Origin of the sequence: Endoryza foliicola, from assembly GCF_050589245.1 — a bacterium.
Lineage (GTDB): Bacteria > Bacteroidota > Bacteroidia > Chitinophagales > Chitinophagaceae > Endoryza > Endoryza foliicola.
In genome coordinates this window covers 1-115343 of record NZ_JBOBEW010000009.1, presented here as the reverse complement: position 1 = coordinate 115343, position 115343 = coordinate 1, and the positions used below count along the sequence as shown (strand labels likewise).

Here is a 115343-nt window from a genome sequence, read left to right as displayed (position 1 = left end):
CTCACCGAGAAGCTCTTGCTTTTTGGTGGCGCTATTCAAACTGCCGGTGCCGTGAAAAGCAACAAGATCAAAAAGCACGCAACTTCCGACTTCATGGAAATTGAGCGCCAAAGAGGGATATCTGTTGCTACCTCCGTAATGAGCTTCGAATATCAAGGTATTCTTATCAATCTCCTTGATACTCCCGGTCACAAAGATTTCGCAGAAGATACGTATCGTACCCTTACAGCCGTAGACAGTGTTATTCTGGTTGTAGACAGTGTTAATGGGGTAGAGGATCAAACCCGACGTTTAATGGAAGTTTGCCGTATGCGCGATACCCCGGTGATCGTTTTCATCAATAAAATGGATCGTGATGGTAAGAATCGATTCGATTTGCTGGAAGAGATCGAAAAAGAATTGAACCTGCATCTTCACCCGATGACTTGGCCCATCAATAGTGGTAAAGAGTTTAAGGGCGTGTATAATTTGCATGAAAAAAACTTGGTTCTCTTTACTGCTAATACAAAAGGATCAGATGAAGACGTAGTGTCCATCAATGATCTGAGTGAGGCATTGCTTGATCAAAAAGTAGGCGACCGCGACGCAAACATTCTTCGTGAAGATGTAGAACTGGTAGATGGTGTACACGGAGAATTGGATGCCGAAGAATACCTCAAAGGAAAAGTGGCACCCGTTTTCTTTGGCAGTGCCGTGAATAATTTCGGTGTGAAAGAAATGCTTGACACCTTCATTCGAATTGCACCTACCCCTAGAAGCCGCGAAACCTCTATTCGCCCGGTAGATGTTAACGAAGATAAGTTCAGCGGATTCATCTTTAAAATTCATGCCAACCTCGATCCCAAACACCGCGATCGTATTGCCTTCTTGCGTGTGTGCAGCGGAAAGTTTGAACGCAATAAATACTTTCATCACGTTCGATTGGATAAAGAAGTGCGTTTCAGCAACCCCTATACTTTCTTGGCCCGCGATAAAGACATCATTGAAGCAGCGTATCCGGGTGATGTAGTGGGATTGTTTGATACCGGAAACTTTAAAATTGGCGACACCCTTACAGAAGGCGAAGACTTTTATTTTACAGGGATTCCTTCTTTCTCTCCGGAGATATTTAAAGAAGTAGTCAACAAAGATCCAATGAAGACCAAACAATTGGAGAAAGGATTGCTGCAATTAACCGATGAAGGAGTAGCGCAATTGTTTACTCAATTCGGTGGTAATAAGAAAATTATTGGATGCGTTGGTGAACTTCAGTTCGAAGTAATTCAATACCGCTTGTTGCAAGAATATGGAGCATCGGTTGAATTCCGCGCTCAGCCTTTCTACAAAGCATGTTGGATTTCTAGTAAAGACGCAAAAAAATTGGACGATTTTACACGTTTCAAATCGAACAACGTAGCTACAGATAAAGACGGATACCTGGTTTACCTCGCTCAAAGCGAATGGTTCTTGAATACTGAACGAACCAATAATCCCGATATCGAGTTTCACTTTACTTCTGAAATTCATAAAAACTAAAGAATGTATATTTTTCAATCGGAACATTACACTGTGCGACCCTTGTTTGCTTCCGATGTTGAAATCTATACTGCTATTCACGGTAGTGCCCAAGTAATGCAATTCATTCGCCCGGCAAAATCGCGCGAAGCTTGCATTCAATTGATTCAAGAACACATAGAACTAAACAAAGACCTTGCTCCCTTTGGTCGATGGGTGATTGAAGAAAAAAGTACTGGTTGGGCTATCGGAACCTATGTAATTGTTCCCACATATTCAGCCGGTAAATGGCAATTGGGCTATGCCTTGATTCCTGAGTATTGGGGTAAGGGTATTTCAACAGAAATTACGCAAGCTTGTATTCAGTGGCTGAAAACGCTTTCAATAGTAAATACCATCTATGCGATCACTGAAAAAGAACATCTGGCTTCACAGAAAGTGCTAGAAAAAAATGGCTTCCGCTGGTATGACCAAAAAGCGGAAGCCGGTAAATTATTGATTTGGTGGGAATGTGCCTTATGATCTAGAATTTAGGATGCATACCAACATAGTTATGAGGAGTGATCGCTTTTAATTCCTTTTTCACTGCAGCAGAAACTTTCAATTTTCCGATAAATGCATGAATGGTTTTCTTGTTGATGCCTTCTTTTCCGCGTGTCAACTCTTTCAACGCCTCATAAGGTTTCGGGTAATTTTCTCTTCTCAAGATGGTTTGAATAGCTTCTGCTACAACTGCCCAGTTCGCATCCAAATCACTGTAGATTTTCTCACTATTGAGCACCAATTTTCCAAGACCTTTTTCAATTGATTTTATTGAAACAATGATGTGAGCAAAAGGAACGCCCACATTTCTTAATACGGTAGAATCCGTTAAATCACGTTGCAGTCTACTAATAGGGAGTTTGGCGCTTAAATGCTCCAGAATGGCATTAGCGATTCCTAGATTGCCTTCTGCATTTTCAAAATCAATCGGGTTTACTTTATGCGGCATCGCCGATGATCCTATTTCTCCTTTCTTGGTTCTTTGTTTGAAATAGTCCATGGATACATAGGTCCAAATGTCGCGGCAGAAATCGATCAGAATGGTATCAATTCTTTTCAGGGCATCGAAATGTGCTGCCAAGGTATCGTAATGCTCAATTTGCGTCGTGAATTGTTGGCGTTCCAATCCCAGTACTTTTTCAACAAATTCATTTCCTAGGTTTACCCAATTCTTTTTAGGAAAGGCAATATGATGGGCATTGTAATTGCCGGTAGCGCCTCCAAATTTAGCAGATACAGGGGTTTGGATTAATTGCTCAATTTGATTCTCCAATCGTTCAACAAATACCATGAGTTCTTTTCCCAATCGTGTTGGACTGGCAGCTTGACCATGGGTTCTGGCCAACAACGAAACATCTTTCCATTCCTCTGCTAAAAGCTTTATTTGTTGGTTTAAGTTCAATAAAGCAGGTAAGTATTCGAATTCCAAAGAATGTTTCCATAAAAGTGGAATTGCGGTATTGTTGATGTCTTGTGAAGTGAGTCCAAAGTGGATCCATTCTTGAAGATGACTCGCATTGGCTTGTGCAAGTTTTTCTTTCAAAAAATACTCTACAGCCTTCACATCATGGTTTGTAATGGCCTCCGTGGCTTTGATGCGCTTTGCATCTTCTATACTGAACTGCTCCACTGTTTCTTTAAGCACTTTTCGAAGCGCAGCCGGAGCAGTGAAGAATTTCTTGTCTGCTAAAAAAAGAAAATACTCAACCTCCACCAATACGCGGTATTTGATGAGCGCAAATTCTGAGAAAAATTCATCCAAATGGTGAACTTTTGAACGGTACCGACCGTCAATAGGGGAGATGGCTGTAAGTGCTTGAAGTTCCATGTTTGTTTCAACAGTTCATTTATAAGTAATAGTAGCTGTTAAGGAGGGGTGAAAACAGGATATTTTATCGAAGTCTTCGCTTAGCTTCCCTAACTTTGCTGCGCAAAATTAATTCAATTGGAGAAGATAAAGGTTGGAATTGTCAATTATCTGAATACCAAGCCCTTATTATTTGGCTTGGAGCGAGAGGCGGTGAAAGAGAACATTGAATTGATCCAAGATTACCCCTCTCACATAGCTCAATACTTACTCGATAATTCAATTGATATTGGATTGGTTCCGGTGGCTGTAATTCCTCGACTTAAGGAATATCACATCGTTTCAAGTGCTTGTATTGGCGCAGTTGGCCCTGTGGCATCTGTGTGCTTGCTGAGTAAAGTACCACTCGCAGATATAAAATACATTCTACTCGACTATCAAAGTAGAACCTCCGTAAACCTCTTAAAAGTACTCGTTAAGTTTCATTGGAACCTCAACGTTACATTCATTGATACAAATGAAGATTTTGTAGACCGTATAGAAGGGGACACTGCAGGTTTGTTAATTGGTGATCGCTGCTTGCAAAACCGTTCTAAATTTCCGTTCGTATTTGATCTAGCGGAAACTTGGATTGAGATGACCGGGCTTCCTTTTGTTTTTGCCGCTTGGGTGAGTAATAAGCCCTTGCCCGAAACGTTTATTGCCGATTTTAATCATGCCAATAAGCTAGGGCTCGAACACATTGATCAAGTGGTAGCCGCAACTTCTTATGCTCATTACGATGCGCTGACCTATTTCACAAAGAATATCAGCTACGACCTAACAGAAAAAAAGCGCAAGGGACTTGCGCTCTTTCTGGAGTATCTACTAAAACTATAAACTGAATTTGATTCCTGTTTGCCAACTGAGTCCACTGGTTGAGGTACTCGTTGGAGCATCTTTTGTAATGGCTCCAAAGCTAAAACCGGCTTGTGGCATTAAGTAAATGGACGTTCTTGGTACTAACTCGTACGCAATTCCTGCACCCAAAATTCCCGAGAAGTATACTTTCTTCAACCCAATGATGTCAACATCTTTTTTCTGAATAGACCCGGATGAAAACTCCAAGTTTGTTTCCAAATTTGTTGAGGCCAATATATTAGTTTGAATCATGGTTTGTGCAAACAATTGCATTTTACCTACTTTGAACTCGTAACCTACACCTACCGGTATAGTAACATAGTTTAAAGTTGATTTTGATGCAAACGATATGATGCTGTCACCATTGTTTACAGGAGAGGCGCTCTTTGGATCAATCAAAGCATAACCTGCTGTGCAATTGAATTTGAATTTGTACTCGTCATTGGAACCCGGAGGAGCCGGTTGCCCCATTCTAGGCCTTCTGGCAAAAATTGGCTTGGGTTGAATGGTTCGGTCTTGACTTGAGTAACCAACTCCTGAACTAAAGAACAAGCCATTCTTTAATCGGTACGATACCGTTGCCAGAACATTCCACGATTTTGGCTGATCTATTTGAGTTCTTTTGATTTCATCTTTATCGTCTTCACGATGTTCTTTAATGCCTTCTTCTACGTATTCTTGTATTTTAGTTTGTCCGTATTGAAGTGCAAGATCCCAGCTCCCTTTTCTCGAAATCTTAAGTTTGATGGGAGTTGCTTTTGCGTTATTAAAAGTTATACCGGTATTTGAAGAAGTTGCTTGAATCGCATCTTTGCTCAAAAGATCAATGCTTCTCACTTTCAATGAGGCATAGTCTGATTCATTAGCGATGGCTTCTTCTGAAGAGTTCAATAAATTGTTGAATTTATTCTTTGAACTGGTAGTAGTTTTCTGTTTGTCTTGGACCTTAATTGCCTTGTTGTTTTTTCCGTTTACAACAACAACTCCGCTTGTTAATGAAAGCTGCTCATTGGAAATTTTGTTTGAAGAAACGAGCTTGTTTTTTCTAGTTGACAAATTGTTGTGAGTAACCGCTTGATTCAAGCTCTTGTTTTCGTCATTTCGAGCAATTCCATCATTTTGTCGGTTCTTTTTGGGAAACGGCACTATGGAATGAGAGGGTTGTTGGTCCTCTTTTATTTCCTTTGAAGCTATATCGTTAGCTTGTTCGGCTGCATTTTGCTCAGTGTCATTCAAATTCCCTTTTCCGTTCGCACTGCGCAATGTTTTTTGATCTTGTGCTTCCGTTCCTTTTTCGCTTCTTGGCTGAGTGGTATTTGATTTCACCAGAGTAGGATCATTTTGAGTACTGCGCTCCCAATTCACAGCCATTACAATTAAACCGCTAATACAAGCAGCTGCAAGCCAGAATACTACTCTTCTCAATCTCTTATTATCTTTCTCAAGTGCTTCTTTTTCTTTTAAGTCCAGCTTATGGGAAATACTGTCCCATGTTTGGGAGGTCAACTCTTCTTCATGGGAATCCAATCCATTCTTGAAGAGCTCGTCAATATTGTGTAGATTTTTCTCCATATAGCACTATTTTACTTGGGCAAGATTTTGCATTTTTAAAACTTCTCGTTGTAATATCGCTCTGGCATCCGATAGGTTCGATTTTGATGTTCCTTCTGAAATATTTAATAGTTGTGCAATTTCACGGTGTTTGAGGCCTTCAAATACATACAAGTTAAATACAGCCCGATACATAGGACTAAGTTTTTGAATGACCACTAAAAGTTCTTTGGCACTGAGTGCTGGTAATATGTACTCTTTGTCGGCCGCTTCCGGTAAATTTTCTGAATGGGAGGTGACAGCTTTAAGATAGCTCTGGCTGCGCAGGCGTTGCAGGGCCGTGTTCACCATAATTTTTCGTACCCAACCTTCAAATGCTCCTTCTCCTCGGCATTGTTTGATGGCATTAAATACTTGAATAAACCCTTCCTGCAATGATTCTTCTGCTTCTTCGCGGCTTTTGCAATAGCGCATACACACCCCCATCATACTCGGAGCCAGTTTTTGATACAACTGGTTCTGACTATGTCGGTCATTGTTAATACAACCTTGTATTAATTAATCCATGGAAATAGGTGTCATCTGCTGGTGTACATTCATTGATGCAGGTCGCTGTATTTTGGTTGGGTAATATGCAAAAAAAGTCGATTCAGCCCAGGGGCTGTCGAAAAAAGAAAGGGTACTTGGTATTTAATTAAATGATATTGAACTACTTGTGAAAAGAAATGTTTCTTCTAAAATCTATAGATTTACTTTTTTCTAATAAGTTTAATTGAATTCTGTTAAAAGCTTGTTAGAGAATTTTTTTCAACTTTTTTCATTTTCTACCCAACCAAAACTTCTCGATACCGCATCAGCTATTTTGAATTCGGGACTATGAAAGCCATTTACGGTAGTCCTTACTTTTCTAACTACAATCAGAATTAGAATGAAAACAAAAATGAAAGTGCTGTCTTTGGCAGCAGTAGTAACCTTATTTGCCCTTTCCTGCCAAAAAGGAGCCGGCAATCAATCAGGAAACGCTTCTTTGAAAGTTTATTTAACAGATGGACCCGGAAGTTTTGATGCGGTAAACATTGAAGTATTGGCAGTAGAAGCTAAAATTGATACTTGCCAAGGTTCTAAGCACGACGATCGACATGGGTTGAACGATTTTGATAAAGATGATATCAATCGCCGCGATTCTTTTGGTGTGTGGCAAACACTCACCATTAATCCGGGTATTTATAATGTTCTCTCTTTGAAAAATGGAATTGATACGCTGTTGGCTAGTGGTACCATTGATGGTACTGTGAGGAAATTGAGAATTCAATTGGGTACCAACAACACAGTAGTGAAAGACAGTATTACCTACCCACTTACGATTGTGAATGAAACTAACAATTATCTATATGTGCATTTGCAAGACAAACACAGACATGATAGTTCTTCAACAGTTGGAGTGTGGGTTGATTTTGATATTGCTCGCTCAATTGTAGAGATCAATGGGAAGTACTATTTGAAACCGGTGCTGCGTCCATTCTGCGATAAGAACTTTGCAAGTTTAGTAGGTTCAGTGCTTCCATCAGCTGCTGCAGCAACTGTTATAGCTTATGGACCCGATACTGCAACTGCAATCCCGAATGCAGATGGAAGATTCAAGATACGCGGATTGACGGCTGGAACCTATAGAATTGTGTTCGACGGATCGAATGGATACAATGATACTACTATAACTAGTGTGAGTATCCAAAATGGCAGAGAAACCAAACTTCCTGCTGTAGTATTACATCAATAAGAAATACAGGTTTTTCAAACCTGACTCAAACAGAATTTTGAAAAACCATTAAAATAGGTGCTGGTAATTTGACAATTTCATGGAAAAAACCCCGCTCTAGTCTTAGAGCGGGGTTCATTTTTTATTGCAGTTGAAAACTTTTATGGGAAAATACCGAGCTCTTCATAGCTGGTACCAACTTTGTTGATAGCAACAACATATGCTGCAGTTCTCATGTCAGGAATCTGAGGATTGGCTTTCCAACAGTCCATCACTTCTCTGGTGGCACTGATCATGGTTTCTTCCAAACCACTTCTTACCAAATCAACTTCGTCAGGTCCATGAATAATTTCTTCGCGCTCTTTTTCACTTACTTTCTTACCTGAAATTTCTTCTATTTGTTCCAACATTTGACGGTTTTGATTCTCCGTAAAACGTTTTTCCATTCTTCCATAACGAACGTGGCTCAAGTTTTTCAACCATTCGAAATAACTCACCGTTACACCACCTGCGTTCAAGTACATATCCGGAACAACCAAAGTTCCTTTTGACGCAAATACTTCATCAGCTTCAGGAGTCAATGGACCATTCGCTGCTTCTCCGATGATCTTTGCTTTAACGCGAGGTGCGTTTTCGCCATTGATGACGTTTTCCAAAGCAGCAGGAATCAAAATATCACATTCCATTTCTAAGGCATCGGTACTTTTTGCAAAGTTTTGAGAACCCGGGAAATTCAAGATAGAACCTGTTTTCTTTCTATGATTGAAAACAGCATCTACATCCAACCCATCATTGCTCCAAATGGCGCCTTCGTATTCCGCTAATCCTACTATGATTGCACCCGCTTCTTGGAAGAATTTAGCTGAATGGTAACCCACATTACCCAATCCTTGTACTGCTACTTTCTTGCCTTTAACTCCTACGCTTAAACCCAATCGTTGCATCACATCTGGCATGTTGCACACTTCTCTTAATCCATAAAACACACCCAATCCGGTAGCTTCTCTTCTTCCTCGTACACCACCCTGTGTTACAGGCTTGCCGGTTACGCAACCCAAAGCATCAATTTCGCCGGGACGCATACTCACATACGTATCTACAATCCAGGCCATTTCTCTTTCACCTGTTCCGTAATCAGGAGCAGGAACGTCAATGCCGGGACCAATAAAATTCTTCTTGATCAATTCAGAAGTATAGCGACGTGTTATTTTTTCCAACTCGTAAGGAGTGTACTTCTTCGGGTCGATGGTAATACCACCCTTTGCACCGGCAAAAGGTACGTTCACAATTGCACACTTATACGTCATCAACGCTGCTAAGGCCATCACCTCATCTAAATTCACACTCATGGCAAAACGAATCCCCCCTTTACATGGAAGTTTGTGATGCGAGTGCTGAACGCGGTATGCTTTGATTACCTCAATATTGTCTCCGATCTTAACAGGGAAGTGCATGCGGTAAACGGCATTACACTGTTTAATTTGTTCCAGAATGCCTGGATCCCAATTGGTGAATTTGGCCGCTTTATCGAAACTTTTCTCAACGGAACCAAAAAAACTGTACTCTGACATGATAAGCAATTTTATTTTTCTAATAATTAACAAGCCATTTGTTGGTGCTTTCCTCATCAGGAAAGCAGGAAAGATGCAAGGGTACTAACGATGTTTCTTTGAATTAATTGAATAGAGAGGTCCAAAAAAACACTTAAAATGAGGCTACTTCTCTAGTTTAGAGAGCTTTCTGTCTACACGAACCATGAAAAACAATAAGCCTGCTAATATCGTAATGCACACGGCCATTACAACCCAAATCTTCCCATTCGCATTCATACCGGTAGGAACAGGTTCAGCATTTACTTGATCTTGTGCAAACATGGTTATTTGAATCAAACAACCCAGCAGGAATAATACAGCTTTCTTCATTGTTGCTTTTTAATAATGATAATGCTATGCGTTTATCTTTTGTTCTTCTAGATTTTTGTAACGAATCACCAATGTGCTGATCCATACTCCTAGTAATATCCATCCAATTACTGCCGGCCAAAAAACCAGTCGCATCGCTGGATCCAAATCAGCTCCATTCAAACCAGGATTACCTTCTACGCCCTTACCTCCGGGATGCAGCGACTCCGTAAGTCTGGGAAGAATCATGATCATTGGAACATAAATGAAATAGGCGAAAATATTATAGACCGCTGCTACACGACTTCTCTTATCCAAATCGGTCATTGAATTGCGCAACACAAAATAGGCGAGATAGATCAATAAAGCGATTGCTGCTCCCAATTGTTTTGGATCGTTGTTCCAAGGGCTTCCCCAGGTGTAATTAGCCCAAATGGCACCGGTAACCAATCCAAGCATTCCAAATAGAATCCCAACTTGAGCAAAAGCATTGGAATACAAATCGTACTGAGGCTGGGGGTTTCTTAAAAACTTAATAGCATAATAGAGCGAAATGGAAATGAGTGTCAATTGCGTGAACCACATTGGAACATGAAAAAACAGATTGCGGATCGTTTCGTACAAATTGCCAATATGAGGAACGGGAACAAAAAAGCCCCAACTGAATGTATAGAGGAGCAACAAAACTCCGATTATTTTCCACCAGGATGCGCGCATTAGCATGTAATATTGGATTTGCAGGTTTTTACTGCAAAAACCATGGCAAAATTAGGGGAAGGGGAGGAATTGATACGCTAGTATTTTAAAAATCAATTGCTTCTAGCCGTTTCCAATATTCATTAAGCTTCATACAATTCAGCTATCCGAACAATGGAAATTCTTCGAGGAAAGCCCTGTTTATTAAAAAACTATCAAATGTTAGTCTTTCCAAAGGAAAGGAAACAAGATCCATGCAAGTACAACAACTAACAAATCGAGCAATAAAAGCAAACCCATTAAGCTCCACAATCCGCTTTGAACAGCACCAAAAGCAATATTGGAGATCTTCATGAGCAACAAAACTTGTGGAATAATGAGCGGAAAACCCATAATAGCCATCAAGGCAGCATTCTGTTGGGCACGGGCCGCAATAGCAGCCAGAAACGTAAATACCAAGCTCAAACTAATGCCTCCCAAACATACTAATAATAGGAAGCTACCCATATGAACCAACGGATTCCCCAATAACAAAGCAAACAAAAGCATACTGATGATGCTCATTGCCATCATGAGTACCGAATTGAACAGCAGTTTAGCCAAAATAAAATGAGGAGCGCCTGCGATGGTATAGAAGTACAACATTCTACCACGGCTTTCTTGAAGAAAACTTTTGGCTACGGCATTTACGCAAATGAACAATTGAATGATCCAAAACAATCCGTTCCAAACCTTGTCATCGGGGCTTCCCATTGCCAAGTTCAATACAAAAATGGTAGATGCTATATACAGGAGAATCCCATATAAAGTGTACTGCTGCCTAATTTCAAGCAACAGGTCCTTCTTAAAAAGTGCTATAAATGGATTCTTTGTATTCACACTATTGATTGTAGCAAGTTCTGCATCGTGGTTCGTAAACATCTTTCTCACCTAATACTACCTGACTTGAGTCGGCGGTTTTACGATAAGAATAATTGGCAATATTTCCACATTTCACGCAAATGGCGTGCAGTTTAGTGATGTAGTCGGCTTTCGCCAAAAGATTCGGCATTTGACCGAATGGTTTGCGAGAGAAATCCATATCCAATCCGGCTACTATCACACGGATGCCTTTTAACGCCAATTGTTCGCAAACATCCGGTAATTGATCATCGAAGAATTGCGCTTCATCAATACCAATTACATCTACATCATTGGCCAACAAAAGAATGGTTTGCGAGTTATCAATAGGGGTTGATACGATGGCATTTTCATCATGAGAAACTATTTGTTGCTCATCGTACCGCGTATCAATTTTAGGTTTGAATATCTCTACTCTCAGATTGGCAATTTTGGCTCTTTTCAGTCTACGGATCAATTCCTCGGTTTTCCCACTGAACATGGAACCACAAACGACTTCGATCCAGCCGCGTCTTTCTCCCGATATATTTGGTTCTATAAACATCTTACTTGATAAAACGGAATGAAAATTGTTTAATTTTATCTATTCGTAGATAAATGGTAAAAAAAGGTCACCAATGATGGATCGCTTAGCCCAATTGATCGGCAAATTAAATGAACAATTTGAACAAAAAGCAAGTCCTGCCCAATTATTGGTAACAGCCCAATTAATTGAAGCGGAGCTTTCTGCTCAAATATCCAGTTCCAGCAAGCCTTTGACCTCCACGAAAGTGTCGGTTACAATGCCTTCTGCACCACGCCAAACCGTCCAAAATGAACCGGTTACTATTGCGAAATCGCGCATCCCGATCTCTCTTTTTCCGGATGATATTGTTCCTGCAACTAGCCCTGAAAAGGAAGAAAAGAATGGAAGAGCCTTCGATCCCATGATCGATATTCCAACCTTATCTCATCAAAATAGAGGACGTGAACTCAATGAAGTGATGGCCGGCGCTGCCAATTCTCTTAATGATTCGTTAAAAGCAGCCGTGGTAGAAGTTGGACATATTCTTACAGAAGTACCCATTCGGGACTTAAGAAAAGCCATCGGAATCAATGATCGATTTGTGTTTATAAACGATCTCTTCAGAGGCGATGACATCATGTTTGAAAGAAGCATAAAAACTATCAATTCCTTCCATGTATATCAAGAAGCCCTTTTCTGGATGGAACGAGAATTGAAATTGAAGTTGGGATGGGATGATCAGAAATCAACTACCCAACATTTTTATCAATTGGTTAAAAGACGCTTTTCATAAATACGATCTAAGATACTTTTCGACGCACCTGCTTTGCCTTTTACATAACCGGCAGCAGCTTCACAGGTTTCATGATAAAAGGCTTTGTCTGTAAGCAGTCGATCGGCAAGTGGTTCCATTTCAATTACACTTTCAATACTAAACCCGCCACCACAGTCAATCAGTTCAATAGCCTCTTCATAAGCACTGTATTCGGGTCCATACACCACCGGTTTGCCATAAACCGCCGCTTCCAACACATTGTGAACCCCTTCTTCCCCAAAACCCCCACCAACATAAGACACGGTTGCGTACTGGTATAAACTAGATAGCATTCCAATATTGTCGATGATCAAAGAGTTAAAAGAAGATTGCCGTTTCTCGTTTTCAGTCATTGTTTTCCATTTTGAATACCGAACGGCATGTTTAAAAAGTGCTTCAATCTGTTGAAGTCGTTCTTCAAATATATCGTGAGGAGCAATGATGAACTTTACATGAGGATGAACATTGGCATAGTGATCCAACAGTTCTTCGTCTTCAGGCCAAGTACTGCCTGCAACCAAGGTTGGAGCTTGTTCAATAAATGCCGCAATTTCCGGTACTTGCACCGGATTATCGGCAATGGTTTTTACTCGGTCAAAACGAGTGTCTCCGGCAACCACTACATTTTCTTCAAACCCAATTGTTTTCAACGCCGCTTTGGAAGCCTCGTTTTGAACAAAAATAGTGTTGAAGAAGCCCAAGATTTCACGATACATTTTTCCATACCATTGGAAGAAAGCCATATTGGGTCGGAACAACGCCGATACCAATAAAACGGGCACTTGTTGCTCCTTTAACTGCTTTAGATAGTAATACCAATATTCATATTTAATCCAGATCACTAATTTAGGCTGAACAATGTCGAGAAACCTTTGTGCATTTTCTTTTCCGTCCATGGGTAAATACATCACCAAATCGGCGGCAGCATACTCCTTTCTATATTCATAACCCGAGGGAGAGAAAAAGGTTACTAACATAAAGTGTTGAGGATGAGAAGCTTTGATAGACTCAAAAATCGGCCTTCCTTGTTCAAATTCTCCAAGAGAGGAGCAATGCATCCAAATAACCGGTCTCCGGTTTTCCTGAAGCGCGTCTTTTAATCGATCAAAGATATTGATACGACCTTTGAGCCAGGAACGAGCTTTGGGATTCCAGCGCGCTACCAATTTGATACCCAATTGATAAGCAAAAAGAAACAGATTGTAAAAAAACAGGTGCAAATGGCGAGTTTTAGCTTCAACAAATTTATACTCAATTCTTAACATGCCATCAGAACGTTGCAAAAACCACAATTTCGGAGTAGCTTTGTGCCATTTTAATAGAAAACAAAAGGTATGCATCCCATTGAAATGGTTGACCTGAAGAGGCAATACGCAAAAATAAAGACAGAAGTTGATACTGGATTACAAGAAGTGCTGAATACAGCTTCCTTTATTGGAGGAAAGGCAGTTACTGAGTTTGCCGCTCAATTGGCTTCTTACTTAAATATTTCCCATGTAGTGCCTTGTGCCAATGGTACAGATGCCCTTCAAATAGCCATGATGGCGCTCGATCTACAACCGGGCGATGAAGTAATCACCCCGTCTTTTACATATGTAGCTACTACGGAGGTGATAGCCCTGCTTCGATTGCAGCCCGTATTCGTAGAAGTAGATCCCAAAACCTTTTGTATTGACCCGGCGGCCATTGAAAAGGCTATTACTCCAAAAACAAAGGCAATTGTACCGGTGCATTTGTACGGACAGCCGGCCCCTATGGAAGAAATTCTTGCCATAGCCAAAAAATACAACCTTTACGTTATTGAAGACAATGCCCAAGCCATTGGCGCCGATTATACTTTCTCCGATGGGAGAATAGCTAAAACGGGTACTTTGGGTACTATTGGCTGTACTTCTTTCTTCCCTTCTAAAAATTTAGGTTGTTATGGTGATGGGGGAGCAATATTCACCAACGATGAAACGTTAGCCAATCGGTTAAAAATGATTGCAAATCATGGTCAAAGTAAACGTTACTACCATGATTTAGTTGGATGTAATAGCCGTCTCGATACCATGCAAGCGGTTGTTCTATTGGCGAAATTAAAACGCCTTGATGAATACAACAACGCTCGCAGAAAAGCCGCTGATTATTATGATCAGGCCTTTAAAAATGAACCGGCTATTACCACACCATTCAGAGCTAACTATGGCAAACATGTATTTCATCAATACACATTGTTGCTGGAAGGAGTAGATCGCGATGGATTGAACGCTTACCTGGCTGAACAAAAAATACCATCGATGATTTATTACCCCGTACCGGCGCATCGTCAACAAATGTTTGCTGCCTTCGGAGGAAATAAATTTACCCTTGAAACAACAGACTGGTTAACGGAGAGAGTCATCTCATTGCCCATTCATACTGAGTTGGATCAAGATCAATTGGAATACATTACGAAACACGTGCTTACCTATATTCAAGAAAATAAAAAAGCTTAACCTCAATTAAAACTCGAAACCATGAAGATTGCAGTAGTTGGAACAGGGTATGTAGGACTGGTAACAGGAACTTGTTTCGCTGAAACCGGTAACGAAGTGACTTGCATTGATATCGATGTGAAAAAAATCGATAAACTGAAATCAGGACAAATTACCATTTATGAACCCGGACTAGAGAAACTGTTTTTGAGAAACCAACGCGAAAACAGATTGCATTTTACTACCAGCTTATCTGATGGTATTAAAGACGCCGCAATCATCTTCTTGGCCCTTCCTACACCTCCGGGTGAAGACGGATCTGCCGATTTGAAATACATTTTGGGAGTAGCAAAAGATTTAGGAAATCTCTTAACAGATTATAAAGTAATTGTTGATAAGAGCACAGTACCGGTAGGGACAGCTGAAAAAGTATATGCTGCAATTGCCGCCAACTACAAAGGAGATTTCGATGTAGTGTCAAATCCCGAGTTCTTAAGAGAAGGTGTAGCCGTTGACGATTTTTTAAAGCCCGACCGTGTGGTAATTGGAGCTGCATCTGACAGAGCGAAGAAAACAATGGGCGACTTATACGCTCCATTTGTGCGTTCAGGAAATCCTATCATTTACATGGATGTTCGTTCAGCAGAGCTTACTAAATATGCCGCCAATTCATTCCTGGCAACCAAAATCACCTTTATGAACGAAATCGCTCACTTATGCGAACGCTTAGGTGCAGATGTTGACATGGTTCGTAAGGGAATTGGTAGTGACGAACGGATCGGAAAACGCTTCTTGTTCCCGGGTATCGGATACGGCGGAAGCTGTTTCCCTAAAGACGTACAAGCCTTAGTGAAATCTTCAACCGAAGTATCCTACGATTTTAAAATATTGAATGCTGTAATGGATGTGAATGAGAAGATGAAACTCCACCTCATTCCAAAAATCTCAAAATATTTTAATGGTGATTTAAAAGGCAAGCATTTCGCTTTGTGGGGATTGGCTTTCAAACCCAATACCGACGATATACGTGAAGCCCCCGCCTTATATATTATTGATGCATTAGTGGCCGCAGGTGCAACCGTGAAAGCATACGATCCGGAAGCAATGAGTAATGTGAAAGCAGTAATTGGCGATAAAATTGCTTATGCTGAAACACAGTACGATTGCTTGGAAAATGCCGACGCACTCGTAATTGCTACCGAATGGAACGAATTTAGAACACCCGATTTTCTGAAAATTGTAAAATCTCTCAAGAGCAAAGCAATTTTCGACGGACGTAATTTGTTCGATACAGACGCCGTAAGAGATCTCGGTTTCTATTATGAAAGTGTAGGTCGCGCAACCGCTATTCCAAATTCATCTGCAGCTAAATAATCACCTATGTCTACAAAAAGAGTTCTCATAACAGGAGCAGCAGGTTTTCTAGGTTCTCACCTATGCGATCGCTTCATTAAAGAAGGGTATCGAGTAGTTGGAATGGACAACCTCATTACCGGCGACCTTAAGAACATTGAACACTTGTTCAAACTGGAACAATTTGAATTCTATCATCACGATGTTTCTAAATTCATTCATGTTCCGGGTGAACTGCACTATATTTTGCATTTTGCTTCTCCGGCTAGCCCAATTGATTATCTTAAGATCCCTATTCAAACATTGAAAGTAGGTTCTTTAGGTACCCATAACTGTTTAGGATTAGCCAAATCAAAGAAAGCTAGAATGCTCATTGCATCTACTTCTGAAATTTATGGTGACCCAATGGTGCATCCCCAAAATGAAGATTATTGGGGAAATGTAAACCCGATTGGTCCTCGTGGTGTTTACGATGAAGCCAAGCGTTTCCAAGAAGCCATAACAATGGCCTATCATACCTTCCATGGTTTGGAAACCCGCATTGTGCGTATTTTCAATACCTATGGTCCTCGCATGCGCCTCAATGATGGTAGAGCACTTCCTGCATTCATTGGTCAAGCTTTGAGAGGCGAAGATTTAACTGTATTCGGTGATGGAAGCCAAACGCGCTCTTTTTGTTATGTTGACGATTTGGTTGAAGGGATCTACCGATTACTTTTAAGCGATTATCACATGCCGGTGAACATTGGCAACCCCGATGAAATTACCCTGAAAGAATTCGCAGAAGAAATCATCGCACTAACAGGTACTACTCAAAAAATTGTTCACAAACCTTTGCCTGTAGACGATCCTAAACAACGTCGTCCGGACATAACAAGAGCAAAAGAAATTTTAGGCTGGGAACCAAAGGTGAGTAGAAAAGAAGGGTTGAAAATTACCTACGAATATTTCAAAAACCTTCCGCCTGAAGAATGGATGAAACAACCTAAAGAATTCTATCCAAATAAATAATTCATTCAGCGGTCTTTTCTTAAAGACCGCTTTTAACTTTATACCTTAAGACGAGTTTATGAGCACTGCTGCTAAAACCATCATGATCACCGGAGGTGCCGGTTTTATTGGATCGCATGTGGTTCGATTGTTTGTAAAGAAGTATCCAAACTACAAAATTGTGAACTTGGATGCACTTACCTATGCCGGTAACTTGGAGAATTTGAAAGACGTTCAATCTAGTTCTAATTATTTTTTCGAAAGAGCCGATATTACCAATGAAGAGGCAATCTACTCTTTGTTTGAAAAACATCAATTCGATGCAGTAATTCATTTGGCTGCTGAATCGCATGTAGACCGTTCTATCATGGACCCCCTTGCTTTCGTAAAAACAAATGTTTTGGGAACAGCCATTCTTTTGAATGCAGCACGAAAATATTGGAAAGGAAGCTATGAGAACAAGCTGTTCTACCACGTATCTACCGACGAAGTATACGGCTCATTAGGAGAAGAAGGGTTCTTTACAGAAGAAACACCTTACGATCCACATTCGCCTTATTCAGCTTCCAAAGCAGCTTCCGACCATTTTGTAATGGCATACCACGATACCTATGGAATTCCGGTTAAAATGAGTAATTGCTCGAACAACTATGGATCCCATCACTTCCCCGAAAAATTGATTCCATTAATGATCAATAATATCAAAACAAACAAGCCTTTACCCGTTTATGGTAAAGGAGAAAATGTTCGCGATTGGTTGTTTGTGGAAGATCATGCTCGCGCCATCGATGTTATTTTCCATAACGGAAGAGTGGGAGAGAGCTACAATGTGGGTGGCTTCAATGAATGGAAAAACATCGACCTGGTAAAACTACTTTGCAGTATTATGGATAAGAAACTGGGACGCCCGGCCGGCACCAGCGAACAGCTCATTACATATGTAACCGACCGTCCAGGTCATGATCTCCGGTATGCAATTGATGCTACCAAACTCAACAAAGAACTGGGCTGGACACCTTCTCTTCAATTCGAAGAAGGCCTAGAGAAAACAGTAGATTGGTACCTTCAAAACGAGGAATGGATTAAAAACGTAACTTCGGGCGATTATCAAAAGTTCTACGGTGAACTTTATGATAAACGTTGATCGAAAATTTAATAATCATGCCTTTTACACAGACTGCCTTTCCCGGACTATGCATTTTTGATCCGGTTGTTTATGCCGATAGCAGAGGATTTTTCTTTGAGTCGTTCAATCAATTTACTTTTAGTAAAGAAGGCATCAATGAAGTATTTGTACAAGACAATCAATCTAAATCTTCATACGGTGTGGTAAGAGGGTTGCACTATCAGTTAGCACCACACGCCCAAAGTAAATTAGTGCGAGTACTGGAAGGTGTAATTCTAGATGTAGTGGTAGACATAAGAAAGGGTTCCCCTACATACGGTATGTCGTATAGTATTGAGTTGAGCGCCGAGAATAAGAAGCAGTTGTATATTCCAAAAGGCTTTGCTCATGGGTTTTCAGTACTCAGTCCTGTTGCTCAAGTAATGTATAAGTGCGACACGCTCTACAACAAAGATGCGGAAGCCGGAATCCTTTACAATGATCCTGTATTGAATATCGATTGGAAAGTGCCGGCAGAAGCTATGATTGTGTCTGAGAAAGACATGGCGCAGCCGGTTTTCAATAATTGCAAGAACAATTTTGTATTCTAAACCTCCGCTTATGAGTGCTCCAATCATTTTAGTTACCGGGGCCAATGGTCAAGTTGGAAAAGAATTACGAGAACTCTCTTCTCTATATTCTGATTACCGATTTGTATTTCTGAGTCGCGAAGATTGTCCTTTACATCATTTTCCATTAGTAGAGTCCTTCTTCGAAGCCTACAAGCCGCATTTTTGCATCAATGCTGCTGCTTATACAGCTGTTGACAGGGCGGAAACGGAAGCTGATATGGCCATGCTGGTGAACGGTGAATCGGTAGGAGTACTGGCAACAATATGTGAAAAATATCAAACAAAACTGGTTCATATTTCCACCGACTATGTATTCGATGGAAGCAGTGAAATTCCGTATAAAGAAACGGATACAACGGGTCCAACCAATGTCTACGGAAAATCGAAATTAGAGGGCGAACAACGTTGTGTAAATGCAAATCCTTCTTCAATTATCATAAGAACGGCTTGGGTCTATTCTTTTCATGGAAATAATTTCGTGAAAACGATGCTGCGTTTGATGAAAGAACGCCCGAGTTTGAACGTAGTTTCTGATCAAATTGGCGCTCCCACTTACGCAGCAGATTTAGCTGATTCAATTTTAAAAATCATTAGCTCGGGAACTTGGGTCCCGGGTATCTATCATTACAGTAATAAAGGGAAAATCAGTTGGTTCGATTTCGCTAGTGAAATTAAAAAGCAAGCTGGTTTGCAGTGTGAATTACATGCCATTCCTAGTTCGGCATATCCAACACCGGCAAAACGACCGGCATTTTCATTATTGAATACAGCAAAAATTGAAGAAACCTATCATCTAACAATTCCCGATTGGAAAGCAAGCTTGAAAAGGTGTATGAAACGGCTTATGGACTGATCTACACAAGAAATCATTAAAATAAAAAAGCTGATCAATTGATCAGCTTTTCTTTTTGTTGCCCGACCTGGATTCGAACCAAGACAAACAGAACCAAAATCCTCAGTATTGCTTTTCTGACTTATCAAACTCGCTCTGGGCGTGTATTTTGTATTTTAAAATTTATCCGTTTGCGCTAGTTTTCTGTTTTACCTCCTGTTTTATGTTTGAGGGTATCGATCTTGCCGAAAATGAAGTCATAGCTGCATTCCACGAGTTCAACTGCGTTATGAATGTGGTCCAAAGTGAACGACTGTTTACCCCTTTTTACCTGATTAATGTTCTGTGAAATGAAACCGATCTGGTCACACCAATTCTTTTCCGAGGTGGCCAGCCCTAGAAAAATGGCTTGATCTCGAAGCTTGAACATTCGTTCATTGACTGTTGGTTTTATTGACTTCTTCTTCATTTTAACTTCTTCATGTATTTATCAAAAGCATAGTAGTTATCCATCAGCCAACCGGCATTTGATCGTGAAATTTCAAAGTCTTGATTGGTTTTTTCCGTATCAATCCGAATGTATTTAAGTAGACTGCTTTGAAGTTGTCTAACGAATTCATAATTGAGAGGAACCCAAAAGTGCCTGTAATCACTTGGGATATTTATTTCAAGCTTAGTATATGGAAAGCTCCAAATTTGATTGTCTTCGAACTTTAGCCTCAGTGAATCTGTAGGTCTAATTGTAAATACGTCATTTGATTTTATAGAAACCAACAAGTACCAAGTTGAATCTTGAGTAGATTCGTTCGGATAGAAATTTTGACGGAATTGAACTAATACGTGACGTCCATACCCGTAGTCACCGAAAATACTTGCTGGCTTTGTTTCATGACTCCAATTCCCGTTAAATGGGTCCGGCTTTGATTTATAAACCTTTTGACTCAATCCAATGGATGGAATTAAGATAAAAAGTAATAGGTAAGGGAAAGGTTTAATTTTCATAAGTGTTTACTTTTATTCTTTGGTAATTACTTCAATTTGTTGCTCTAAATGAATGTTGCTACTTCGATATTTGGCACCCCGTAGAATGATGGCAGTTGTTGATCGTCGCCCGCCGTAACACCTAAAACCTTAAGCGATGATGAAATGTGTCAACTGCGTTTTACGCTGTCCTTTTCGGTACGAAAGCCTGCAAACTCGGCGACTTTACTGTTTAGCCTTGTCAATTCCTCAACCAGTTTGTTCTGATCCCCCTCAGCAACGTTATAAGCTTGGTACCAAGCCAGAGCTTTCTGATGTGAAAGTTGGGCCATCTGGGTCTCTATTATTGACCCAAGGCTAGTTTCAAGCATTCTTTGTAAAAACTGATTATTTTGTTCAAGGGTAGAAATATACTTGTCTAGGTAATCAGTTTTTTTATTTTCTTCCTCAACTATTATCTTCTTTTCCACTAAAAAACCAGTATCGGGCTTTAAAGAGTCGTCAATTATGCCGCCCGTTTCGCCAGAATATTTGTCAATGAAGTAGCTCATTGGCAGGTTTAGTGCCTTGCATACAAGTTTCAAACCCTCCAAATTGGGTCCTGAAGTCTCCCAGTATTGATAGGTAGTCCTATTGATGCCTAATTTTTCGGCCATCTTTTGTTGGCTCAGCCCCGCTGAAACCCTTGCCTGCTTAAGTTTTTCCCCTGTATTCACGTTATTGACAAAAAAAATGTAAAAAAATATGATGAAATATTTGGCAATGACGAATTATTCGTCATAAATTTGGACTATAAAAATTTATAAACACAATTTATGAAAATCAAGCAAACAATTTTAGATCAGGTCAATAACCCGAAGGCACGGACCAAGATCGCCATGGCAATTAACCAAGGCGAGCAATCTATTTGGCTGCTTATGAAAGATAACAAGCCTAATTCGAGCTTAACCAAGTATGCGGCTTTGCGAGTGATATCAGAAGAGGTCGGAGTAGCAATCGAGGACATCCTTGAACCAGTTATCGAACTGGAGAAAGCGTAAAAGTAATACCCAGTAATTACAATGTCAATACCCTCAAAAATATTAGAGCATGTGGCCAATATGGAGGCTTATGCAAAATGCATTCTGCGTGAAGCAGAGTTGATCAGAAAAGAACTTAAGCCTGAGGAGGTTGTGTCTACAACTCCCGATGCTTTAGTAATTGATTTGAACAGGAGAGTTGAACTCACATTGGATAGAAGAATGCAAAGGGTTGGTGGTACCAAAAGAGCAAAACACAAAAAAGCCTGATGCGCTAACATCAGGCAGGAAGTAAAAACTTCAATCGATAAACATGACAAATCTACACATTTTAACTGCAAAACAAAAAGTTGTGATACCAGAGGTCATCACATACTTGGAAGCGCAAGGCTTCAATAAAACCCGAACCAATGCAACTACTATTTGCATGTACAACGGGACCACCTACATTTTTATCAAGCCTGATCACGTCGATATCATGGAAATGAACGACGGAGAACTGGGGCAGAAGTCTCGAAAGCTTGATTTGTTAAGTTCTCACACCGGCATCGAGGATTTTGAATTGATCGATTGGATGATGCTTCTACATATAACGAAAGTGATCAAACTCGGTAGCTTTTTCAAACTCTGTGCGAAGGAATTCAACACTACGGAAGAGAAGTTTATGGAAGAGCTACTGAGACACTTCCGAATCAACAACAACCCTCATACCTCAATTCCAAACAACTACTAGTATGAGCTTTATTGATCAATTGTCTACTGAAGAGAAAGCATTCTTCAATGAATTGAAGGGTGTTGATAAGGATACGGTTTGGCTTCCTGCGATAAGCAATGTCGTGATGAATCCTACTGTAGATCGTTTTCGTCTTTTGGTTTCAGAATTAAAAGAACAAACTGACGAGCACGAAGGAGTAATGATCAGCATTCTTGGCCAGACTGCAGTTGAGAAATTGAAACTGTTATAACCCTTTAAACCTTTTGTTATGATGACGCTACCTTCTTTTATTTTATTTCTTATAGGCTGCTACGTTCTTGCAACTCTCGTTGGAATTGCAATTGATAAGGTACATACTAACCTCAAGCGCCGCAAGAATACGGTGATTCCAAAGAAGACTTTATATACCGGTGGAATGTCGGAGTTCTACCGTGATATCGAAAATCCATTTATAGCTAATTGAGTGATGAATTCGGTTCTACTGCTGAATTGAGTTAAAAGGACAGCACTCACCTCGTTTATTGTTTGAGGTTTTATTAGCAACGAGCCGGCTTCGGTCGGCTCCTTTTAAAAGGCTCCCGGCCAAGCGGCAATCTTGGATTAGTTCTTTAGGATACATGAAAATGAAATTACGTCTAGCTATTAGGCGTAATTGGCGGGGTGGCGAAACTGGTAGACGCTAACTAAAGCGAGATAGATGCGACAACTGCGGCGAGTCGACACCAAAATAGGTTGCATCATGCAGGTTCGATTCCTGCCCCCGCTACGGTTAGAGTCGATCAAGCCATCATAATGGCAGCCGGTTTCCACCGGCTTTTTTAAGCAATCATTTTTTTAATCATAAAAATCACAATCATGCCTTTAGTTAAAGCAAATCAAGCGATGCCCGAACGCCCGGTGGTCATCGTTATTTATGGAGATCCGGGTGCCTCAAAAACTACACTTGGAAACACCGCTCAGGATGTCATTGTACTTGACTTCGATCGTGGCGTATCACGCTCCTTTTACCGCCGAGATACAATCATCATCGATAAGTGGGAAGACGTTATTGAAGAAGAAACCAAGGGAACTTTTAAAGGTTACAAAACGGTTGTAATTGATACAGCAAAGGCTGCTCTCGATGACTTCTTGATGAGTTATGTAACACGCATTGATCACAAATTGAAAACGAACAAGCTGCGTGCTTACGGTGAGATTGGCGATCAGTTCAAACTTTTCCTCAATAACCGCCGAGCTGAAGGAATGGACGTTATCATCATTGCACATGCAAAAAAGGATGAGGACACCAAAAGAGCCATTCCTGACGTAACTGGCCAGTCGTATCAATTGCTCTTGAGAATTGCAGATCAAGTTGGCTATGTAACCTTCATTAACAATAATCGAAATATCTCCTGGTCTCCAACTGATCTCACGGTTGGTAAGAATACGGCTAACCTGCCTCAAATTGATATTCCATCCAAGGAAGATCCTTCTTTGAAAACATTCATGGCCAATGTGATTGCTGACGTGAAGAAGTCGATTTCACAAATGAGTGAAGAGCAATTGGAAGCCATGAAAATCATGGATGCCTATCAAGATCGCTTAGCCAAAACAGAAACGCCTGAGGATATGACCGCATTACTCGCTGAAGTGAATGCTCAGGAGCCTCACATTAAGGCACCAATGGTGAAACTGATTGTTGCCAAAGCGAAAGACCTCGGTTTTGTTGCCAACAAAGAAACGAAGCGATACGAGCTACCTCAAAAAGAGAATGCGCCTGCTCAAACGCCTGCAGCACAACAGCAAACCACGGAACAGCCAGAAGATAAATCAGTAAAACCCCAAGAAGAAGGAGAAGCTCCAGAGGCTGCATCTGAAGAAGAAATGGAGACTCGATGCCAAATGCTTCGTGATATGAAAGTGGTCATGGGTTCGGATGGGTTCACTTTTGGAAGCCGTACAATCACATACGAGGAGTTGAACTACATGAGCACTGAGGATTTCAACAAGCTTATTCCTGAGATTCTTGCTGCAGCTAAAAAGCCATCAAATCGCAACGTGCGCAGGCCAGCTGAAGCATCAGGCAACTAACTATTCCTATAACATTTCAATCGATAAACAATGGTAACAAACGCTACTCCGGAACAAACAGTTCCGGAAGAAAAAAAGGAGGCTTTGCAAGTGAAGCTTCTTGAAGAAGTAAACGATAACCCGGATGAGGTGAAGTTCGATCTCCGGAAGTTCAATAAAACTGAAAATCAAGTACTCAAGGCCAAAGCTGCCTTGAGTACCATTCAAACAATTTCCGGGAAAGAGGACGTGACAGTCACTCTCGATATCATCAAAAAGGCAAAGCAAGTCACTAAGGTAATTGAGGACAAAAGAAAGGCACTCGGTGAACCTTTCCGTGAAATAGTGGAGAAGATCAATGCCAAGGCAAAGGAAATCATTTCCAATCTGCCCACCGATATCAAACGAGCTGAGGACGTTGTGTTGGCCTATAATGAAGCCGAAGAGGAAAAGCGAGTGAAGCTAGTGAGAGAGGCAAGAGGCGCTCAATTGGAAACATTAGGCCTTGTAAAGACAGATGCCGGTTACTCTTACAAAGAGTCTATCAATATTGCCATGGCTCGCTTGGATAGCGATGATAAAACGTGGGCTGGAATTGTGACTTACCTAACCGATCAAATCAATGATTTCAATATAAAAGAAGCTGCCAAAAAACAAAAGGAGGCGGAGGCCGATAACTTTTTCGGTGAAGAACTTCCTTCAGCTCCGCCAGTTCAAGTGGTGGAAGCTCCGAAGCCTGTTAAGCATGTGAGCTCCTTTGGTGGTTCTTCTTCTGCAGTGAAAGGTGTTACTAAGCGCTGGACTTTTTCAATTGAAGATCCTGCTCTAATTCCAAGAGAATACTTGATCCCCGATGAGGCTAAAATCAGAGAGGAAATGAACAAGGGGAACAGAACCATTCCGGGAGTTAAGTACGAGCAAAAAGAATCTTTAACCAGCCGATAAAACACTTATGAGCTACAGAGTTTCAGTTACTACCATTGAGAAGTTTCGTCGATACATGACAGAGGCTTCCACATTTGATACGGAGGAGTCTTTATTGGATTCCATCAAAGGATTTTTCCTCGGAAATGATAAAACCAAATTTGGAGAAGCTTGGGGTAAAATAATCGAAGAGGGCCACAAATTCAAGCATGTTAGTGGCAACCTGAATGGCTACTTGGTTGACGGTATTTTCTTTTCTGAAGAACTGGCAAGGCCTGCTGTTGAATTCGCTGCAGCTCACCCCAAAATGATCTATGAAGTTCCTGTGGCGAAGGAATACGAAGTAAACGGCATGACGATACTAGTGAGTGGCCGTACCGATGGAATCGAGGGAAACATCACAAGGGATACTAAGTGTAAGTTTCGCACTCCTGACTTCCAAGAGTATGTTGATAGCTATCAGTGGCGCTTTTATCTTGATATGCTGAATGCAAAGACCTTTTATTACGATGTCTTCGAAGTACAAGGTTTTGACTCTCTTGTTTACGATAAGAAAGGGATTGCTTGGCTTCACGATATCAATATCATTCCATACGAGCCGCTCTACTGTTCTTCTTACTCTGACATGCACGACGACTGCAAGCTTCTTCTTCGTCAATTCTTCGAATACATCGAGGAAAAGAATCTCTATCAATTTTTAAAACCATACAAATCAAACGCATGAAAAAAATCTTGTTTTTCGATACAGAAACGAACGGTGTTCCCGTCGATTATAAAGCATCTTATACAGATGTAAACAACTGGCCAAGAGTGATTCAACTTGCTTGGCTGCTAACTACTTCAACCGGAGAAGTATTATCCGAAGGCAATTACTTGATCAAGCCTGATGGCTGGGAAATGCCTACAGAGCAGTTTTGGATTGATAACGGCTTTAGCCAAGAGAAATCAATGGCTGAGGGAATTCCGATCGTAGAAGCTTTGGATGCATTCTACAAAGACAAAATGCAGGCCGATATCTTGGTTGCACACAATTTGAATTTTGATCACCGCATTGTTTGGGCTGAATTTATTCGTGCCGGCAAAGAACCTCGAAGCGGCATTCATAAGATCTGCACGATGATGAAGTCAACCAACTATTGCAAAATACCTGCGAAAAGAGGTTACAAGTGGCCAAAGCTGGAGGAGCTGTATGAGTTTCTTTTTAAAGACCGCTTTGACAATGCTCACGATGCTATGGCAGATATCACTGCGACAGCAGAATGCTTTTTTGAGTTAGTAAACCGTGGAGTGATCTCCCTAGAAATCCCCGAAGAGAAGTTGTCATGATTGTGATTGAGCGAGTAGTGAGTGTGGCCAAAGCTGGCCGTGTGTATGCTGAAGCGGGAACCGTTGTCAAGTTAATAGCTGATCATGGGAATGTGTTAATAGTCGAAGATGGCAATGGGCAGCGGTTCCCGGTGGCTCGCTCCAAAATTGATACAGAAGAAAAACCAGAATCCTTTTCCCTTCCAATTTCCAATCCAATTCCTGAAGAAAAGCCCGCACCTGTACTACCGAAAACTGTTTTGCCTAAGAAGGCCACACCAAGAAAGAAACCAAGTGGGGACGCACCCACACTTTTTTAAAATCAAAACAGTTTATAATGGCTACCAAAAAAGCTGCCGCTAAAAAAACGAAACCAGAGGAAACGGCTCCTTTATCTGAATTTCAAGACACTACGAAGACCGGTCGAGTTGATCCCGGTGCCGAACAACCTGAAGGCAAAAAAAGCAGAAAGAAAGTTGATCTTTCTGACGATACAAAACAGGCGAAGAAAGCGCACAAATTGCAGGTATCAATTGAGAAAATTAAAGTGGTTCATGATCACTTTCTAACAATCACGTACTCACGTGTTGAAAAGGACGGCACTCAAAGCCACTACAACGCCGCTTCTTTTACGGATCGCTACATGCATCAGGATCTGCGCTCTGCCCTTCACGATCTCAAAATCCATTTAGGTCTTCTTTCTGGGTTTATCAAACTGAAAGAGGTAAAAAGCATTCAGAACTATGATGCTGAATTGGTGAAACGATTCACCATGACAGGCGTATCGATTAAAGCAAACGAAGGAGTGGTGCTTACTGGCCATGTGAGAACTGAGTTGAAGAAGGTTACTATCATTAACGCTCCTTACACACTTCTCGAACAAAATGATTTGACTGGCTACAAACATCTCGACGATCTCAATGAGAAATTGACTGCTTTGGTTCAAGAGGTTGAGGCTTATTTGGAGGCTAAAAAGGTAGGACAGGAGCCGCGAGGTAAGTTGGAGTTTGAAGAAGAGCCAGAAGATACCTACGCAGAAGAAGACCGCTAATTATTCAACATCAATCAAACTTAAATGGAAAATTCAAAACTTATTCCGGTTGACAAGATTCAACCGGACCCAAACCAGCCAAGAAAAACGATATCACAAGAGTCTGTGATCGAACTGGCTGGATCAATTAAAGCACACGGTGTTTTGCAGCCCGTTACTGTGCGCAAAAAAGGAAAGGGGTATTTGCTTGTTTTCGGACACAGGCGCCTTGCTGCAGCATTAAAAGCAGGCCTCGTTGAAATTCCGGCCATTGAGCGGGATTTAACCGATGAACAGGCATTGGAGCTGCAGACGATCGAGAATTTGCAGCGGGAAGACATTCACCCGATGGAAGAGGCTGAAGTAATGCTTCGAATGCTTGATTCTGGAAAATCATTTGAAGTAATTGCTGCAGCGATAGGTAAAAGTGAGTACTACGTACGCCAGCGCTTTAAGCTGAACTCTCTCACTGAAAAATGGGTGGATGTATTCAAGAAGAATATGATTGATACCCCACTAGCTGTTAAAATAGCCAATTTGAATAAAGAGGATCAGGCTGAGCTTTATAATGATCAAGTTGATGCGGACGACTTGCTAATAAGAAGCAAGATCAATATAAAGGATTATAAATTCGACGAGTTTCAGTGCAATTTGTCAAATGCTCCTTTCGATATCAATTCAAAGTCAATAACAAAAGCAGGGTCCTGTGTCAACTGTAAATTCAATAGTGAGACGGCTCAGCTTTTTCCTGACGCATCAAAGGCTTATTGTACCAATAGAGACTGTTATAAAGAAAAGGCTGAAATCTCTTTTGAAACTAGGTTGAATGAAGCAATAGAAGACCCCAAAGTGGTTTTCATAAGCAGTCAGTGGTCTTATGATAAAGGCTTGGAGAAAATTGCAAAAAAGCATGGTATAACAGTAGTTACAAATCAAGATTTTGATTGTTATGAAATAACCAGCCTTGAAAAAAACACAGTAAGAGACTATGCGATTTCAAATCTTTATGTGTTTGATGATGATTTAAGTGAGGAAGAAATACTTGCAAAAGCTGAAAAAGAAGTTGCTGAACTTTTAGCCCAGTTCGAAAATGATAAAGCAAACGGCAAAGCTAAGCGAGGTTTTTACATTGATGGATCTGAAAAAGGCACCTATGCATGGGTTCAAATGAAGGTGAAAAAAAAAGAAGCGAATACCTCAAGTTCCTCGGCTTCCACCAAAGCAAAAGAAGAGGTTAAGACTGCAGATCAAGTTATGCAGGAAATTGATGCTGAAATAAAGCGCCTCAAGGATAATGAGGTTCGTAAGCAGGAGATTTCAGAAAACAAGGCTTATGAAGAAATCCATCCGCACTTTAGCCCGCTCAATAATGCAAAGTTTTTAAAGGAGTTTCTTTCTGATGAAGAAATGATGTGGGTGGTGGAAACAATTATAAAGCAACACTATACCCTCAAAGAAGATGTGGCCTCAATCATAGGCAAAAAAGCCACCAGCATTAGTGCGCAACAATTCAATCAAGTGCTGAGATTGTTCATGTTCAAGTTTCTTCCTGCACATCACAACTACGTAAATGATGGATTTTCTAAAATCCAGACTGAATTGAAGATGGCGGAGAAATACTTCCCTTCAGTTTTAGCCGAAATCAAAACCAAATATGCTGCGATTGATGCGAAGCGCAAGGCGAAGCTTGAAAATGAAATAAAGAAGCTTCAATCCCGCAAAACTGCGCTGAAAAAAGAACTCAAGAACAAATAATCAAAATCTAATGGCAAAGCTGACTAAGCAGGAGATCTGGAATCTCATTGAGAAGGAAATGGCCCGAGCAAAGAAGAAGCATCCGGTCTGGCCACAACACATCGTATCACGTGCAGCCATTGTATCAGAAGAGGCCGGTGAGTTAGTCCGGGAAGCTTTATTAATAAAATACGAGGCGCCAGATTCTCCAGCTGATCAGGAAGCGCAACTGGAACGCTTAAAATTAGAAGCTGTGCAAACTGCAGTAACTGCCATTAGATTTTTAGAAAACCTTTAAGATGCAACTTAGACCATATCAACAAGACGGAATTCAGGAGCTGGCTCAAAAGGCGATCAGAAAGCGAAAGCTTGTGTTTCAGTTGGCCACCGGTGGAGGGAAAACAGTTGCCTTCTCAGCAGTAACCAATCGATTCTTAAATAAACAGGAGACCAGGGTTGTGATCTTGGTACACAGAGAGGAGCTTTTGAAGCAAGCCTGCAAAACATTGTACCGAGGATTCGATATCATAGGCATTCCAATCACAGCCAATCACAAGTATTTTCCGAATGCCAAGGTGTATGTTGCCATGGTTGAGACAGCACACAACCGGCTAAAAAAGAACCGTAACTACTTTGGTAATGTAGGCTTAGTAATCGTCGATGAGTGCCACATTGGAAATTTCAAAAAGCTTTACGACTATTTTCCCGAATCAATTATTATTGGATTTACCGCCACACCTCTGGCATCTTCAGCAAAGGACCCATTAAAGAATTACTTTGATGATATCGTTTGTTGTGTATCGATACCGGAATTGATTCAAGAGTGGAAGAAAGACCCAACAACTGGACTGGTACCAAACATTACTTACGATGTGAAAAGTGTTAAGCGATCTTCGCTTTCCATCAAAAACGGTGAATTTGATGAGGTTGTGATGGCCAGAATGTACTCTTCCGATAAGAACGTTCACAACGCTATCAAATCATACCAACAGTATTGCAAGGGTAAAAAGACGTTGATTTTTAACGTGAACATTGAACACTCTAAGAAGGTTCGAGATGCCTTTGCAGCCTACGGATACAATTGCAGGCATATTGATGGAGAAACAGATCCAAGAGAAAGAGTAGCCACCCTTCAGTGGTTTTCTGAAACGCCTGATGCTATTCTTTGCAACGTTGGAGTATTGACAACCGGATTTGATGAGCCAAGCATTGAGGCTATTGTTGTGAACAGATCTACAACCTCTATTCCTTTATGGCTGCAGATGTGTGGCAGAGGTTCTCGCCCTTATCCCGGTAAACAATCTTTTACGATCGTTGATCTTGGTGAGAATGCGATCGCACACGGCGACTGGTCCCATCCCCACGACTGGAGAGCAATATTTCACAATCCACCGGAAGTAAAAGCTGATGGAGAGGCTCCCGTTAAAAGCTGCCAAGGCTGTCACCGTCTCATTCACCTTTCGTGCATCACCTGTCCTAATTGCGGCTTTGAAAATCGCAGAATACAGAGGTACGACAATTTCAAACTTGAAACTTCTCGGTTTGCCGGTCGCAAGAATGTAGAAATATATGTCGATAAGTTAGTGAATGACATCAAAGGAAAATTGACCCAGAAGGGACAGCCCTACAGTAAGTTCTATGTCTTGAATCAAATCAAATTGATGATTGTAAGACATGCAAAATACAACTGGCGCCTTAACAGCCTCGATGATGTGACGGCTCAGCAGATGCTTAACTACTATCTCCTTAACTGCGAAGAGTGGGCCAGAATAACCGAACAGAAGTGGAAAGGTTGGCTGCAGAGAACAGCTACAGAGTGGTTTATGGAAGAATTGAAGCGAACCTTCAAGTATGAGCCATCCACTAATAAAAGCACTTCTGATCCGGTTCACGCTACATCCCAAATCGATGAATTTGATAACATGAATCCTTTTGCATAACCATGGTAACGAATTATAAAAAGAGAAAACGCCTTTCTGCCGAGCTAGATGATCAGCTTAGGAGTTTAAATACCAACATCACAGTGGCTGAAGTCTGTGTATTGTATAGTCACATTAGCCAATACGCTTTAAGAAGTCGAATCAAGAAGCTTGGCATTGAATTCAAAAAGAAGTCTCAAATAACTGAAGAGCGAAGAAGAGCTCTGGAAGAATTTGTAAAGCCAGATATGACTTTTAGGGAAATCGCTGAGCACTTTCCCTATATCAATCGCAACTCTTTGATGACGCTTCTATACAATCATAAAATCCCATTCAAAAGAGTAACAGAACAACCAAAACCGATCAAGGAAACAGAGTTTTTTGAACACGACCCTTATTACAAATTTTAACGATGGCACGAAACGTAAAACCCGGAATTAGTTTTTATAGAATGGATACAGGACATGTGCTGAATCCTAAGGTTCGACTGCTTCTAAATGAGTTCGGATCGGATGGTTATTACGTCTGGAAATGCCTGATCGATTATGGATATGGAAAATGGGGCTACTATTTTGATTTAAAAGACAAAGATCTGCTTGAGCTGTTTGCTACAGACTATTGTCGAAAAAGCATCAAACTCATTAATGAAGTGATAGCCGGGTGCCTCCGTCGTGGCTTATTCGATAAGACCGTGGCCGAGCTGTTTGGTGTTCTCACTTGCGAGATGATGCAGGACGTGTACATAATTGCTACACAGGAACGCAGGAAGAAAGGAAGCGAGCTTGAAATGATTCAAGAATACCTCCTATGCGACCTATCACAACACGTCACAAATAACCTCATTATTACCCCTTTCCAACACCAAATCGGTGAAATTCCTCCCGGGAAGAATTCAATAATTCCCGGGAGGAATGAGAAAAAATCTAGGGAAAAAACTGATCTGGGAGCTGAACAAAAAACGCCGATTTCGGAAGAAAAAGACCCAAAAGCGGAAAAAAATACCATTCCTCCCGGGAACAATCCGATTCTTCCCGGGAAAAATGCGATTCCTCCCGGGAAGAATCCGCAAACAAAGACTAAGACTAAGAGTAAGATTATAGATAAAGAATCTTTTGCGCCGGCAGAGCCAGCGCCCCCAATTCTTAGTCGAGGAAATGAAAGGCAGAAAGACAAGGATGCAGAACCTCACTGGCAAGCTTTAGTTGATTGTTGGTTCAATTTCCACAAAAATCAAAATTTGGATGAACCATCGTTTTCAAGAGCCGATCCCAGATGGCTTAAAATCCTCGTAGGAACGCTTAAAAAGCGCTCGGACAAGAAGAACATCGACTGGACCCAAGAAAACGCCGTAAAAGCGCTGCATTCGTTTTTAACGACGGCTTTTACCGACCCTTGGCTCCAGAAACATTTCACCTTGAAAAATCTGCTCGATCAATTCGATCCGATAGTCAATCGAGCCAAAACAAACTCCCTTAAGCCGGTACCGCCTCAAAAACCGATTACCGAATCAGGGCCACCGCCATCAAATCAGCCGATGGAGCTCATTCGGTACTACTTCGGGAAATTTCTGGAAAACACCCTTGATCCGCAAAAAGTTGACCCTTTTATCTACGAAATCCTGATCACTAGAAGCATGGTTCCTTCTGGGTTCTGTAATCCGGCACCAGGAGAGCCAATGACAGACGAGCAGAAGAAAACTGCAGTAATCGAATTTTTCAAGATCCAAAAAGCACAAAATGCAAAAGCCAGTTAAGTACAAATACTACATCGGAATTGATACGGGAGTAAACACCGGTGTTGCCCTTTGGGATGCTGTAAAAAAGCAATTCACCTACATAAAGTCCATGAAGATCCACCAAGCTCTTGAGTATGTTCAGGATTTGCATTTACACAATCATGGGCCAAACGATCTGTTTGTACGGGTAGAAGATGCCCGCCTTCGAAAGTTCATTCCGAAGCAAAAGGATGAAGCTGCCGAACGTGGCCGCAGGGAAGGCGCCGGATACGTTAAAAGAGATGCTGTGATTTGGGAAGACTTTCTGACTGAGCACAAGATTCCGTTCGAAATGGTTGCTCCTAGGAACAATAAAACCAAGGTGAAAGCGAGCTACTTCAATTCTTTAACCGGACAGGACAGCAAGACAAACGCACACGTTCGTGATGCTGCCATGTTAGTAATTGGCTACTGATGATCATAGAAGTTTTAGTTGACGGCCAAGTGAAGCATGTCGAGTATCACGAGACTGAAATTCTAACAGGATCTGCAGATGAACTTGGATACAAAAGACGGCAGCTCCGGTGGCAAGCGATCGCTTACAATGCGATGCTGTCAATGGGTACGGCTGGACTTGATGCAAGTCGCTGTCAAGTGGTTTTTAACATTAAAGCATCCATTCAGCCAAAGGATATATCGGCTAAGGAGATGCAGGAATTCGAAAAACAATTAACGAATGCAAAGTTTAAAATTTAAATGTAGTTCTTGCTTTTTTAGTTGCGAGATTCCAAGTGACAGAAGAATTGATTTTATCATCTGCAGTGATTGTGGAGTCATTTACGGTAAACAGCAAGGAATATTTGAAGCAATACCATATGCTAATGAGGCTGATCTTTTCAAAGACTACCCTAGTCTTAAATCACATCTCGCTAGAACCAGACAAATCATTTATAACAAAATCAAATGTAACTAGAATGAAAACTGCTCTAATTATTTACGCTTGCATTGTTGTGGCCTTTGGCATCATCAACGCTATCTACTACGCTTTCAATCGAAAGGAGTATTCCATGTGGAACTATCCCGCGTTAGTGGTGACAATTATGTCAATCCTTTGGCCAGTGCAAATTTTCTTCATGTTTAAAAAGAGACCGTAGTGGAACAATCTTATACATCAAAACAAACGGAGTTTCTCGAAAAGCTTGAGTCCGGTGCAAATATCTTCCTGACCGGGAAGGCTGGTACCGGTAAGTCATTCATAGTACGAGAAGGACAGGCTTTATTGAAGAAAATGGGTAAAAAGCATATTTCAGTTGCTCCAACAGGGATTGCGGCCACCAATATCGATGGGCAAACCATTCACTCAATGTTTGCGATCAATCCTTTTGTAATCATGACTTATGACGATGCAAATTTTGTATCTGGTAACAACCGTGAAGTGCTCAAGAAAGCCGATGTGATCATTATCGATGAGGTGAGCCAAATGAGAGCTGATCTATTGGATGGCATGCATTACACGCTCCTAAAAAACGGGGTTAAGAATGGTCTTAAATCGAAACAATTGGTTTTTGTTGGCGACATGAAGCAGCTGCCACCGATTATCGATGATAACACTCGATCAAAGCTGTTTGAGATATACGATGGGGTCAATTTTGAGTATTCAATCGTTTTTCAAGATTTGAATGTACAAACAATTGAGCTCAATGAAATCGTACGGCAATCAGATCCGGAATTCATTGAAGCTCTGAATAACGTCAGAGATGGCAGAAAAGACCAGTACTTTAAGCAGTTTCTTACCAATGATCCTGCAGGCGTAATTCTCGCTCCCTACAATTCAACTGTTGCACAGTACAACAAGAAAGGCTTTGATGCACAACCCGGAGACGTTTTCACTTTTAAAGCTTCCATTGAGGGCGATGCAAAGATCGAAGACTTTAATCTGGAGCCATTGATTGAGGTAAAGAACGGCTGCAAGATCATGTATCTGGTCAATAGTCGAGACAACAACCTTAGAAACGGCACAATTGGAATATTTGTAAGCCACAAAGATTGCCATTACATACGGGTTGGAAATGTCGATTACTCACTTGAGAAGGTAGAGCTGACCAAAAAGAAGTACGTGTACAACAAGTCAAAAGATGAGTTGGAATTGCAGGAAATCGGAAAAATAGTGCAGTATCCTTTCAAGCTGGCTTATGCTCTATCAATTCACAAATCACAAGGCTTGACTTTTGATGAATGCACGGTTGATCTGAGTCGGCCATGTTTTCAGAAAGAGCAGCTGTATGTCGCACTGAGTAGAGTCAAAACGCCTCAAGGTCTTCGAATAATTGTAAAAAGGTAATCATGAGAACAAGAGATCAATTGCTGCAGGTTTTACTCGAGGAGGTAAAAAGGAGTGAAGTAAAGTACGGCATCTGTACTGATTGTGATTGGCTTTACACTTCAAAGGAATTTAGCCCGGAAGAGTATCGAGCAGTAAAACAAATCCTGAGGGTATGGCTTCCCTTTCCTAGATATGGTTTTATGTGTTGGCCAATGGATCAGGATGGTAAAAATCAGCGGATCTCTTTTCTCGAGAATTTGATTGTTCGCTACCAGCGATCAGAAAAGGAAAATGGAATTACATGGTTAAAAAAACAACTTAAAATAACATGAGACTAATCAAAGAACTGATGGAAATAATGGTTGATCATGTTTGTGAAATAGGTGCACAAATGGACAAACCATTTGGTTTATGCGGGCTGTGCAGGTTATTGTTGAGAAAAAATATAATAACTGGTTCAGAATGCGTTGCAATACAATATGTAATTAATGAATACACTTATTCTTTAAGGAAAAAAAGATCAGATGGCTTTGCTTTTCCTCCATGCCTAATAGAACCGAGAAGAGAATTATTGAATAAAATTATCAGTGAATTATAAACGTTGGCGGACCGTAAGCCGCTGTTTATATGGAAGCATTCCCATTACATTGGCCGATTGGCTATAAAAGAACAAATTCTCGAATTCATAGCCGCTTTAAAGTGACTATGGATAAGGCACAGCGATTCCTTCGTTCTGAAGTATCAAAGCTTGGAGGCTCGAATCTAATTGTAAGCACCAACATTCCATTGAGAAAAGACGGAATGCTTTATTCCGACTGGATGTCAAGAAAGATTGATGATCCTGGAGTGGCAATTTACTTTAAGTACAAAGGGAAGGATATCGCAATGTGTTGTGATCAGTATAACAAGATTTGGGAAAATATCTACGCTCTCGGAAAAGGTATCGAGGCTCTTCGTGGTATGGAACGTTGGGGTGTGTCTGACTTCTTGGATAGAGCATTTACCGGATTTACTGGAATTCCTGAAAAGGTAGAAGTAAAAAAAGAGTGGTATGAGGTTCTTGGTGTATCCCAATCGGCTAATGCTGAGCAGATACGAAAATCCTACCGTGAAAAAGCGATGGTTACCCATCCAGACAAAGGTGGAAGCCCGGAAGCGTTTCAACTAGTCAAAGAAGCATTCGATTTTGCGATAACTCAAATTGATTCTGTTAATTAATAGATTTTTATGATAGGTCACGAAAAAGCACTCGAAGAATGCCTGAAATTGGACCGCAACCGCATCAACTTTGTTTTTTTTGAGTTATTAAAGAAAAACCGGGTTGACTTCGCCGAACTTTCAAAGGTGTACGTAAGGTATCTGGAGCATGAAAAGCGAGAAAAAGAAATGTCCATAAGTAAGATGGCGCTATATGTGGCCTTTCTTTCGAGCGACAAAGATTCTGAAATGGCCAAGGAAGCTCGCAAGCATTTATATGATTCGGGACACTGGGGAAAAGAGGGTATTGACTCATCTGCATTCGGTAAAAAGCTGGATGATGAGTTCGGAGGACAGTAACAGCACGCCAAGGATGAGGTTCGGTACGACATCACAACTCAACGAGGGCTCAAACGCAAGCGAAACGTCAAAACCAGTGTGCTGGAGGCTCGGACGGAGCCCAGAGTTCCAATCACTGCGAAAAAAGTGTAGGTGAGGGATTTACTTGCGGGATTGTAGGTTTATCAGTGCTATCATTTCCCTTGCAAATCTTTGACCGATTATTTTTTGTGATTCTGAATCATAATGTAATGAGTCTCCTAAATGGGTTAGACCGTGATTATCAATTACGGAATATTTATCAAGCAAAGTTTTAGTGTTTTCAATTGCAGAACTGATTTGTTCCCAATGATAACCTTTCTTGAATATGGGTAATTTTCCACTAACAATTGCCAAATCGGGGGACTCGGTAGCTTCTCTAATCTGTTTAAAAAACAGCAATAGCTTTTGCTCGTAGCCTGCAGATTTATTATTCATAGCATCTTCTTCACCTTGAAGCCAGATCATACCTTTCAAAACACCAAACTTACTTGCAACATCAAGTTTTTCTAATAAGTTTGAAAACAATGAAATATTTCTGTGAACTGAATCCGCTAGCCATTGATCTATGGAGCTACCTCCAACGGCTGCTGGAATTAAAATGATTTTGATAGAATCGTTGTTGTAGTGAATTATCTCTTTTGCAAAGGATATCCCACAGTCATAACCGGCTGTTCCAGGCTCATATTTATGCAATGGCTCCTTTGCAAGCTGTATTTTATTCCATTTGTCTACGCAATAAATTCTGTAATCTGTTGCAGTATCAATGGTCTTAACTTTATCTCTTCCAGCCATATTAGATTGACCAGCCATTATAAATATCCAGACTTTAGACTTGTCTTCAGGAAATTGATGTACTTCGTACTCGGGAGATGAAATGAATTGGCATGAGCATAGCGCTAGTAGCACTATCAATAAAAGTGATAGAGATCGCATGTGAAAAGGTTAGTGTTTAAAGCTGCGAATTTAAACAAACACAACAATCTAGAACACCCGTATAAATACGCTCATCACATTTTTAAAATTTACATCTGAATAATACTGTTAGTTATATGAATTTCTTAATATAATGGTTTCTGGGTAATTATTTTAATTGCTTTGTTTGTAACAAAATTGTTACATATCTTTATGTCATCAATAACAAATCAGGGGGCAACTGAATAAAAACCGCGAAAATGTTATGACTACTTCAATTTCAAAGTCTGATTTCAAATTCGAATTCCACGGTTACGGTCACTACAAAGTAACCTACACATCTCCAAAGACTGGTAAGAGCTGGACTACTGTAACAAATGATATGGGTATCATTGATGATACTAAGAATGAGCCTGATCCTAAAAAGAAGGACCTTATTTGGCTGAAAAAAATCTGTAAAAGAAGTTAATATGAACGAAGAACTTTTAAACGAAGCCCGCTCTATCATGGCGGGCTTTTTCAAAGAACGCCGCCTAGAACTCGGTTTAACTCAACAAGAAGTGGCTGATCGTGCTGGTCTTGCCCGAAAAACAATTAATGCCATGGAGCAGGGATTGTTTTGGCTCGGGATGAAACAATACTTGCAAGTGTGCCATGCGCTTCACCTTTTCCCGGCTATTGCAGAGATGGAAGCCGATACGCCGATCGCCGAGGCGCTTCGAAAAAACTGGGTACCGAACCCAAAGAAAATGAGCATAGAGGAGGCCTTACTTTTAAAGGATGGCAGAAATTTAGATCCAGATCAAGCAAACTAAAGATGCTATGACTAATGTAACTTTCAATTTCGAGAATATCACTTACTCAGCATTTTTGATTCGAACGAAAATCGGAGTAGAGTATCATTTGATAAGATCAAAGTCACCACTTAAAACAGGTCCAATTCTAATGGTTACTTTCGACAATCGGTTACTTGTTGATAACAAAGAGGTTGAAAATGAAGCATTGATTGACGCTTTGAACGGTCATAGGCCGGTTTTTTGAAATAGCTTTTATTTAGTATGTGACAAGGTCAATAAAATTATTCACGATGGCAGTGCTACAATTTACCTATAAAGGGAAAAGGTTCAAGGCTTGGGTAGAGCGGACACCGACACCTGAAATCAGGTTTCAATATTTAATACTCGAAGCTAAAATTGACAAGAATGTTGAAGTAGAGATATACTCTTATAACTACAGCAGTGAATTGTTCTTAAACGGTGAAAAAATTGACAATCCGGAGTTATTAGCGGCCTTGAGATCTGCCAAATAATCGTTGATAATCATTGATATGACAATAGTATTCTGGAATGTCCCAACTGGAGCAGAGCTTTAGCACTTCGATTGTACTTTTGGTTAAACAGTAACTTTTATGATTGAGAATTTCCGACAAAACCTACTACAGTTTGTTAGAACAAATGGGCGATTTCCTACAATAATTAGAATGAACAAAATCACATCTATTAATCTGCAACTTGGCATCGCAACAATGGACATAGATCTGAGACCAAATTTTGGGAATTTCGATTTAAACAGAGCAATTGTTCTGAATGAAGATATGGAAGACGACGAAATAGTATTTGAGTAATTAAAAGCCTCACCGGGTAATCGATGGGGCCGACCGGTACCGATCTGATAATTATCTGCAGTAAAGGTAAAATCAGTCCCGGACCAAAAAAAGAGAAAAACCCCAAAAAACGCTGTTGTTTTCCTCATCTTTACTGTATAACTAGTTTAAAATGACTGTATGCTTTAATAATCAATCAATTATTCATGTTTCACGCATATTTCAAAAGTTAATTTAAGCCAGCGGTATACTCCGTATCACTCGAATTACATACATTTGGTATGTACTCAATGTAAAAGACCCCCTTACGGAGGTCTTGAGGTTTGATACACTAATGGTTACTCGCAATAACCAAAATGATCCTGAGCAGAAGGTTGATCAATTCGAGCACCTTCTCTTTATAGCCAGAAGTTCGCTCAATGTCCTTCTGGCTTTTTTTATTAGTGAACATAACTATTCTACATAGGCTTACGCCAATGCGTTTCTTTCAGCAATTCGGTTTGAAGTGATTAGTTAGATTAGGAAGGGAATAGTTACTATCTACTCAAAGCTACCAATCTCACAATTCCATCCAAATTTAGTTCTTGCACAATTTGTGAATAATACGTGCCAAGTCCCCTGAAACCCCAGTATTTACTGGGGGTTTGAATTAACAAAGGACAAATAATTTTTTTCAACATCGGTTGTGGATTTTTGCCATGGCAATTTTTCCCATACTTTTTATGTTTTCCTGTCTGATTTTTAACCGCTATCTTTATCCTCTACGCAATTAGACCTTATGGGGGAACTCGAAAACATCAATGGCAATAAAGACGAGCAAATCGCCCGTATTTATGAAAAGATCGAGCAGATCAAAGAAGAAGCAAAGCGCAGGTCCGAGGACGCCTTGAAAGACCCCACCTATTCCAACGACAGCAAAAAACTCACCCTGCTCATGGACATGAATATGCAAGACCTTGCAGAAATGGCCAGACTTCACCAAGAAATTGTCATCCTACGCATGGAACAGTACTTTGAAGCCAATAACTAAACAATTCCTTAGCTGTTGAAATACAATTAAAATAATTATTTTCGTGTCATGCCTAAGTTACAGCAAGAAAGACACGAATCATTTGCACAGTACTACTCAGTACACGGAAACGGCACCAAAGCCGCTCTGGAAGCAGGTTATTCCAAAAAATCTGCTCACGCTCAGGCCACACGGCTGTTGAAGGATGCTAAGATTAGACTTAGAATAAGCGAACTCAAGACCCAAACCTTCCAGAAATTAGAAGTCAATCGAGAGGTGGTTCTTCGTGAAATTACCCGTGTAGGGCTCTCGGATATTCGCAATTATTTTAATTCAGATGGCACCATCAAGCCGCTCGACCAGCTGACCGACGATCAGGCAGCTGCAATCGCTTCAATCGAGTTTACTTTGCCCAAATCGACAGGCAAGAAAACTTCCAAACAGACTCTTACCATTGCCTCTTTCAAGCTGTCCGACAAACTGAAGGCGCTTGAGATGCTGGCCAAACATTTCCATTTATTCGAGGAACTCACCCCTCCGGGAGACACTCATAACCATTTTGACCTAACGAAGCTCGACAAGACTTCGTTGAACGCTCTATTGAAGGCTATAAAGAAATAGCATGCAAGACATACTTGAACAGTTGGCGCTGGTGTCACCCATACAGGTGAGGAAAAGGCTCTTTGAAATAGGGGATTTCGATTTCATTACGATCGCCAAAAACGGCAAGAAGAACCTGAAACAGGAGGCCGCTCTTCAAGTCCTTACGAATGGAGAAATCAGGGAGTTTGCTTACGGTGGAGCTGCCGGAGGTGCAAAGAGCTGGACCGGAGCAACGTGGCTCGCTTTCCTGTGTGAATTGTATCCGGGCATCACTTGTTTTGTGGCCAGAAAGAACAAAAGCGATCTTGTCAAGTCTACATTAGCGACGTTCAAAAAAGTATTTAAAGAGTATGGCTTCGAGGGTATCGTTTACAAGGCCAAAGAAAATGCGCTGTTTTTCGCCAATGGCTCCCGGATTGATTTCATTGAATGTAAGCACCTTCCCTCCGATGATCTTTACGAACGTTTCGGTTCCTTGGAATATACCGTTGGGTGGATAGAGGAAGCCGGGGAGGTTCAGTTCAAAGCTTTTGACGTACTAAAAACTCGTGTTGGCCGTAACCTTAACGACCGCTACGGCATTCTCCCTCGCATCTTCATAACCTGTAACCCAAAGAAGAACTGGCTGTATTACGAATTCTACTACCCTTGGCGCCAGAAAAAGGAGAAGAAGCACCGCAAATTCATTCAAGCCTTTCTTGCCGACAACGAGTCACGAGAATCAACTTATGAAGAAACGCTCAAGTCCATTCAAGACAAAGCTACCAGGGCTCGTCTTCTGGATGGTAACTGGGATTACGAAGATGATCCTACCGTCCTCTGCCAATTCGATGCGATCGTTGACTCCTTTACCAACGACTTTGTGATGCCCGATAAATCAAACAAGAGGTTATCTGCTGACTTGGCCATGCAAGGCCGTGATAAGTTCGTGGTTGGCTACGCTGAGGGAAATGTGATCTATGTGGAGCTGGTAAAGGAAAAGGCTACCGGAAAAGAAATCGAAACCGACCTAAAAAAGATCATGATCAAGCGAGCGGTACCGCACTCAAGAACGGTAGTCGATTCGGATGGCCTTGGCAACTACCTAGAATCGTACCTCACTGGCATCAAAGAATTTAGAGGAGGAGAGACGGCCTTTGACAAAAAAGAGTTTGCAAACCTAAAGGCTGAGTGTGGCTATAAACTTGCCGAGCTGATCAACAAAAGAGAGGTCCTGATAAAGTGCACAGAAGAGGAAAAGGAAGATATCATTCAAGAATTGGGAGTGCTCAAATCAGATAACATCAATGCGGACGATCGAAAGAAAAGGATCCTTTCCAAAAAGAAAATGAAAGAGGAGCTGCAGCGATCTCCCGACTTCTTAGACATGCTCATCATGATGATGATTTTCAATATCTCGCGACCCAAGTTCCAAGGGTACGCATAACCAGTTTAAAAGCTTTGCTGTATAAGTAACAGCCATGCTATGGTACTTAAATTCACTGACATTCTAAACATCCTGAAAAACAATCCGGCCAAACAACTATTGGAAAACGCACGTGAGAAATCGAAAAAGCTCTCCATGCATGTCCTTGGCGTAGAACCTACAATCAAGCGGTCAGATTTCTTTGCCAACGACGAAATGTACACAGAGCAAAAGAAATCTATGATTTCGAATCGGGACCTGTTTGCTCGTGTGCTGCAACAAGAGGATATGGTATTCTCTTCACAAGGAGGTGGCTATTCTTTCTCAGTAGGAGACAACGAAGAGCAGCGCCTTCGAGATGAGTTGTCAAATATTCGTTACGGCATGTCCCTTCGCAAATGGGTGCGCAATTTTGCCCTTGCTGCGTACCGGGTCGATCCTATGGGAGTGATCCTGATGGAAACGGAACCAGCCAAAGTAAATGCGAGCGGCCAAATATCGATGAGCCGTGTTTATCCAGTCTACAAATCTACCAGCAGCATTTACGATTACCTTACTACCGGAAGAAACCTCGAATACATCGTTTTTAGATTAAAGGCCGGCCAAGCTCGTCAACTAGGAATCACTGATGAGAAGTTAACTGATATGAGTGCCGACGCAGACACAGAGTATTATCGAATCATCGATGATATCAGAGATGTATTGGTGTTTTACAGTGGCAATGAATTGAGGGAGTTGAATCCAAATGAAGTTTCTACCGGGAATCCGATCAAGCTAGGTTGGAAGAAAGTGCCTGCATTCATTGTATCTGATCTCATGTGGTTTGATAAGCCTGGTCAGTTTGTTTCTCCGATTGAAAACATCGTGGAGCTTGCAGATACATTCATTTACGACCGGTCAGTTCGCGAACTTCAGAAAAAGATGCACGGCTTTGCGAAAGCTGTAGAGCCTTTATTGAAGTGTTCTACCTGTATGGGTTCTGGTTTAGTGGATGGAGCTCCATGTAAAGATTGTACGCCACCGGGCAAAACAATTGGAACGGGATACAAATTCAAAACAAAGGTTGCTGATGTGGCCAGATTCCCTATCGAAAACATGGAGAACGGGTTTGACTTCAAAAAGTTCTTCGGATACGTTACTCCTGATATCGAGTCTTGGAAGCAACAAGACCTGTCTTTGGAAGAATTGGAGGAGCTGATTGAAATGACTTACTGGGGAACGGTGAAGATCAAAAAGACTCACAACAAGGCCTCAGGAGAACCGATCACGGCCACCGAGTCAGACAATAACGAAGCTCCAAAGATTGCCCGGTTGAACATGACAGCTGATTGGGTAGAGTCTACCGAAAATGCGATCGCTTGGTTCGTTGGTAAATTTTACTTCAAGGATAATTTCAAGGGTTCTTCGATCACCGTGGGCCGAGACTTCATTGTTAAGTCAGCTGATCAGTTGATGATCGATTACTTAAATCTCATCAAGTCCAATGCACCGTTCTTCATGTGTTCTGAGACGCTTGAGCGCTATTATATGGCCAAGTACCAAAAGAACCCGCTTCAAATGCAAGTTTATTTGAAGAAACTGGCCGTTGAACCATTCCCGCACACTGGTATCAATACGCTCAAATCAATTATTTCGGACCCTTCTATCATAAATCAAAAAATGTTTTTCTCTGAGTGGGAATTGACTGTGCCCACTACCGATTGGCTCAAGAAAAAGCCTGATGTGCTTCGTGAGGAGTTGAAAAAATACGTGGAAGCGAAAAACATCGCTGCTCCTGAGCAACAACCAGCAGTCGTATAATCACAGATTTGTTAACCTAAAATAAAATCGATGAATCATTTGCGTAAAACAAAAGCAATGAAGCTGATCGGCGACGAAAAAGACCTTGAGAAGGTCGCCGACTTACTTCAGTCAGAATTCACGCCACAAGAAATTCAGGAGGTGCTTCAATCACTATCTGAAGACGGTGGCGGCGATCAAAATCAAAGCGGCCAAAAAGGAGCAGAGGAAGACAGTAAAAAGCCTTTTTCTAAGCTTACCAAAACAGACAATGGCTATGATGTTTCTCAATTCAAGTACTCAGGGGCATTCCGTGGAAAGGAGTTTCGTGAGTATTTAGCACTCACCGGTGACAACAATTTCGTTGAAATCGATGAGGAAACCGGATCTGAAAAAAAAATCATTCCAAAGCTGTCAGTTACGAATCGCTACCGGTTTGCGGAGTATAAGGCAAAGCCGATTTTCAAGGATCGCTTTCCGGGTATTCCCAATTCACCCAAAGACTTTGTTGGTATTGATATCCTGTCGGAAATCCCAACAAAGACAACTGTGCTCACGCTGGCTGATGTTTTGATTTTGAATGCTCAGATCACCAATCCGCATTCAAGAGCTGGACACGGCAGATACTTGCTGCTAGCTAAGTAACATTTGATCGACTTGATTCATTGACTCTTACCACCAATTATTATTAAAAAACAATACAAAAGTTTATCATGAAAAAGTACAACATCGTTCGCCACACTTTAGGCCTTAACGGAGACAATCAACGTGAATGGCAAAAGCCGGAAGTAACCGGAGAAACTCACGTTGATGAAAAAACAGCTGAGGTATTAAACGGCCAGTTTGCCAATACCGGTGTCAAATATGTTCTGGCCGATGGCGAGGATCCTTTACCGGATAATCTTGGTTTAGGAAACGACAAAGTACCTGACCTTAACTCACTTGGAAATGATGCACCGATTATGCCTGTAAATGCTGGCCGTCCAGCTACTCAGGAAGAAATGGATGCTTTAAAATCTGCCGGTACCGGTCTTCCCCCAGCAGAGACAGAAGTTAAGACAGAACTTGGGACAGAAAATACCTCTGATTTGCCAGAAGGCACTGCAATCAAAGCTTCCGATGCAGGTAATGAATTGACAGGTGAGCCACTAACTGTTGGCACGGATTCAGACTTGTCAAAGCTGAATAGTGAGGCGGTACAAGCTACAGAAGAACCAACTTCTGAAGCTGTTGGTACCGAAGCAACCGAAGGGGCCGATCAACAATAATTTTCATTTACTAAAATAAACAGAATGAAAAAGAAAGTCGAGCTCCAGATTTGCTTAATTGGCAACCCGGCTGAAGGCACTCAGGATAAAGAGGTGAAGGCTATGATTGATCCTGCCGATGTATCAATGGTTCACGAGGCCTATGACTGGGGAGCGATGATTTACATGAAAGCTGGTCCTCAGTTTTTGACGAGACTGAGTTATGATCAGGTTTTGCAAAAACTAAACATCAAGTAAATCATGAAAGCCATTCAATTCAAGGAGCAAACCGTTATTCTGGCCGAAAATCAGCCGGAATACACCCCTCTTCCTGTATTCATTAACGATTCACCTGAACGTGAAATGGTGTCCTGTTTCGAGCTGTCGCAAGAGGAAATGGATGTACTTATCAAGAGCCGTCAAATCTGGTTTACCCAGTTGACTTTTGGTAATCTATTTCAGCCAGTTCATTTGCAAGTTCAAAACCCTTTCGCTACCAATCAAGAACAGGTGCGAGAGCGCCCATTGAGTGAATACGTTCCGGATGAAATATTCCAACGTGTTCACCAAGCGATCGGTACCGCTTCGATGTGTTGGGAAAGTCCAGAGAAAGCTGGCGTATTCCAATCAACAAGAGCCTCCCATATAGCTTACGATCTCTGCGCTAGAATTGGCCAGTGGGTACAGGAGGAAGTAAAAAAACAATTGTCAAACCAATCAAATCTTTAAGTATATGCTTAAAAAGGAAACCAAGGATTTACTGAAGAAGACCTACGGCATCGATCCTGATAAGCTGGAAGCAGCGATCAAGGACGAGAAAGAGGTCGACTTCGAATTATCAGGAGAGGTAACGCTTTTATCGAATACCGATCTCGCTACTCGTGATGCCAACAACAAGGCAGAAGGCGCTAAGGAAAAAGAAAAGGACTTTGAAAACAAGGGTAAAGAGCTCGCAGCAAAAGCCATTCGCAAAAAGTTCTCTATCGATGATGCTGTTGGTAATGATATCGACAAAGTAGCCGAAGCCATCAATGAAAAGTTGAATAAAGGCGACAAAGCTTTGCAAGAACAGGTAGCTGCATTGCTAGCTGATAAGCAGGCTTTAAATGCTGAGCTCGAAAATCAGAGAAAGACCACCGCTGCAGCAACATTAAGATCACGAGCCATTGAAGCTTTCCCGGCAGGCCGTAAATCAGATATGAAAGATGCAGAGCGTCTCGTATTGATTGAAATGGAACATGAGTTCGCCGAGCACGAAGGAAAAGTAGTATTGAAGAAGAAGGGTGGAGACTTTATCAAGGATCCAAATACGCACGCTGTTCTTGGAGCTGATGTAGCGCTTGCTAACATCTTCAAGGAGCGCAAGTGGGTAGATGATGGAGGCGGCGGCGGTGGCCGTGGTGGTAGTGATGATACTCCCGGTGGCGGCGGTGCCGGTGGCTTGAAAACCCTCAGCGCTTTTGAAAAGAAGTGGAAGGAAAGCAATCCGGACAAAGGGATCATGAGTGCAGAATTTGACGCTGCCCTTGAAAAACACGTCAAAGAAGTTCCCGATTTCAATTATTACGAGTAATTATTTTAATTTAGTCGCTCATATTAATAAAACGGTATCGCCCGGCTTTTCTAAGCTGGGCTTTTTTATATTTGCACGGCATGAGTGTGATTAAATATAGCCTGTCAGTCTTTTCTGACGGGCTTTTTGTTATATTTGATTTCTTACATGCCATGATTTTTAAATAGATGCCTGTTCTATTCTTAGAATGGGCTTTTTTGTACCTGCTTAAAAAATATTTTTTGGTTATAATTAAAATAATTGCATTTTTGATCTGTCATTTGCTCGGAAGTGGTACTTTCTCTTATGACAGCTAGGGATGGCGTGGTACAAAATCCTTAGATCGCCTGAAGGCGTGGTACAAATTCAGGACACACACAAACAGCGGCCTTTCTCGGCCAAAACTCCTTTATTTTCTCACCCTTTTTAATAGTTTACTATGCCTAACTATGCCGCCTCGGCACTGAAAGCTGGTCAAACGATGGTATCTGCGAAGTATAACACTCCAGAGCAACGTCGTAAGAATCCCACTGTATTGGGACTCGCCCTTTCGAACGAAAAAAACATCCCGAACGTGTCGGAATTGAGAAAGTCAGCCAATAGAACGGTTGAGATTTCTTATTTCACAAACGTGGCTCCTGGTTCTGCAACTTCTAAAGCTTCAGCTCACACAGGTACATACGGCGACACTGGAATGATCACGCTGGCTTGGGTTACTCACGTTGAAACAATGTCTCTTCCTCGTAAGATTGGACAAAACAACGTGGCCTCATACCAAGAAATCTTCAATAATCTCTATGAGATCAAGTGGAGAAACTTGTTGAAGCGCCATGATGATTCTGCGCTTGCCTTTTTGAAGGCTAACCGCCTCCAAAGAAGCGCTGCTATCATCAATCCATTGATTGCAAGTGCGAACCCAGGTGTTTGGGATGAAACTCTTTATGGTTTGATTCTCGACGGTTCCAATAAGCCTCGTATGGCTCAAAAAATGAAGTCTTTCATGAAGGCTTTGTTATATGATGCTCCAGCTTACGACGTCATTGCAGATTTGCAAATGAGTGATGACTTAGAGTTTTTGAGAGCTCAAGGAGCTGGTAATAACACAAATACACAGGCAATCACCAACGGTCTTCGTGTAGCTACTACTCAGGACGTTGTTGATGCAAATATGACTGGCGGTGGCGGTTTGATCATGCCTCAAGGTATGTTCGCAGGCTACAGCTGGAACGATCCTTTAAACCGTGCTGGTCGTATTGACTCTGGCGAAACTGAAGTAGGTATGCTCGGTACCGTAGCTGATCCATTTGGATTTGGCGCAGTTGCAGACATTTCAACTTACACGAAAAGAGCGGATACTTCTGCTGATACCACCAGTGGTTCTACACAGGACATCGTGGATCAGTACGAATTGACCCTCACCGTAGCATACGCATTGCCTCCGTTATCAGTGGCAGGTGATTCAGTGCTTTCTTTGGTGGGTAGCCAAGTGTAATTGATCTGTAAGCGAATAATCACGCTTCTTTCAAGGTAAAATCATTCTTAATTAAAAAATCAATAAAGTGAAACGCATTCTTTTTTTATTCACTCTGGTTTTAGGGATTGTGGCTTCAACGGTAGCTCAACGAGCTACCTTGATGCCGCTCGTAGCCGGAGATACAATCGTCAATGCCGGAGCTGTCAATAAAACTTTTTTAGTGACAGCCGGTTACAGCATCGTTGGTATTCAAGTCGTAGTAAACAAGATTTCAGGGATTGTTGCCGGAACGGTTACTCCTCAGGTATCGATGGATGGTACCAACTATTTAACGCTTCCCGGAGCGACCGCACTTACATTAGCCGATCAAGCTGTAAATACTCAGGTCTGGAGCTCGTCTGCAGGAGGAGCGCATTTTGTCTATTACAGAGTTCGAGGAGTCGGTTCCGGTACCATGTCAGCGCAAATGCGAGTCTATTACGTACTGCGAAGACACGATTAAACTACTCACTTCTTTTTATTCGAAATAGCAATGTTGAAGCCTTTAGAAATAGTTGTTGGTGGGTCTGGCCAGTTCGATCCAGCTACCGGTACCACAGATTGCATCATACCTGTGTTAGCCGGTACCGATATATGGGTCGAGAAGGTCGGATATGGATTGTACGACTATGCGAAGTACACCGTATTGTCACAAGGTGGATTTAGGTTGAACGACACGACTTTCACCAAAGATGAACGCTTCGCTGTTTACGTAGCTGGTATCAGTTATCAAACAGCAACCGGCAGCTATACTAATGGCTTCAATCTTTCTGTTGTAATGGCAAACCTGTTCGGAAGAATAGGCTGGAACTCTTCTTCAGAATTTCCATTCAACATTACCGGATCAAACTTGATCAGTAAATCAGGAAGGAAGTTCAACGATGGTTCCTTTCACGCTGCCGTTACACTGCAGTCGATTAAAGATTCTGTATTTCAGGATATCAATCCAACGGAAGCTCAATTCAATGGTTTTTTGGAAACCTTCCAAAAAGCGGCCATTCAAAAAATGCTGACGAGTGTGTTCAATAGACCTGAGTACTCGTATCAATTCATGCTATTCAACAGAAAGTCAAACTCAAGATCCTTTTTGGGAAATGCTGAAAAGTTTGTTGGTGTTGAGTTTTTTATTCCCAACAAGAATGACATCTCATTTCAAATCGACAGTGTTGCTCTAATGTTTGATACCAGCTTTACCCTGCGATTGTACCTGTACAATTCAGATAAGAAAGCTGCAGTATGGACTTCGGATGTGAATGTTGTGGGTGGAGAGAAAACCATTGTAAACCTCAGTGATATCGTTTTAAATCATTTAGGTTTTCAAGGGGGACTTTATTACTTCGGGTATTACATGAGTGATCTCTCCGGCGCTCAAGCAATCAACTTCGATGATGTAACCGAAGATCACACTGGTTTCATGAGATGGAGGTTTTTCGAGGCTAAGAAAAATGCTGCTGAGTATGATTTCGACCGTCTTAATATTTCATTCGGAAGTAAGAACTACGGTTTGAATTTACACATCAGTCAGTTCTACGATCCTACTTGGATGGTAGCAAGGAAACCAGCTTTACTTGACAATGCCATTGGCCTTACAGTCGCAACGATGGTTCTGGAGCAAGTTATTTATTCAAAAAGAAAGAATGCCGGTACCAGAGACCTCAAAGAGACTTTGCCGGCTCAGATTCTTCTTCAAGATGTAACTGGTATCTCTCAGATTTCAAACGTTCCAGCTATTCAAGGCATGCGCCAATTGCTCGAAATAGAATACCAACGTGTTCGGGATGCTTTTTACAACAAACAAGGTCCTCAATCTGTGTCGCTATGCTGATAAGAAAAACAAACCCGGTTGGAGTGGATCTCCACATTGATCGCCTTCAGGAACTTCTCTACGATCGTGTAACGAAAAAGTGGGGAACACCGGAAGCACCAATTAACTGGGATTGTTATCCGAGAGTGTACAGAAATCAGGTGGAGGACGGTTATACTGCAGAGCATTACTTGGGCAATGATGAATACAAGGAAACTTACTTGGATGATTCTAAAGACATGGTTTCTTTCTTCGGTACCAGCACTACTGCAAATTACCGAACCGGTGTAAGCACTAGTATTCATTTAGTTGTTTTCGCAAACCTTCAAAGATTCGGAGATTCTCAGTTGGTTCGTAATGATGAAAGTTTTCGTGCTTTTTTTATCGATTTGATCGGTGATGGAGTATTCGGACTTGAACTTACGGACATTTCAACCGGAATTGCCGCTGCTTTAAAGGAATATCCGGGCAAAAGACGTGATGCATTGCTAGATACTGCTGATATGAGTCCTCGGCATGTTTTCCGACTCGATTTCGACCTAATGTATGATGCTTCAATAATTTGTTAACCGCTTAAATTTTATAAAATGGGTTTTACTCTTTGCGCTTCAGTCAACTCACCAAATACTGGTTCAGTTGCATGCGACAAATCGATGAAGAAGCTCAAGTATCTGATGAAAACAGATCGTGAGTTTACTTCTTCGGAGTTTGCTTCAGCTACTTTGTTTATCGCAGCTTTAAAGGCTGCAGGTTTACTTGGTCGCACGAACGCCAATAAACTTTTCACGTTCCCATTGATCTTGAATTTGGAAGATGCCTCTACCCAAAACACTACCGGAAGCTTGGGGGATGGTCCAGTTGAGATCATTGAAGAAGGTTCTCCTGGTTTCACCGGTGGATTCAAAGGATCAGCTCGCCAAGTTCAAAACTTGCGCAGTCTTGCCAACGGTTCTTCTGGTCGCTATTTAGCAATTGATGAGGATAACGTGGTATGGGGTTATGTAAAGAGCAATGGAAACTACGTAGGTCTGAAGCTTGATATTTTCGTTAACTCGGATAAATTCCGTGTTCAAGGAGCCGTTAAGTCTCAAACGATGAGTATTTCTGCCTCTGATCCGAAAGAGTTCGCTAATAGCCGTTATTTGGCCCTTCCCAGCACCTTCGTGGCTACCGATTACGGTATGTTGTTGGATTTGGAGTTGTACGCTAAAGTGGCTAACACTGCCAACGTATTCAAAATTGATGGTAAAGTGCAAACTTCTGAGGTTGCCTCTTCTCAATTGGCTTACGGAAACTTTGGTGCAACGCTTGCTGTTGCTTCTTTGTGGTATGCAAAAAGACTTGATACCGGTGCAAGCATTACACTTACTAGTGTTGCTGCCGATACAGGAAACTTGTGCTACACTGTGACGCTCGACAGTACTACTTGGGCTGCGATTCCTTCAGGCACTGTGATTGAAATCGGTTTAAATGCTCCATCTGTATTGGATGCGGCAAATGTAACCGGTGTGGAAGGTGTTGCTTACACTTATACAAAACCTTAATAGTATGCTCACTCTGGAATTCGAAGGCGTATCGTTCAATGTGGACCACTACAGTAAAATGGATCTCGATTCATTTGTCAACACTATGGAGGCCCATGTATTTGAACAATACGCCGCCGAAGACCGGATTGAGCTTTTAAAGACGGTTCACAGGTTAATCAAATCGAAAGCCAATCAAGCCAGCGAATAAATCGCTGGTTTTACTATTATGAGCAGGACGTTCGCTGATGTATTGTATGATCTTCAATTTGTGCGGCCCAAGGATGCTGCAGCGAGGGCTTTCAAGTCCACAGAAGAGCCAATGCTTTCTTTAGTGGCCGAGCAAATGGCTGCAGGAAAAACGGGAGCTGATCAGGTGATTGTTTCGCCTTACACTGGAGAACCATACTATTCCGAGTCTTACAAAAAATACAAGCAGATATATGGTGTTGGAATAGGCAAGGTAACCGATCGGATCACTTTAAACTTAACTGGAGCTCACTACAGATCATTGTACACTCGTATGAAGGGAAATCAGGTAGAGATTGGAAGCACGCTTGATTACGGAGTGGAGTTCAATAAAAACAACCCAGAATTGTATCAGTTGGGTACGCAGTTAGGACAAGACTACATCAACGATCACTTGGAGCCTGCTTTTTGGGACGAAATGAAAAAAGAACTCAATAAATGAACTGTCCAGATTGTTTTAAGGAGGTACGGAGCAGGAAGGATCTGCTGGAGCAGGTAAAGGCAGATGCAAAAAGTTATGCGATCGCAAATCAAGTAAATGTGTTCATTTATGAAGAGGGCTACAATAATTTCAAGTTTGTTTCAGAAGCTTCTCCGGAAGCCTCACAAATCAGCCCAATGGGAATTGTATCGTACATGCAACCAGCTAATGCTGGATAAATTCATTTCCTGTCTTGTTGATCAAGATTACAGTGTTCTTGTTATTTCGGGCAATCCTCCTAAAAGTGTTTTAGAAGAAACCTGGTCAAGTATTCGTGACGAATACAGTGAGTTGACCGCTTCCGAAGAGTCTTCCCATACGGCTCAATTAATTTCTGAGGTATCTATTTTACAAAGCAAGCTTTTCCGCATCAATTTTTGTGTAGAACTGGCCCGTCAGGTGTATGCTTCTTCGATCATCGATGAGTTGAGAGAATTGGATATGCCTTACGAATTCAATGCGGCAGATCCTGAGAGTTATTTAGCTGATTTGGATAAATGCATCGAGCGATCTAAAGGCATCAATATGAAGCTTAAGATAAAGCAGGCTGAACTGGAAGCATGGTATGCAGAAAACAAATCCAAAAAGCAAACTACTCGGGAGGACTTTGATGCGGTACTGGCCCAGCTGACGGAAAACAACGGGTTTTTCGTGGATGAAACAAAGATTACAGTCACTCAGTTTGTTCGCATGTACAACCACCTTTTGAGAAAGGCGGCAGCTTTACGTGCAGCTACTGAAAAAATCGAAATGCAATGAGTGCAGACTTAAGACCGGTCCAGTCGTATATCAACCTTGATGCTATTGACGCTGAGAATGCGCAAATGAAGAAAAAGGTCAAGGAAACCATTGATAGCATTATTGGCGAATTCAAGAAGGCTAAGAACTATGAATTTAAGTTCTATACCAACGCTGATCAGATTAAAGAGGTTAGAAAAGCGGTGCAGGAGCTTTCTAGGGTTCAAGATGAGCTTAAAAAGCAGATTGTGTCGGTTAACAAGGCAAAGATTGATCAGGCGAAGATTGATCAGCAGGAAGAGAGAGCCGCAACGTTAAGAGCGAAGCGATTGCAGGCAGAAGTTGATTTAAGGTCTAAGGAACGCAGAGAGCGTGAAGCCAGTCAAAAGACCATGATCAAAGAGAGTAAGCTTGCAGAAGACCTTACAAACGATTACAAACAACTCTCCAAGGCATACAATGAAGCTGCCTTGAGAGCAAAGAACTATGTGCTGACACTCGGAGAATCGAATCCAGTTGCACAGGAAGCTGTGAAAGAAGCTAAAGAGTTGGGGGATGTGTTAAAAAAGCTGGATGCTTCAGTAGGACAGAATCAGCGCAATGTCGGCAATTACAAAGATGGATTTTCAGGCCTTGGAAACTCAATCAACCAAATCACTCGTGAGTTTCCTGCCTTCACAAATAGCGTTCAAACAGGGTTCTTGGCCCTTTCGAATAACATCCCGATCTTTTTTGATCAAATTAAGCAAACCAATGCTCAGATCAAGCAATTGAGAGCTGAGGGAAAAGAGACACAGGGCTTATTATCTCAGCTGGGAAGTGCTTTCTTTTCTTTTGGAACCGTTCTCAGTTTAGGTATCACATTTGTAACCGTTTATGCCAATGAAATCAGGGATTTCTTTTCTTCTCTTGTGGCCGGCAAAAGAGCAATGGATGTTTTTGCTGAGAAACAGAAAGCCATCAATGAAGCTTTTGCAAGTAATGATGTGAAAGAAGCCTTTGAAAACATCGAAAAGGTTGGCTCTGCTTTTCGATTGGCTAAGGATGGTGTGATATCAAAAAAAGAAGCTTTAGCTGTTTACAATGAAACATTAGGCGACACGATCGGGAAAGCGGCCACCTATGAAGAAGCAGAACAGCTTTACATCAACAACACTTCAAAATATGTAAAGGCTGCGATTGCAAGAGCTGCAGCACAGAACCTTATTTCACAGGCCGCTTTGGCAGCTATTGAACTGGCAAAACTTGAACGTCAAAACATCACTGATTTCGGTGCCGGGTTTGGTACCGGTGTTTCTACTGCTCCGGGAGTTGTGTCTGGAGGTGGAGTTGATTTCAATGCGAGAAGAGATGCTCAGAAGAAGGCAAAAGAAGAAGCCCTTGCAAATAAACGTGATGAGTTAAAAAAGCTGCAGGAGTTAATTGATTCATTCGAGCGTGAAAATGCAGCAAATGGAGGTAAAGTGGCTGGAGCTCCTGATACAGCTAAAAAGAGCGCCGATAAAATCAAGGCTATCAATAAGGAGTTTGATGACAGCGAATTGAAACGCAGGTCAGATGCTTTAAAGGAGTTTTCTACGCTCGATGAGGTTTTCTATAATAAACGGGTGGAAGCTCGCAGAGAAGCGGCAAAGCTTGATCTTAAAATAATTGACGAGACAGCTGCAGTAGAAAAACAGAATGCCAAGGCTAAATTGGATGAGGTATTGAAGGATACAAAAGCTTCTGATATCGAGAAGATCAATGCACGCAATGAGTACAATGCCGAGATCAAGAAAATTGAGCAGAAGGTTGCAAACGATATCATTGGCATATCTGACAAGCTTGGTACCGATTTATTGACCATACAAGCCACCAATAACGCCAAGAGACTGGAACAGGAGCGTGAATATCAGGCACTAGCTGAGGAGTTGTCTCCGGCTAATCAATACAAGCGAGATACTGACAAAATAAAAACTCAGCTTGAACGAAGGACTGCGTTTTTGGAAGAGGCTGCCGCTATTCAATTAACTGCAATTGAAAAGAATTATCAAAAGGAATTTGAGGCTGCAAAGGACAATCCCGAGAAGCTTAAGGAACTCGATGAGAAAACAAAGAGGGAAAGACTTAAGATTGAAAATGAGTTGATGCAGAACAAGCTATCTGCAGAACTCGACTTTGCAGAGCAACAGCTTAGTTTACTCAAGGCACTTGGATTTGATACTGTAGATGCTGAGCAGAAAATTGCCGAATTAAGACTAAAAATAGCAAAAGGTATTACTGCTGGAATGCAGGATGAAAATGCAAAAAGGCTTGAGGATGAGAAGAGGAAACAAGATTTAATTAGGAGCCTTTACGAGGAAACGAAAAATGTGATTTTTAGTGTTGTTGAAGGTCAGTTCGAACGTCAGAAAAATGCAGTACAGGACGAGATTGATGCGCTAGAAAAACGCAAGCAAAAGGAGATCGAAGTGGCCAATGCTTCAATAGCAAATGAACAAGACCGTGCTGCAGCAATTACAACAATCAATGCAAGGGCTCAGGCTCAAAAAGAACAGTTGGAACAACGTCAGCGCAAAATAGACCAGGAGAAAGCGAGATTTGAAAGGGTAAGAGCTATAATTGACGTAGTTCAAAATACTGCGATCGCAATTTCTAAAGAAATGGCTAGGGATGGTTCAAAATCGTTTATTACGATTCCATTAATTGCCGCCATCGGCGCCGCTCAAATTGCCGCTATCGTTGCACGTCCTATTCCTAAGTATAAAGACGGTACCATGGACCACCCCGGTGGAGCTGCGATCGTCGGTGATGGAGGAAAAAGCGAATTGGTTGTTACTCCAGAAGGCCGCTTGATTCAAACGCCTTCCACACCAACTCTTATGAGCTTTCCAAAACACTCAATCGTTCTTCCAGATATGAACAAAGCAGGCGAAATGCTTGCTCTAATGGCTTTCAATAGAATGGTACCGGTGGATATGATCAATAGAACGGTTTCCAGAAATCCAAACAGCGGTCTGGTAGAAGAATTTAGAGAACTGAGCCAAACAATGAAGGATAGGCCAGTAGTAACACCCCACTTTAAAAATGGAGAGTTCCGCCAAATGCTGAGACGTGGCCAGTCATTTACTGAATACTTAAACAATAATTTGTAATGCCGATCTTAAAGGACTTTTTATATTTTCTAACAAACGAACAAGGCCAATCTGGTACCGACAGGACTGGATCGGTCGAATTTGTTTCTGAGCAGTTACCTCTTCCGGAGACACCTGACGGCTATAATGAGAAGTCGATCGGCTTTACCCGGAATTCATTGTGGGGTGGAGTGTTTCGATCCTTTACCACTCCTTTAAAATTCATTGGAACAGCAGCTCACATTGTTCGAAATCGACTGATAAAGTTTGGTACCGAAACCAAACTTTTCCTCATTATTTTATGGCTTGACAAGTCTTTTAATGGTGGATGGGTTCACAGATCATTGTATAAGGGTGAAATAGATATGAGTACGGTTGAAAGTGAAGAAACGCACGTTACAGCCAATATCATGGAGGGAGGCCTTATCAAGTTTCTAAATGCAAATAAGGACGTTACCTATGAAATCCCTTTGAATGTACCGGAAGCCATTTATGTTGAAAGCGATGGCATTCCCATTGACTATTCAAACAAATGGGGAACTATTACTGAGGAACTAGAAAGAAGATCTCTTGGTTCTTTGGATCGCTATTTCTACAGCTGCACACTTTTTACAGTTGATTCTGAAACTAATCCTGCATTGGTTGGACTGAGCACAAATCAAGGCATCGTTACTGATTATGCCAATTCACTCGATTACTTTGCGGAGTCTACAAAAGAAATCACTGCAACTTTTAAACTAAAGTTTGCATTCGATATTTCTCAAAGTAATCAATCTAGGGATGGATACGTGCGCATGCAGATTCGAGATGATAGCGGTACCGTTTTGAATGAATTTTACACAGAAGATCTTCCCGATGACTTCTTCGTTGCATCAAGAACTGTCGATACCACTGTAACCCTTACCATTCCAGCAAATAAGCGGCTTTTTATTGGATGGGATTTGCAAGTAAGACGACAAACAATTGGTTCCGGAGAAGCTGTTTTGAAGGTTCAGGTGAAAGAAACCGAATTCAGCGCCGCTTATACTTATACAGCCGAGACAACCTACGTGCGCCATTTAAGACCGGCATACGTGGCGCAGCAATTATTGAACAAGATCACAGGGTCCACCGATTACACGTTTGAATCGAATTATTTGTCAACTGTATGGAGGGATTTAGTGATTACTTCCGGTAATGGAGTGAGAGGTATCGATGCTGCAGTAATTAAAACAAGCTTTTCCGATTTCTTCACTTCTTACAATGTGCCATGCTCTTTATACCTCACGATCGTCGATAAAAAAATGATCATCGAGAAGTACGAAGAACAATTCAACGGTACCGTAATTGCGCAACTGGGAGATGGAACGAATTTCATATACAAGGTGGCCACTGATTTATTGTTTTCTTCAATCAAAATTGGGTATCCAAATTTTACTTACGAGAATGTAAACGGTAAAGCAGAATTTAACACTACTCAGACCTATACCAGCCCAATAAAACGGGTAAACAAGACATTGGAGCTGGTTTCTAAATACAGAGCTGACAGCTACGGGTATGAATTCATTCGTGTTAAGGGAGTTGGCAAGGATACTACCGACTTGACAACTGACAATGACGTGTTTTTCACCCATATTGACAGCACAGCCATTGCCGGAGCCGGAAATGCCACTCAGCCAGCGGAGTATTTTAGGTTTCTCAGAAGGCCCTATTCTTCGATTTCTGGCCTTATCAAGCCTTTGAAGGTATGGAACGTTGAAATAAGTCCGAAACGCTGCCTATTGAGGCACGGAAGCCGCCTGCATTCATTTCTGTACTGGGAAAATACCAAGAGTCTTCTTTTTTCTTCTAGCGAGAAAGATACTGCCATGGTTACAACCGACAGTTCCGGTGCAGTGATATCTGAAAGGGCTGATCAAGTGATCGGAAATTTTGATGCACCGGTGTTTCTTCCGATCGAGCTGAAAATAGAGACGCCAATCAACCGGGACACATTAACAGCGGTTCAAACAAACTTACTTGGAACGGTATCATTCTCGGATGGTACCAATACTTTTTATGGCTTTATCAATGATTTAAAGATTCAGCCTTCAACCCTTCCAAGTCAGGAAACTACCATGTATTGTTCTCCATTAACGGACCTCAATAAATTAATTTTCTAATGCCGAATATTTTAGAAATAGCGACCCTTTGTCCTCTGAAGTTTAGGAATCAGAATTACAGCAATCCTGCTCCTTACAATACTAAGTATTTTGAGGATTATCATTACCGGGACACATTGCCCTATTATGTGGCTTCTGATGACTATTGCCAAATTTGGCAAAAGAACGATATCATCAACGTTCAAATCAGAGCAAACTATGGTCCTCATAATCTGGAGCTTCAGAACTACAAAGGAACCAAGATCACCGAGTTTGTCTTAAATCCAGTTACTACAAGTATGGACGGACTTGGCATGAATACATACGAGGCTTCCATTGCCTTAAATACGTTTGATGCCGGTATTTACAGATTTGTTCTGAAATCAGGTTCTCCATTGGTAACAGTACTTGAAACCGATTACTTCAACTTAAAGGATCTGCACGAAGGTTCAATCTTATTTGAAGTAACACATAATGAAAATGATTTCGGATTTGTATTTGAAACCGGTATCAAGGTTTCTTTTCGAGTTCATGGGGGATTCACTGAATACACACCTCAGACGGATCGGGTGGTTTTCATTGATCAGCCAAGAAACATTCAACAGCTATCGGCCAGAAGCTACTACACTGAAAAGCTCGTTATTGGTAACTCATACGGAGTTCCTAAATGGGTGATCGAAAAAATAAATGAATTCTTCTTGTGTAAAACGGTTCTTATCGACGGCAAACAATGGGCTGCAGTATCAGGGGCCAAGTTTGATGCTAGTAGGGTGGGTAAATTTCAACGTGCCGGCTGGACCATGGAAGTAATGCCAGCAAAGAAAAGAATCGGAAACAGGTTTGTAAACGATGCTCCTGCAGCTCAGACTGATTACTATGTAACCTACAACATTGAAGGCAATTTATTTGGAGACTTCAACGGCTTATCAAACTCAAACATCATTCAAATTCAAAGCAACGAATAATGGCTAGAATCAAACAAACTATTTCGGCAGCTCCCGGTATTACGGTTCCCATCATTGTGGTTCTGTATAAAACAACAGCTCCAAATGCTGAGTATGCTCGCTTGGTGATACCAACACCGCACAATGCGCCTTACACTTATGAATTCGCAAGTGTAGATCCTGCTGTTTACAATGTCGTTCACTATTCATCAAGTGATGGAAGCACACTGCAGACTCTTTTAAAGTCATTCAGTGTTGATGCGGTAACAAATCAATTGCTGAGTGAAACATTGTACTACCTGGTCGATGGCGCTGGTGCCAATGATCCCGTTTCCGGTACCGACTACATTGTCGATCCTTACTTAGATGGAAAAACAGTAAGTGCCATTTTTAAAGAAGGTTTTCGCTTTTTACGTCCAACCGAAGAGTGGGCTCAAGTTTCAGGTGGACGAATTAATTTACTCAACGGTATTTCTAACAATAATGGAGAAGTGTGGACAGTTTTTGTCCAATATTCTCAAGTATTAGTGGCCGCTCCAACCATTGATGCCTTTTCTTCTGTTGTTACGATTCCAGATGCTACAAAAACACTCGATTCTTCTCACTTCAATAAAACTGTTCTTGGTTCTACCACTTCCAATAAGCAGGTATTGACACTTCCAACGGTAGGATCAACTGCTGATCAGCGAGGATTTGTGATTTTTCACGATGGTGGCAATGCAGTGAATTTGGTGGTTAAGGCTTCAGGTACCGAGGTAATTAGGCACCGGGGAGTGGACAAAAATCAAATTGTACTGGGAATTGGCGAGTGTATTAAAATAATTAAACTCGGTTCAATTTGGAGAGTAATGGATGATCGTGGCCAGTGGGATCGAGTAGGTGAAGTTTTACCATGGAATAAGAACACAAAGTTCAATGCCATTCCTCTTACTGGTACCGAGTACGATTTAAATGTGTATGTGAGATTGAAGGAATTTGTTGACAGTTTAGACTCTTCTCAAATTGTTACTTATTCGGAATTTGATACACCAACGGCCATAAACGGCGAAACGGTGTATCACAAAAGAGGCTTTTTTGCTCGTGATTTAGTGAATAATAAAGTGAAGGTTCCAGACTTTCAAAACATGCACATCCGCTTCCTGAAGAACATTGGCGGGATTGATACGAGCAGAGTTGACAACGTTGCTTTGGGATATCAACATCACCAAGTAGGACCACACAAGCACACAGGTATTAAAGGTGAAACAACCGGTCACGGTTCTTCGTCTGCTCCACAGAGTGGAACTGTTAGATTGTTGGTAAATACTTCAGGTGGTTCTGTTGCAACTATTGCCAATTCTGAAACTGCAATTCACAATGAAGGTGGCGAAACAGTTGAAAGAAACATTGGAATGATTCCAATGCTCTTGATTTAGTTCTTTTTTTAGCTATTTAATGCAATTATTATAATTATTTTTGAAACATGATGAAAGCTCTAAAGGGAGCAGTAAATCAGGCCAAGGGTTTCTTTGATAACTACAAAGCACCCTTCTTACTGCTCTTCCTTTTGGTAGCCTGCGCTACCACTTACGGCCAAGTCGATACAACAAAAACGCTGCAGCGAATTAATGCACTCGGCTATCAGTACAAGAATATTGGTGTCGATTCCTCATTTATGATTCCTCAGGACACCTTCAAGCTTCGCTATGCAGACTCTTCTGGTATAGCTATCAAGAAAGGGGTAATGTACAGATGGACTGGAACAAAGTGGGTAGCCATCGCACGAAAGCTTACCGATTCAACAATCGTGTTTAACGGAGATACACTTAAAATAAGTGGAACCGTTTCAGGCGGATCTAGTGGCGTTTCAAGTGCAACTGTTGTTGATACAGTTACCTATATTCATTCAGGTTCATCAATTGATACCTTGACATTCTCAGAGCTCATTGGGAAAACAGTTATTTCAGCAAACTTACATCCCTACAGCCTTTATTTAGTTTCAACAACACCATCAGCTGATCAAGTTCGAGTAAACAGCATAACTGGAGGTGTTAAGTTTGGAACACCAATAAACACAGGGCAACAGTTCACTCTTGTTTACATATACAGCAGTTCTAGCGGTTCGCCTGTTGTCTCAGGTATAAAAGTTAACAGCGGAGCAACTCAAACGGGGATTGTAGATGTAACGATTCCTGCGCAGTTTAATCCTATTGCGGGAACTGGGGTAACACTTATTGGTTCTTATCCAAACATCACATTTAATGCGAGTGGAAGCGGTGGAAGTGCTGCCCAAACATTTGATACGGATACAGCTACTTCAATTGCGTTAGTCGGTGGGCACATCCGACCATCATATTCAGCAGGAACAAACACATGGAGCTTCATCGAAGATGCTCAACACTCGCGAATAAATCTTACCACTATTGATGCAAAAAGCTCTTTTGTTACTGTAAAATTCAAAAATACTTACTCTAAGATTGTAAATTTTGGAGTGAACCATGATGAGACAGTTAGTAAAACGGCGGTAATTACGGGAGGTACTACTTATAACGATGGGCCTTATTTGTTTGGTGCAAGAATCTTTAACGATAGCGCAGATATTTATATCTACAAGCAAAAGTCATATTCTTTTCTTGTTAGTTGGAATGGTACCGCATGGACTACATCACCTCAATTTGGAAGTGCTATTGATCCTGCAAGCCCTGCAATTAGTATTTCGTGGTCGGCTGGTCGGTTAAGGATGCAGAATATCAGCAGAAACATTGTAGGAATCCCAACCATCATAGCGTATTCACCTAACGGTGTAACCACATCTGGAGCCTACATACCAATGCTAGACAGGATTAGCAACACTTTTATTGATATCTATTTTTATGACGTAGCAGGTCATGCGGCTTACACTGCTACAACCCCTCCGACTGGTTTCGGATTCTTCATTGATTTTGGACCTGCGTGGACTCCAGTTAATCCTCAAACCGAAGATTTTGGGGCAAGTGCAAACATGGAAATTTTTGGAATGTTCAGAAAATAATTTTTATGAAAAATATATTATTTGCGTTTTTACTTATTACATGTGCAGCAACTGCACAGGTAACTGATTATGGTCAAAGTTTTAGATTATCAAAAGGAACTATTCTAAAATCACAGGCGGTTGGCGCTGTTCCTAGCGGTAATGAAAGATACATTTATTGGGATAGCGACAGTAACAGAGTAGTTGTTAAAATAGGTGCAAGCACATTTCGAGGACTACTCTTTAACGGTGAAGCGGCTGCAGGTGGTGGTTCTGTTTCTTGGGGCGGCATTTTAGGCACACTGAGCGCACAAAGTGATTTGCAAACCGCATTGAACGCAAAACAGGCAACTCTAACACTAACCACAACAGGAACAAGCGGAGCAGCTACATTAGTCGGTTCTACTTTAAATATACCTCAATATTCAGGTGGTGGCGGCATTGGTACTTTAAATACCCTAACGGCAACTACGCAAACTTTTGCAACAGGAACAACCGGAACAGACTTTAACATTTCGAGTGCAACAAGTACGCACACATTCAACATACCTGACGCCAGCGCCACAGCTAGGGGCTTAATAACTACAGGTACTCAAACTTTTGCGGGTGCGAAATCGTTTAGTACAAGTGTAGCGATTAATAACGCCTCTGGTTTTAGTTTTAGAAATAATGCCTCTGCGACAAACCAAAGCGCGGCAACGGCTGTACTTGGTCTTAACTCTACAACTTTTCCCGCATTACTCATCGAAGGCGTTACGAGCGGGTTTACGATGATGCTTAGAACTTACAACAACGCAACGAATCAATTCACAATTGGAAATGGAACTAACGGTTATCAATTTGTTCACAGTGGAACAAATACTACTGCTGTTTTAGCTACTACTCAGGGTTCTTTTGAATCTGCAAACACTTTTGCTCCTACTTCAAGCAGTACTGATATGTTCAGTTTTTACGCTCGTCCAACCATTAACCAAACAGGAACGGCAAGTGGTATGACAGGTGGATTTGCATATATACCTACCGCAACGAGCGTACTAGGAAAAGAGTATGCTTTTCTTGCTTCAAGAGGGTCTTTAGTTCTTGGTACACTTACTAGAAGCACTGATATTGATAGTCGCAGAGCATATATTAATGGTTCGGTTGGTATTAATAAAGATTCAATCCCTTACGCTCAATCAATTTCAAGTCAAACCATCTTAATGATTGATACAGCAACTGGGCAGGTAATTAGAACGGGTTCATCTGTTGCATCAACAGCTTCTAATTTGGTTGTAATCAATGATGCCGACTACACTGTTGCTTCCGGTGTGACAAATGTTGTTTACTCAAACTTAACAGCCGGTAGAACCATCACGCTTCCAGCAGCATCCTCTAATACCAATAGAAGAATTAAGATCACTCATGGAGGTGGAGGAGCTTTTAATATTACTACTTCCGTTGCAATTAGGCAAAACGCATCAACAACGACGACGACCATAGCTCAAAGCAAATGGGTCGAGCTGGTCAGCAATGGAACGGATTGGTACATAGTCGCAAACAATTAAAGGGAAGAGCCTTGGCTTTTCCCTTTACCCATTAATTCACCCATTTTAAAAACAGGCAATGGATCATCACTTTAGAATCGGCGAAGGGTTTCTTATAACTCTGTTTAGTTGGATCGTTACAAAACTACTTCCACACAGTTTTCAAGATGTGGCCAGCTTAGTCACAATTGCAGTTGGGTGTACTACAATCCTTATAAACTGGCCCAAGATAAAAAAGCGCTTTTACGAAATCAAACAGTCTTTTTTCAACTCCTCTAAATAATTACAATGAAAGAATCACTCAAAGACACTTTTGAAATATTGCTTGGTGGTAAAGAGTTCTCTTACTATCTCGCAAACTTCATTTTTTCCAGCTTTGGCCTTTACATCGCTCTTTTTTTGTTCGCAAAGAAAAAGCGGGATGTATCAAGTCCGCGAACTCCGGAAAAATTCTCGCATTGGTTTCTCATCATCGATAATGCAAAAAAAGCATTCGGCATCTACATCTGCCTGTACATTCTTTACCGGTTTACTCCTGAGTTTGAATTCTCATGGTCAATTCCTATTGGAATAGTGGCCAGTGGTGGAGTAGCTGCATTGGTAAACATTGCTGCAGAGTTGGTTCCGGGCTTCAAAAAGTTTATTCAACTTAAACAGTTAACAAATGAAACAACTCCTTCTAATCCTGATGGCAATTAGTGTTTTATCAGGATGCACGAATGAAAGAAAAGTAACCAAGTATCTGGATAAGCATCCAGAACAGGCCAGTAAGATCATTGCTGCTCGGATCAATTTAAAGACCGACACTTTGTTTCAACTGGATTCAGCTTCTTATTTCAAGGCTCTTTTGCCTCTTATGTTCTACATCGACAGTCTCACAACTGACAATCAGATGTGGAAGTCAAAAGCAGGTGTAAAAGTGAACATCGATTCTTTGCGATCGGAAATTAAGAAAAGAGTCATGGCTACGCTTAAGCCTTGTGTCGATTCCATCAAAACAATTCAAACGACCATCGAGAACAAAGAGAGAATCAATTTTCTTGAAGGCCAGTTGGATTTAAAAGAAAACCAGAGACTCGGAGCAGAGTCCAGGAATGCAGAGCTGCAGGAAAAATTGGATAGTAAAGAAAAGGAAATCGATGCTTTAAAAGATAAAGTGAAAGAGCAGAGACGTGGTAAGGCTAAGCTTTGGATTCTGATCATAATTCTACTCTTCCTTCTATTTAGGAAGCCAATTATAAAACTTTTGTCCGGCCTCATTTAGCCGGATCGGTAAACCCAATTTTTAATAATAACAACGCTTTTATGGCACAGAAAAAAGACAGAACCGCTATCAATTTATTAATCGGAGTGGTTCTAATTGCAATCATTGGAATTTTGATTTTCCTGTTTACTCCGGGTGATCAGATTGGCTCTTATGAACCAATCACAGGATTGCAAGCAATTCAATTGCAAAACAATTCATTTTGGTTCTGGGTGATTTTAGGGACAATTTTTGCCGTCGCTTCAGCTTATGCAGCTTATGTAAATGAAACAGGCGAAGGTTGGTTCCCATTGAAACTACCCGGTACCGATTTTATTACGATGGTATTTGTTGTAATGGCCTTATTCTTTATTGTGAGCCCTTGGGCAAAGGTTTTTACAGATAAAGCGAATTCTGGCGTCACAGCTCCTAAGTTTAAAAACGAACAATTGAAGTAATGAACTTAGGACTCGCCATAATGATATTGATCGGGTTTAACGTGTGCAATGCTTTCATTGATGCATATAAAATAACTGTGCTTCACCGGGAGATTCGGCACGCAATTAACTTAACGGCATATTTAGTCATCGTTTGGATTGTTCTCCATTTCCTTGACTACGATGCCACCCGATCAATATCTTTTTACTTCTTCGGCTTTTTTATTCGACAAATCACATTTGACATACCACTCAACTGGAGAAGAGGCTTAAGTACATTTTATGTATCAACTGCCAATCCTCCAAAGGCTGTTTGGGATAGAATTGAGATTTGGATTTTCGGAAAAGATAGTGGCAGAAAACAGGTTGAGTTTTACTTGGCTGGATCTGCTCTTTCTGTTTTACTTCTAATATTTTTATAATGGCTCAGATTACAAGAGAACAGCTTAAGGCAATCGTTCCAACAATCAAAGATCGGAATCTGGTTATTGCCGATTTTATTAATAAGTGGGCTCCAGCTTACCAAATAACTACAAAGGCTGACTTAGCGGCTTTTGTCGCTCAATGCGCTCACGAAAGTGCCGGATTCAATGTGTTTGAAGAAATGGCCTCTGGTGATGCCTATGATACAAGAACTGATCTTGGTAATACTCCTCAGGTAGATGGTGACGGCAGAAAATATAAGGGTAGGGGAGCAATACAAACCACCGGCACTATTAATTATCGAGCAGTATCAATTCATTTGTTTGGTGACGATCGGCTATTAAGAACTCCTGAATTGTTAGCTACTGATCTGGAGCTTGGTATTAGAGCAGCGATGTTCTATTGGAAAGATCGCGGTCTTTCGGCGATCGCAAATAAGCCTGATAACTATGCAAAGCTTTGGAAAGGCAAGCTTCGTGACAAGTTTGAATGGTTGACTATTCGCATCAATGGAGGAGTGAATGGACTTGCCGAAAGAAGAGCCTATTATTCACGTGCGTTAAAGTTCATTATATGAGTGTAGACAAGCCAATTAAAGCAAAGCCAGTTTTTTACGCAATGGCTTATGAGCCGTTGAAATCAATTGCAAAAGAGATGGGGTACAATCTACTAATTAACGGCTCGCTTAATCGTGATTTTGATTTAGTAGCAATTCCTTGGGTAAATAACCCTAAACCAATGCTTGACGTAGTGGTTGAGTTTGACAAGTATTTGAGAGGCACACATTACAATGAAGAGTCTGCAAATGCTGGTTACATGTACCGTGTTTTACCCGGAGGAAGGCATTCGTATGTTATTAACTTGAATAGAGGTGGCAAATGGAGCAATTATACTGATTACGAATGGTATCTGGACATTTCTTTCACACCACAAGCACCTGTCGAGAATTCGCAGGTTTAAAATAGCTTTTTCTCATTCTGTTTACTTTTTCCCGGCTGTTTCTACAGCTGGGTTTATTTGAGAAAGCAGGCGCTTAAACTCAAATAAATTATGAAAGCAAACTTGAAACCCTTACTCCCGTATTATGGCGGGAAATCAAAACTGGTACCAACACTTCTTCCTCTTATTCCTGAGCACACAACCTATGCGGAACCCTTCTCCGGCGGCGCTGCCCTGTTTTTTGCAAAGGAGTCTTCACCAATTGAAGTATTGAATGATACCAACAAAGAAATCGTTAACTTTTACAGAGTTGTAAAGGAGAAATTCGTTGATCTGGAAAAGATGATCAGAATTACACTGCACTCCAGATCCGCTCACAAGGATGCAACGGTTATTTATAACCACCCTCATCTTTTTGATGAGTTGGAAAGGGCATGGGCAGTTTGGACACTTGCCGTCCAAAGTTTCTCCAGTATGCTTGATGGCACTTGGGGTTATGATAAAAACACCAAAGGAACCACTTCAACGAAAATCACTAACAAAAGAGAAGCTTTTACTGAGCAGTATGCCATACGGCTGCAGAACGTTCAAATTGAATGCGCAGACGCTACTTATATTATAATGAGTAGGGATACCCCGGAAGCCTTCTTTTATTGTGATCCTCCATACTTCAATTCTGACTGTGGCCACTATGGAGGATACACAAAAGACGACTTTGAAAAGCTCCTGAAGCAATTGGCCGGTATTAAGGGTAAATTCTTACTATCATCCTATCCAAGCGACATTTTAGAGCAGTATGCAAAGAAACATCGATGGAAAACACAGCAAATTGAGCAAAGAGTATCTGTGAATAAGGGTTATGGGAAGAAGAAGATTGAGGTAATTACTTCGAATTTCTGATACCTATATATATAAGGTATAAAAATTGCCCGGACTGAAAATCGCTAAACTTTCTATCATGCCACTTTCAAAAAATGAAAGAACCACTTAGTCCGGGCTTTATGTTTGAGAAAACAGGCCAGAAGGAAGTGGTTGATAGATAAAAAGTTTAGCGACTACAAAGCTATCCCATTTCCAACTATTCTGAACTGCCAAAAGCAATGTTTTTTTGCTTCAGCACTTCCAGTTTTCTTCTTTTCTCATTTACAGCGTAAATCTGGGTCGTTCCTAAATTAGTATGACCGGCACCAGCTGAGGCAACTTGCAACCCGTAAGATTCACTCATGCGATCGGTTGACAAGTGCTTCAATGAATAGAAATCCTTTTTAATCCCAAGACCGGTTTTTTCTGATTTCACGTACTTGCGCCAACGCATTGTAATTTGATCAGGCCGTATCTTCTTTGGTCCGGGCTTCAAGAACTTACTAAATAGATACTCGCCATTCTTGGCCTCATCCCATACCTCCTGCCAAAGGTCAATGACTGACTTCCCAATTACTCTGATATCTTCTTTTACTACTGATCCCTTTTTAACTGTAACAATGAATTCCTGCTTCTTAATATTTACTCGAGCATCCTTTTTTAGTACAAGGAGCTCAGTGATCCTAGCTTGAGAATCGTAGAAGATCCTCACAAACCGCCAGAAGTTATAATGCTTGTTTTGAAGCGTCTCGTCAATCAATTTTTCCTCTGTTGTTGAAAGAACCGCCTTCAACTTTATACTCTTCTTTTTGCTTGATAGATCCCTTGCCGGGTTCGTGTCTACTGCTTCCACTTCCAGAAGCTCTTTAAAGAGCATGGATATGTAGGCTTTGTACTTATTATACCGGTTGTTACTCCACCGAGGATTGTTTCTGGCCTGATAGTCAAGAATCGACTTCAGGTGCTTTCTTTTTATTTGTGATATCACCAGCTCCTTGATCTTGCATGAATGATCATAGTCGTAGAGCTCCTCTGTACACTTATCGATGGCATTAATAATCGAATTAATATCAATTCTGGTTTTCGGTACCACATCAACCCGGTCTTTTGCCCATTTAAGAGCTTCAATAAAGGGCGTGTATTCAGAAACCTCTTTGTTTCGAATCTGTGGTGCCATGTAAACTTGCTTAATAGGATTCCACCCGAGCGTATCGAGCAAGTGAATTTCCTGATTAATAAGTCTTTTGGTAACGATCCTCCTATGTTCTAATTCAACAAACTCATTCATTCCTCGAATTTGGACGGCCTTTACTTCAGCACCATCGTAAAATCGGTAATGAATAACCCAAGGCTTTCGTGTAGATGCACGTTTCGTTTTCCAATTAGATGGAGTAACCTTGATTTCTGAACGGCTACAGCCATTCGACAGTAAAATTTGCATGACGTCTGATTTTGTTTGAGAATTTGTTTGAGTCTGACGCCAAGCGAGTTGAAAAGAAAAGAATAAAAAAAGAGGAAACACAATACTGTATTGGATTTCCTCTTTTGTTGCCCGACCTGGATTCGAACCAAGACAAACAGAACCAAAATCTGTCGTACTACCATTATACTATCGGGCATCCTCACCAACAATTACGTTGGGGGTGCAAAAATAGCATTTCAATGTTTTTCTCCCAAATGCTTTTTGACTTTTTTTCTCAAAATCATCGTTGAAAATGAAGTTTTTGGAGAAATCACCCGCTAGCATTCCTTAAATCAATCGTTTGTATAGGATTTACGGCCAAAATAGCTGATGAAAATACCACAGATGCTTTAAAAATTGGATTAAATTGAGGAAAATCAACTGATTATGAGTCAAAATCTACGCCGCGATTTTTTTAAATCGGTAGGGAAGTTCTCCGTTGCAACCATGTTGGCAGGAATTACTGCACCCGCATGGAGTAAAAACTTGCACCGAGCAATTGATCAATCCAAAGGGATATCGCCCGAAGACTTAATGGACGACGAAGATTTCTGGCATTATATTCAACAATCGTATACCGTTTCTCCATTTCTCATCAATTTGAACAATGGGGGAGTAGCACCTTCTCCCAAAACCGTGCAAGATGAGATGAAGCGCTTGCACGATATGAGCAATGAAGCTCCCAGCTATTATATGTGGCGTATTGTTGATGCCGGCCGAGAACCTTTGCGCGCGAATCTCGCAAAGTTAGCCGGAACAGACACAGAGGAAATTGCCATCCAACGCAACGCTTCCGAAGCCTTGGAAGCGGTGATCTTTGGCATGGACTTAAAAGCCGGCGATGAAGTGGTACTCACCAAACAAGATTATCCAAACATGATCAATGCTTGGAAGCAACGAGAACTGAGAGATAAAATTAAATTGGTATGGATCAATCTTGATCTACCAAGTGAGAACGATGACTATTTGGTTTCTCAATACACCAATGCTTTCACTTCTAAAACGAAGGTGGTTCATGTTACACACATCATCAACTGGAATGGTCAGATTTTGCCTTGTAGAAAAATAGCAGATGCAGCCCATGCAAAAGGAATTGAGGTAGTGGTTGATGCCGCCCATAGTTTTGCACAGTTTCAATTTACAATTCCGGAACTTGGTGCCGACTATCTCGGTACAAGTTTGCACAAATGGTTGAGTGCTTGTATTGGCAGTGGAATGCTATACATCAAAAAAGATAAGATCAAAAACATCTATCCATTGTTCGCCGCCGGTGATCCTAAAAGCGATAATATTAGAAAGTTTGAAAACATGGGAACCCGACCTTTCTTCATTGAACAGGCCATCGGAAAGGCCATTGAATTCCATGAAATGATCGGAGCCGCACGAAAGGAAAAGCGACTTCATTATTTGAAAAACTATTGGATGGAAAAAGTTAAAGACCTTCCTAAAGTAAAGCTTGGTACTTCCATGAATTTGAAATATGGTTGTGCAATCGGACTTGTGGGAATAGAAGGGAAGAAGCCATCCGAGTTAGAGGCTTTCTTATTCGATAAATACAAAGTACACTCTGTAAGTATTGAATGGGAAAACATCAAGGGCGTTCGCATTACTCCAAATGTGTATACCACTACTAAAAACTTGGATGTATTGGTGGAAGGGATTACAAAATTTGCAAAGCAAGCTTAATAAAAAGGGTTCACAAACGTGAACCCTTTTCTTTTTATTCGGCCACTACCAAGTAGTGATTCTTCTTGCCTTTTTGTACCATGATATAACTATCATGTAGGAGATAAGATGCGTCAATAATGGCTTGTGGTTGATCCAATTTTTTACGATTCACACTTACACCACCACCTTGAATCATTTTGCGTGCTTCCCCTTTGCTTGGGAAAATTCCTGAATCGGCTAACAAACTAACCGCATCAACACCTGCATGAATACTGGCTTTGCTAAAACTAACTCGAGCCAATCCTTCCAGAGATTCAATATCTTCTTTTGAAAGTTCTTCCGCAGGTACCGATTGATTGGTAAATACTTTCTCCGTTGTTTCCTGCGCCTTTTTTAACTCTTCTTCACCGTGAACAAATCGGGTAACGGATTCCGCTAAGCGCTTCTGAAGAAGGCGTTTACCGGGGTCTACTTGATGCTCAGTGATGATTTGATCGATTTCCTCTTTGCTCAAGAATGTGAAAATCTTGATCCATCCTTCTGCATCACTGTCTGTTGCATTCAACCAAAACTGATAGAACTGGAAAGGTGTAGTGCGCTCGGGGTCCAGCCATACATTGCCTTTTTCAGTTTTGCCAAATTTGCCACCATCTGCTTTCTTGATAAGCGGACAAGTAAATGCAAAAGCTTCGCCTCCGGCTTTGCGTCGAATGAGTTCTGTTCCGGTTACGATATTGCCCCATTGGTCGCTACCGCCCATTTGAAGTTTTACGTTCTTGTTTTGATACAGCCAGTAGTAATCATATCCCTGCATCAATTGATATGCGAATTCTGTATAACTGATGCCGGTTTCACCTTCAATTCTTTTTTTTACACTGTCTTTCGACATCATGTAATTCACCGTAATATGTTTACCTACATCGCGCAAGAAATCGATAAAGCCAATGCCCTTGAACCAATCATAGTTATTGGCCATTTCAGCAGCATTAGGCAAGCTTGAATCGAAATTGAGGTACTGCATCAATTGCTTCCGTACGCCGGCGATATTTTTTTGTAACTGTTCTTCGCTTAATAAATTGCGCTCTTCACTTTTTCCGGAAGGATCGCCAATCATACCAGTTGCTCCACCCACCAACGCAATGGGTTTATGACCGGCTTTTTGAAGGTGTACCAAAAGCAAAATGGGCACCAAACTGCCAATATGCAAACTCTCGGCCGTGGGGTCAAAACCAATATAAGCCGTGGTCATTTCTTTGTTTAACTGGTCCTCAGTACCGGGCATGATGTCTTGCAACATACCCCTCCACTTCAATTCTTCAATCAGGTTCATATTTTTTGCTTAATATTTTGATTTTCATTAACTTGTACAACTAGGTGTTTACTTCCACCAACCGAAGGGCATTAACATCCGTATTTTATGTTAAGCAACCAAAATTGGCCCTATTGAACAAAGTAAATCAATGAATTGCGCGAATTTACAAATAACTCATCGCTTATGGTGAGAAGCGCAATATTTTAACCGGAATTTCGTTCGTTAAGATTGTGATAATTGAGTCCGAACGTATTCATTTTCAATAGAAGAATAACGAGTAGGCGGAAGAAAGGATATCCTAAAGAAAAATTCGTCAATGAAATTGCTTATCTCGAAAATTGGAACGATGAAAAGAAAGATACTCATCGCATTGGTTTGTTTGATCGCAGCAACCCCTAGCGTGAACGCCCAGTTCAGAAAGTATTCAAATGAATTTTTGAATATTGGAGCAGGCGCTCGCGGATTAGCTATGGGGGGAGCCCAAGTGGCTTCTGTTTCCGACGGAACAGCAGGGTATTGGAACCCCGCAGCCTTGGTAAATGTGAAAGACTACCCACAACTCAACCTCATGCACGCCGAGTACTTTGCCGGTATCGGGAAGTACGACTACGCGTCTTTGGTACTACCTCTAAAAGACAATAAACGCGTTCTGGGCCTAAGCCTTTTGCGTTTTGCTGTTGACGATATCCCTAATACAATCTTTTTGGTTGAATCGGATGGTACCATCAATTTCAGCAATATTCAAACTTTCTCTTCTGCAGATTATGCGCTGTTGATTTCTATGGCGCAAAACAAATCACTCGGAAATGGAAAGAAACTAAGCGCCGGTATCAATGCTAAAATCATCCATCGTCAAGCCGGTAGTTTTGCCAATGCTTGGGGTTTTGGATTCGATGCAGGCGTTCAGGTAATTGGGAAGAAAGGACGTTTCGGTGTTGTGGCCAGAGACATGACTACCACCTTCAACGCTTGGTCATTTAGTTTGAACGACAAAATCCGCGAAGTTTTCTATTTAACGCAGAATGATATCCCTGTAAAATCTACAGAGCTTACCGCACCTCGCTTGATCGTAGGTGGAGCCTATAATTTTAAGCTTTCGAATGCAATCAAATTGCTTGCAGAAGCCAACCTAGATGTAACTTTTGATGGAAGAAGAAATACCGTTTTGGCAACTGATGTGGCCAGTATTGACCCCAAAATTGGTTTAGAAGCGTCTTGGAAAGATGTTCTTTTCATTAGAGCCGGGATCAATAATTTTCAAAAAGCACTGGACGACGCTGATATAAACAATACAAAGAAAATCTGGATCTATCAACCTAGCGTAGGTACCGGCTTTAAGATCAACAATGTTCAAATTGATTATGCCTTTACCAATCTAGCGAACCAATCGAATCCACTCTATACCCATGTTTTTTCTTTTAAGATCGACATGAAGAAAAAACAAACCAATTAATCACAACCTATGAGACTGATGAAACATTTCAATATGAAACGCTTTATTCAACTGTTCTTCTTCTTGATTATGGGTACCTGGGCCAGCGCTCAAACCTATAACAACGAATGGATCAAGTTCAGTCAAACCTACTATAAATTCAAAGTTGGAAAAGTAGGTATTTATCGAATTCCCAAAACCGTGCTCGATGCCCAAGGTATTGGAAGCACTCCGGTTGAGAATTTTGAACTATGGAGAAATGGAGTGAAAGTTCCATTTTATTCATCGGTAAGTACGGGTGCCCTGCCTACCAACGGCTACCTCGAATTTTGGGGCGTATTGAACGATGGTAAACCCGATAAACCATTGTATCGTGACCCCGCCTACCAACATACAGATGCGGTGAGCTTACAGTCCGACTCTTCGGTTTACTTCTTAAGTGTGAACACCAATCAGTCTGGTTTTAGATATGCCGACTTTACCAATAATGTTGCCTCTAATACGCAGCCGTTGGAGCCTTACTTTATGCATACCGCAACCAACTTCTATAAGTCTCGTCAAAATCTTGGATTTGCAGCCGTTGTTGGTGAATATGTTTATTCTTCATCTTATGATAAAGGTGAATTTTGGAGTTCAGCTCAAATTGCTCCTACGGGCCCACTAAATACAACCCTTAATAATCTGTACGTAAATAATGCTGTTCCTACCGCCACGCTTAATTTTGGCGCCGTAGGTAATGCATTAAACTCCCGTACCGTAAGGGTTGCAGTGAATGGCACTCAAGTTATGGATACTTTGATGGATTATTTCAACGATGTAAATACCTCTATTGAAATACCTACAAGTTTGATCAGCTCCAACATCGCAGCTGTTCGTTTTACGAATAATTGCGCTGTGAGCAGCGACCGTATCGTAATCTCCTATTTCACACTGACCTATTCTCGAAATTTCGATTTTGATAATAAAACCTTTTTTGAATTTTCTCTTCCGGCCGATGCGGATGGGAAATACTTGGAGATTACCAATTTCAATAACAGTGGGGTAGCACCAATCTTATATGATTTAACCAATGGTCGCCGTTTGGTAGGCGATATTTCTGAAGTTGGTAAGATCAAGTTTGCTATTCCGGCAACCGCTACTAACAGCAATTATGTGCTTGTAAATGTGGATGCCAATTTGAACACGGTAGCTTCAATGCAGTCCAGAACTTTTGTTGATTATAGCCTCGCAGCAAATGAAGGTGATTTCGTGATCATTACCACACCTTCACTAAATGTAGGTACCAATGGAAGAAAGCCTGTTGATGAATACGCTGCATACCGTTCTTCTGCCGCCGGTGGAAGTCATATCGTAAAAGTATTCGATGTAGATGAATTGGGTGATCAATTTGCCTTTGGTATCAGCAAACACCCACTATCAATCCGAAATTTTGTTTTATACAGTCGCGCTAAATTTAGTATTCCAATTAAGTACTACTTTCTCATTGGAAGGGGTATGGCCTATAACGAGTACCGAGCAAACTTAGCAGATCCTTCTACACACCAACTCAATTTGGTTCCTTCTTTTGGTAACCCTGCTTCCGATAACATGCTTACAGCAGTAGATGTTACCCATGCAACACCCGGAACACCCATCGGTCGTTTGTCGGTGGTACGCGGGTCTGAAATAGAAGACTATCTTGATAAAATCAAAGTATACGAAAACACACAGGTAACAGCGCCTAATACATTAGCAGGAAGACAGTGGATGAAAAACGTAGTGCATGTTACCGGTGCCAGTGATCTTTATCTGGGTACTGTATTGTGTAACTATATGTCGGTTTATAAAGAGCTGGCAGAAGACACCTTGTTTGGAGCACATGTTACTACCTTCTGTAAGAGTACCACTATCACTTCCGAGCAATTGAGCTCAGAAAAAATCAAACAACTTTTTGAAGAAGGGATCAGTGTGCTAACTTATTTTGGTCACTCTTCAGCAACAACCTTAGAATTCAATATCGATAATCCGGAGAACTACAACAATGCCGGTAAATACCCCATTTTCTTCGTAAATGGTTGTAACGCGGGTAACTTCTTTACCTACTATCCTCAACGTTTGTTGGTGAATGAAACCTTGTCGGAGAAATTTGTATTGGCTAAGGAGAGAGGAAGTATCGCATTTGTAGCAAGTACCCACTTTGGTATTGTGAACTACCTTAACATCTATCTCTATAATTTATATACCAATTTTGGAGATCAGCACTATTATCAAACTTTAGGAGAACTTCACAAAGCCTCTCTTGAAGATTTGCAAGATGCAGCAGGTTCATATGATTACTATGCCCGCGCTCACGGTGAGCAAATTACTTTGCATGGCGACCCCGCTTTGCGTTTGAATATCCAACAAAAGCCGGATTATGTTTTGGAAGAATCACTCATTAAGCTGGATCCTAGTTTTATCTCAATTGCCGAAGATTCTTTCCAAGTAAAAATCAATGTAGTGAACTTGGGAAAGGCCATTAGTGATTCCATTAAATTACAAGTGAAGCGCACCTTCCCCGATGGTTCTACCGCAATTATTTTCGATAAGAAAATCAGAGCTGTTAAGTATCAAGATTCTGTGATCATCAATGTGCCCATTGTTGCTACTCGCGACAAAGGAAATAATAGAATTACAGCCACCATTGATTCGGATTTGAAAATTGATGAAGTAAGTGAGTCTAATAACTCTACTTATAAAGACTTCTTCATTTTCGAAGACGAAGCTCGTCCGGCCTACCCCTATAATTTCTCAATTGTAACAACGCAGCGCCAAAAACTGATCGCTTCAACTTCGAATCCGTTCAGTACTATGAAGAGCTACGTTTTTGAAGTAGATACAACTGAATTCTTTAATTCCTCTTTAAAAATATCAAGAACGGTAAACTCAGCGGGAGGTATAATCGAATTCGATCCAGGTATCAACTATCTCGATAGCACTGTTTATTACTGGCGCGTTTCATTACTGCCTTCCAATGGCTCCGATTATAGATGGAATGGTTCTTCATTCATATACAAACCAGGTAATCAAGAAGGCTACAACCAGTCAACTTTCTATCAGCACAAGAAATCGGATGTGCATCGCATTACAATTGATAGTGCAAGCAAAGAATGGGAGTTTGGTGAGCGTATCAACAATATCTTCGCGAGAAATGGGGTATTCCCAACAGCGGCTAACCAAGCCGGTGACTTCTCGGTGACCATTAATGAGGCTACTGATATCTTGTCTGTTTGTGGTATCTCAAATGTGATCTTTAACGTAATCGATCCGGTAACCTTAAAACCCTGGTTTAACAATAACGCAGGTTTAGCAGGCCAATACGGAAGCGATGCCATCTGCGGTGTGAACCGTCGTTTCAACTTCCAGTACAATATCCTGGATACAAACAAACGTAGAAAGGTTGTTGAGTTTATGGATTTGATTCCTGATGGATACTATGTTGTATTCAGAAATACTTCCGGTATAGCCGCAAATTCAAATACCTATCCTTCTACTTGGATGGGGGATACTTCCTATCTCGGTAAGAACAACTCGATGTACCATCGATTGATGGCGCAAGGATTTACCAATATCGATTCATTTAACAGACCTAGAGCCTTCTTATTTATTTATAGAAAAAACAGGCAAGCTACGTTTACTCCAAAATCAACTTTCAGTGACGGCATAAACGACCGTATCACGCTCTCGGCAGATGCCTATTCTCCGGATACACTGGGGTATGTAACCTCTCCGAAGTTTGGTCCGGCCAAAGCATGGAAAGAAGTGATTTGGAGAGGCCATACACAAGACCTCACTGATGATGATAACCCTACAATTGATGTAATTGGTTATGATCCTACAGGTATTAGTTCATCTGTGTTGTACACCATCGATAAAAACTCTCAAAACTTTGATATTTCATCAATAGATGCAGCACAATACCCATACCTCCAATTAAAAATGCGGAACGTAGACTCGGTCAACCTTACGCCTTACCAATTGGATTACTGGAGAATTATTTATGAACCGGTACCCGAAGGCGCTATTGCACCTAACTTGTTGTTCACAAGCAAGGATACACTAGAAGTAGGTGAACCACTTCAATTTGCTCTGGCATTTAAAAACATCAGTAAAGCTGCTTTTGATAGTGTTTCAGTGAAACTAATGGTGCTCGACAAAAACAATGTGCAGCACATTGTCAACTTGCCGAAGAGCAGACCGATAGTTGCAGGCGATTCCATTGTAGTTCGATTTACTGTAGATACAAAAGACTATCCGGAAAATAATATCATGTATGTTGACGTGAACCCTGATAACCTCCAACCGGAGCAGTATCACTTCAATAACTTCATGTACCGTAACTTCTATGTTCGTCCTGATAAAACCAGTCCGGTAATGGATGTTACCTTCGATGGGGTGCATATCCTGAATCGCGACATTGTATCTGCGAAACCGCATATCGTGATCAAACTCAAAGATGAAGCGAAATTCCTCTTGCTCAACGATACAGCTCTTACCTCCGTTCAGTTGAAGTATCCGGATGGAACACTTCGTACGTATTCTATTGACAACGACACGCTTCGATTTGTTCCGGCAACCAGTGGCTCCGATAATACGGCAACACTTGAATTCAACCCACAATTCTTGAAGCAATACAATGCCGATGCAGATGAATATGAACTGATTGTAAAAGGAAAGGATAGAAGCGGAAACAAAGCAGGTGAGATCGAATACCGAATTCTGTTCCGTGTAATTACGAAACCGATGGTGTCGAACATGCTGAACTTCCCGAATCCGTTCAGTACTTCAACTGCCTTCGTATTTACCTTAACAGGAAGTGAAATACCGCAACAGTTCAAGATTCAAATCTTAACGGTGACCGGTAAAATTGTACGAGAAATAACCAAAGATGAACTGGGGCCTTTGAAAATCGGTAGAAACATCACCGAATTCAAATGGGATGGAACCGATATGTACGGTCAAAAACTGGCGAATGGAGTTTATCTCTACAGAGTGGTTACATCACTGAATGGCAAGCGTTTGGATAAATACACCAACGAAGGTGAAAATACCGACCGTTTCTTCAACAACGGCTATGGTAAAATGTACCTGATGCGATAATTCCTAAATTCGTAATACCTAAGGGGCGGCTGTTTTAAGCCGCCCCTTTAATTTTTCATACCTTTGTGCCCTTTAGAATTGATAGCTATGGCGAAAATTGGAATCAACCTGTCTACAGGTAGCTTGCAGAAAGAAGAAATTATTGTTGGAATTGACTTAGGAACCACAAATAGCTTGGTGGCCATCATTCACCCCGAAACCAAGAAACCGGTAGCGCTTAAAGAGCACAATTCTGCCTCTTTGGTTCCTTCTATCGTGCATTTTGGTTCTCATCAAGAAATTGTAGTAGGGGATACCGCCAAAGAGTTTTTAATAAGCGATCCCGCCAATACCATCTTTTCTGTAAAAAGATTGATGGGAAAATCTTACAACGATATCCGCAAGCAGTCATCGTTTTTCACATATAAAGTAATTGACGACGATACCGAGAAGCTGGTGAAAATTCAAATTGGAACCAAATTCTATTCACCTGTTGAGCTTTCTTCCTATATTCTGAAGGAGTTAAAAACAAGGGCTGAACACATTCTGAAAACGCCGGTTAACAAAGCAGTAATAACAGTACCCGCTTACTTTAACGATGCACAACGTCAGGCTACCCGTGATGCCGGAAAACTGGCAGGGCTCGATGTACTGAGAATTGTAAACGAACCCACCGCCGCCAGCTTGGCTTATGGCTTGGGCTTGAATCCTAATGATTCCAAAACAGTGGCCATTTATGATTTAGGGGGCGGTACTTTCGACATCTCGATCCTTAAAATTCAAGATGGTATTTTCGAAGTGCTTTCCACTAATGGAGATACCTATTTGGGTGGGGATGATTTCGACCGCGCCATTGTTGCCCACTGGATGAAAGAATTAAATTTGGGTGAAGCGGATATTGAAAGTGATAAAACCTTGGCCCAAATGCTTAGAGTGGCTGCAGAGAAAGCCAAGAAAGAACTTTCTTCATCTGAGGAGTTTACTACAGATATAAACGGTAGTGCACTAAAAATTTCAAAAGCGCAGTTTGAGATACTGATTCAGCCATTGGTTGACAAAACCTTGCAAGCCGCAGCCAATGCATTGAAAGATGCAAAACTTGGTATCAATGATATTGATGATGTAGTGATGGTGGGAGGCTCTACTCGCGTTCCACTTGTTAAGAATTCAGTTTCCAACTTCTTTCAAAAAAACGTTCACGATGAAGTGAACCCCGATGAAGTAGTGGCGCTAGGCGCAGCCGTTCAAGCTGATATTCTTTCAGGAAATAATAAAGACTTTTTGTTACTCGACATTACTCCACTTTCTCTTGGTATTGAAACCATGGGTGGATTAATGGACGTAATCATACCACGTAATTCCAAAATACCAACCAAAGCAGGACGCCAATACACCACGCAAAAAGATGGTCAAAGCGGTATGCGCGTATCCGTATATCAAGGCGAGCGTGATTTAGTGAAAGACAATCGGAAACTTGCTGAATTTAATTTAGCCGGCATTCCGGGTATGCCTGCCGGGTTGCCTAAAATTGATGTCAATTTCTTGTTGAATGCAGATGGAATTCTGGTAGTTACTGCAAAAGAGCTTCGCAGTGGTGTAGAGCAAACCATTGAAGTGAAGCCTCAATATGGTTTAACAGATGCAGAGGTAGAACAAATGCTTCTCGATTCCATCACAAATGCAAAAGACGATATCGCTTTGCGAGCCCTAGTTGAAGCGAGAACCGAAGCCAATCAATTAATAGATGCCACAGAGAATTTTATTAATAAGAATGGCAAGTTGATGACAACTGCTGAAATTGAAGAAACGCAAGCAGCCATTATAAAACTTGCAGAACTTGTTAAGAGCGGAACCAAGGATGAAATTCAACATCAACACGAAGTGTTGAATTCCATTTCCAGACCTTATGCCGAACGAATCATGGACCTGGCCGTTGCAGCTGCCATGAAAGGCAAACAGATATAATTTAAAAGCTTACTGATTTAAATCCTGTCACTTGCTTGGCAGGATTTTTTTATAATATAGAGATGGAGAAGTATTGATATTCTATAGCGCGCTTCATTCTTGGAAACAGTTCTCTCAATCCGGCAAATGCCAAGAGCAATAAAAAAGGAAACAGCGGCATGATGAAGCGGTTCAGCCAATCGTCGCAGCTAAACAATACACTCAAACAGAAAAAGCAGCACAATATGAAAATGTAACTCTTGATGCCAATCACTTCAATCTTCCCTTTCAATAAACCAAACAATGCTAAACTGTACAAGGGATAGCAGAGAATCATTAAAGCATAATTATGTGCCGTACTATAGTAGGTACGAGTCATACCCCAAAAAGCGATCAGTTTCTTTTCTGCGAGATCCAGTAAGAGCGCACTATTGTGGCTGGCGAAATACCACAAGCCACTTAAAGAGTTTCCGTCTGCAGGTAAATTAATTCGATCGGCCATTCCTGTTGGCACTCCGCAAATGATATGCCCCTCAATAAAAGGTTTCATGAAGTCAAACTCGCCTTCCCCTTTCATCGCCAGCTCCAATACAATGCCGAAGCCTAGTAGTCCCAATACCCACATCCCCAAAACTCTCCACCAATAACTTGCTAAAATCCATTCTATCGTAAGGAGAATCATTACGGCCGGAATGATCAACATTCCGGTAGGACGTGTAAAAAGCACTAACAATCCTAATGTGTAACAGCCAATACTGAATCGACCATGGTCGATACAATGAATCAAGCTAACAGTAAAAAGGATGGTGAAACTTATGAAAAGACTTTCCGTATATAAATGAGTATTCCAAATTTGAAGCGGGATGAAGAAAACCAAAGCTAAGCCGCAAAAAACTGCACTCGGCGTTTTGCCAAAAAGTTTTCTCGCTAAATCGGCAAAACGTATCGTCGCAAACAAATTGATCAAGAGTTGAACGGCTAGTACCCCATACTTGCCTACGTGCAAAATATTCGCAACTAAATGAAGGAAAATGAGAGGAGAATAAAAGATGTATTTCGGTTCTGAAAAGCTAAGATGTTTGCGAAAGTAAAGCGCTTCATTTAAATATTTTGGTGCTTCACCTGTAGTTACAATTCCAAATTTCCAAAGAAGGATTCCTTGAACTATGAACCATGAACCAATTAGTATCCAATAAAAATGATCATACAGCGGGTTACCCGATCTTTTACTCATAATCAAAGCAGCTGGTCTGTTTAAACGAATGTATTGTTTTTCCTACAATAACCGGATGTTTAAATAGGGGATCGGGCTTGATTGATGGTGACACCAAAATGTATTTAGTTTCTCAAACTCAGAAACCGCTGTACATATTTTCCTACCATATCAAACTCCAAATTCACCTTTTTTCCCTTGGTTAATTGGTGCATATTGGTATGTTCGAACGTATAAGGTATAATGGCTACAGTAAAACTGTTACGGGTAACATTGAAAGCCGTTAAAGATATTCCATTTAAGCTAATAGAGCCTTTTTCAATCATCAAAGCAGTAAATTTCTCGTCAAATTCAATGGTATATTCCCAACTGCCACCCAGGTCTTTTCTTTCTACGCAAACACCAATACCATCTACGTGCCCCTGTACGATATGACCGTCGAGTCTTCCATTCCAACTCAAACACCGCTCAAGATTCACCACGTCACCCGTTTTCCAGTCACCCAGATCCGTTTTTTGGAGCGTTTCCAAAATGGCCGTTACAGTATGCTCTTCTTCTGTTACCGTTTCCACTGTTAAACAAACTCCATTGTGAGAAACGCTTTGATCTACCTTTAATTCTTTGGATATCAGCGACTTAACAGTAAAACTGCGATTCGTTCCATTTTCTACTACTTGGGTAATGATTCCCTGTGCTTCAATTATTCCGGTAAACATGTCACAAATTTCGGTTTTTTTGTACAGGATTTTTTTCTTTTTTATTCCTTTTCCTCTTATCTTTGCAGCCCTTAAAACCAGTAAAGGAGGTATATACATTATGCTTATTATCGATTCAAAAGATTGCGAAAACATTGACAAGGCGCTTAAGAAGTACAAGAAAAAGTTTGAGAAAGCTAAAATTCTTTTGCAACTGAGAGAACGTCAGTCGTACACAAAACCTAGCGTTAGACGTCGTGGTGAAGTGTTGAAAGCAGTCTACAAGCAACAGATCGCTAGCGGAAAAATCGAAGGTTAATTTTACCTGATTTATCAATATTTTTAGGGCAGTCATTTCATGACGGCCCTTTTTTGTTTACATCCCATTGTCGTTTACGAATTCCATAAAAAAGATATTTGAGCACCCGCTTCATGTGGCCGGTGTTGTATTGTTTTTCGTGGTTCACGGAATGGCGGAAAACAAAGGACTTATTCCAATCTCTGAAATTGGCTTTTTTCTATTGAAATCATTCGGATTTCTCTTGCTGTTTTTTATGCTCTTAAAATGGCGCAAGTGGCCGCTTTATCCGGCAACCATTGTACTCTCTTTTGGCCTGTTTTTCTACCTTTTCTTTGGAGCAATTCAAGATGCTTTGAAAAGCACCTTCCTCGCTTCGCTGTCAAAGTACTCTGTTCTTTTGCCTTTATTTGTAGTATTGATATTCGTTGGTTTTCGCACTCTTAAAAACCACTCGAAGGCTGCAACTCGATTGAACCGATTTCTAAATACATTACTAACCGTATTTATATTGGTGGATCTTGTATCACTTGCGGTTGTTAACAACAACGCGGCCTTGCCACTTGTAACACCTCATGCAAAACTTAAATCGCAGTCCTCTGTAAAACCGAATATCTATTTGCTGGTAATGGATGAATACGCCGGTGAAAAATCCTTGCAACAAAACCTGCATTTTAACAATCAGGCTTTTCTTTCCAAACTAACTGAAAAAGGATTTTACATTGCATCGAATGCTTCCAGTAATTATGCAAGCACGCCAATATCAATGGCTTCATTTTTTGAAATGAGCTATAACAATTGGTTGGATTTGAAGCGACCCATAAAAGCGGAGGACTATTCAATTTGTGCGAAGAAAATGTCGGAAAGTAGTTCCATGAAATGGCTCTCAGATCTAGGATATGAAACAATCAACCTTTCCATTTTCGACTTCACAGGAAAACCTTCATTGAACCAATCGAGTTTTCTAAAACAAGGGATACAATTGATTACCAATAAAACACTGGCCAGCAGAATGGAACGCGATCTAATTTGGATGGTTTATCAATACATCGCACCAAAATGGGATGGCCTTGCCACGTATTTAGCTAATAAAGGGGACGAAGGAAATCGGAAATTGTATCAGCTCACACTGGAGGAAATCAATAAAGATAAGCAACAGCCTAAGTTTGTATATACGCATCTTATGATGCCGCATTATCCCTATGTGCGAGATAGTTCGGGAGCTTTAAGAAAGGGAAATCTCTTTCAAAGCTTAACTACAGATCAACAGAAAGGAGCCTACTTGCAATACTTGAACTATGCGAATACTCGCATATTGGAATTACTTAAAGCCATCGAATTTAAAGAGAAGGGGAAGGCTATTGTAATGGTCATTGGAGACCATGGGTACCGAGCGGATCCAAAGCAACAATCTTGCTTCGACACACACAATAATTTGGTGGCTGTTTATTTGCCTCAAAGAAATTATCAATACTTGTACCCTTCTATCTCCAATGTCAATGTATTCAAAGCTGTTTTCAAATCGACCTTCGATTCTACACTGGTTTTTGAAAAAGACCGCTGTATAGAATAGTCGCCTATTATTTCGTAATTTTAATCAGTGAACGCGAATCCAATACCATATCAGTCTTTTCTCGATTATCTCAAATTTGAAAAGAGGTATTCTGTTCACACCATTCGATCGTACCAAGACGATCTGATCCAATTCTTCGATTTTTTAGCCACTACATACGGTGCTGTTTCAATCAAAGAAATCACAGCGCCAATATTGCGTTCTTGGTTTGCTCAATTACGAGAACAAGGAATCACTGCTCGATCTATTCGTCGTAAAATGTCGACCTTGAAATCCTTCTTTAAGTTTCAAATCAAACAAGGCGAATTGAAGCAATCGCCAATGACCACCGTAACCACGCCAAAAATTGGAAAGCGCTTGCCCGATTTTGTGCCTCAGGAAGACATGGAATTGTTGTTACAGTCAATTGAAGCTACTGAAGATTGGAAGGGGATGAATGCTAAACTATTGTTTCAACTATTTTACAATACAGGAATGCGTTTGTCGGAATTGGTGCAATTGAAAGATCGGCAAATAGATGCGGCCAAAGCCGTAGTAAAGATTCTCGGAAAGGGGAATAAAGAACGGGTAGTTCCTATTAGTAAGGATTTGGTGAAATTGATTCAGGGATATCAACAGGAGCGTGATCGACTGTTTGAACGAAAAACAGATCGTTTTCTGGTGACGGAAAAAGGACAGGGGCTTTATCCGAAATACGCATACCTGATAATAAATCATTATTTAAAGAGTGTTAAAACATTGGATCAAAAGAGCCCCCATACTTTGCGGCACAGCTTCGCCACTCACCTTACCAATAATGGCGCTTCTATCAATGCAGTAAAAGAATTGTTAGGCCATTCAAGCCTAGCCGCTACGCAGGTTTACACGCATAACAACATTGATAAATTGATGGAGGTATTCAAGAAAGCACACCCCAGAGAACAACAGTCCGATTAGCGAAAAGGAAGCCGGTTGGCCTAAATATTTGCCATTATTTTTTTGGAAAAAACAGGTATTTGGTTTAAATTGTATTGAACGATGTATACGAAGTTGGAAGCAAGTTCGTTATGCATTAAATAGTTCTTAAAATATTGTTCACAGTTTTAAAATGCGATTGTTATGAACGTTAACATTCAAACTGTACGATTTCATGCTGACTCTAAACTTACTGAGTACGTAAATCGTAAATTGGAGAAATTGAATACTTTTCACGATCGAATCATTAAAGTGGAAGTATATCTAAAACTGGATAATGTAGTACATGCCATTAAAGACAAAATCGCAGAAATTAAAGTACTGGTTCCCCGCCAAGAATTTTTTGTAAAGACCAGTTCAAAATCTTTCGAAGAGTCTTTTGATCATGCGATGGACTCCATCATTAATCAGATCAAACGAAGAAAAGAAAAGCAAGCCGCCTAAATTATTGTCCCGCCAAAAGCGGGACTTTTTTATTTCCGTAGGTTACCATTTTCATCCTCTTGTATCAATTGATATGAAATGGTGGTTGTTACTTTACTTATCCCTCGTTGGTGCTTGTATTCAAAAGCCCCAATCCATACAAGCTCCGGTTTTATACATTCAACCATTTCACGATGCCGATTCACTACTTGTGCTTTCCATTGCTGCTGCAATCCAATCCGCTTCTGATTTTCAGGTAACGCTTTTACCGCCGGTTAAAGCACAGGCGCAAACCATTGATCCGGTTCGAAACCGTTATTGGGCTTCGAGGCTGTTAGATCAACTTAAACCCACCATAAATAAAAAAGATCAGTTTGTTTTAGGAATAACAGGAACTGACATGGCCATAGCCAAAGCAGATGGTTCTTCTTGGGGAATTATGGGCTTGGCTTATTTGAACCGTTCGGTTGCTGTTGTCAGTTCATTCAGGCCCAAAAGGAGAGGAGCGAGCTCAGAAAAAGTAAAAGAGCGCATGGTGTTGTTGGCCTTGCACGAGTTGGGCCATGCGCAAGGACTGGATCATTGCAAAAATAGCACCTGCTTAATGCGCGACGCTGAAGGGAAAATGCACGTAGACGACTGTAAAAGCTATTGCAAAACCTGTTTTCAGTACCTAAATGACCGAGGTTTTATTCAAAAAAGAGGGATTTATTCACAACTAACTGAAAACAAGTAAAAAAAACTGGTATAAAATTTTTGTATTTCTCAAATTCCGTTACCTTTGCCTTCCCAAAAAAACGGGTAGTTCTTTGATAATAAGTAGAAGCGCATAAGAAGTTTCCTACTTATTTGATAAATAGGCCACTTTAGCTCAGCTGGTAGAGCAACTGATTTGTAATCAGTAGGTCGTTGGTTCGATTCCGACAAGTGGCTCTTTCTGAATGAATTGTTTTTCAATAAGCAATGAGTTCTGAGTTGGGCAGATTCCAGAGCGGCCAAATGGGGCGGACTGTAAATCCGCTGTCTTTCGACTTCAGAGGTTCGAATCCTCTTCTGCCCACAGTACAATTTGAAAAAAGGAGCATTCTAAATGCATCAAATACGAATTGTAAGTTCTTTAAAATGGAAGATTTTGATGGTTTTATAACTGTATGGTTATGAAGTGTCAAATTCTCGAATTAAAAAGCGGGAGTAGCTCATTTGGTAGAGCGATAGCCTTCCAAGCTATAGGTGGCGAGTTCGAGCCTCGTCTCCCGCTCTGTTTAGTTTGTAGTGTTCGGTACCGATGAAAGACTCGTACAACGGAACTCCGATACACAAAACTGAGTGTGCCGTTGTAGCTCAGTGGTAGAGCACTTCCTTGGTAGGGAAGAGGTCGTGAGTTCGATTCTCACTAACGGCTCTTGTTTTGAAGGTGGAAACCAAAAATTTCCTACTTTCGGCCCGGAAATCAGGAATTTTTAGTGGAAAATGGCCTGATGTGAGTAAATACGGTACGTGCGACGTAACTTCGCACTCCAATTAATAAAACAAATATTGTAAATCCACAACTAAAAACAGATAACGATGTCAAAAGAGACCTTTAAGAGGGACAAACCCCACGTTAACGTTGGTACAATCGGTCACATTGACCATGGTAAAACCACTTTGACTGCTGCAATCACTACCATTCTTTCTCAGAAGGGTTATGCACAGGCGAAAAAGTATGATGAAATTGATGCTGCTCCTGAAGAAAAAGAGCGCGGTATCACCATCAATACTGCTCACGTGGAATATCAAACCGATAACCGTCACTACGCTCACGTTGACTGTCCTGGTCACGCTGACTATGTAAAGAACATGATCACAGGTGCTGCCCAAATGGACGGTGCTATCTTGGTTGTGGCTGCTACAGATGGTCCTATGCCCCAAACTAAAGAGCACATCCTTCTTGCTCGTCAGGTAGGTGTACCTCGTATGGTGGTATTTATGAATAAAGTTGACTTGGTTGACGACGCTGAGTTGTTAGACCTCGTTGAAATGGAAATCCGTGAATTGTTAAGCTTCTACGGTTTCGACGGCGATAACACACCTATCATCAAAGGTTCTGCAACTGGTGCATTGGCTGGTGAAGACAAATGGGTGAAAGCTGTTGAAGAGTTGATGGCTGCTGTAGATTCATACATTCCTTTGCCTCCTCGTCCAGTAGATCAACCATTCTTGATGTCTGTAGAAGACGTATTCTCAATCACTGGTCGTGGTACTGTTGCTACCGGTCGTATTGAGAGAGGTCGTATCAAAGTGGGTGAAGGTGTTGAAATCGTAGGTTTGATTCCTGATCCTTTGACTTCTACTGTAACAGGTGTGGAAATGTTCCGCAAGTTGTTGGATGAAGGTGAAGCTGGTGATAACGCAGGTTTGTTGTTGCGTGGTATTGAGAAAACTCAAATCCGTCGCGGTATGGTAATCTGTAAGCCAGGTTCTATCACTCCACACACTGAATTCAAAGGTGAAGTTTACGTGTTGAGCAAAGAAGAAGGTGGACGTCACACTCCATTCTTTAACAAATACCGTCCTCAGTTCTACTTCCGTACTACCGACGTAACTGGTGAAGTTGAACTCGCTGCAGGTACTGAAATGGTTATGCCTGGTGATAACACTAGCATCACTGTTAAATTGATCCAACCAATCGCGATGGAAAAAGGTTTGAAATTCGCGATCCGTGAAGGTGGACGTACCGTAGGTGCCGGTCAGGTATCTGAAATCATCAAATAAGCTTAGAGCCACAAGCTTTTAGCTTTTTGCCGAAAGGCCGTGTAAATAGCTTATATTTACACCGATAAAAATTCTAAAAGCTGTCTCGTTTTAACCACGGGATAGCTTTTAGCTTTCTACGGGCATAGTTCAATGGTAGAATAGAGGTCTCCAAAACCTTCGATCTGGGTTCGAATCCTAGTGCCCGTGCCAGTTAACTGAAAAAACGAAACATGAATAAAGTAACCACCTACTTCAAAGAGAGCTACTCAGAGTTGCTTTCGAAAGTGAGCTGGCCTACCTGGAGCGAATTGCAACAATCAACTGTAATTGTTCTGGTAGCTACCCTGTTGATTACTGCTATGGTTTGGGTGATGGATCTTCTAGCACAAACCGGTCTTAAATTCATTTACTCATTATTAGCATAATGGAACAAGCTACCCAACAAGAATCAAAATGGTACGTGCTGCGCGTGGTGAGCGGTAAAGAGCGTAAAGTAAAAGAATACCTCGATAAAGAGATTTCTCGCGGCGGCTGGGCTGAAGTTGTAAAGCAAATTTTCTTACCTGTTGAAAAAGTATACAAAGTTCAAAACGGTAAGAAAGTAATGCGCGAACGCAACTACTATCCGGGTTATGTAATGATCGAAGTTGTAGACGGGAAATTATCAGACGATCTTCGCGACGTTATCAAGAATACTACCAACGTGATCCATTTCTTGGGCAAGGACAATCCTACCGCCCTCAGAAAAGCGGAAGTAAACAAAATGTTGGGTAAAATGGATGAAATGGCAGATGCCGGCGGCGTAAGCATGAGCGAGCCTTTCATTGTTGGTGAAACCATCAAGATCATCGAAGGTCCTTTCAACGATTTCAACGGTATCATCGAAGAAGTAAACGACGAGAAGAAGAAATTGAAAGTTACAGTAAAGATCTTCGGACGCTCTACACCGGTAGAACTCAACTACATGCAAGTAGAGAAATTAGCTTAAGATTTTTTTAGAATAGAATTGAAAAGGGTTTGCAGCAATGCGGACCCTTTTTTTTAGGCCTTAGGTTGTTAGGCCTTAGGCTTTAGGCTTTTTTGACAACAGATACACAGATTAGCCTCCGCTTTTCAATCAACCTACCAGCGATCAGGATTTACAAGATTAAAGGATTTGCAGGATGGATAGTCTTCTGCCTCCTCCATCTTCCTCCCTTGTATTTCCTCGTTTCTCGTTCCTCGCTCCTCGATCCTCGTTCCTCGCTCCTCGATCCTCGTTCCTCGCTCCTCGCTCCTCACTCCTGTTTTCCGGCTGTTTCATTATTAATTATTACTTATTACTTATTAATTAGTTCGGCTGTTCCATTATTAATTATTAATTCTTAATTATTAATTAAAAAAAAGGTTGCCCCAACCGGAACAACCTTTCAAAAATTTATAGACTACTAATTAGCTAGCGCTTTCAGTTGAAGCAGGAGCTTCAGCAACTACTACAGGAGCTTCTACTACGGGAGCAGGAGCGGGAGCTGCTTTTTTAGCGGGCTTTTTAGCTGCTTTCTTTTTAGGAGCTGCTTTTTTGGGAGCGGCTTTCTTGGCTGCTTTTTTAGGAGCGGCTTTCTTAGCGGCCTTTTTTACTGCTTTTTTAGCTGCTTTCTTAGGAGCGGCTTTTTTTACAGCTTTCTTAGCGGCTTTTTTAGGAGCTTTTTTGGCAGCTTTTTTCGCAGCCTTCTTAGGAGCTTTTTTAGCTACTTTCTTAGCAGCTTTCTTGGGAGCGGCTTTTTTGGCAGCTTTTTTCTTTGCTTTTGCCATAACTTGCTTTGTTTTTAGTTGTGGAATGAGTTAGTTAAATAGATATATAAATTTAGAGAGAGTATTTAATACTAAAAAATTTTATACACCCTCATTTTCAAAAAATTACGCAGGTGTACATAGTGTGTGAATAACCTATCCTTCAAGAACACACTAGCAAATACACAAAGATGCCACAAGAAAAAATCTTTGCGAACTCAACGAATTTTCCTAATTTTGCCCTCCCAATTACAAGTTCTTTCAATGAATGGTTTGTTTCGTTCTGAAAATGAACGATTTAGATCAGAATCAGCAAATGCTGATTGAGGAATTTGGGAGACGGAGTAGCGAAAAGTGAAACGTCGTTTGAACCAATAAATCAATAACAATGGCAAAAGAAATTACCGGTTACGTAAAGCTACAGGTAAAAGGTGGTCAGGCCAATCCCGCACCTCCCGTAGGTCCTGCATTAGGTTCCAAAGGTGTTAACATCATGGAATTCTGTAAGCAGTTCAATGCTCGCACACAGGAAAAAATTGGAAAAGTTCTCCCTGTATTAATTACTGTTTACTCAGACAAGTCTTTCGAGTTCGTTATCAAAACGCCTCCTGCAGCTGTACAGTTGTTGGAAGCCGCTAAACTCCAAAGCGGATCTAAAGAACCCAACCGTACAAAAGTTGGTAAAGTTACCTGGCCTCAAATTGAAGCAATTGCTAAGGACAAAATGCCTGACTTAAACTGCTTCACTTTGGAAAGCGCTATGAGCATGGTAGCTGGTACCGCTCGTAGTATGGGATTAACCGTTGACGGTAAAGCTCCCTGGGAAAATTAATTCTTTAAAGATGCTGCCCCAGTGGCGGACAAACTAAAAACGAAAGACAATGGGAATCTCCAAAAAAAGAAAAATCGCCGATACAAAGGTTGATAAGAATAAAGCCTACTCACTCAAAGAAGCTTCTGCTTTGGTGAAGGACGTTAACACAACAAAATTTGACGCTTCTGTAGATTTACACATCCGTTTGGGTGTAGATCCTAAGAAAGCCGATCAAGCCATCCGTGGTACAGTTACCTTACCTCACGGTACCGGTAAAACGAAACGCGTATTGGTACTTTGTACTCCAGACAAAGAAGAAGCAGCAAAGGCAGCCGGTGCTGACTATGTTGGATTAGATGAATTCGTTCAAAAAATCGAAGGCGGTTGGGTAGATGTAGACGTTATCGTTGCAACTCCTGCTGTAATGCCTAAGATCGGTAAATTAGGTAAAGTATTAGGTCCTCGTAACTTGATGCCAAACCCTAAAACAGGTACAGTTACCAATGATGTAGCTGCAGCTGTAAACGAAGTGAAAGGTGGTAAAATCGCATTTAAAGTTGACAAAGCTGGTATCATCCACGCTTCTGTAGGTCGCGTAAGCTTCAGCCCCGAGAAATTGGTGGAGAACAGCACCGAGTTCATCAATGCGATTATCAAGGCAAAACCTGCTACTGCAAAAGGAACCTACGTGAAAAGCGTGTTCTTGGCAAGCAGCATGAGCCCAAGTATCCCAGTTGATACCAAATCCTTTATTCACTAATCAACGGTTCTTTCTTTAAACCAAAGAATCGAAACAACATCTTTTACAAACCGATTGCTTCGGTAAGCGGTTCTAAAAACAGATAAAATGACAAAAGATCAAAAAAATGAAGTGATTGAAATGCTGAAGGGTAAATTCTCTCAGTATTCTAACTTCTATATCGCAGATACAGAATCTTTGACTGTTGAGCAAGTGAGCACTTTGCGTCGCGCTTGTTTCAATAAGCAAGTTGAAATGAAAGTGGCTAAAAACACTTTGATTAAAAAAGCATTGGAATCATTGGATGCTGAACGTTTTGCCGGTGTTTATGACGCTTTGCACAACGTAACTGCATTGATGTTCTCTGATAACCCTAAAGAACCCGCTTTAATCATCAGCGATTTCCGCAAAGGTGGTAAAGTTGAAAAGCCTGTATTGAAAGCTGCTTTCATCAATGGCGATGTTTACATGGGCGATAAGAACTTGGTGGCTCTTACAAAAATCAAAACCAAGAACGAACTTATCGGCGAGGTTATTGGCTTGCTCCAATCTCCTGCAAAACGTGTATTGGCTGCTTTGTTGCACCATCACGAAAAGCAAGCTAACGGCGGTGCCGAAGCTGCTTCAGCATAAGAATCATGAAAGGGTAGGAGCAATCTTACCTTCTTATAGAATAGCCCTAGCCTGCGGGATATAAACGGCAAATTTTTTTAAAACAGCCGTCGGATCTCTTAACGAGAAAAGAAGACGGTAAAAATTAAACAAAATGGCAGACGTTAAACAATTAGCGGAACAACTAGTAGCCTTAACTGTAAAAGAAGTACAGGAATTGGCTGATTTCATGAAATCTGAATACGGTATCGAACCAGCTGCTGCTGCGGTAGTAGTTGCTGAAGGTGCTGGCGGTGGCGCAGCTGCTGCAGAAGAAAAAACTGCTTTCGATGTAGTATTGAAGAGCGGTGGTGCTTCTAAATTGAACGTAGTTAAAGTAGTAAAAGACTTAACTGGTTTAGGTCTTAAAGAAGCGAAAGACCTCGTAGACGGTGCTCCTAAAACCGTTAAAGAAGGTTTAAGCAAAGCTGACGCTGAAGCTTTAGCTGCTAAGTTGAAAGAAGCAGGTGCTGAAGTTGAAATTCAGTAATCTGTACAGATACCTAAAACGAAAGGGTTTGCGAATGCAAACCCTTTGTTTTTTAGGCAATTAGGAACATTTCTGCCCTAAATTCAATTGTCTGAGCCCTCAATTCCGGGGAATATAAGCCAAAAAATGCCTAAAACCACCCGGTTTTCCACAAAGTGAGCAAAAAACCGGCCAATTTTTGTTGTTGGTTGGAATCAATTCATTACTTTTGCCCTCCGTTTTGCAAAACATACTGATTCAGCAGTTACAATTCTAATGGCCAATTTACAATAGCTGTATTGATATTAGTTAAATGAAAATCTTGGTCGATTTTCATAACGGAATTTCTGTCTATAGACGTTTTTTGTAGTTCGAACAATTAAAAAACCGGTTTTAATTAATATGTCTTCAACACAAACGAACCAGCGGGTGAATTTTGGTAAGATCAAAACCTTAGCCGAAGCCCCTGACCTGCTCGAAGTGCAGATTCAATCCTTCAAAGACTTCTTTCAATTAGAAACCACTCCAGACAAGCGTAACAACGAAGGTCTCTTTAAAGTATTTAAAGAAAACTTCCCCATTACCGATACACGAAACATCTTCGTGCTGGAGTTTCTAGATTACTTCATCGACCCGCCCCGCTACACCATCGAAGAGTGTATGGAGCGTGGACTTACGTATGCGGTTCCCCTGAAAGCAAAACTCAGATTGAGCTGTAACGATGAAGAGCACGTAGATTTCCAAACAATTGTTCAGGACGTGTTCCTGGGTAATATCCCGTATATGACCCCTCGCGGTACCTTCGTGATCAACGGAGCAGAACGCGTTGTGGTGTCTCAATTGCACCGTTCTCCAGGGGTATTCTTCGGACAATCCGTTCACCCCAACGGTACAAAAATCTACTCTGCCCGTGTAATTCCTTTCAAAGGAGCATGGATGGAGTTCGCGACCGATATCAACAACGTAATGTATGCGTATATCGATCGTAAGAAAAAATTCCCTGTAACTACCTTGTTACGTTCTATCGGTTACGAAACAGATAAGGACATCCTTGAACTGTTCGGTATGGCCGAAGAAGTAGCCGGAGATAAAAAAGCCCTCGCGAAATACGAAGGTCGCCGCTTGGCTGCCCGCGTATTGAGAAGTTGGGTGGAAGACTTCGTTGATGAAGACACCGGTGAGGTGGTAAGCATCGAACGTAACGAAGTTATCTTAGAACGCGATTCTATCCTCGATGAAGAAGCCATTGAAATGGTGGTAGACATGGGCGTAGAAAGCGTGTTCATCCAAAGAGAAGATGTAGGTGGCGATTTCGCAATCATCTACAACACCTTGAACAAAGATACCTCTAACAGTGAGTTGGAAGCCGTTCAGCATATCTACCGCCAATTGCGTGGTGCCGATGCGCCTGATAACGAAACCGCTCGCGGTATCATCGACAAGTTGTTCTTCTCCGACAAACGTTATGACTTAGGTGAAGTAGGTCGCTACAAAATCAACCGCAAGTTGAATTTGGAAGCTCCTTTGGATCAAAAGACATTGACGAAAGAAGACATCATCGAAATCATTAAATACCTCGTACGCCTTACCAACGGTAAAGCTGAGATCGACGATATCGATCACTTAAGCAACCGTCGTGTAAGAACAGTAGGAGAGCAGTTGTATGCTCAGTTCGGAGTAGGTTTGGCTCGTATGGCTCGTACCATCCGTGAGCGTATGAACGTGCGCGATAATGAAGTATTCACTCCGGTTGATTTGATCAATGCTAGAACACTTTCTTCTGTGATCAACTCTTTCTTCGGTACTTCTCAATTGTCTCAGTTCCTCGATCAAACCAACCCACTTTCTGAGATCACACACAAACGTCGTATCTCAGCACTCGGTCCCGGTGGTTTGAGCCGCGAAAGAGCAGGTTTCGAGGTACGTGACGTACACTATTCTCACTATGGTCGTCTTTGTACCATTGAAACTCCGGAAGGTCCAAACATCGGTTTGATCTCAACTCTTTGCGTACACGCAAAGATCAATGAGATGGGCTTTATCGAAACTCCTTACCACAAGGCTGTTGAAGGTAAAGTGGATTTAACCCAGTTGACTTTCTTGAGCGCTGAAGAAGAAGATACTGCTAAAATTGCCCAGGCAAGTGCTCCGTTAACACCTAATGGAGAATTTGTAGAAGATAAAATTGAAAGCCGTCAAACCGGTGACTTCCCCATCCTCGAAAAGAGCGAAGTAGAATACATGGACGTAGCTCCGAACCAAATTGTTGGTTTGAGTGCATCTTTGATTCCGTTCTTAGAGCATGATGACGCCAACCGTGCCTTGATGGGATCGAACATGCAACGTCAGGCCGTTCCATTGATCCGTCCGGAAGTTCCGATTGTAGGTACCGGTTTGGAAGGAAAAGCAGCTCGCGATGCACGTGTTCAAATTCTTTCTGAAGGCGAAGGCGTGGTTGAATATGTAGACGGTTCAGAAATTCATGTTCGTTACGATCGTTCTGAAGGCGACCGCTTGGTAAGCTTTGAAGAAGATCTTCGCATCTATAAACTCACGAAGTTTATCAAAACCAACCAAGAAACTTCTATCAACCAAAAGCCTGCCGTTAAAAAAGGTCAGCGCGTGGTGAAAGGCGACTTCTTAACGGAAGGATACGCTGTTCAAAGAGGTGAATTGGCCTTGGGTAGAAACCTGAAAGTGGCCTTCATGCCATGGAAAGGTTACAACTTCGAGGATGCGATCGTAATCAATGAAAAAGTAGTAAGAGAAGATTTATTTACGTCTATCCATATCAGTGAGTACGAATTGGAAGTTCGCGATACTAAATTGGGTGAAGAAGAATTGACTCCTGATATTCCAAACGTAAGTGAGGAAGCTACTAAAGACCTCGATGAGAATGGTATTATTCGTTTGGGTGCTGCCATCAAAGAAGGCGATATCCTGATCGGTAAAATCACTCCTAAAGGGGAAAGCGATCCTACTCCGGAAGAGAAGTTGTTGAGAGCGATCTTCGGTGACAAAGCCGGTGACGCAAAAGACGCTTCTTTAAAAGCTCCAAACGGAGTTGAAGGGGTAGTAATCGGTAAGAAATTATTCCAACGTGCGAAGAAAGATAAGAACGCTAAGATCCGTGAGAAAGCATCTCTAGAGAAATTAGAAAAAGTTCACGAGAAGAATGAAGAAGATCTGAAAGAACTGTTGTTGAACAAATTGCAAGTGTTGTTGAGAGACAAAACTTCTGCAGGTGTAAACAATAACTTCGGTGAAGTTCAAATCGGTAAAGGTGCGAAGTTCAATCCTAAGAACTTGGCGGGTATCGATTACTTGAATGTGAATCCTTTGGGATGGACCGGAGATGCAGTGATCGATGATCAAATCAACATCTTGTTGCACAACTACAGCATCAAATACAACGAGGAATTAGGTCGCTATAAGAGAGAGAAATTCAACATCTCTATCGGTGACGAATTGCCTGCAGGTGTATTGAAGTTGGCGAAAGTGTACCTCGCTGTAAAACGTAAGTTGAAAGTGGGAGATAAGATGGCGGGTCGTCACGGTAACAAAGGTATCGTTGCGAAGATCGTTCGTGCTGAAGACATGCCGTTCTTGGAAGATGGTACACCGGTTGATATCGTGTTGAACCCACTAGGGGTACCTTCACGTATGAACTTGGGTCAGATTTACGAAACAGTTCTTGGTTGGGCCGGTTTGAAATTGGGTGTTAAGTTCGCTACTCCAATCTTCGACGGTGCTACAGTAGAAGAAATTGCTGAACATATTGATAGAGCAGGATTGCCTAGCTTCGGTCACTCATACCTGTATGATGGTGAAACCGGTGAGCGCTTCCACCAGAAGGCTACCGTGGGTGTGATCTACATGATCAAACTCCACCACATGGTTGATGATAAGATGCACGCACGTTCTATCGGACCATACAGCTTGATTACGCAACAACCTTTGGGTGGTAAAGCTCAGTTCGGTGGTCAGCGTTTCGGTGAGATGGAGGTTTGGGCACTCGAAGCATACGGTGCATCAAACATTCTACAAGAGTTACTGACCTTGAAGTCGGATGATATCATCGGTCGTGCGAAAACGTACGAAGCAATTGTAAAAGGTGATAATATTCCAAGAGCCGGTATCCCAGAATCTTTCAACGTGTTGGTACACGAATTGAGAGGTCTCGGTCTCGATCTGAAATTTGAATAATAATAGGAACAGCACACTGCTACGAGCGGTGTGCTTTCTCCATATTAGTTCTATTTAAAAACCATCACTTCGAATCTCGTAGTTCGAAGAAAACAGATAAAAAGCGAAACAGAATATGGCTATTAAGAAAGACAATCGTCCAAGGGCCACATTTTCAAAGATTACTATCGGCCTTGCTTCTCCCGACTCCATTTTAGAGCGCAGCTATGGTGAAGTATTGAAGCCCGAAACAATCAACTATCGTACGTACAAGCCTGAAAGAGATGGTTTGTTCTGCGAGCGTATCTTCGGACCGGTAAAAGATTATGAATGTGCCTGCGGTAAGTACAAGCGTATCCGTTATAAGGGTATTGTGTGCGACCGTTGCGGTGTTGAAGTAACTGAAAAGAAAGTACGTCGCGAACGTATGGGTCACATCAAATTGGTGGTGCCTGTAGTTCACATTTGGTATTTCAAAAGTCTTCCTAATAAAATTGGTTACCTCCTCGGTGTTTCTTCTAAGAAACTCGAAACGATCGTTTATTACGAGCGTTATGTGGTAATTCAAGCCGGTGTAAAAGAAAACCTGAAACCAGGCGATCTTTTAACTGAAGAAGAGTATTTGGAACTGTTGGAAACCCTTCCAAAAGACAACCAATACCTTCCCGATGAAGATCCTAACAAGTTCATCGCGAAAATGGGTGCTGAAGCGGTTCATGATATGTTGCAACGTATCGACCTCGACTCATTGTCGTTCAGCCTCCGTAATGCCGCTGCAAATGAAACATCTCAACAACGTAAGGCAGATGCCTTGAAGCGTTTGAGTGTTGTAGAAGCATTCCGTGATGCCAACTCAAGAATCACTAACCGTCCTGAATGGATGGTGATGCAATACATCCCTGTTATTCCACCTGAATTGCGCCCGTTAGTGCCTTTGGATGGTGGACGTTTCGCATCTTCAGACTTGAACGACCTTTACCGTCGTGTGATCATCCGCAACAACCGCTTGAAGCGTTTGTTGGAGATCAAAGCTCCTGAAGTAATCTTGCGTAACGAAAAACGTATGTTGCAAGAAGCGATCGATAGCTTGTTCGACAACTCACGTAAATCAAATGCCGTTAAAGCAGAAGGTGGACGTGCACTGAAATCACTCAGTGATGTGTTGAAAGGTAAGCAAGGTCGTTTCCGTCAAAACTTGTTGGGTAAACGTGTTGACTACTCTGGTCGTTCTGTAATCGTGGTAGGTCCTGAACTGAAACTACACGAGTGCGGATTGCCAAAAGACATGGCTGCCGAGTTGTTCAAACCATTTATCATTCGCAAACTCATTGAAAGAGGTATCGTTAAAACTGTAAAATCTGCGCGTAAACTTGTTGATCGCAAAGAGGCTGTGGTTTGGGATATCCTTGAAAATATTCTGAAAGGTCACCCGGTAATGTTAAACCGTGCCCCAACATTGCACCGTTTATCAATCCAGGCCTTCCAACCAAAATTGATTGAAGGTAAAGCCATTCAATTGCACCCATTGGTTACATCAGCGTTCAACGCCGACTTCGATGGTGACCAAATGGCGGTTCACGTGCCTTTGAGCAACGCAGCCGTATTGGAAGCGCAATTGTTGATGCTTTCTTCTCATAACATCTTGAACCCTCAAAATGGTGCGCCAATCACCCTTCCTTCTCAGGACATGGTACTTGGATTGTACTACATTTCTAAGGGCAAGAAATCAATGGGAGATTTGGTAATGCGCGGTGAAGGCAAAGCTTTCTACAGTGCAGATGAGGTGATCATTGCTTACAACGAAGGTCAAGTTGACTTACACGCTTTCATCAAAGTGAAAGCAACTGTAAGAACCGACAAAGGAGAATTGGTAACGAAGTTGATCGAGACTACAGTAGGTCGCGTGATCTTCAACCAACACGTTCCAAAAGAAGTTGGTTTCATCAACGCTTTGTTGACCAAGAAGAGCTTGAGAGAGATCATTGGTGATATCATTAAAATCACCAACGTTCCTAAAACAGCGAAATTCTTGGATGATATCAAACAATTAGGATTCCGTACTGCCTTCCAAGGTGGATTGAGCTTTAACATCAATGACTTGATCATTCCTTCTATCAAAGAAGAAGTGTTGGAGCAAGCGAAGAGTGAAGTAGATGAGGTATGGGACAACTATAACATGGGTCTTATCACCAACAACGAGCGTTACAACCAGATCGTAGATATTTGGAGCCGTGTGGATACTCGTATCACTGAAACATTGATTCGTGAATTGAGTACCGATAAGCAAGGATTCAACTCAGTATACATGATGTTGGATTCCGGAGCCCGTGGTTCTAAACAACAGATCAAGCAGCTTTGCGGTATTCGTGGATTGATGGCGAAACCAAGAAAATCAGGTTCATCAGGAAGTGAGATCATCGAAAACCCGATCTTGTCGAACTTCAAAGGTGGATTGAACGTATTGGATTACTTCATCTCTACGCACGGTGCTCGTAAGGGTCTTGCGGATACGGCCTTGAAAACAGCCGATGCGGGTTATTTGACTCGTCGTTTGGTGGACGTTGCTCAAGACGTAGTAATTACAGAAGAAGATTGCGGAACATTGCGTGGTATCGCTACCAGCGCATTGAAAGATAATGAGGAAGTAGTAGAGCCATTGTACGATCGTATTATTGGACGTACTTCTCTTCACGATGTATTCAACCCGGTAACGGATGAATTGATTGTTGAAGGCGGTAGTTTGATTACTGAAGACATTGGTAAAGCCATCGAAGATGCAGGTATCGAAACTGTAGAGATTCGTTCTGTATTGACTTGCGAAAGCAAGCGTGGTGTGTGTGTGAAATGTTACGGTAAAAACCTTGCAACAGGTAACGTTGCACAAAAAGGTGACGCAACCGGTATCATTGCAGCACAATCAATTGGTGAGCCTGGTACACAGTTGACACTTCGTACCTTCCACGTGGGTGGTGTTGCCGGATCGGCTTCAATTGAATCTTCTTTGTTGGCTAAGTTCGATGGTACAATCCAATTCGATGGATTGCGTACTGTTACAACTACGAACAACGAAGGTGAACCTACTCAAGTGGTAATCGGTCGTACCGGTGAGGTTCGTATCATGGATGTGAAGAATGATCGTTTGTTGATCACCAACAACGTTCCTTACGGTGCTATCCTCTTGATTAAAGATGGTCAGCAAGTGAAGAAAGGTGATACCATCTGTACTTGGGATCCATTCAACAACGTAATCGTTGCTGAGATCGCTGGTCAGATCAAGTTTGAAAGCGTAATTGACGGTATCACATACCGTGAAGAAGCCGACGAGCAAACAGGTCACCGTGAGAAAGTGGTAATTGAAACAAAAGATAAAACGAAGATCCCAACCTTGCTTGTTGAAGGTAAGGAGGTGAAGTTGTACAACTTGCCTGTGGGATCACATATCACTGTAGATGAAGGCGAAGATGTAAGAGCGGGTCAAGTATTGGTGAAAATTCCAAGAACGCTGCGTATGCAACGAGATATCACCGGGGGTCTTCCTCGTGTTACCGAGTTGTTCGAAGCACGTAACCCTGCGAACCCTGCGATCGTATGTGAAATTGACGGCGTAGTGTCTTTCGGAGCTATCAAACGTGGTAACCGCGAAATCGTGGTTGAAGCGAAAGATGGCGTTGTGAAGAAATACCTCGTTCCGTTGACACGTCAAATCTTGGTTCAAGACGGTGACTTCATCAAAGCCGGTGCTCCATTGTCAGATGGTCAAATTTCACCTGCTGATATTCTTTCTATCAAAGGTCCTTTCGCTGTACAAGAGTACGTAGTGAATGAGATTCAGGAAGTATATCGCTTACAGGGTGTAAAAATCAATGATAAGCACATTGAGGTGATCGTTCGTCAAATGATGAAGAAAGTAGAGATCATCGATCCGGGTGATACTCGCTTCCTCGAAGAAGATTTGGAAGATCGTTTTGACTTCAACGAAGAGAACGATTGGATCTTCGATAAGAAAGTAGTAACCGATGCAGGTGAAAGTGCGAAGATGAAAGCAGGTCAAATTGTGAGCTTGCGCGAAATCAGAGAGGAAAACTCTTTGCTCCGCAGATCAGACAAGAAGCCTGTTGAATACCGCGATGCAAATCCGGCCACTTCACAACCTGTTTTGTTAGGTATCACGAAAGCATCATTGGGAACTCAAAGCTGGATCTCAGCTGCGTCCTTCCAGGAAACTACTAAAGTATTGAGTAGTGCAGCGATCCAAGGTAAGAGCGATGATATGCTTGGCTTGAAAGAAAACGTAATTACCGGTCACCACATCCCGGCTGGTACAGGTTTGCGTGACTTCGAGAACATGATCGTAGGTAGCAAGGAAGAATATGAATTGCTCCAAACGACTCGTGAAGCCATGACTTTCGATGAAGAAGAGTAATCAACTTTTATAAAATTCAAAGCAGGAGAAGCCACGTGCTCTCCTGCTTTTTTTTAAATTAAAATTTCCTTGAATTGTTAAATTTTTTAACATTATTTTTTCGAGGAACCTTATAAATTGCGTCAAACGAATTGCATGAAGAATATTTCTACTTTACTTGGTGGCCTTGCTCTATTAGGAGTAGCGATTTTATTTTATTTACATTTTTCAGGAAGCCCTGCAAAGCCTGCAGCAGCTGCATCGAATGGTAGCAGCGCAGCATCAGGAAGCTTGAAAATAGCTTATTTCGACATTGATTCTTTGCAGACAAACTACAAAGATTTCAAAGATGCCGAAGATCAATTGAAAACTCAAGACAGCGATAACAAGATTCGCCTGAATAGCTTGGGTACTTCGTATCAAAAGAGATTGAAAGAACTTCAAGATAAAGCTCCAACCATGTCGCAAGCAGAAGGTGAAGCAGCACAACGTGAGTTGGCTACTTTGCAACAACGCTACAACCAAACGGAAGTGGAGTTGGATCAGAACATGAAGAAAACGCAAATGGATATGATGACGCGTTTGCACAACGACGTAGAAGCGTTTTTGAAAGAGTATAACAAAGAAAAAGGATTCTCTTATATTTTCGCTTATCAACCGGGTGTATTCATTTACTATAAGGATAGTGCACTGGATATTACAGGTGATATGATCAAAGGACTGAACGAGCAGTACGAGAAGAAGAAAAAAGAGAAAAAATAGTTTTGAAAGCGTAGTTCACACTACGCTTTTTTCTTGCCCTTATTTTCCTATCTTACGGTGACAAATACTACAGTCGCTATGAGTGAGAACAATCAAGGTTTTAAGCCTTCACTGGGCTTATTAGATGCTACTATGATCGTTGCCGGATCGATGATTGGTTCGGGGATCTTTATTGTAAGTGCCGATATCACCCGCAACGTGGGCAGTGCTGGTTGGTTGATCTTGGTTTGGCTTATTACAGGGTTTATGACCCTCACTGCAGCCCTCAGTTATGGCGAATTGAGCGCCATGTTTCCCAAAGCAGGTGGACAGTATGTATATCTCAAAGAAGCGTTTAATCCACTCGCAGGGTTCTTATACGGTTGGAGTTTCTTCGCAGTAATTCAAACTGCTACCATTGCTGCAGTAGGGGTAGCGTTTTCAAAATTTGCCGGTACATTTTTTCCGATTCTGGAAATCAATGATGCCAATGCTATTCATGTAGTTGGCGAATTCAGTGTATATCCTGCACAGTTTCTTTCGATCGTTATCATTTTGATTCTAACTTATATCAACACAAAAGGCGTACAGGGCGGTAAAACCATTCAAACGGTGTTTACGGTTACCAAATTGGTTTCCTTGTTTGGTCTGATCATTTTCGGATTTATTCTGGCTGCGAAATCGGAAGTGTGGAATGCGAATTGGCAAGATGCGTTTGCAGCAAAGTCTTATGATAGTGTGAAATCCGATTGGGTAAATATTGGAGGCACAGCCTTGATAGGAGCCATTGCTGCTGCCATGGTAGGTTCTATTTTCAGTAGCGACAGTTGGAACAACGTAACTTTTATTGCAGGAGAGATCAAGAACCCGCAAAAGAATATTGGATTGAGTTTGTTCCTCGGAACATTGATCGTTACCATCATTTATGTGGCTGCGAACCTGATGTACATCAGCGTACTTCCTTTGAATGAAATTGCTTTTTCAAAGCAAGATAGAGTAGCCGTTACTGCAGCAAATGTGATTTTTGGAGATGTGGGCAGATATGTAATTGCCGTGATGATCATGATCTCCACCTTTGGTTGTAACAATGGATTGATCTTAGCGGGCGCTCGTGTGTACTACACAATGGCCAAAGACGGATTGTTCTTCAAGAATGCCGGTACTTTGAACAAGCACGGGGTTCCTGAATGGGCTTTGTGGGCACAAGCAGTATTGGCCGGTGTGCTTTGTTTGAGTGGCCAGTATGGTAACTTGTTAGATATGGTTGCTTTTGTAGTGGTACTCTTTTATGTGCTTACCATCATTGGAATATTTGTATTAAGAGCGAAACGTCCCAACGCAGAACGTCCCTATAAAGCATTTGGATATCCTGTATTGCCGATCATTTACATCATTATGGGATTGGCCTTCTGTGTTGCATTGATCATACAAAAACCAATCTATGCAGGCTGGGGCTTGGGGATCACGCTTTTAGGCATACCTTTGTACTTTATTGCTTCAAAGCAAAGCGCTAAAGAATAGATTTGTATATGGCAGCAGTTAATTTTTATCAGTTGTTTCAGCAATTCGCTCAGTTGGAGATTGGAGTTATTGGAGACGTGATGTTGGATACCTATTGGTGGGGACATGTAGAGCGCATTTCACCGGAAGCCCCTGTTCCTGTAGTGGCACTCGATAAAAAAGAACAGCGTATTGGCGGAGCCGGAAACGTAGCGTTGAATTTATCCTCTATTGGTGCAAAAGCAAGTATTATTAGTGTATTGGGAAAAGATGAAGATGGAAAGCAATTGACGCAACTCTTCGAACAGCATCATATCAACACTTCTTTCTTAGTGGCATCGAACAGTAGGGTGACTACCAATAAAACCAGAATCATCAGTCGCAATCAGCAAATGATGCGATTGGATGCTGAAATGACCACTGATATCAATAAGGATGAAGAAGCTTTGTTGTTGGAAAATGTGGCGCTGTACATTCAGAAGAAAAAGCCTGCTGTGATCATCTTTGAAGATTATAACAAAGGGGTTTTAACAGCTCGCGTAATTGAGAAAGTGATTGCTTTTTGCAAAGAAGCGGGAGTGCTGACTACAGTAGATCCTAAAAAGAAGAATTTCTTTGCTTACAAAGGCGTTGATATTTTCAAGCCTAATTTGAAAGAAGTAAAAGAAGGATTGAACATTCAATTGGAAGAAATCAACAAAGAACATTTATCTCGCGTTCACGAAGAATTGAAGCGTCAGCTTTCGCACGAAACATCGTTCATAACCTTGTCTGAATACGGTGTTTTCTATTCCAATTCAAAAGAAACCAATTTACTTCCGAGTCATAGAAGAAACATCGCCGATGTATCCGGCGCCGGTGATACAGTGATTGCAGTAGCCTCTTTGGTTTACGCGGCTACAAAAGACTTGAACCTGATGGCTTCCATCGCCAATTTAGCCGGCGGACTTGTTTGTGAAGAAGTAGGAACTGTGGCGATTAAGAAGGAGCGGTTGTTGAGGGAGTGTGAGGCGGTGGTGGTTAATTAAGAATTAAGAAGTAAGAATTAAGAATGGAACAGCCTGGATAATTAATAATTAAGAATTAATAATTAATAATGAAACAGCCGGCAGTCAGGTTGATTGAATATTGGAGGCTAATCTGTGTTAATCTGTACTAATCTGAGGTTATCTGTGGTTTCAAAAAAACCTTTGCGAACCCTTTGCGTATTTCGTGCACTCTGCGGTGAACAACTTCAACCCACCCTCAGGATTTCTTCGACGCCGCATCCACCTTCTGCAACACACTACTAAAATCAATTCCATACTCCACAAAGATCTTCGAAAGAATGAAGATGATCATGAACAACTTATTCGCTCCAAATTCAAGGAACATAGCACCCACAATTACTGTAAACTGCTGAATGAAAATTCTTTTATATGGCTCAAACATGAGCGTCGCCAATGGCGCGGTTTTATAATATCCTGAAGCGAGATAGTCTTTTATAAACACCATGAAATAAGTCATGAACAAGGTAAGCATCATCAGCTTTCCACTTGCATCAAGATAGGAAGGGAATTTGAAAAGAATATCCCAACCGGAAACACCGTAATGCTCCTCAATGGATCCAACACTCCAAAAGATAGCGGTTTGAATTGCCGCAAACATTCCATAGTGAACTATGAAAAACGGAATCAAGAAAAAGCCGGTCAAGTTATTGCCGTTTGCGCGATCTATTTTGGATTGCGTATCGCGCACCATAAAGGCCGTTATTCCAAGTTTGAAGATGGTAAATATGCCTACCATTATGGTCTCCAAACAATAGATCACAAACACCTCCCTCGCTTCCCAGCCAAAGAACAAGACTCCGCTTAAGGGGATCAAATTGTACAATAGAAAAACAAGGTCCGAAAAGGTCCAATTTCGATTGCGGATATAGTGAAACAGCTTCATGGAATTTTGCTAACGGTTGGTAGTATTGATCTAAAAATACTATTTTTGATCCATGAATATAAAGAACGTTTCTGTAATTGGAGCAGGTACCATGGGCAATGGTATTGCGCATTGTTTTGCACAATATGGATTTTCAGTAACCCTGATCGACGTTTCCGAAGCCCAACTGTCGAAAGCCTTGGCTACCATCACCAAAAACTTGGATCGTATGGTAACGAAAGGAAGTTTGACGGAAGAAGGGAAGGCGAGCACCCTGGCTCATTTAAAGACCAATACGGTGCTCAAGGAAGGTGTTTCTCAAGCCGATCTAGTAGTAGAAGCGGCCACCGAAAACACGGCTTTAAAACTCACTATTTTCAAAGACATGGATGCTGCCGCTCCGGAGCATGCCATTCTTGCCACCAATACCTCCTCCATTTCGATTACGAAGATTGCTGCGGCTACCAGTCGTCCTTCCAAAGTAATTGGAATGCATTTCATGAATCCTGTTCCGATCATGAAATTGGTGGAGATCATCAATGGCTATGCTACAGAAGCCAGCGTTACGGAAACCATTGTGGAGCTGAGCAAACAATTGCAAAAAGTTCCTTGTGTGGTGAATGATTATCCCGGCTTCGTGGCCAATAGAATTTTGATGCCAATGATCAACGAAGCCATTTATACTTTGTTTGAAGGCGTAGCAGGGGTTGCTGAAATAGATACGGTCATGAAATTAGGAATGGCGCACCCAATGGGTCCCTTGCAATTGGCCGACTTTATTGGATTGGATGTTTGTTTGGCCATCTTACACGTATTGCACGATGGATTCGGTAATCCAAAATACGCTCCTTGTCCCTTATTGGTAAACATGGTGACAGCAGGCAAACTTGGTGTGAAATCGGGCGAAGGATTTTATGAATACAGCGCCGGGTCGAAAGACTTGGTGGTAAGCAAAAGGCTTTTGAAATAAGCTGATTATACTTTCGAGACTTCTACGGTGTGCAGTTCTTTAATCTCATGAGCAAACTGCTGCACCCGTTGACTCGGAATCCCTACTTTAAACCGACAGAACAAGCTTTGTTCTTTTTCCACAACGGTTCCCTCCATCTGTTTTATCAAGGTCATCACTTCATTCATTTGTGTATAATCAAATTGAATATTGAAATGATGCAACACTTGTTTTTGTGTAATAGGAGTTACTTGTAAGGCAAAAGCCGCAGCGGTTTTATAAGCATTGATAAGTCCGGGTACTCCCAACAAAGTTCCACCAAAATAGCGCACTACAACAATGAGTGTGTTGGTACATTCTTTACTATCGATTTGTCCGAGAATGGGTTTCCCGGCAGATCCTGAGGGTTCTCCATCATCGCTGGCTCTGAAATTATTGCCGTCTAAACCCAATCTGTATGCGAAGCAATGGTGATTGGCTTTCGGGTGTTCTTTTTTCAGAGCTTCGATTCGTTTTTTTACATCGTCTGTAGTTTCGATGGGATATACGAAGGCGAGGAATTTACTTCCGCGGTCTTTAAACTCTGCAAATCCGGTGCTCGCTACTGTGTTGTAGTAATGTTTCTCCTCCATATTATCCAAATGCGATTAAGGCGATCGCGCCCAAAGATAAGACAACCCCTATCCAATTGATCCACGAAAGTTTTTCTTTAAAAAGTAAAAAGGCAACAATGGTGCTGAAAAGCACAATGCCCATGTTATTAATAGGGATAATAGCCGAGCTGTTATCGCTGTGTTCTTTCAATACTTTCACCAAACACCAGATGGAGAAATAATTGGGAATGCCAATGGCAGCTCCCATGAGCATGGCTTTCCAACTAATTGTTTGTTTGCCTCGAGCTACTTGAATCAATAGCCCAATAATACCGGCCGAACCAGCAGCCGCAAAGGCGGTGATTAGGTAGGCATTATTGTTAGATTCGTTCAAAAAAGCTTGTTCTACATATTTCACCATGGTATCTAACAAACCACTGGAAAAGAACAGCACAATGGGTAAGAGGAAGAAGGCAAAATTGTGGCGGTGAGATTCCGAAGACGGTTTTGGCCAGCAAGTGAGCGCCACGGCAATGAGTGCTACTACCAGCCCAAATCCCTTTAAAAAAGTAACCGGTTCCTTGTATAAATAAATGGAGAAAACAAAGGGAATGACCAGCGATAGTTTATTGGCAACGGATACAACCGCCACTCCAATTTTTTGTGTGCTATAGCCAATGATATTGAAAATAGAAATAAAACTGGCTCCCATCAAAAGCGCCCAAGGAAACCAATGTTCTGCAACAGTTTTTACTTCAATAGGAAAAGAACCATTGACAAAGGAACCGGTGATCACACAGGCGATGTAATTGAATACAATACATTGAAATGTATTCAATCGAAACCGCTCTACCAATTTGAACGATAGAGTGAGGTAAGATGTGAGTATGATGCTACCAATTAGAAATAACATAGGTTAGTTGCTGTCTTTGTAAATCCATTCAATGGAATCGTTTTTCAATTGGATCTGTTGGATGCTCTTGTAGTTGCCTAGAACAGGTGCCTTAACCCCCTGTTCAAGATGTAAAGTTGAATTGGTAATGATGCGTGCTTCGTCCCATAGTTCAGCATTGATAAACTGCTGCAAGGTATTAGCGCCTCCTTCAATCAATACGCTGTTTAAGTTTTCTTGGTACAAGATCTTCATCAAATCGGGTAAGGGCGAAGGATCAAAGGAACTCTTTTTGTACTCGACGGTTCCTGCTTGTTCTTCTTTTATTTTATTCAATACAAGGATACGACCTTCTTTAAAAATAGGGTTGTCTGAACTTACTTTCAACGACGCATCGATCAAAACTTTTACCGGATTTTTCCCCTGCCAGAGTCGGGTGGTCAGCGATGGTCTGTCTTTAATTGCGGTATTGGTCCCCACTAAAATGGCTGCTTCTTCCGAACGCCATTTGTGCACCCATTGGTTGCTGAGCTCATTGGAGATGAATGTTCGTTCTGTGGAATTGGCTGCGATAAAACCATCCGCCGATTGAGCCCATTTTAGAATGATCCAAGGACGTTTTTTTTGATGAAACGTAAAGAATCGGTGGTTGAGATTGCGGCATTCTTGTTCGAGAACTCCTTCTACTACTTCAATCCCGGCTTTTCTAATTTTCTCGATTCCTTTGCCATTCACCTCAACAAAGGGATCACGGCAGCCCACGACCACTTTATGAATTTTCTGGTCGATGATCAGATCGCTGCAGGGCGGTGTTTTGCCGAAATGCGCGCAGGGTTCAAGGGAAACATAAAGGGTGGAAGACGGAATTAGGTGACGGTCATCCGGCTTCACACTGGCGATACAGTTGACCTCGGCATGTGGTCCACCATACACTTGATGGTAGCCTTCTCCGATGATGCGATTTTCATGAACCAAAACGGAGCCCACCATGGGATTGGGAGCAGTGGTTCCCAGTCCTTTTGCGGCCAATTCCAGGCAGCGGAGCATGTAAGATTCGTTGGGGTTCATTGTAATCGGCAAATATACAATTTTGGAGGCAAGGGCAGAACTATGCTAAGTTTGCAGTATGACCACTCTGCAAGCGCGCCAGCAGTTATTACAAGTACTATTTGACCGGTATCCCGACCGGGAAGCATCGATCATGGCCGATATGGTGATTGAGAAGCTCACCGGGTTTCCCAAGATCGAACAGATCTTAAACAAGCAATTGCCTTTGTTGAAATGGCAGGAAGAGCAATTAGAAGCCTATTTAAAGGACTTGTCGAAGGGAAGGCCGGTACAGTACGTTTTGGGAGAAGCCTGGTTTTACGGGCTTCAATTGACCGTAAACGAGGCTGTATTAATCCCCAGACCTGAAACCGAGGAATTGGTGGATTGGATCGTGAAAGATGTGAAGAAGGGAAATAGCGGAACCAAACGGATATTAGACATCGGAACCGGGAGTGGCTGCATTGCATTGGGCATTAAAAAGGGATTGCCGGCAGCTGAAGTGGTAGGAATGGATTTGAGTGCGGAGGCTTTGGATGTGGCCAAGCTGAATGCGGCGAGCAATTCATTGGCTGTTCAATGGGTGGAAGACTCTATTTTGAATCCACAACAGGAACTGGGGACGTTCGACATCATTGTAAGCAATCCTCCTTATATCACTGCTGCGGAGAAAGATCAAATGTTACCTCATGTGCTCGACTTTGAACCGCATTTAGCACTTTTTGTATACGACCAAGATCCGCTCTTGTTTTACAAAGCAATTTATAAGTATTCCAAAACTCATCTCAATGCAGGCGGTGCATTGTATTTTGAAATCAATGAGCAGATGGGAGGAGAATTGAAGCGTTGGTGTTTGGAACAGGGAGCGAGTGAAGTGGAGATAAAAAGGGATATGCAGGGGAAGGAGAGGATGGTGAGAGTGGGGTAGAGGAGAAAGAACAGGGGGAAATGCAGGAGCGAGGATGAGAGGAAGAGAAAGAACAGGGGGAAGAACAGGGGGAAGTACAGGAACGAGGATAAGAGAAAGCGAGGATCGAGCAAATTCAGAGCGCCTGAGATCGTTGCGTGATCGCTGCGCTCTCTGCGAGGTTCCTGAGCGGTTCCTGAGCTTGTCGAAGGACGAACCGAAGGTTCAACCGAAGGGCCGCCGCGGTGAAAAAACACTAAAAATATTCAATCAGTTTATTTTACCGCAAAGAAACAAAGTACGCAAAGGTTCGCAACGAAAAACTTAGCGAATTCTCTGCGCCTTTGGCGGTCTTAGCGGTGAACTTAAAGAATATGAATATCAGATGTTTAATACTGTAAGTGATAGTTCAATTGAAATTTCGTATATTCAATATTGAGCTATCATTTTTTTATTTTAAAGAAATGGCAAAAGAACCTTTTAGTGCGCGCCATACTTGCATCTGGATGGGTGCATTGTTGTTTTTGTTTTGAAAGGGTTTCGAGGAGGATTAATGAGACAACTGGAACCTCAGTTTGAAAAGCGGAATTTTTGGGTGGGGTATTTTTTGTCGTTGGTATTTTTGGTATTGGTGTTTTATGTTTTGTATTGGAAGACAATGTGATTTTTTTCTTTTCAACTGACAATTGAATAACACAAAAATGAAACGAAAAGTAATAAGTTCATTGATTCTCTTTTTTTGTTGTTTTTATAGCATTGGACAGTTTAAAATATACGGAGATAGAGATTTCAAAAATTATAGTGATAGTTTACTAAAGTATATAGGTCTGAGGGAGACATATTTTAGCAAATATGATTTTGAGATGCGTTTTTGGGTTACCAAAATTGCTGGAGATGATCATGCACTTTTTTCATTTAAACATCTTAAAAATGGAACTTGGACTCTGAATAGTTACTATTTCTCTACTTCTGATTGGAGTCGTTTTGATAAGTTGCAAACTGATAGTCTTCAGCTTCAGGAGCGATGGATTGGGAAATGGGATAGTTTGAAAAATAATCATATTCTGACCTTACCAACCGAAATGGCTGTTTTTAAAAAGTGGAAATCATCTACAGGTAATATTATAGTTGTAGCAGACGGTGTGAATTATAGGATTGAATTGTTTACTTCAAAAAAAAGGCGAAGATATAGTTACACTAATCCTGAAGTTAAGCTTACTTGCTATGATTTGAACAATGCAGAATTGGTTGCAATAAATTCAATACTTACAATTCTTGAATCAGAGTTGAGGTTTAGGAAAAAGATGGAGCTGTAATTGTAAACATATATGGATTTATGTAGTAGTTAGAATAGTCATTGAAAGAGACTGGTTTTAAGTAAGAAAGATTTTAGATATTTTAGGTAATTGAATTTGATGAAATCTTTTAATTGGAGTAAATCACACGATTATGAAGGTGACTGGTTTTTTATTGAGTATTTGGATTTTATTCAATCCTTTCCAGCTATTTGCACAAAGGACTACGGCAGATAGTATTTTTTACGAGTTTGAGAAATGTCTCTCATCATACTTCAAAAAGGAGTTTAAAAAGATTGATACATCGTATTTGTTTTTTTACGGGAACAAGTTCAATGTTTCTATGGATTTAAAAACTTTTGACTTAGATGGAGGAAGAAGTTTTGTGAACGATTTTAAGGATGCTTTAGATAGTTCTCATTTGAATGATACAAGTCATAAAGCTTTTTTTTTCCGGGGAATGTCATTCGAGGATTTTTTAAACTACATCATAACTCAAAAAACAGTCTATGGAGTCGATTGTATTATTAGAAATGTTAAAGGTGTTCTGGTGTTTGTTGATTGTCCTGATGAATTATGGCAGCATTTTTATTTTGATAAGGTCTTGTATAAAAAGATATGGATTCTTACTCCGGTAGTTGATGTCTTTAATTCAGATGGAGTAGAAACTAAACACAGTAGATTTATTTTACTGTGCTCATTTACACCAGAGAAGGGGTTTCGCGTAACAAAAAAGTATCCAATATATGAATATAAGAGTATTTGCACTCAATAAAGAAAACTCCGATTCAACATCGTACGATATCATACTAAAATATCATACCAATAGAAAACCGCCACCTATTGAAAATCTAAATGAAGAGTTATTTGTCCATTGAAATAGAGGGTATGCTTGTACTACAAGGTCATCCCACATATATCCATATACAATCAGAGAAACCTTGATTGTAAAAGCGAAAAAAAATGGCAAAAGAACCTGTTAGTGCGCGCTATACTTGCATCTGGATGGTTGCATTGTTGTTTTTTGTTTTGAAAGGGTTTCGAGGAGGGGTAAAGAGACAACTGGAACCTCAGTTTGAAAGACGGAATTTTTGGGTGGGGTATTTTCTGTCGTTGGTGTTCTTAGTGATTGCACTTTATTTTTTATTCTGACGAAACGTGTAATTGTGCAGAAAGGACATGATTCAAACTGATTATTAGCAGTGGCACTTAAATTTCCTCGAATCATACTTTCGAATATGTTAATAGTTTTTAAAATTGACAATTTGTAAATGAATAGGCAGATTAAACTAGTTGTTGCCGTGAACCTGTGTACTTTTATAATGGTGATGGCTACTTCCTGTATTGTACAAAAAGCGGCAATGAAGGAGTTTGTAGGTACATATATAGAAGTTGGGGATCCTAATACTCAATTAATACTGACAGTGGATCGTTTCTCTCTGGTTAGTCCTTATGAAAATGACCTTGCAGTTTATACTTGTTGCGATACTGTTGCTACGGGAACTTGGGTAAAAGAGGGAGGTATGCTTGTGTTTTCAACTCCTCAGTTTTTCAATTCCATTCAGGATGTTGAAGTTAAAGAATTGGTTGTTGATAAGAATGATTCTTTGTATTTCAGGATAAGAAATCCGATCGAGGATTTTTACATTAAGAACCCTGATGCTAAAAGAGAAATAGAATACAGGATTGTTTTGTTTGATAAGTCAGGATCCTATTTAGACAGTTGGGTAAATAAGTATCATTCGAATCAAATCGGAATTCCAAAAGTTAATGGTAAGATAGGGTCAGGTTTTGAAGTTACTGCTTATGTGATGAGTAATTATCAAGGACGGAATGTCGGAACTAAGATTATTGATACAAAAAAGTATTTACTTAAAAATTCTGAGGCAAATATGTTTGAGGTGGCAGTGCCGAGCTTGACCTATGAGTTTATCACATATCGAAGATTAAACCGTGATTTTATTAAAATAGTTAGTTCAAGTAAACTTGAATGGGATGGGAAGGTTTACCAAAAGCTATAGTTTTAGGTTCTTCAAGATATTTGATTTGTTTTTTGGTTTAGTTCGAGCTTTAAGTCACTATTCGGGTATTTATTTGAAAGATTTATAAAGTGTACATATTTAAAGAACTAACAAGTGCGATTCAAACTCATTATTTTTATTTTGGTGTTATTTATTTCGGTAACCGCTCGAGCCCAAGCTTACAATGGGTTTAGGGACTCTCTGATAAGAATGATCCAAATCAACAACTATAATAAAGTTGTTGATAAAATGAAAACGGGGTATTGGATGGAGTATAAGACTAAGTCAGAGACTACTCATGTGTTAGTCTATTATGTGAGCAGTGGTGTGTATTTCAATAATAAAAAAATAGGTGTTTGGGAAACCAAGAAAATGAATCAACTATTGGTTCAGAAAGAAGTTTATCTAGATAGTTCTGAAACATTGAAAATTGTATATGGTTTTTCTGAAAAGTTTCAATTGGAGAGCGAGCAATGTCTATTTTTTGATACTCGAGTTAAAGACACGGTTTATGTTCTCGATACGACATCAAATTTAGTCACTAGACAGATAGTAAACGGGAAATACATCAGGCATGGATTTTATAAAGAGTATTGGGAGAACGGGAAAACAAAAGTTCTAGGTTTTTATTCTCTAGGTAAAAAAGCGGGGCAGTGGTTTGAATTTGATGATAAAGGTAATTTGATAAGACCGGAAGATCAATTTCAAAATTAGCGGGGGATAAACGCATATGTATCTAATTAATCAATGGACTGGCGGAGATTCGTTGTTGGAAGCAGTCTTGCCCCAAGTTCTTGAGGCCTGTTGAAAAAACAAAAAAAGTGGCCTCTCAGCCACTTCTCATTTTATAGATTCTTTTCTTCACTGTTTATAGCAAGACACAAGATTTTTCTGGATATAGCTTGAACTATTATGAAGGCGACTATAGAGCCATTGGCTATGCACCTGCAGCCGGTTCCATCATCAGCAAACTGGGCGCTAGTGCGGCACCTTTGTACAATGGTAATATTGCAGCCATGTCGGTGAATATTCCGGTACTTGGGGGAGGGGCGAAGGTGTACAATTACAAATACGACCAACTGAATAGAATTGTATCGATGGATCTATTTGATGGCTTGGCAATCGGTAACAGCGGGTACTCGTTATCACAACAGCAGGCATATAAAGAACGAGTTAGTTATGACCCCAATGGAAACATTCTCCGATACGTTCGAAATGGACCTTCTACAGGTCTTGCGATGGATAGCTTGATCTACGGCTATACTGCGGGGTCTAATCGACTTCACAAAGTGGTTGATAGTATTACCCATGCGAATGCATACAGTGACATCAAGCCTGGCCAGGCAGACAATAACTATAAGTACGATGAGATTGGCAACTTGATATCGGATAATTCAGAGGGGATCACGAGTGTATCTTGGAATGTGTATGGAAAGATCACCCAAATAGTAAAGTCAACCGGAACTATTAAGTACACCTATGATGCCTCAGGAAACAGAGTTATGAAAATCACCCCGTCCGACACTACGGTGTATGTGAGGGATGCCAGTGGAAATGTTATGGCGGTGTATACTGCAACAGGAACACTGAGCCTAGCTGAGATGCATTTATACGG

The 115343-nt window shown here is 41.2% G+C and carries 118 protein-coding genes, 7 tRNA genes and 1 pseudogene (1 of these 126 running past the window's edge); 103 read left to right on the top strand and 23 right to left on the bottom strand.

Going from position 1 to position 115343, the window contains the following annotated elements; translation table 11 throughout:
• Both ACQ2HE_RS18510 and ACQ2HE_RS18505 read left to right on the top strand, forming a co-directional pair.
• Window positions 1-1515, top strand: the 3' portion of a protein-coding gene (locus tag ACQ2HE_RS18510; protein WP_430900594.1) for a peptide chain release factor 3. The gene continues 75 nt to the left of window position 1, outside the view; the window shows 1515 of its 1590 coding nt (coding positions 76-1590); the start codon falls outside the window, past its left edge; it ends in the stop codon at window positions 1513-1515.
• A gap of 3 nt (window positions 1516-1518) precedes the next feature.
• Window positions 1519-2016 (top strand): GNAT family N-acetyltransferase, encoded by a 498-nt coding sequence (locus ACQ2HE_RS18505; RefSeq protein WP_430900592.1) that lies wholly within the window; start codon window positions 1519-1521, stop codon window positions 2014-2016.
• 1 nt (window position 2017) lies between these two features.
• On the opposite strand, the gene purB is transcribed toward ACQ2HE_RS18505, so the two are convergent.
• A complete protein-coding gene (gene purB / locus ACQ2HE_RS18500; protein WP_430900590.1) occupies window positions 2018-3364 on the bottom strand; it encodes an adenylosuccinate lyase in 1347 nt (448 codons plus the stop codon).
• Window positions 3365-3481: 117 nt separating this feature from the next.
• Between purB and ACQ2HE_RS18495 the strand changes: the two genes are divergently transcribed.
• Window positions 3482-4222 (top strand): menaquinone biosynthetic enzyme MqnA/MqnD family protein, encoded by a 741-nt coding sequence (locus ACQ2HE_RS18495; protein ID WP_430900588.1) that lies wholly within the window; start codon window positions 3482-3484, stop codon window positions 4220-4222.
• On the opposite strand, the gene ACQ2HE_RS18490 is transcribed toward ACQ2HE_RS18495, so the two are convergent.
• Both ACQ2HE_RS18490 and ACQ2HE_RS18485 read right to left on the bottom strand, forming a co-directional pair.
• A complete protein-coding gene (locus ACQ2HE_RS18490) occupies window positions 4217-5815 on the bottom strand; it encodes an outer membrane beta-barrel protein (RefSeq protein WP_430900586.1) in 1599 nt (532 codons plus the stop codon). The two genes, ACQ2HE_RS18495 and ACQ2HE_RS18490, sit on opposite strands and share 6 nt — an antisense overlap.
• Before the next feature lie 6 nt (window positions 5816-5821).
• Window positions 5822-6337, bottom strand: coding sequence for an RNA polymerase sigma factor (locus ACQ2HE_RS18485; RefSeq protein WP_430900762.1), 516 nt, complete (start codon window positions 6335-6337; stop codon window positions 5822-5824).
• Between the two features lie 385 nt (window positions 6338-6722).
• Here ACQ2HE_RS18485 and ACQ2HE_RS18480 point away from each other — a divergent pair, with 385 nt between their 5' ends.
• Window positions 6723-7571, top strand: coding sequence for a DUF4382 domain-containing protein (locus ACQ2HE_RS18480; protein WP_430900584.1), 849 nt, complete (start codon window positions 6723-6725; stop codon window positions 7569-7571).
• 140 nt (window positions 7572-7711) lie between these two features.
• On the opposite strand, the gene ACQ2HE_RS18475 is transcribed toward ACQ2HE_RS18480, so the two are convergent.
• From ACQ2HE_RS18475 to ACQ2HE_RS18455, 5 genes are all read right to left on the bottom strand, one after another.
• Window positions 7712-9121: a Glu/Leu/Phe/Val family dehydrogenase gene (locus tag ACQ2HE_RS18475; RefSeq protein ID WP_430900582.1), complete on the bottom strand. Its 1410-nt coding sequence runs from the start codon at window positions 9119-9121 to the stop codon at window positions 7712-7714.
• A 144-nt stretch (window positions 9122-9265) separates the two neighbouring features.
• Entirely contained in the window at window positions 9266-9472 is a 207-nt protein-coding gene (locus tag ACQ2HE_RS18470; RefSeq protein WP_430900580.1) for a CcmD family protein, read from the bottom strand.
• 24 nt (window positions 9473-9496) lie between these two features.
• Entirely contained in the window at window positions 9497-10174 is a 678-nt protein-coding gene (ccsA, locus tag ACQ2HE_RS18465) for a cytochrome c biogenesis protein CcsA (RefSeq protein WP_430900578.1), read from the bottom strand.
• 195 nt (window positions 10175-10369) lie between these two features.
• Entirely contained in the window at window positions 10370-11068 is a 699-nt protein-coding gene (locus ACQ2HE_RS18460; RefSeq protein ID WP_430900576.1) for a heme exporter protein CcmB, read from the bottom strand.
• The gene (locus ACQ2HE_RS18455) at window positions 11028-11591 is read right to left on the bottom strand and encodes a thymidine kinase (protein WP_430900574.1); all 564 of its coding nucleotides are present in this window, start codon (window positions 11589-11591) and stop codon (window positions 11028-11030) included. The genes ACQ2HE_RS18460 and ACQ2HE_RS18455 overlap by 41 nt, the downstream gene beginning before the upstream one ends.
• A 73-nt stretch (window positions 11592-11664) precedes the next feature.
• Between ACQ2HE_RS18455 and ACQ2HE_RS18450 the strand changes: the two genes are divergently transcribed.
• Entirely contained in the window at window positions 11665-12345 is a 681-nt protein-coding gene (locus ACQ2HE_RS18450; protein ID WP_430900572.1) for a hypothetical protein, read from the top strand.
• On the opposite strand, the gene ACQ2HE_RS18445 is transcribed toward ACQ2HE_RS18450, so the two are convergent.
• Window positions 12318-13706, bottom strand: coding sequence for a 3-deoxy-D-manno-octulosonic acid transferase (locus ACQ2HE_RS18445; protein WP_430900570.1), 1389 nt, complete (start codon window positions 13704-13706; stop codon window positions 12318-12320). The two genes, ACQ2HE_RS18450 and ACQ2HE_RS18445, sit on opposite strands and share 28 nt — an antisense overlap.
• Between ACQ2HE_RS18445 and ACQ2HE_RS18440 the strand changes: the two genes are divergently transcribed.
• The 6 genes from ACQ2HE_RS18440 to rfbD are packed head-to-tail and all read left to right on the top strand — an operon-like array spanning window position 13701 to window position 19755.
• Window positions 13701-14843: a DegT/DnrJ/EryC1/StrS family aminotransferase gene (locus tag ACQ2HE_RS18440; protein WP_430900568.1), complete on the top strand. Its 1143-nt coding sequence runs from the start codon at window positions 13701-13703 to the stop codon at window positions 14841-14843. The two genes, ACQ2HE_RS18445 and ACQ2HE_RS18440, sit on opposite strands and share 6 nt — an antisense overlap.
• A 21-nt stretch (window positions 14844-14864) precedes the next feature.
• A complete protein-coding gene (locus ACQ2HE_RS18435; RefSeq protein WP_430900566.1) occupies window positions 14865-16196 on the top strand; it encodes a UDP-glucose dehydrogenase family protein in 1332 nt (443 codons plus the stop codon).
• 6 nt (window positions 16197-16202) lie between these two features.
• Entirely contained in the window at window positions 16203-17186 is a 984-nt protein-coding gene (locus ACQ2HE_RS18430; RefSeq protein ID WP_430900564.1) for a UDP-glucuronic acid decarboxylase family protein, read from the top strand.
• A gap of 58 nt (window positions 17187-17244) precedes the next feature.
• Complete coding sequence (gene rfbB, locus ACQ2HE_RS18425) at window positions 17245-18309, top strand: dTDP-glucose 4,6-dehydratase (RefSeq protein ID WP_430900562.1); 1065 nt, start codon at window positions 17245-17247, stop codon at window positions 18307-18309.
• A gap of 17 nt (window positions 18310-18326) precedes the next feature.
• A complete protein-coding gene (gene rfbC, locus ACQ2HE_RS18420) occupies window positions 18327-18881 on the top strand; it encodes a dTDP-4-dehydrorhamnose 3,5-epimerase (RefSeq protein ID WP_430900560.1) in 555 nt (184 codons plus the stop codon).
• Window positions 18882-18891: 10 nt separating this feature from the next.
• Window positions 18892-19755: a dTDP-4-dehydrorhamnose reductase gene (gene rfbD, locus ACQ2HE_RS18415; protein ID WP_430900558.1), complete on the top strand. Its 864-nt coding sequence runs from the start codon at window positions 18892-18894 to the stop codon at window positions 19753-19755.
• A 175-nt stretch (window positions 19756-19930) separates the two neighbouring features.
• On the opposite strand, the gene ACQ2HE_RS18410 is transcribed toward rfbD, so the two are convergent.
• The 3 genes from ACQ2HE_RS18410 to ACQ2HE_RS18400 all read right to left on the bottom strand — a co-directional run bounded on the left by ACQ2HE_RS18410 (window position 19931) and on the right by ACQ2HE_RS18400 (window position 21431).
• Window positions 19931-20203: a hypothetical protein gene (locus tag ACQ2HE_RS18410; RefSeq protein WP_430900556.1), complete on the bottom strand. Its 273-nt coding sequence runs from the start codon at window positions 20201-20203 to the stop codon at window positions 19931-19933.
• Complete coding sequence (locus tag ACQ2HE_RS18405) at window positions 20200-20736, bottom strand: hypothetical protein (protein ID WP_430900554.1); 537 nt, start codon at window positions 20734-20736, stop codon at window positions 20200-20202. Before ACQ2HE_RS18405 ends, ACQ2HE_RS18410 begins: the two co-directional genes overlap by 4 nt.
• Window positions 20737-20885: 149 nt before the next feature.
• A complete protein-coding gene (locus ACQ2HE_RS18400; protein WP_430900552.1) occupies window positions 20886-21431 on the bottom strand; it encodes a helix-turn-helix domain-containing protein in 546 nt (181 codons plus the stop codon).
• A gap of 99 nt (window positions 21432-21530) precedes the next feature.
• On the opposite strand from ACQ2HE_RS18400, the gene ACQ2HE_RS18395 reads away from it, so the two are divergent.
• From ACQ2HE_RS18395 to ACQ2HE_RS18285, 23 genes are all read left to right on the top strand, one after another.
• Window positions 21531-21755 carry a hypothetical protein gene (locus tag ACQ2HE_RS18395; protein WP_430900550.1) on the top strand — a complete coding sequence of 75 codons (225 nt, stop codon included), beginning with the start codon at window positions 21531-21533 and terminating at the stop codon, window positions 21753-21755.
• Between the two features lie 21 nt (window positions 21756-21776).
• Entirely contained in the window at window positions 21777-22004 is a 228-nt protein-coding gene (locus ACQ2HE_RS18390) for a hypothetical protein (protein ID WP_430900548.1), read from the top strand.
• Between the two features lie 43 nt (window positions 22005-22047).
• The gene (locus ACQ2HE_RS18385; RefSeq protein WP_430900546.1) at window positions 22048-22467 is read left to right on the top strand and encodes a hypothetical protein; all 420 of its coding nucleotides are present in this window, start codon (window positions 22048-22050) and stop codon (window positions 22465-22467) included.
• 1 nt (window position 22468) lies between these two features.
• The gene (locus tag ACQ2HE_RS18380; RefSeq protein WP_430900545.1) at window positions 22469-22699 is read left to right on the top strand and encodes a hypothetical protein; all 231 of its coding nucleotides are present in this window, start codon (window positions 22469-22471) and stop codon (window positions 22697-22699) included.
• 404 nt (window positions 22700-23103) lie between these two features.
• Window positions 23104-23215 (top strand) — tRNA-OTHER (locus tag ACQ2HE_RS18375).
• Window positions 23216-23304: 89 nt separating this feature from the next.
• Window positions 23305-24519, top strand: coding sequence for an ATP-binding protein (locus ACQ2HE_RS18370; protein WP_430900543.1), 1215 nt, complete (start codon window positions 23305-23307; stop codon window positions 24517-24519).
• Window positions 24520-24549: 30 nt separating this feature from the next.
• The gene (locus ACQ2HE_RS18365) at window positions 24550-25443 is read left to right on the top strand and encodes a hypothetical protein (RefSeq protein WP_430900541.1); all 894 of its coding nucleotides are present in this window, start codon (window positions 24550-24552) and stop codon (window positions 25441-25443) included.
• Between the two features lie 7 nt (window positions 25444-25450).
• Window positions 25451-26146, top strand: coding sequence for a hypothetical protein (locus tag ACQ2HE_RS18360; RefSeq protein ID WP_430900539.1), 696 nt, complete (start codon window positions 25451-25453; stop codon window positions 26144-26146).
• The gene (locus ACQ2HE_RS18355) at window positions 26143-26748 is read left to right on the top strand and encodes a 3'-5' exonuclease (protein WP_430900537.1); all 606 of its coding nucleotides are present in this window, start codon (window positions 26143-26145) and stop codon (window positions 26746-26748) included. Before ACQ2HE_RS18360 ends, ACQ2HE_RS18355 begins: the two co-directional genes overlap by 4 nt.
• The gene (locus ACQ2HE_RS18350) at window positions 26745-27047 is read left to right on the top strand and encodes a hypothetical protein (RefSeq protein ID WP_430900535.1); all 303 of its coding nucleotides are present in this window, start codon (window positions 26745-26747) and stop codon (window positions 27045-27047) included. The genes ACQ2HE_RS18355 and ACQ2HE_RS18350 overlap by 4 nt, the downstream gene beginning before the upstream one ends.
• A gap of 17 nt (window positions 27048-27064) precedes the next feature.
• Window positions 27065-27778 carry a hypothetical protein gene (locus ACQ2HE_RS18345; protein WP_430900533.1) on the top strand — a complete coding sequence of 238 codons (714 nt, stop codon included), beginning with the start codon at window positions 27065-27067 and terminating at the stop codon, window positions 27776-27778.
• A gap of 24 nt (window positions 27779-27802) precedes the next feature.
• A complete protein-coding gene (locus ACQ2HE_RS18340; protein ID WP_430900531.1) occupies window positions 27803-29512 on the top strand; it encodes a ParB/RepB/Spo0J family partition protein in 1710 nt (569 codons plus the stop codon).
• Window positions 29513-29522: 10 nt separating this feature from the next.
• Entirely contained in the window at window positions 29523-29789 is a 267-nt protein-coding gene (locus ACQ2HE_RS18335; protein ID WP_430900529.1) for a hypothetical protein, read from the top strand.
• Between the two features lies 1 nt (window position 29790).
• A complete protein-coding gene (locus ACQ2HE_RS18330) occupies window positions 29791-31431 on the top strand; it encodes a DEAD/DEAH box helicase (RefSeq protein WP_430900527.1) in 1641 nt (546 codons plus the stop codon).
• Window positions 31432-31433: 2 nt separating this feature from the next.
• Entirely contained in the window at window positions 31434-31820 is a 387-nt protein-coding gene (locus ACQ2HE_RS18325; protein WP_430900525.1) for a hypothetical protein, read from the top strand.
• A 41-nt stretch (window positions 31821-31861) separates the two neighbouring features.
• Entirely contained in the window at window positions 31862-33163 is a 1302-nt protein-coding gene (locus ACQ2HE_RS18320; RefSeq protein WP_430900523.1) for a DUF4373 domain-containing protein, read from the top strand.
• A complete protein-coding gene (locus tag ACQ2HE_RS18315; RefSeq protein WP_430900521.1) occupies window positions 33147-33599 on the top strand; it encodes a hypothetical protein in 453 nt (150 codons plus the stop codon). The genes ACQ2HE_RS18320 and ACQ2HE_RS18315 overlap by 17 nt, the downstream gene beginning before the upstream one ends.
• Window positions 33599-33880 carry a hypothetical protein gene (locus ACQ2HE_RS18310; protein WP_430900519.1) on the top strand — a complete coding sequence of 94 codons (282 nt, stop codon included), beginning with the start codon at window positions 33599-33601 and terminating at the stop codon, window positions 33878-33880. Before ACQ2HE_RS18315 ends, ACQ2HE_RS18310 begins: the two co-directional genes overlap by 1 nt.
• A 397-nt stretch (window positions 33881-34277) precedes the next feature.
• Window positions 34278-35465: an ATP-dependent DNA helicase gene (locus ACQ2HE_RS18305; protein ID WP_430900517.1), complete on the top strand. Its 1188-nt coding sequence runs from the start codon at window positions 34278-34280 to the stop codon at window positions 35463-35465.
• Window positions 35466-35467: 2 nt separating this feature from the next.
• Window positions 35468-35779, top strand: coding sequence for a hypothetical protein (locus tag ACQ2HE_RS18300; protein WP_430900515.1), 312 nt, complete (start codon window positions 35468-35470; stop codon window positions 35777-35779).
• Window positions 35776-36045, top strand: coding sequence for a hypothetical protein (locus ACQ2HE_RS18295; protein ID WP_430900513.1), 270 nt, complete (start codon window positions 35776-35778; stop codon window positions 36043-36045). The genes ACQ2HE_RS18300 and ACQ2HE_RS18295 overlap by 4 nt, the downstream gene beginning before the upstream one ends.
• 29 nt (window positions 36046-36074) lie before the next feature.
• Window positions 36075-36665 carry a J domain-containing protein gene (locus tag ACQ2HE_RS18290; protein WP_430900511.1) on the top strand — a complete coding sequence of 197 codons (591 nt, stop codon included), beginning with the start codon at window positions 36075-36077 and terminating at the stop codon, window positions 36663-36665.
• 9 nt (window positions 36666-36674) lie between these two features.
• Window positions 36675-37004 carry a hypothetical protein gene (locus ACQ2HE_RS18285; protein WP_430900509.1) on the top strand — a complete coding sequence of 110 codons (330 nt, stop codon included), beginning with the start codon at window positions 36675-36677 and terminating at the stop codon, window positions 37002-37004.
• A 141-nt stretch (window positions 37005-37145) separates the two neighbouring features.
• Here the strand turns inward: ACQ2HE_RS18285 and ACQ2HE_RS18280 are convergent, their stop codons facing one another.
• Window positions 37146-37958, bottom strand: a complete 813-nt coding sequence (locus tag ACQ2HE_RS18280) for a sialate O-acetylesterase (protein ID WP_430900507.1) — start codon at window positions 37956-37958, stop codon at window positions 37146-37148.
• Window positions 37959-38202: 244 nt separating this feature from the next.
• Here ACQ2HE_RS18280 and ACQ2HE_RS18275 point away from each other — a divergent pair, with 244 nt between their 5' ends.
• The 36 genes from ACQ2HE_RS18275 to ACQ2HE_RS18100 all read left to right on the top strand — a co-directional run bounded on the left by ACQ2HE_RS18275 (window position 38203) and on the right by ACQ2HE_RS18100 (window position 68074).
• Window positions 38203-38406 (top strand): hypothetical protein, encoded by a 204-nt coding sequence (locus ACQ2HE_RS18275; protein WP_430900505.1) that lies wholly within the window; start codon window positions 38203-38205, stop codon window positions 38404-38406.
• 1 nt (window position 38407) lies between these two features.
• Complete coding sequence (locus tag ACQ2HE_RS18270) at window positions 38408-38752, top strand: helix-turn-helix transcriptional regulator (RefSeq protein ID WP_430900503.1); 345 nt, start codon at window positions 38408-38410, stop codon at window positions 38750-38752.
• Window positions 38753-38759: 7 nt separating this feature from the next.
• Window positions 38760-38978: a hypothetical protein gene (locus ACQ2HE_RS18265; RefSeq protein ID WP_430900501.1), complete on the top strand. Its 219-nt coding sequence runs from the start codon at window positions 38760-38762 to the stop codon at window positions 38976-38978.
• Window positions 38979-39024: 46 nt separating this feature from the next.
• Window positions 39025-39246, top strand: coding sequence for a hypothetical protein (locus tag ACQ2HE_RS18260; RefSeq protein ID WP_430900499.1), 222 nt, complete (start codon window positions 39025-39027; stop codon window positions 39244-39246).
• 171 nt (window positions 39247-39417) lie between these two features.
• Window positions 39418-39561, top strand: coding sequence for a hypothetical protein (locus ACQ2HE_RS18255; protein ID WP_430900497.1), 144 nt, complete (start codon window positions 39418-39420; stop codon window positions 39559-39561).
• Window positions 39562-40318: 757 nt separating this feature from the next.
• Complete coding sequence (locus tag ACQ2HE_RS18250; protein WP_430900495.1) at window positions 40319-40570, top strand: hypothetical protein; 252 nt, start codon at window positions 40319-40321, stop codon at window positions 40568-40570.
• Window positions 40571-40618: 48 nt separating this feature from the next.
• The gene (locus ACQ2HE_RS18245; RefSeq protein WP_430900493.1) at window positions 40619-41170 is read left to right on the top strand and encodes a terminase small subunit; all 552 of its coding nucleotides are present in this window, start codon (window positions 40619-40621) and stop codon (window positions 41168-41170) included.
• Window position 41171: 1 nt separating this feature from the next.
• Window positions 41172-42578 carry a phage terminase large subunit gene (locus tag ACQ2HE_RS18240; protein ID WP_430900491.1) on the top strand — a complete coding sequence of 469 codons (1407 nt, stop codon included), beginning with the start codon at window positions 41172-41174 and terminating at the stop codon, window positions 42576-42578.
• A gap of 39 nt (window positions 42579-42617) precedes the next feature.
• Complete coding sequence (locus ACQ2HE_RS18235; protein WP_430900489.1) at window positions 42618-44357, top strand: hypothetical protein; 1740 nt, start codon at window positions 42618-42620, stop codon at window positions 44355-44357.
• Between the two features lie 30 nt (window positions 44358-44387).
• Complete coding sequence (locus tag ACQ2HE_RS18230; RefSeq protein ID WP_430900487.1) at window positions 44388-44981, top strand: hypothetical protein; 594 nt, start codon at window positions 44388-44390, stop codon at window positions 44979-44981.
• 68 nt (window positions 44982-45049) lie between these two features.
• A complete protein-coding gene (locus ACQ2HE_RS18225) occupies window positions 45050-45604 on the top strand; it encodes a hypothetical protein (RefSeq protein ID WP_430900485.1) in 555 nt (184 codons plus the stop codon).
• Between the two features lie 24 nt (window positions 45605-45628).
• Window positions 45629-45841 (top strand): hypothetical protein, encoded by a 213-nt coding sequence (locus ACQ2HE_RS18220; protein ID WP_430900483.1) that lies wholly within the window; start codon window positions 45629-45631, stop codon window positions 45839-45841.
• A 3-nt stretch (window positions 45842-45844) separates the two neighbouring features.
• Window positions 45845-46312 (top strand): hypothetical protein, encoded by a 468-nt coding sequence (locus tag ACQ2HE_RS18215; RefSeq protein ID WP_430900481.1) that lies wholly within the window; start codon window positions 45845-45847, stop codon window positions 46310-46312.
• 4 nt (window positions 46313-46316) lie between these two features.
• Window positions 46317-47156, top strand: coding sequence for a hypothetical protein (locus ACQ2HE_RS18210; protein WP_430900479.1), 840 nt, complete (start codon window positions 46317-46319; stop codon window positions 47154-47156).
• Between the two features lie 418 nt (window positions 47157-47574).
• Window positions 47575-48627 (top strand): hypothetical protein, encoded by a 1053-nt coding sequence (locus tag ACQ2HE_RS18205; RefSeq protein WP_430900477.1) that lies wholly within the window; start codon window positions 47575-47577, stop codon window positions 48625-48627.
• A 109-nt stretch (window positions 48628-48736) separates the two neighbouring features.
• Window positions 48737-49111 (top strand): hypothetical protein, encoded by a 375-nt coding sequence (locus tag ACQ2HE_RS18200; protein ID WP_430900476.1) that lies wholly within the window; start codon window positions 48737-48739, stop codon window positions 49109-49111.
• Between the two features lie 30 nt (window positions 49112-49141).
• The gene (locus tag ACQ2HE_RS18195) at window positions 49142-50473 is read left to right on the top strand and encodes a hypothetical protein (RefSeq protein ID WP_430900474.1); all 1332 of its coding nucleotides are present in this window, start codon (window positions 49142-49144) and stop codon (window positions 50471-50473) included.
• Complete coding sequence (locus ACQ2HE_RS18190) at window positions 50467-51021, top strand: hypothetical protein (protein ID WP_430900472.1); 555 nt, start codon at window positions 50467-50469, stop codon at window positions 51019-51021. Before ACQ2HE_RS18195 ends, ACQ2HE_RS18190 begins: the two co-directional genes overlap by 7 nt.
• 84 nt (window positions 51022-51105) lie before the next feature.
• Window positions 51106-51996, top strand: coding sequence for a hypothetical protein (locus ACQ2HE_RS18185; RefSeq protein WP_430900470.1), 891 nt, complete (start codon window positions 51106-51108; stop codon window positions 51994-51996).
• A gap of 4 nt (window positions 51997-52000) precedes the next feature.
• Complete coding sequence (locus ACQ2HE_RS18180; protein WP_430900468.1) at window positions 52001-52186, top strand: hypothetical protein; 186 nt, start codon at window positions 52001-52003, stop codon at window positions 52184-52186.
• Between the two features lie 18 nt (window positions 52187-52204).
• Window positions 52205-52666, top strand: coding sequence for a hypothetical protein (locus ACQ2HE_RS18175; RefSeq protein ID WP_430900466.1), 462 nt, complete (start codon window positions 52205-52207; stop codon window positions 52664-52666).
• A complete protein-coding gene (locus ACQ2HE_RS18170; protein WP_430900464.1) occupies window positions 52663-52884 on the top strand; it encodes a hypothetical protein in 222 nt (73 codons plus the stop codon). The genes ACQ2HE_RS18175 and ACQ2HE_RS18170 overlap by 4 nt, the downstream gene beginning before the upstream one ends.
• A complete protein-coding gene (locus ACQ2HE_RS18165; protein WP_430900462.1) occupies window positions 52874-53464 on the top strand; it encodes a hypothetical protein in 591 nt (196 codons plus the stop codon). The genes ACQ2HE_RS18170 and ACQ2HE_RS18165 overlap by 11 nt, the downstream gene beginning before the upstream one ends.
• The gene (locus ACQ2HE_RS18160; RefSeq protein WP_430900460.1) at window positions 53461-56577 is read left to right on the top strand and encodes a hypothetical protein; all 3117 of its coding nucleotides are present in this window, start codon (window positions 53461-53463) and stop codon (window positions 56575-56577) included. The genes ACQ2HE_RS18165 and ACQ2HE_RS18160 overlap by 4 nt, the downstream gene beginning before the upstream one ends.
• Entirely contained in the window at window positions 56577-58697 is a 2121-nt protein-coding gene (locus tag ACQ2HE_RS18155; protein ID WP_430900459.1) for a hypothetical protein, read from the top strand. The genes ACQ2HE_RS18160 and ACQ2HE_RS18155 overlap by 1 nt, the downstream gene beginning before the upstream one ends.
• Window positions 58697-59641 (top strand): hypothetical protein, encoded by a 945-nt coding sequence (locus tag ACQ2HE_RS18150; protein ID WP_430900457.1) that lies wholly within the window; start codon window positions 58697-58699, stop codon window positions 59639-59641. The genes ACQ2HE_RS18155 and ACQ2HE_RS18150 overlap by 1 nt, the downstream gene beginning before the upstream one ends.
• The gene (locus ACQ2HE_RS18145; protein WP_430900455.1) at window positions 59641-61035 is read left to right on the top strand and encodes a hypothetical protein; all 1395 of its coding nucleotides are present in this window, start codon (window positions 59641-59643) and stop codon (window positions 61033-61035) included. Before ACQ2HE_RS18150 ends, ACQ2HE_RS18145 begins: the two co-directional genes overlap by 1 nt.
• A 47-nt stretch (window positions 61036-61082) precedes the next feature.
• The gene (locus ACQ2HE_RS18140) at window positions 61083-62630 is read left to right on the top strand and encodes a hypothetical protein (RefSeq protein ID WP_430900453.1); all 1548 of its coding nucleotides are present in this window, start codon (window positions 61083-61085) and stop codon (window positions 62628-62630) included.
• A 5-nt stretch (window positions 62631-62635) separates the two neighbouring features.
• The gene (locus ACQ2HE_RS18135) at window positions 62636-64153 is read left to right on the top strand and encodes a hypothetical protein (protein WP_430900451.1); all 1518 of its coding nucleotides are present in this window, start codon (window positions 62636-62638) and stop codon (window positions 64151-64153) included.
• Between the two features lie 267 nt (window positions 64154-64420).
• Entirely contained in the window at window positions 64421-64831 is a 411-nt protein-coding gene (locus ACQ2HE_RS18130; RefSeq protein ID WP_430900449.1) for a hypothetical protein, read from the top strand.
• On the top strand, window positions 64797-65396 hold the full coding sequence (locus ACQ2HE_RS18125) for a hypothetical protein (RefSeq protein WP_430900447.1): 600 nt from the start codon (window positions 64797-64799) through the stop codon (window positions 65394-65396). Before ACQ2HE_RS18130 ends, ACQ2HE_RS18125 begins: the two co-directional genes overlap by 35 nt.
• A gap of 41 nt (window positions 65397-65437) precedes the next feature.
• Window positions 65438-65833, top strand: a complete 396-nt coding sequence (locus ACQ2HE_RS18120; RefSeq protein WP_430900445.1) for a hypothetical protein — start codon at window positions 65438-65440, stop codon at window positions 65831-65833.
• The gene (locus ACQ2HE_RS18115; RefSeq protein ID WP_430900443.1) at window positions 65833-66234 is read left to right on the top strand and encodes a hypothetical protein; all 402 of its coding nucleotides are present in this window, start codon (window positions 65833-65835) and stop codon (window positions 66232-66234) included. Before ACQ2HE_RS18120 ends, ACQ2HE_RS18115 begins: the two co-directional genes overlap by 1 nt.
• Entirely contained in the window at window positions 66234-66812 is a 579-nt protein-coding gene (locus ACQ2HE_RS18110) for a glycoside hydrolase family 19 protein (RefSeq protein WP_430900441.1), read from the top strand. Before ACQ2HE_RS18115 ends, ACQ2HE_RS18110 begins: the two co-directional genes overlap by 1 nt.
• The gene (locus ACQ2HE_RS18105) at window positions 66809-67195 is read left to right on the top strand and encodes a hypothetical protein (RefSeq protein ID WP_430900440.1); all 387 of its coding nucleotides are present in this window, start codon (window positions 66809-66811) and stop codon (window positions 67193-67195) included. Before ACQ2HE_RS18110 ends, ACQ2HE_RS18105 begins: the two co-directional genes overlap by 4 nt.
• Before the next feature lie 90 nt (window positions 67196-67285).
• A complete protein-coding gene (locus tag ACQ2HE_RS18100; protein ID WP_430900438.1) occupies window positions 67286-68074 on the top strand; it encodes a DNA adenine methylase in 789 nt (262 codons plus the stop codon).
• A gap of 178 nt (window positions 68075-68252) precedes the next feature.
• Here ACQ2HE_RS18100 and ACQ2HE_RS18095 read toward each other — a convergent pair whose 3' ends face one another.
• Together ACQ2HE_RS18095 and ACQ2HE_RS18090 are read right to left on the bottom strand one after the other, a co-directional pair.
• Entirely contained in the window at window positions 68253-69476 is a 1224-nt protein-coding gene (locus ACQ2HE_RS18095) for a tyrosine-type recombinase/integrase (RefSeq protein WP_430900436.1), read from the bottom strand.
• A 107-nt stretch (window positions 69477-69583) separates the two neighbouring features.
• Window positions 69584-69654: transfer RNA gene (locus tag ACQ2HE_RS18090), tRNA-Gln, on the bottom strand.
• A gap of 230 nt (window positions 69655-69884) precedes the next feature.
• Here ACQ2HE_RS18090 and ACQ2HE_RS18085 point away from each other — a divergent pair.
• Window positions 69885-71183 carry an aminotransferase class V-fold PLP-dependent enzyme gene (locus ACQ2HE_RS18085; protein ID WP_430900434.1) on the top strand — a complete coding sequence of 433 codons (1299 nt, stop codon included), beginning with the start codon at window positions 69885-69887 and terminating at the stop codon, window positions 71181-71183.
• Window positions 71184-71217: 34 nt separating this feature from the next.
• Here ACQ2HE_RS18085 and tyrS read toward each other — a convergent pair whose 3' ends face one another.
• Window positions 71218-72495, bottom strand: coding sequence for a tyrosine--tRNA ligase (gene tyrS / locus ACQ2HE_RS18080; protein ID WP_430900432.1), 1278 nt, complete (start codon window positions 72493-72495; stop codon window positions 71218-71220).
• 328 nt (window positions 72496-72823) lie between these two features.
• On the opposite strand from tyrS, the gene ACQ2HE_RS18075 reads away from it, so the two are divergent.
• The 3 genes from ACQ2HE_RS18075 to hscA all read left to right on the top strand — a co-directional run bounded on the left by ACQ2HE_RS18075 (window position 72824) and on the right by hscA (window position 80971).
• A complete protein-coding gene (locus ACQ2HE_RS18075; RefSeq protein ID WP_472846345.1) occupies window positions 72824-73930 on the top strand; it encodes a putative type IX sorting system protein PorV2 in 1107 nt (368 codons plus the stop codon).
• A gap of 33 nt (window positions 73931-73963) precedes the next feature.
• The gene (gene porU2 / locus ACQ2HE_RS18070; protein WP_430900428.1) at window positions 73964-79027 is read left to right on the top strand and encodes a putative type IX secretion system sortase PorU2; all 5064 of its coding nucleotides are present in this window, start codon (window positions 73964-73966) and stop codon (window positions 79025-79027) included.
• Window positions 79028-79114: 87 nt separating this feature from the next.
• Entirely contained in the window at window positions 79115-80971 is a 1857-nt protein-coding gene (hscA, locus tag ACQ2HE_RS18065; RefSeq protein ID WP_430900426.1) for a Fe-S protein assembly chaperone HscA, read from the top strand.
• A gap of 49 nt (window positions 80972-81020) precedes the next feature.
• Here the strand turns inward: hscA and ACQ2HE_RS18060 are convergent, their stop codons facing one another.
• Together ACQ2HE_RS18060 and ACQ2HE_RS18055 are read right to left on the bottom strand one after the other, a co-directional pair.
• Entirely contained in the window at window positions 81021-82184 is a 1164-nt protein-coding gene (locus tag ACQ2HE_RS18060) for a hypothetical protein (RefSeq protein ID WP_430900424.1), read from the bottom strand.
• A gap of 104 nt (window positions 82185-82288) precedes the next feature.
• Complete coding sequence (locus ACQ2HE_RS18055) at window positions 82289-82879, bottom strand: riboflavin synthase (protein ID WP_430900422.1); 591 nt, start codon at window positions 82877-82879, stop codon at window positions 82289-82291.
• Between ACQ2HE_RS18055 and rpsU the strand changes: the two genes are divergently transcribed.
• The 13 genes from rpsU to nusG all read left to right on the top strand — a co-directional run bounded on the left by rpsU (window position 82878) and on the right by nusG (window position 89830).
• Window positions 82878-83177 carry a 30S ribosomal protein S21 gene (rpsU, locus tag ACQ2HE_RS18050; protein WP_430900420.1) on the top strand — a complete coding sequence of 100 codons (300 nt, stop codon included), beginning with the start codon at window positions 82878-82880 and terminating at the stop codon, window positions 83175-83177. The genes ACQ2HE_RS18055 and rpsU overlap by 2 nt on opposite strands.
• A 67-nt stretch (window positions 83178-83244) precedes the next feature.
• The gene (locus ACQ2HE_RS18045; protein ID WP_430900418.1) at window positions 83245-84729 is read left to right on the top strand and encodes a sulfatase-like hydrolase/transferase; all 1485 of its coding nucleotides are present in this window, start codon (window positions 83245-83247) and stop codon (window positions 84727-84729) included.
• 27 nt (window positions 84730-84756) lie between these two features.
• Window positions 84757-85665, top strand: a complete 909-nt coding sequence (locus tag ACQ2HE_RS18040; protein WP_430900416.1) for a tyrosine-type recombinase/integrase — start codon at window positions 84757-84759, stop codon at window positions 85663-85665.
• A 162-nt stretch (window positions 85666-85827) separates the two neighbouring features.
• Window positions 85828-86127 (top strand): HPF/RaiA family ribosome-associated protein, encoded by a 300-nt coding sequence (locus ACQ2HE_RS18035; protein ID WP_430900414.1) that lies wholly within the window; start codon window positions 85828-85830, stop codon window positions 86125-86127.
• Window positions 86128-86200: 73 nt separating this feature from the next.
• Window positions 86201-86842, top strand: a complete 642-nt coding sequence (locus ACQ2HE_RS18030) for a hypothetical protein (RefSeq protein ID WP_430900411.1) — start codon at window positions 86201-86203, stop codon at window positions 86840-86842.
• Window positions 86843-86966: 124 nt separating this feature from the next.
• Window positions 86967-87039, top strand: a tRNA-Thr gene (locus tag ACQ2HE_RS18025).
• 44 nt (window positions 87040-87083) lie between these two features.
• A tRNA-Tyr gene (locus tag ACQ2HE_RS18020) sits at window positions 87084-87166 on the top strand.
• 125 nt (window positions 87167-87291) lie between these two features.
• Window positions 87292-87364: transfer RNA gene (locus tag ACQ2HE_RS18015), tRNA-Gly, on the top strand.
• Between the two features lie 72 nt (window positions 87365-87436).
• Window positions 87437-87508 (top strand) — tRNA-Thr (locus tag ACQ2HE_RS18010).
• Window positions 87509-87672: 164 nt separating this feature from the next.
• Complete coding sequence (gene tuf / locus ACQ2HE_RS18005) at window positions 87673-88860, top strand: elongation factor Tu (RefSeq protein ID WP_430900409.1); 1188 nt, start codon at window positions 87673-87675, stop codon at window positions 88858-88860.
• Between the two features lie 118 nt (window positions 88861-88978).
• Window positions 88979-89052, top strand: a tRNA-Trp gene (locus tag ACQ2HE_RS18000).
• Window positions 89053-89072: 20 nt separating this feature from the next.
• A complete protein-coding gene (secE, locus tag ACQ2HE_RS17995; RefSeq protein ID WP_430900407.1) occupies window positions 89073-89267 on the top strand; it encodes a preprotein translocase subunit SecE in 195 nt (64 codons plus the stop codon).
• Complete coding sequence (nusG, locus tag ACQ2HE_RS17990) at window positions 89267-89830, top strand: transcription termination/antitermination protein NusG (RefSeq protein WP_430900405.1); 564 nt, start codon at window positions 89267-89269, stop codon at window positions 89828-89830. The genes secE and nusG overlap by 1 nt, the downstream gene beginning before the upstream one ends.
• A 443-nt stretch (window positions 89831-90273) precedes the next feature.
• On the opposite strand, the gene ACQ2HE_RS17985 is transcribed toward nusG, so the two are convergent.
• The gene (locus tag ACQ2HE_RS17985; RefSeq protein ID WP_430900403.1) at window positions 90274-90633 is read right to left on the bottom strand and encodes a hypothetical protein; all 360 of its coding nucleotides are present in this window, start codon (window positions 90631-90633) and stop codon (window positions 90274-90276) included.
• 367 nt (window positions 90634-91000) lie between these two features.
• Between ACQ2HE_RS17985 and rplK the strand changes: the two genes are divergently transcribed.
• From rplK to ACQ2HE_RS17940, 9 genes are all read left to right on the top strand, one after another.
• Window positions 91001-91444 carry a 50S ribosomal protein L11 gene (gene rplK / locus ACQ2HE_RS17980; RefSeq protein WP_430900401.1) on the top strand — a complete coding sequence of 148 codons (444 nt, stop codon included), beginning with the start codon at window positions 91001-91003 and terminating at the stop codon, window positions 91442-91444.
• Window positions 91445-91493: 49 nt separating this feature from the next.
• Entirely contained in the window at window positions 91494-92186 is a 693-nt protein-coding gene (gene rplA, locus ACQ2HE_RS17975) for a 50S ribosomal protein L1 (protein ID WP_430900399.1), read from the top strand.
• Between the two features lie 87 nt (window positions 92187-92273).
• Window positions 92274-92798 carry a 50S ribosomal protein L10 gene (gene rplJ, locus ACQ2HE_RS17970; RefSeq protein ID WP_430900397.1) on the top strand — a complete coding sequence of 175 codons (525 nt, stop codon included), beginning with the start codon at window positions 92274-92276 and terminating at the stop codon, window positions 92796-92798.
• Window positions 92799-92931: 133 nt separating this feature from the next.
• Window positions 92932-93306: a 50S ribosomal protein L7/L12 gene (gene rplL / locus ACQ2HE_RS17965; protein WP_430900395.1), complete on the top strand. Its 375-nt coding sequence runs from the start codon at window positions 92932-92934 to the stop codon at window positions 93304-93306.
• 381 nt (window positions 93307-93687) lie between these two features.
• On the top strand, window positions 93688-97491 hold the full coding sequence (rpoB, locus tag ACQ2HE_RS17960) for a DNA-directed RNA polymerase subunit beta (protein WP_430900393.1): 3804 nt from the start codon (window positions 93688-93690) through the stop codon (window positions 97489-97491).
• A gap of 115 nt (window positions 97492-97606) precedes the next feature.
• Window positions 97607-101893: a DNA-directed RNA polymerase subunit beta' gene (gene rpoC / locus ACQ2HE_RS17955; protein ID WP_430900391.1), complete on the top strand. Its 4287-nt coding sequence runs from the start codon at window positions 97607-97609 to the stop codon at window positions 101891-101893.
• Between the two features lie 135 nt (window positions 101894-102028).
• Window positions 102029-102634: an OmpH/Skp family outer membrane protein gene (locus ACQ2HE_RS17950; RefSeq protein ID WP_430900389.1), complete on the top strand. Its 606-nt coding sequence runs from the start codon at window positions 102029-102031 to the stop codon at window positions 102632-102634.
• A 78-nt stretch (window positions 102635-102712) separates the two neighbouring features.
• Entirely contained in the window at window positions 102713-104134 is a 1422-nt protein-coding gene (locus tag ACQ2HE_RS17945) for an APC family permease (RefSeq protein WP_430900387.1), read from the top strand.
• Window positions 104135-104142: 8 nt separating this feature from the next.
• The gene (locus ACQ2HE_RS17940) at window positions 104143-105141 is read left to right on the top strand and encodes a bifunctional heptose 7-phosphate kinase/heptose 1-phosphate adenyltransferase (RefSeq protein ID WP_430900385.1); all 999 of its coding nucleotides are present in this window, start codon (window positions 104143-104145) and stop codon (window positions 105139-105141) included.
• Between the two features lie 217 nt (window positions 105142-105358).
• On the opposite strand, the gene ACQ2HE_RS17935 is transcribed toward ACQ2HE_RS17940, so the two are convergent.
• Window positions 105359-106045, bottom strand: a complete 687-nt coding sequence (locus tag ACQ2HE_RS17935) for a DUF6498-containing protein (RefSeq protein ID WP_430900383.1) — start codon at window positions 106043-106045, stop codon at window positions 105359-105361.
• A 52-nt stretch (window positions 106046-106097) separates the two neighbouring features.
• Here ACQ2HE_RS17935 and ACQ2HE_RS17930 point away from each other — a divergent pair, with 52 nt between their 5' ends.
• Entirely contained in the window at window positions 106098-106994 is an 897-nt protein-coding gene (locus ACQ2HE_RS17930; RefSeq protein ID WP_430900381.1) for a 3-hydroxybutyryl-CoA dehydrogenase, read from the top strand.
• A gap of 5 nt (window positions 106995-106999) precedes the next feature.
• Here the strand turns inward: ACQ2HE_RS17930 and ACQ2HE_RS17925 are convergent, their stop codons facing one another.
• From ACQ2HE_RS17925 to ribD, 3 genes are read right to left on the bottom strand one after another with little or no spacing between them, the layout of a single operon-like run.
• Complete coding sequence (locus ACQ2HE_RS17925) at window positions 107000-107605, bottom strand: YigZ family protein (RefSeq protein WP_430900379.1); 606 nt, start codon at window positions 107603-107605, stop codon at window positions 107000-107002.
• A 1-nt stretch (window position 107606) separates the two neighbouring features.
• Window positions 107607-108479: an EamA family transporter gene (locus ACQ2HE_RS17920; RefSeq protein ID WP_430900377.1), complete on the bottom strand. Its 873-nt coding sequence runs from the start codon at window positions 108477-108479 to the stop codon at window positions 107607-107609.
• Window positions 108480-108482: 3 nt separating this feature from the next.
• On the bottom strand, window positions 108483-109538 hold the full coding sequence (gene ribD, locus ACQ2HE_RS17915) for a bifunctional diaminohydroxyphosphoribosylaminopyrimidine deaminase/5-amino-6-(5-phosphoribosylamino)uracil reductase RibD (protein ID WP_430900375.1): 1056 nt from the start codon (window positions 109536-109538) through the stop codon (window positions 108483-108485).
• A gap of 46 nt (window positions 109539-109584) precedes the next feature.
• Between ribD and prmC the strand changes: the two genes are divergently transcribed.
• The 6 genes and pseudogenes from prmC to ACQ2HE_RS17885 form a co-directional block, all read left to right on the top strand.
• The gene (gene prmC / locus ACQ2HE_RS17910; protein ID WP_430900373.1) at window positions 109585-110433 is read left to right on the top strand and encodes a peptide chain release factor N(5)-glutamine methyltransferase; all 849 of its coding nucleotides are present in this window, start codon (window positions 109585-109587) and stop codon (window positions 110431-110433) included.
• Between the two features lie 680 nt (window positions 110434-111113).
• Entirely contained in the window at window positions 111114-111728 is a 615-nt protein-coding gene (locus ACQ2HE_RS17905) for a hypothetical protein (RefSeq protein WP_430900371.1), read from the top strand.
• A 133-nt stretch (window positions 111729-111861) separates the two neighbouring features.
• Window positions 111862-112482 (top strand): hypothetical protein, encoded by a 621-nt coding sequence (locus ACQ2HE_RS17900; RefSeq protein ID WP_430900369.1) that lies wholly within the window; start codon window positions 111862-111864, stop codon window positions 112480-112482.
• A 496-nt stretch (window positions 112483-112978) separates the two neighbouring features.
• Window positions 112979-113728, top strand: a complete 750-nt coding sequence (locus tag ACQ2HE_RS17895) for a hypothetical protein (RefSeq protein ID WP_430900367.1) — start codon at window positions 112979-112981, stop codon at window positions 113726-113728.
• A gap of 114 nt (window positions 113729-113842) precedes the next feature.
• On the top strand, window positions 113843-114442 hold the full coding sequence (locus tag ACQ2HE_RS17890) for a toxin-antitoxin system YwqK family antitoxin (RefSeq protein ID WP_430900365.1): 600 nt from the start codon (window positions 113843-113845) through the stop codon (window positions 114440-114442).
• Window positions 114443-114630: 188 nt separating this feature from the next.
• Window positions 114631-115343: pseudogene (locus ACQ2HE_RS17885) on the top strand (hypothetical protein); the annotation flags it as partial.

Bases quoted from the DNA above. Each gene is read 5' to 3' on its own strand.
- ACQ2HE_RS18505 (WP_430900592.1), top strand. From the start codon at position 1,519: ATGTATATTTTTCAATCGGAACATTACACTGTGCGACCCTTGTTTGCT.
- purB (WP_430900590.1), bottom strand. From the start codon at position 3,364: ATGGAACTTCAAGCACTTACAGCCATCTCCCCTATTGACGGTCGGTAC.
- ACQ2HE_RS18490 (WP_430900586.1), bottom strand. From the start codon at position 5,815: ATGGAGAAAAATCTACACAATATTGACGAGCTCTTCAAGAATGGATTG.
- ACQ2HE_RS18480 (WP_430900584.1), top strand. From the start codon at position 6,723: ATGAAAACAAAAATGAAAGTGCTGTCTTTGGCAGCAGTAGTAACCTTA.
- ACQ2HE_RS18475 (WP_430900582.1), bottom strand. From the start codon at position 9,121: ATGTCAGAGTACAGTTTTTTTGGTTCCGTTGAGAAAAGTTTCGATAAA.
- ACQ2HE_RS18470 (WP_430900580.1), bottom strand. From the start codon at position 9,472: ATGAAGAAAGCTGTATTATTCCTGCTGGGTTGTTTGATTCAAATAACC.
- ccsA (WP_430900578.1), bottom strand. From the start codon at position 10,174: ATGCTAATGCGCGCATCCTGGTGGAAAATAATCGGAGTTTTGTTGCTC.
- ACQ2HE_RS18460 (WP_430900576.1), bottom strand. From the start codon at position 11,068: ATGTTTACGAACCACGATGCAGAACTTGCTACAATCAATAGTGTGAAT.
- ACQ2HE_RS18455 (WP_430900574.1), bottom strand. From the start codon at position 11,591: ATGTTTATAGAACCAAATATATCGGGAGAAAGACGCGGCTGGATCGAA.
- ACQ2HE_RS18450 (WP_430900572.1), top strand. From the start codon at position 11,665: ATGATGGATCGCTTAGCCCAATTGATCGGCAAATTAAATGAACAATTT.
- ACQ2HE_RS18440 (WP_430900568.1), top strand. From the start codon at position 13,701: ATGCATCCCATTGAAATGGTTGACCTGAAGAGGCAATACGCAAAAATA.
- ACQ2HE_RS18445 (WP_430900570.1), bottom strand. From the start codon at position 13,706: ATGCATACCTTTTGTTTTCTATTAAAATGGCACAAAGCTACTCCGAAA.
- ACQ2HE_RS18435 (WP_430900566.1), top strand. From the start codon at position 14,865: ATGAAGATTGCAGTAGTTGGAACAGGGTATGTAGGACTGGTAACAGGA.
- ACQ2HE_RS18430 (WP_430900564.1), top strand. From the start codon at position 16,203: ATGTCTACAAAAAGAGTTCTCATAACAGGAGCAGCAGGTTTTCTAGGT.
- rfbB (WP_430900562.1), top strand. From the start codon at position 17,245: ATGAGCACTGCTGCTAAAACCATCATGATCACCGGAGGTGCCGGTTTT.
- rfbC (WP_430900560.1), top strand. From the start codon at position 18,327: ATGCCTTTTACACAGACTGCCTTTCCCGGACTATGCATTTTTGATCCG.
- rfbD (WP_430900558.1), top strand. From the start codon at position 18,892: ATGAGTGCTCCAATCATTTTAGTTACCGGGGCCAATGGTCAAGTTGGA.
- ACQ2HE_RS18410 (WP_430900556.1), bottom strand. From the start codon at position 20,203: ATGAAGAAGAAGTCAATAAAACCAACAGTCAATGAACGAATGTTCAAG.
- ACQ2HE_RS18405 (WP_430900554.1), bottom strand. From the start codon at position 20,736: ATGAAAATTAAACCTTTCCCTTACCTATTACTTTTTATCTTAATTCCA.
- ACQ2HE_RS18395 (WP_430900550.1), top strand. From the start codon at position 21,531: ATGAAAATCAAGCAAACAATTTTAGATCAGGTCAATAACCCGAAGGCA.
- ACQ2HE_RS18390 (WP_430900548.1), top strand. From the start codon at position 21,777: ATGTCAATACCCTCAAAAATATTAGAGCATGTGGCCAATATGGAGGCT.
- ACQ2HE_RS18385 (WP_430900546.1), top strand. From the start codon at position 22,048: ATGACAAATCTACACATTTTAACTGCAAAACAAAAAGTTGTGATACCA.
- ACQ2HE_RS18380 (WP_430900545.1), top strand. From the start codon at position 22,469: ATGAGCTTTATTGATCAATTGTCTACTGAAGAGAAAGCATTCTTCAAT.
- ACQ2HE_RS18370 (WP_430900543.1), top strand. From the start codon at position 23,305: ATGCCTTTAGTTAAAGCAAATCAAGCGATGCCCGAACGCCCGGTGGTC.
- ACQ2HE_RS18365 (WP_430900541.1), top strand. From the start codon at position 24,550: ATGGTAACAAACGCTACTCCGGAACAAACAGTTCCGGAAGAAAAAAAG.
- ACQ2HE_RS18360 (WP_430900539.1), top strand. From the start codon at position 25,451: ATGAGCTACAGAGTTTCAGTTACTACCATTGAGAAGTTTCGTCGATAC.
- ACQ2HE_RS18355 (WP_430900537.1), top strand. From the start codon at position 26,143: ATGAAAAAAATCTTGTTTTTCGATACAGAAACGAACGGTGTTCCCGTC.
- ACQ2HE_RS18350 (WP_430900535.1), top strand. From the start codon at position 26,745: ATGATTGTGATTGAGCGAGTAGTGAGTGTGGCCAAAGCTGGCCGTGTG.
- ACQ2HE_RS18345 (WP_430900533.1), top strand. From the start codon at position 27,065: ATGGCTACCAAAAAAGCTGCCGCTAAAAAAACGAAACCAGAGGAAACG.
- ACQ2HE_RS18340 (WP_430900531.1), top strand. From the start codon at position 27,803: ATGGAAAATTCAAAACTTATTCCGGTTGACAAGATTCAACCGGACCCA.
- ACQ2HE_RS18335 (WP_430900529.1), top strand. From the start codon at position 29,523: ATGGCAAAGCTGACTAAGCAGGAGATCTGGAATCTCATTGAGAAGGAA.
- ACQ2HE_RS18330 (WP_430900527.1), top strand. From the start codon at position 29,791: ATGCAACTTAGACCATATCAACAAGACGGAATTCAGGAGCTGGCTCAA.
- ACQ2HE_RS18325 (WP_430900525.1), top strand. From the start codon at position 31,434: ATGGTAACGAATTATAAAAAGAGAAAACGCCTTTCTGCCGAGCTAGAT.
- ACQ2HE_RS18320 (WP_430900523.1), top strand. From the start codon at position 31,862: ATGGATACAGGACATGTGCTGAATCCTAAGGTTCGACTGCTTCTAAAT.
- ACQ2HE_RS18315 (WP_430900521.1), top strand. From the start codon at position 33,147: ATGCAAAAGCCAGTTAAGTACAAATACTACATCGGAATTGATACGGGA.
- ACQ2HE_RS18310 (WP_430900519.1), top strand. From the start codon at position 33,599: ATGATCATAGAAGTTTTAGTTGACGGCCAAGTGAAGCATGTCGAGTAT.
- ACQ2HE_RS18300 (WP_430900515.1), top strand. From the start codon at position 35,468: ATGAGAACAAGAGATCAATTGCTGCAGGTTTTACTCGAGGAGGTAAAA.
- ACQ2HE_RS18295 (WP_430900513.1), top strand. From the start codon at position 35,776: ATGAGACTAATCAAAGAACTGATGGAAATAATGGTTGATCATGTTTGT.
- ACQ2HE_RS18290 (WP_430900511.1), top strand. From the start codon at position 36,075: ATGGAAGCATTCCCATTACATTGGCCGATTGGCTATAAAAGAACAAAT.
- ACQ2HE_RS18285 (WP_430900509.1), top strand. From the start codon at position 36,675: ATGATAGGTCACGAAAAAGCACTCGAAGAATGCCTGAAATTGGACCGC.
- ACQ2HE_RS18280 (WP_430900507.1), bottom strand. From the start codon at position 37,958: ATGCGATCTCTATCACTTTTATTGATAGTGCTACTAGCGCTATGCTCA.
- ACQ2HE_RS18275 (WP_430900505.1), top strand. From the start codon at position 38,203: ATGACTACTTCAATTTCAAAGTCTGATTTCAAATTCGAATTCCACGGT.
- ACQ2HE_RS18270 (WP_430900503.1), top strand. From the start codon at position 38,408: ATGAACGAAGAACTTTTAAACGAAGCCCGCTCTATCATGGCGGGCTTT.
- ACQ2HE_RS18265 (WP_430900501.1), top strand. From the start codon at position 38,760: ATGACTAATGTAACTTTCAATTTCGAGAATATCACTTACTCAGCATTT.
- ACQ2HE_RS18260 (WP_430900499.1), top strand. From the start codon at position 39,025: ATGGCAGTGCTACAATTTACCTATAAAGGGAAAAGGTTCAAGGCTTGG.
- ACQ2HE_RS18255 (WP_430900497.1), top strand. From the start codon at position 39,418: ATGAACAAAATCACATCTATTAATCTGCAACTTGGCATCGCAACAATG.
- ACQ2HE_RS18250 (WP_430900495.1), top strand. From the start codon at position 40,319: ATGGGGGAACTCGAAAACATCAATGGCAATAAAGACGAGCAAATCGCC.
- ACQ2HE_RS18245 (WP_430900493.1), top strand. From the start codon at position 40,619: ATGCCTAAGTTACAGCAAGAAAGACACGAATCATTTGCACAGTACTAC.
- ACQ2HE_RS18240 (WP_430900491.1), top strand. From the start codon at position 41,172: ATGCAAGACATACTTGAACAGTTGGCGCTGGTGTCACCCATACAGGTG.
- ACQ2HE_RS18235 (WP_430900489.1), top strand. From the start codon at position 42,618: ATGGTACTTAAATTCACTGACATTCTAAACATCCTGAAAAACAATCCG.
- ACQ2HE_RS18230 (WP_430900487.1), top strand. From the start codon at position 44,388: ATGAATCATTTGCGTAAAACAAAAGCAATGAAGCTGATCGGCGACGAA.
- ACQ2HE_RS18225 (WP_430900485.1), top strand. From the start codon at position 45,050: ATGAAAAAGTACAACATCGTTCGCCACACTTTAGGCCTTAACGGAGAC.
- ACQ2HE_RS18220 (WP_430900483.1), top strand. From the start codon at position 45,629: ATGAAAAAGAAAGTCGAGCTCCAGATTTGCTTAATTGGCAACCCGGCT.
- ACQ2HE_RS18215 (WP_430900481.1), top strand. From the start codon at position 45,845: ATGAAAGCCATTCAATTCAAGGAGCAAACCGTTATTCTGGCCGAAAAT.
- ACQ2HE_RS18210 (WP_430900479.1), top strand. From the start codon at position 46,317: ATGCTTAAAAAGGAAACCAAGGATTTACTGAAGAAGACCTACGGCATC.
- ACQ2HE_RS18205 (WP_430900477.1), top strand. From the start codon at position 47,575: ATGCCTAACTATGCCGCCTCGGCACTGAAAGCTGGTCAAACGATGGTA.
- ACQ2HE_RS18195 (WP_430900474.1), top strand. From the start codon at position 49,142: ATGTTGAAGCCTTTAGAAATAGTTGTTGGTGGGTCTGGCCAGTTCGAT.
- ACQ2HE_RS18190 (WP_430900472.1), top strand. From the start codon at position 50,467: ATGCTGATAAGAAAAACAAACCCGGTTGGAGTGGATCTCCACATTGAT.
- ACQ2HE_RS18185 (WP_430900470.1), top strand. From the start codon at position 51,106: ATGAAGAAGCTCAAGTATCTGATGAAAACAGATCGTGAGTTTACTTCT.
- ACQ2HE_RS18180 (WP_430900468.1), top strand. From the start codon at position 52,001: ATGCTCACTCTGGAATTCGAAGGCGTATCGTTCAATGTGGACCACTAC.
- ACQ2HE_RS18175 (WP_430900466.1), top strand. From the start codon at position 52,205: ATGAGCAGGACGTTCGCTGATGTATTGTATGATCTTCAATTTGTGCGG.
- ACQ2HE_RS18170 (WP_430900464.1), top strand. From the start codon at position 52,663: ATGAACTGTCCAGATTGTTTTAAGGAGGTACGGAGCAGGAAGGATCTG.
- ACQ2HE_RS18165 (WP_430900462.1), top strand. From the start codon at position 52,874: ATGCTGGATAAATTCATTTCCTGTCTTGTTGATCAAGATTACAGTGTT.
- ACQ2HE_RS18160 (WP_430900460.1), top strand. From the start codon at position 53,461: ATGAGTGCAGACTTAAGACCGGTCCAGTCGTATATCAACCTTGATGCT.
- ACQ2HE_RS18155 (WP_430900459.1), top strand. From the start codon at position 56,577: ATGCCGATCTTAAAGGACTTTTTATATTTTCTAACAAACGAACAAGGC.
- ACQ2HE_RS18150 (WP_430900457.1), top strand. From the start codon at position 58,697: ATGCCGAATATTTTAGAAATAGCGACCCTTTGTCCTCTGAAGTTTAGG.
- ACQ2HE_RS18145 (WP_430900455.1), top strand. From the start codon at position 59,641: ATGGCTAGAATCAAACAAACTATTTCGGCAGCTCCCGGTATTACGGTT.
- ACQ2HE_RS18140 (WP_430900453.1), top strand. From the start codon at position 61,083: ATGATGAAAGCTCTAAAGGGAGCAGTAAATCAGGCCAAGGGTTTCTTT.
- ACQ2HE_RS18135 (WP_430900451.1), top strand. From the start codon at position 62,636: ATGAAAAATATATTATTTGCGTTTTTACTTATTACATGTGCAGCAACT.
- ACQ2HE_RS18130 (WP_430900449.1), top strand. From the start codon at position 64,421: ATGAAAGAATCACTCAAAGACACTTTTGAAATATTGCTTGGTGGTAAA.
- ACQ2HE_RS18125 (WP_430900447.1), top strand. From the start codon at position 64,797: ATGAAACAACTCCTTCTAATCCTGATGGCAATTAGTGTTTTATCAGGA.
- ACQ2HE_RS18120 (WP_430900445.1), top strand. From the start codon at position 65,438: ATGGCACAGAAAAAAGACAGAACCGCTATCAATTTATTAATCGGAGTG.
- ACQ2HE_RS18115 (WP_430900443.1), top strand. From the start codon at position 65,833: ATGAACTTAGGACTCGCCATAATGATATTGATCGGGTTTAACGTGTGC.
- ACQ2HE_RS18110 (WP_430900441.1), top strand. From the start codon at position 66,234: ATGGCTCAGATTACAAGAGAACAGCTTAAGGCAATCGTTCCAACAATC.
- ACQ2HE_RS18105 (WP_430900440.1), top strand. From the start codon at position 66,809: ATGAGTGTAGACAAGCCAATTAAAGCAAAGCCAGTTTTTTACGCAATG.
- ACQ2HE_RS18100 (WP_430900438.1), top strand. From the start codon at position 67,286: ATGAAAGCAAACTTGAAACCCTTACTCCCGTATTATGGCGGGAAATCA.
- ACQ2HE_RS18095 (WP_430900436.1), bottom strand. From the start codon at position 69,476: ATGCAAATTTTACTGTCGAATGGCTGTAGCCGTTCAGAAATCAAGGTT.
- ACQ2HE_RS18085 (WP_430900434.1), top strand. From the start codon at position 69,885: ATGAGTCAAAATCTACGCCGCGATTTTTTTAAATCGGTAGGGAAGTTC.
- tyrS (WP_430900432.1), bottom strand. From the start codon at position 72,495: ATGAACCTGATTGAAGAATTGAAGTGGAGGGGTATGTTGCAAGACATC.
- ACQ2HE_RS18075 (WP_472846345.1), top strand. From the start codon at position 72,824: ATGAAAAGAAAGATACTCATCGCATTGGTTTGTTTGATCGCAGCAACC.
- porU2 (WP_430900428.1), top strand. From the start codon at position 73,964: ATGAAACGCTTTATTCAACTGTTCTTCTTCTTGATTATGGGTACCTGG.
- hscA (WP_430900426.1), top strand. From the start codon at position 79,115: ATGGCGAAAATTGGAATCAACCTGTCTACAGGTAGCTTGCAGAAAGAA.
- ACQ2HE_RS18060 (WP_430900424.1), bottom strand. From the start codon at position 82,184: ATGAGTAAAAGATCGGGTAACCCGCTGTATGATCATTTTTATTGGATA.
- rpsU (WP_430900420.1), top strand. From the start codon at position 82,878: ATGTCACAAATTTCGGTTTTTTTGTACAGGATTTTTTTCTTTTTTATT.
- ACQ2HE_RS18055 (WP_430900422.1), bottom strand. From the start codon at position 82,879: ATGTTTACCGGAATAATTGAAGCACAGGGAATCATTACCCAAGTAGTA.
- ACQ2HE_RS18035 (WP_430900414.1), top strand. From the start codon at position 85,828: ATGAACGTTAACATTCAAACTGTACGATTTCATGCTGACTCTAAACTT.
- ACQ2HE_RS18030 (WP_430900411.1), top strand. From the start codon at position 86,201: ATGAAATGGTGGTTGTTACTTTACTTATCCCTCGTTGGTGCTTGTATT.
- tuf (WP_430900409.1), top strand. From the start codon at position 87,673: ATGTCAAAAGAGACCTTTAAGAGGGACAAACCCCACGTTAACGTTGGT.
- secE (WP_430900407.1), top strand. From the start codon at position 89,073: ATGAATAAAGTAACCACCTACTTCAAAGAGAGCTACTCAGAGTTGCTT.
- nusG (WP_430900405.1), top strand. From the start codon at position 89,267: ATGGAACAAGCTACCCAACAAGAATCAAAATGGTACGTGCTGCGCGTG.
- ACQ2HE_RS17985 (WP_430900403.1), bottom strand. From the start codon at position 90,633: ATGGCAAAAGCAAAGAAAAAAGCTGCCAAAAAAGCCGCTCCCAAGAAA.
- rplK (WP_430900401.1), top strand. From the start codon at position 91,001: ATGGCAAAAGAAATTACCGGTTACGTAAAGCTACAGGTAAAAGGTGGT.
- rplA (WP_430900399.1), top strand. From the start codon at position 91,494: ATGGGAATCTCCAAAAAAAGAAAAATCGCCGATACAAAGGTTGATAAG.
- rplJ (WP_430900397.1), top strand. From the start codon at position 92,274: ATGACAAAAGATCAAAAAAATGAAGTGATTGAAATGCTGAAGGGTAAA.
- rplL (WP_430900395.1), top strand. From the start codon at position 92,932: ATGGCAGACGTTAAACAATTAGCGGAACAACTAGTAGCCTTAACTGTA.
- rpoB (WP_430900393.1), top strand. From the start codon at position 93,688: ATGTCTTCAACACAAACGAACCAGCGGGTGAATTTTGGTAAGATCAAA.
- rpoC (WP_430900391.1), top strand. From the start codon at position 97,607: ATGGCTATTAAGAAAGACAATCGTCCAAGGGCCACATTTTCAAAGATT.
- ACQ2HE_RS17950 (WP_430900389.1), top strand. From the start codon at position 102,029: ATGAAGAATATTTCTACTTTACTTGGTGGCCTTGCTCTATTAGGAGTA.
- ACQ2HE_RS17945 (WP_430900387.1), top strand. From the start codon at position 102,713: ATGAGTGAGAACAATCAAGGTTTTAAGCCTTCACTGGGCTTATTAGAT.
- ACQ2HE_RS17940 (WP_430900385.1), top strand. From the start codon at position 104,143: ATGGCAGCAGTTAATTTTTATCAGTTGTTTCAGCAATTCGCTCAGTTG.
- ACQ2HE_RS17935 (WP_430900383.1), bottom strand. From the start codon at position 106,045: ATGAAGCTGTTTCACTATATCCGCAATCGAAATTGGACCTTTTCGGAC.
- ACQ2HE_RS17930 (WP_430900381.1), top strand. From the start codon at position 106,098: ATGAATATAAAGAACGTTTCTGTAATTGGAGCAGGTACCATGGGCAAT.
- ACQ2HE_RS17925 (WP_430900379.1), bottom strand. From the start codon at position 107,605: ATGGAGGAGAAACATTACTACAACACAGTAGCGAGCACCGGATTTGCA.
- ACQ2HE_RS17920 (WP_430900377.1), bottom strand. From the start codon at position 108,479: ATGTTATTTCTAATTGGTAGCATCATACTCACATCTTACCTCACTCTA.
- prmC (WP_430900373.1), top strand. From the start codon at position 109,585: ATGACCACTCTGCAAGCGCGCCAGCAGTTATTACAAGTACTATTTGAC.
- ACQ2HE_RS17905 (WP_430900371.1), top strand. From the start codon at position 111,114: ATGAAACGAAAAGTAATAAGTTCATTGATTCTCTTTTTTTGTTGTTTT.
- ACQ2HE_RS17900 (WP_430900369.1), top strand. From the start codon at position 111,862: ATGAAGGTGACTGGTTTTTTATTGAGTATTTGGATTTTATTCAATCCT.
- ACQ2HE_RS17895 (WP_430900367.1), top strand. From the start codon at position 112,979: ATGAATAGGCAGATTAAACTAGTTGTTGCCGTGAACCTGTGTACTTTT.